Source organism: Hymenobacter metallilatus, from assembly GCF_003944705.1.
GTDB classification, from domain to species: Bacteria; Bacteroidota; Bacteroidia; order Cytophagales; family Hymenobacteraceae; genus Hymenobacter; species Hymenobacter metallilatus.
This window is the reverse complement of sequence record NZ_RWIS01000002.1, coordinates 229,552-344,894: the sequence shown is the minus strand read 5'-3', so window position 1 is coordinate 344,894 and position 115,343 is coordinate 229,552. Positions and strand designations below refer to the sequence as shown.

At 60.8% G+C, this 115,343-nt stretch carries 94 protein-coding genes and 3 tRNA genes (2 of these 97 only partly in view); 61 read left to right on the top strand and 36 right to left on the bottom strand.

The window, feature by feature from the left end:
• The 4 genes from EI290_RS04845 to EI290_RS04830 form a co-directional block, all read left to right on the top strand.
• Positions 1–140: the end of a hypothetical protein gene (locus tag EI290_RS04845; protein WP_125427305.1), read on the top strand. The gene continues 328 nt to the left of window position 1, outside the view; the window shows 140 of its 468 coding nt (coding positions 329–468); its start codon lies off the left edge, out of view; it ends in the stop codon at positions 138–140.
• A 78-nt stretch (positions 141–218) separates the two neighbouring features.
• On the top strand, positions 219–1,547 hold the full coding sequence (locus EI290_RS04840) for a carboxylesterase family protein (protein WP_125427303.1): 1,329 nt from the start codon (positions 219–221) through the stop codon (positions 1,545–1,547).
• 219 nt (positions 1,548–1,766) lie between these two features.
• Positions 1,767–3,179, top strand: coding sequence for an alpha-amylase family glycosyl hydrolase (locus EI290_RS04835; protein WP_125427301.1), 1,413 nt, complete (start codon positions 1,767–1,769; stop codon positions 3,177–3,179).
• 297 nt (positions 3,180–3,476) lie between these two features.
• Entirely contained in the window at positions 3,477–4,826 is a 1,350-nt protein-coding gene (locus EI290_RS04830) for an alpha-amylase family glycosyl hydrolase (protein WP_125427299.1), read from the top strand.
• A gap of 108 nt (positions 4,827–4,934) precedes the next feature.
• Here the strand turns inward: EI290_RS04830 and EI290_RS04825 are convergent, their stop codons facing one another.
• The 3 genes from EI290_RS04825 to EI290_RS04815 all read right to left on the bottom strand — a co-directional run bounded on the left by EI290_RS04825 (position 4,935) and on the right by EI290_RS04815 (position 8,474).
• On the bottom strand, positions 4,935–6,515 hold the full coding sequence (locus tag EI290_RS04825; RefSeq protein WP_125427297.1) for an N-acyl-D-amino-acid deacylase family protein: 1,581 nt from the start codon (positions 6,513–6,515) through the stop codon (positions 4,935–4,937).
• A gap of 197 nt (positions 6,516–6,712) precedes the next feature.
• Positions 6,713–7,531, bottom strand: coding sequence for a class D beta-lactamase (blaOXA, locus tag EI290_RS04820; RefSeq protein WP_185816848.1), 819 nt, complete (start codon positions 7,529–7,531; stop codon positions 6,713–6,715).
• 367 nt (positions 7,532–7,898) lie between these two features.
• A complete protein-coding gene (locus EI290_RS04815) occupies positions 7,899–8,474 on the bottom strand; it encodes a YdeI/OmpD-associated family protein (protein ID WP_125427295.1) in 576 nt (191 codons plus the stop codon).
• A 149-nt stretch (positions 8,475–8,623) separates the two neighbouring features.
• Here EI290_RS04815 and EI290_RS04810 point away from each other — a divergent pair, with 149 nt between their 5' ends.
• The 3 genes from EI290_RS04810 to EI290_RS04800 all read left to right on the top strand — a co-directional run bounded on the left by EI290_RS04810 (position 8,624) and on the right by EI290_RS04800 (position 11,031).
• On the top strand, positions 8,624–9,577 hold the full coding sequence (locus EI290_RS04810) for an aldo/keto reductase (protein ID WP_125427293.1): 954 nt from the start codon (positions 8,624–8,626) through the stop codon (positions 9,575–9,577).
• Between the two features lie 169 nt (positions 9,578–9,746).
• The gene (locus EI290_RS04805; RefSeq protein ID WP_125427291.1) at positions 9,747–10,244 is read left to right on the top strand and encodes a GNAT family N-acetyltransferase; all 498 of its coding nucleotides are present in this window, start codon (positions 9,747–9,749) and stop codon (positions 10,242–10,244) included.
• 73 nt (positions 10,245–10,317) lie between these two features.
• Entirely contained in the window at positions 10,318–11,031 is a 714-nt protein-coding gene (locus EI290_RS04800) for a DUF421 domain-containing protein (RefSeq protein ID WP_125427289.1), read from the top strand.
• Positions 11,032–11,303: 272 nt separating this feature from the next.
• Here the strand turns inward: EI290_RS04800 and EI290_RS04795 are convergent, their stop codons facing one another.
• From EI290_RS04795 to EI290_RS04780, 4 genes are all read right to left on the bottom strand, one after another.
• Positions 11,304–12,491, bottom strand: a complete 1,188-nt coding sequence (locus EI290_RS04795; protein ID WP_125427287.1) for a serine hydrolase domain-containing protein — start codon at positions 12,489–12,491, stop codon at positions 11,304–11,306.
• Between the two features lie 141 nt (positions 12,492–12,632).
• A complete protein-coding gene (locus EI290_RS04790; RefSeq protein WP_125427563.1) occupies positions 12,633–14,069 on the bottom strand; it encodes a TolC family protein in 1,437 nt (478 codons plus the stop codon).
• A complete protein-coding gene (locus EI290_RS04785; protein WP_125427285.1) occupies positions 14,062–17,259 on the bottom strand; it encodes an efflux RND transporter permease subunit in 3,198 nt (1,065 codons plus the stop codon). Before EI290_RS04785 ends, EI290_RS04790 begins: the two co-directional genes overlap by 8 nt.
• 94 nt (positions 17,260–17,353) lie before the next feature.
• Positions 17,354–18,442, bottom strand: a complete 1,089-nt coding sequence (locus EI290_RS04780; protein WP_125427283.1) for an efflux RND transporter periplasmic adaptor subunit — start codon at positions 18,440–18,442, stop codon at positions 17,354–17,356.
• A 485-nt stretch (positions 18,443–18,927) separates the two neighbouring features.
• Here EI290_RS04780 and gloA2 point away from each other — a divergent pair, with 485 nt between their 5' ends.
• Complete coding sequence (gene gloA2 / locus EI290_RS04775; RefSeq protein ID WP_125427281.1) at positions 18,928–19,317, top strand: SMU1112c/YaeR family gloxylase I-like metalloprotein; 390 nt, start codon at positions 18,928–18,930, stop codon at positions 19,315–19,317.
• Between the two features lie 87 nt (positions 19,318–19,404).
• On the top strand, positions 19,405–21,306 hold the full coding sequence (gene serA / locus EI290_RS04770) for a phosphoglycerate dehydrogenase (RefSeq protein ID WP_125427279.1): 1,902 nt from the start codon (positions 19,405–19,407) through the stop codon (positions 21,304–21,306).
• Positions 21,307–21,581: 275 nt separating this feature from the next.
• On the opposite strand, the gene EI290_RS04765 is transcribed toward serA, so the two are convergent.
• Positions 21,582–22,919 carry a D-alanyl-D-alanine carboxypeptidase/D-alanyl-D-alanine-endopeptidase gene (locus EI290_RS04765; protein ID WP_125427277.1) on the bottom strand — a complete coding sequence of 446 codons (1,338 nt, stop codon included), beginning with the start codon at positions 22,917–22,919 and terminating at the stop codon, positions 21,582–21,584.
• A gap of 141 nt (positions 22,920–23,060) precedes the next feature.
• Between EI290_RS04765 and EI290_RS04760 the strand changes: the two genes are divergently transcribed.
• From EI290_RS04760 to EI290_RS04750, 3 genes are all read left to right on the top strand, one after another.
• Positions 23,061–23,939, top strand: coding sequence for a T9SS type A sorting domain-containing protein (locus EI290_RS04760; protein WP_125427275.1), 879 nt, complete (start codon positions 23,061–23,063; stop codon positions 23,937–23,939).
• A 125-nt stretch (positions 23,940–24,064) separates the two neighbouring features.
• Entirely contained in the window at positions 24,065–24,625 is a 561-nt protein-coding gene (locus tag EI290_RS04755) for a hypothetical protein (RefSeq protein ID WP_125427273.1), read from the top strand.
• A 98-nt stretch (positions 24,626–24,723) separates the two neighbouring features.
• Positions 24,724–27,051, top strand: coding sequence for a GAF domain-containing protein (locus EI290_RS04750; protein WP_125427271.1), 2,328 nt, complete (start codon positions 24,724–24,726; stop codon positions 27,049–27,051).
• Positions 27,052–27,105: 54 nt separating this feature from the next.
• Here the strand turns inward: EI290_RS04750 and EI290_RS04745 are convergent, their stop codons facing one another.
• From EI290_RS04745 to EI290_RS04735, 3 genes are all read right to left on the bottom strand, one after another.
• The gene (locus tag EI290_RS04745; RefSeq protein WP_125427269.1) at positions 27,106–27,786 is read right to left on the bottom strand and encodes a phosphatase PAP2 family protein; all 681 of its coding nucleotides are present in this window, start codon (positions 27,784–27,786) and stop codon (positions 27,106–27,108) included.
• 151 nt (positions 27,787–27,937) lie between these two features.
• Positions 27,938–28,019 (bottom strand) — tRNA-Leu (locus EI290_RS04740).
• A 134-nt stretch (positions 28,020–28,153) separates the two neighbouring features.
• Positions 28,154–28,870, bottom strand: coding sequence for a phosphatase PAP2 family protein (locus tag EI290_RS04735; RefSeq protein WP_125427267.1), 717 nt, complete (start codon positions 28,868–28,870; stop codon positions 28,154–28,156).
• Between the two features lie 96 nt (positions 28,871–28,966).
• On the opposite strand from EI290_RS04735, the gene EI290_RS04730 reads away from it, so the two are divergent.
• From EI290_RS04730 to EI290_RS04665, 14 genes are all read left to right on the top strand, one after another.
• Entirely contained in the window at positions 28,967–29,617 is a 651-nt protein-coding gene (locus EI290_RS04730) for a class I SAM-dependent methyltransferase (RefSeq protein WP_185816847.1), read from the top strand.
• Between the two features lie 511 nt (positions 29,618–30,128).
• Positions 30,129–31,964: a M61 family metallopeptidase gene (locus EI290_RS04725; RefSeq protein WP_125427263.1), complete on the top strand. Its 1,836-nt coding sequence runs from the start codon at positions 30,129–30,131 to the stop codon at positions 31,962–31,964.
• 103 nt (positions 31,965–32,067) lie between these two features.
• Positions 32,068–32,637 (top strand): hypothetical protein, encoded by a 570-nt coding sequence (locus EI290_RS04720; protein WP_125427261.1) that lies wholly within the window; start codon positions 32,068–32,070, stop codon positions 32,635–32,637.
• A gap of 108 nt (positions 32,638–32,745) precedes the next feature.
• Positions 32,746–33,762, top strand: a complete 1,017-nt coding sequence (locus EI290_RS04715) for an MBL fold metallo-hydrolase (RefSeq protein WP_125427259.1) — start codon at positions 32,746–32,748, stop codon at positions 33,760–33,762.
• A 352-nt stretch (positions 33,763–34,114) separates the two neighbouring features.
• On the top strand, positions 34,115–35,128 hold the full coding sequence (locus tag EI290_RS04710) for an ABC transporter transmembrane domain-containing protein (RefSeq protein ID WP_185816846.1): 1,014 nt from the start codon (positions 34,115–34,117) through the stop codon (positions 35,126–35,128).
• Complete coding sequence (locus EI290_RS04705; protein WP_125427257.1) at positions 35,121–36,497, top strand: HlyD family secretion protein; 1,377 nt, start codon at positions 35,121–35,123, stop codon at positions 36,495–36,497. The genes EI290_RS04710 and EI290_RS04705 overlap by 8 nt, the downstream gene beginning before the upstream one ends.
• Positions 36,498–36,505: 8 nt before the next feature.
• On the top strand, positions 36,506–38,068 hold the full coding sequence (locus EI290_RS04700) for a TolC family protein (RefSeq protein ID WP_125427255.1): 1,563 nt from the start codon (positions 36,506–36,508) through the stop codon (positions 38,066–38,068).
• Between the two features lie 139 nt (positions 38,069–38,207).
• On the top strand, positions 38,208–39,689 hold the full coding sequence (locus tag EI290_RS04695; RefSeq protein ID WP_185816845.1) for a sodium:solute symporter: 1,482 nt from the start codon (positions 38,208–38,210) through the stop codon (positions 39,687–39,689).
• A 156-nt stretch (positions 39,690–39,845) separates the two neighbouring features.
• Entirely contained in the window at positions 39,846–40,325 is a 480-nt protein-coding gene (locus EI290_RS04690) for an energy transducer TonB (RefSeq protein ID WP_125427253.1), read from the top strand.
• A 106-nt stretch (positions 40,326–40,431) separates the two neighbouring features.
• Positions 40,432–42,258, top strand: coding sequence for an ABC transporter ATP-binding protein (locus EI290_RS04685; protein WP_125427251.1), 1,827 nt, complete (start codon positions 40,432–40,434; stop codon positions 42,256–42,258).
• A gap of 164 nt (positions 42,259–42,422) precedes the next feature.
• The gene (locus tag EI290_RS04680; RefSeq protein ID WP_125427249.1) at positions 42,423–43,034 is read left to right on the top strand and encodes a hypothetical protein; all 612 of its coding nucleotides are present in this window, start codon (positions 42,423–42,425) and stop codon (positions 43,032–43,034) included.
• Positions 43,035–43,041: 7 nt separating this feature from the next.
• Positions 43,042–43,596 carry a hypothetical protein gene (locus tag EI290_RS04675; RefSeq protein ID WP_125427247.1) on the top strand — a complete coding sequence of 185 codons (555 nt, stop codon included), beginning with the start codon at positions 43,042–43,044 and terminating at the stop codon, positions 43,594–43,596.
• Positions 43,596–44,129: a hypothetical protein gene (locus EI290_RS04670; RefSeq protein ID WP_125427245.1), complete on the top strand. Its 534-nt coding sequence runs from the start codon at positions 43,596–43,598 to the stop codon at positions 44,127–44,129. Before EI290_RS04675 ends, EI290_RS04670 begins: the two co-directional genes overlap by 1 nt.
• 111 nt (positions 44,130–44,240) lie before the next feature.
• The gene (locus EI290_RS04665; RefSeq protein WP_125427243.1) at positions 44,241–45,134 is read left to right on the top strand and encodes a DUF2911 domain-containing protein; all 894 of its coding nucleotides are present in this window, start codon (positions 44,241–44,243) and stop codon (positions 45,132–45,134) included.
• A gap of 157 nt (positions 45,135–45,291) precedes the next feature.
• Here the strand turns inward: EI290_RS04665 and EI290_RS04660 are convergent, their stop codons facing one another.
• The 5 genes from EI290_RS04660 to EI290_RS04640 form a co-directional block, all read right to left on the bottom strand.
• Positions 45,292–46,977, bottom strand: a complete 1,686-nt coding sequence (locus tag EI290_RS04660; RefSeq protein ID WP_125427241.1) for a sodium:solute symporter — start codon at positions 46,975–46,977, stop codon at positions 45,292–45,294.
• Complete coding sequence (locus tag EI290_RS22360) at positions 46,974–47,114, bottom strand: hypothetical protein (protein ID WP_185816857.1); 141 nt, start codon at positions 47,112–47,114, stop codon at positions 46,974–46,976. The genes EI290_RS04660 and EI290_RS22360 overlap by 4 nt, the downstream gene beginning before the upstream one ends.
• A 206-nt stretch (positions 47,115–47,320) precedes the next feature.
• Positions 47,321–47,641 carry a phosphatase PAP2 family protein gene (locus EI290_RS04650; RefSeq protein ID WP_125427237.1) on the bottom strand — a complete coding sequence of 107 codons (321 nt, stop codon included), beginning with the start codon at positions 47,639–47,641 and terminating at the stop codon, positions 47,321–47,323.
• 137 nt (positions 47,642–47,778) lie between these two features.
• Positions 47,779–50,373 carry a PIG-L family deacetylase gene (locus EI290_RS04645; protein ID WP_125427235.1) on the bottom strand — a complete coding sequence of 865 codons (2,595 nt, stop codon included), beginning with the start codon at positions 50,371–50,373 and terminating at the stop codon, positions 47,779–47,781.
• 166 nt (positions 50,374–50,539) lie between these two features.
• Positions 50,540–51,334, bottom strand: a complete 795-nt coding sequence (locus tag EI290_RS04640; RefSeq protein ID WP_125427233.1) for a hypothetical protein — start codon at positions 51,332–51,334, stop codon at positions 50,540–50,542.
• A 232-nt stretch (positions 51,335–51,566) separates the two neighbouring features.
• Here EI290_RS04640 and EI290_RS04635 point away from each other — a divergent pair, with 232 nt between their 5' ends.
• On the top strand, positions 51,567–53,213 hold the full coding sequence (locus EI290_RS04635) for a S8 family peptidase (RefSeq protein WP_125427231.1): 1,647 nt from the start codon (positions 51,567–51,569) through the stop codon (positions 53,211–53,213).
• Positions 53,214–53,369: 156 nt separating this feature from the next.
• Complete coding sequence (locus EI290_RS04630; RefSeq protein ID WP_125427229.1) at positions 53,370–54,335, top strand: YitT family protein; 966 nt, start codon at positions 53,370–53,372, stop codon at positions 54,333–54,335.
• 9 nt (positions 54,336–54,344) lie between these two features.
• Here EI290_RS04630 and EI290_RS04625 read toward each other — a convergent pair whose 3' ends face one another.
• A complete protein-coding gene (locus EI290_RS04625) occupies positions 54,345–55,058 on the bottom strand; it encodes a DUF3667 domain-containing protein (protein WP_185816844.1) in 714 nt (237 codons plus the stop codon).
• Between the two features lie 139 nt (positions 55,059–55,197).
• On the opposite strand from EI290_RS04625, the gene EI290_RS04620 reads away from it, so the two are divergent.
• The 3 genes from EI290_RS04620 (at position 55,198) to EI290_RS04610 (ending at position 57,878) form a co-directional block, all read left to right on the top strand.
• Positions 55,198–56,025: an MOSC domain-containing protein gene (locus EI290_RS04620; protein WP_125427225.1), complete on the top strand. Its 828-nt coding sequence runs from the start codon at positions 55,198–55,200 to the stop codon at positions 56,023–56,025.
• 288 nt (positions 56,026–56,313) lie between these two features.
• Complete coding sequence (locus EI290_RS04615; protein ID WP_221766232.1) at positions 56,314–57,105, top strand: DUF547 domain-containing protein; 792 nt, start codon at positions 56,314–56,316, stop codon at positions 57,103–57,105.
• Between the two features lie 98 nt (positions 57,106–57,203).
• Positions 57,204–57,878 carry a DUF2461 domain-containing protein gene (locus EI290_RS04610; protein WP_125427222.1) on the top strand — a complete coding sequence of 225 codons (675 nt, stop codon included), beginning with the start codon at positions 57,204–57,206 and terminating at the stop codon, positions 57,876–57,878.
• A gap of 124 nt (positions 57,879–58,002) precedes the next feature.
• On the opposite strand, the gene EI290_RS04605 is transcribed toward EI290_RS04610, so the two are convergent.
• On the bottom strand, positions 58,003–58,626 hold the full coding sequence (locus EI290_RS04605; protein WP_125427220.1) for a deoxynucleoside kinase: 624 nt from the start codon (positions 58,624–58,626) through the stop codon (positions 58,003–58,005).
• A gap of 116 nt (positions 58,627–58,742) precedes the next feature.
• Between EI290_RS04605 and EI290_RS04600 the strand changes: the two genes are divergently transcribed.
• Entirely contained in the window at positions 58,743–59,210 is a 468-nt protein-coding gene (locus EI290_RS04600) for a hypothetical protein (protein ID WP_125427219.1), read from the top strand.
• A gap of 63 nt (positions 59,211–59,273) precedes the next feature.
• Here EI290_RS04600 and EI290_RS04595 read toward each other — a convergent pair whose 3' ends face one another.
• On the bottom strand, positions 59,274–59,945 hold the full coding sequence (locus tag EI290_RS04595) for a DUF6565 domain-containing protein (protein WP_125427217.1): 672 nt from the start codon (positions 59,943–59,945) through the stop codon (positions 59,274–59,276).
• A 159-nt stretch (positions 59,946–60,104) separates the two neighbouring features.
• Between EI290_RS04595 and EI290_RS04590 the strand changes: the two genes are divergently transcribed.
• Positions 60,105–60,626 carry a GNAT family N-acetyltransferase gene (locus EI290_RS04590; RefSeq protein ID WP_125427215.1) on the top strand — a complete coding sequence of 174 codons (522 nt, stop codon included), beginning with the start codon at positions 60,105–60,107 and terminating at the stop codon, positions 60,624–60,626.
• A gap of 111 nt (positions 60,627–60,737) precedes the next feature.
• Positions 60,738–61,016: a CDGSH iron-sulfur domain-containing protein gene (locus EI290_RS04585; protein ID WP_125427213.1), complete on the top strand. Its 279-nt coding sequence runs from the start codon at positions 60,738–60,740 to the stop codon at positions 61,014–61,016.
• 164 nt (positions 61,017–61,180) lie between these two features.
• On the opposite strand, the gene EI290_RS04580 is transcribed toward EI290_RS04585, so the two are convergent.
• Positions 61,181–61,441 carry an acyl-CoA-binding protein gene (locus EI290_RS04580; protein ID WP_125427211.1) on the bottom strand — a complete coding sequence of 87 codons (261 nt, stop codon included), beginning with the start codon at positions 61,439–61,441 and terminating at the stop codon, positions 61,181–61,183.
• A gap of 155 nt (positions 61,442–61,596) precedes the next feature.
• Here EI290_RS04580 and EI290_RS04575 point away from each other — a divergent pair, with 155 nt between their 5' ends.
• The 4 genes from EI290_RS04575 (at position 61,597) to EI290_RS22840 (ending at position 71,206) form a co-directional block, all read left to right on the top strand.
• Positions 61,597–62,889, top strand: a complete 1,293-nt coding sequence (locus tag EI290_RS04575) for an amidohydrolase family protein (RefSeq protein ID WP_125427209.1) — start codon at positions 61,597–61,599, stop codon at positions 62,887–62,889.
• A 66-nt stretch (positions 62,890–62,955) separates the two neighbouring features.
• Positions 62,956–63,609 carry a hypothetical protein gene (locus tag EI290_RS04570; RefSeq protein ID WP_125427207.1) on the top strand — a complete coding sequence of 218 codons (654 nt, stop codon included), beginning with the start codon at positions 62,956–62,958 and terminating at the stop codon, positions 63,607–63,609.
• Positions 63,610–63,783: 174 nt separating this feature from the next.
• A complete protein-coding gene (locus EI290_RS04565; RefSeq protein WP_125427205.1) occupies positions 63,784–64,284 on the top strand; it encodes a CinA family protein in 501 nt (166 codons plus the stop codon).
• A 358-nt stretch (positions 64,285–64,642) separates the two neighbouring features.
• On the top strand, positions 64,643–71,206 hold the full coding sequence (locus EI290_RS22840; RefSeq protein WP_125427203.1) for a T9SS type A sorting domain-containing protein: 6,564 nt from the start codon (positions 64,643–64,645) through the stop codon (positions 71,204–71,206).
• 149 nt (positions 71,207–71,355) lie between these two features.
• Here EI290_RS22840 and EI290_RS04555 read toward each other — a convergent pair whose 3' ends face one another.
• A complete protein-coding gene (locus EI290_RS04555; RefSeq protein WP_125427201.1) occupies positions 71,356–72,399 on the bottom strand; it encodes a hypothetical protein in 1,044 nt (347 codons plus the stop codon).
• 213 nt (positions 72,400–72,612) lie between these two features.
• Here EI290_RS04555 and EI290_RS04550 point away from each other — a divergent pair, with 213 nt between their 5' ends.
• Complete coding sequence (locus EI290_RS04550; protein WP_125427199.1) at positions 72,613–73,869, top strand: zinc dependent phospholipase C family protein; 1,257 nt, start codon at positions 72,613–72,615, stop codon at positions 73,867–73,869.
• Between the two features lie 101 nt (positions 73,870–73,970).
• Here the strand turns inward: EI290_RS04550 and EI290_RS04545 are convergent, their stop codons facing one another.
• The gene (locus tag EI290_RS04545; RefSeq protein WP_185816843.1) at positions 73,971–74,195 is read right to left on the bottom strand and encodes a T9SS type A sorting domain-containing protein; all 225 of its coding nucleotides are present in this window, start codon (positions 74,193–74,195) and stop codon (positions 73,971–73,973) included.
• Positions 74,196–74,390: 195 nt separating this feature from the next.
• Between EI290_RS04545 and EI290_RS04540 the strand changes: the two genes are divergently transcribed.
• Positions 74,391–75,134: a peptidylprolyl isomerase gene (locus tag EI290_RS04540; protein WP_125427195.1), complete on the top strand. Its 744-nt coding sequence runs from the start codon at positions 74,391–74,393 to the stop codon at positions 75,132–75,134.
• 136 nt (positions 75,135–75,270) lie between these two features.
• On the opposite strand, the gene EI290_RS04535 is transcribed toward EI290_RS04540, so the two are convergent.
• Both EI290_RS04535 and EI290_RS04530 read right to left on the bottom strand, forming a co-directional pair.
• Positions 75,271–75,633 carry a hypothetical protein gene (locus EI290_RS04535; protein WP_125427193.1) on the bottom strand — a complete coding sequence of 121 codons (363 nt, stop codon included), beginning with the start codon at positions 75,631–75,633 and terminating at the stop codon, positions 75,271–75,273.
• Positions 75,634–75,761: 128 nt separating this feature from the next.
• Positions 75,762–77,876 (bottom strand): M13 family metallopeptidase, encoded by a 2,115-nt coding sequence (locus EI290_RS04530; RefSeq protein ID WP_185816842.1) that lies wholly within the window; start codon positions 77,874–77,876, stop codon positions 75,762–75,764.
• A gap of 318 nt (positions 77,877–78,194) precedes the next feature.
• Here EI290_RS04530 and xseA point away from each other — a divergent pair, with 318 nt between their 5' ends.
• The 8 genes from xseA (at position 78,195) to EI290_RS04490 (ending at position 83,733) form a co-directional block, all read left to right on the top strand.
• On the top strand, positions 78,195–79,679 hold the full coding sequence (gene xseA / locus EI290_RS04525; protein ID WP_125427191.1) for an exodeoxyribonuclease VII large subunit: 1,485 nt from the start codon (positions 78,195–78,197) through the stop codon (positions 79,677–79,679).
• 14 nt (positions 79,680–79,693) lie between these two features.
• The gene (gene xseB / locus EI290_RS04520; RefSeq protein ID WP_125427189.1) at positions 79,694–79,918 is read left to right on the top strand and encodes an exodeoxyribonuclease VII small subunit; all 225 of its coding nucleotides are present in this window, start codon (positions 79,694–79,696) and stop codon (positions 79,916–79,918) included.
• Positions 79,919–80,008: 90 nt separating this feature from the next.
• Positions 80,009–80,356, top strand: coding sequence for a hypothetical protein (locus EI290_RS04515; RefSeq protein WP_125427187.1), 348 nt, complete (start codon positions 80,009–80,011; stop codon positions 80,354–80,356).
• Between the two features lie 175 nt (positions 80,357–80,531).
• Positions 80,532–81,056 (top strand): hypothetical protein, encoded by a 525-nt coding sequence (locus EI290_RS04510; RefSeq protein WP_125427185.1) that lies wholly within the window; start codon positions 80,532–80,534, stop codon positions 81,054–81,056.
• Between the two features lie 204 nt (positions 81,057–81,260).
• Positions 81,261–81,569: a hypothetical protein gene (locus EI290_RS04505; RefSeq protein WP_125427183.1), complete on the top strand. Its 309-nt coding sequence runs from the start codon at positions 81,261–81,263 to the stop codon at positions 81,567–81,569.
• Positions 81,570–81,677: 108 nt separating this feature from the next.
• Positions 81,678–82,397, top strand: coding sequence for a hypothetical protein (locus EI290_RS04500; RefSeq protein ID WP_125427181.1), 720 nt, complete (start codon positions 81,678–81,680; stop codon positions 82,395–82,397).
• Positions 82,398–82,498: 101 nt separating this feature from the next.
• Positions 82,499–83,311 carry a sensor histidine kinase gene (locus EI290_RS04495; protein WP_125427179.1) on the top strand — a complete coding sequence of 271 codons (813 nt, stop codon included), beginning with the start codon at positions 82,499–82,501 and terminating at the stop codon, positions 83,309–83,311.
• Positions 83,308–83,733 carry a response regulator gene (locus EI290_RS04490; protein WP_125427177.1) on the top strand — a complete coding sequence of 142 codons (426 nt, stop codon included), beginning with the start codon at positions 83,308–83,310 and terminating at the stop codon, positions 83,731–83,733. The genes EI290_RS04495 and EI290_RS04490 overlap by 4 nt, the downstream gene beginning before the upstream one ends.
• 106 nt (positions 83,734–83,839) lie before the next feature.
• On the opposite strand, the gene EI290_RS04485 is transcribed toward EI290_RS04490, so the two are convergent.
• Positions 83,840–86,587, bottom strand: coding sequence for a TonB-dependent receptor (locus EI290_RS04485; protein ID WP_125427175.1), 2,748 nt, complete (start codon positions 86,585–86,587; stop codon positions 83,840–83,842).
• Between the two features lie 184 nt (positions 86,588–86,771).
• Here EI290_RS04485 and EI290_RS04480 point away from each other — a divergent pair, with 184 nt between their 5' ends.
• Positions 86,772–88,184 carry a hypothetical protein gene (locus EI290_RS04480; protein ID WP_125427173.1) on the top strand — a complete coding sequence of 471 codons (1,413 nt, stop codon included), beginning with the start codon at positions 86,772–86,774 and terminating at the stop codon, positions 88,182–88,184.
• Between the two features lie 163 nt (positions 88,185–88,347).
• On the opposite strand, the gene EI290_RS04475 is transcribed toward EI290_RS04480, so the two are convergent.
• Positions 88,348–88,704, bottom strand: coding sequence for an MGMT family protein (locus tag EI290_RS04475; RefSeq protein WP_246008852.1), 357 nt, complete (start codon positions 88,702–88,704; stop codon positions 88,348–88,350).
• A gap of 214 nt (positions 88,705–88,918) precedes the next feature.
• On the opposite strand from EI290_RS04475, the gene EI290_RS04470 reads away from it, so the two are divergent.
• The 4 genes from EI290_RS04470 to EI290_RS04455 all read left to right on the top strand — a co-directional run bounded on the left by EI290_RS04470 (position 88,919) and on the right by EI290_RS04455 (position 95,253).
• Complete coding sequence (locus tag EI290_RS04470) at positions 88,919–90,079, top strand: efflux RND transporter periplasmic adaptor subunit (RefSeq protein WP_125427169.1); 1,161 nt, start codon at positions 88,919–88,921, stop codon at positions 90,077–90,079.
• Between the two features lie 98 nt (positions 90,080–90,177).
• On the top strand, positions 90,178–93,258 hold the full coding sequence (locus EI290_RS04465) for an efflux RND transporter permease subunit (protein WP_125427167.1): 3,081 nt from the start codon (positions 90,178–90,180) through the stop codon (positions 93,256–93,258).
• A 172-nt stretch (positions 93,259–93,430) separates the two neighbouring features.
• The gene (locus tag EI290_RS04460; protein ID WP_125427165.1) at positions 93,431–94,855 is read left to right on the top strand and encodes a TolC family protein; all 1,425 of its coding nucleotides are present in this window, start codon (positions 93,431–93,433) and stop codon (positions 94,853–94,855) included.
• A 212-nt stretch (positions 94,856–95,067) separates the two neighbouring features.
• Positions 95,068–95,253, top strand: a complete 186-nt coding sequence (locus EI290_RS04455) for a hypothetical protein (protein ID WP_125427163.1) — start codon at positions 95,068–95,070, stop codon at positions 95,251–95,253.
• Between the two features lie 161 nt (positions 95,254–95,414).
• On the opposite strand, the gene EI290_RS04450 is transcribed toward EI290_RS04455, so the two are convergent.
• A complete protein-coding gene (locus EI290_RS04450) occupies positions 95,415–96,680 on the bottom strand; it encodes a zinc dependent phospholipase C family protein (RefSeq protein ID WP_125427161.1) in 1,266 nt (421 codons plus the stop codon).
• A 632-nt stretch (positions 96,681–97,312) separates the two neighbouring features.
• On the opposite strand from EI290_RS04450, the gene EI290_RS04440 reads away from it, so the two are divergent.
• From EI290_RS04440 to EI290_RS04425, 4 genes are all read left to right on the top strand, one after another.
• Positions 97,313–97,729: a hypothetical protein gene (locus EI290_RS04440; protein ID WP_125427157.1), complete on the top strand. Its 417-nt coding sequence runs from the start codon at positions 97,313–97,315 to the stop codon at positions 97,727–97,729.
• A gap of 190 nt (positions 97,730–97,919) precedes the next feature.
• Positions 97,920–101,081: an efflux RND transporter permease subunit gene (locus EI290_RS04435; RefSeq protein ID WP_125427155.1), complete on the top strand. Its 3,162-nt coding sequence runs from the start codon at positions 97,920–97,922 to the stop codon at positions 101,079–101,081.
• 120 nt (positions 101,082–101,201) lie between these two features.
• A complete protein-coding gene (locus EI290_RS04430) occupies positions 101,202–102,458 on the top strand; it encodes a TolC family protein (protein ID WP_125427153.1) in 1,257 nt (418 codons plus the stop codon).
• Positions 102,459–102,512: 54 nt separating this feature from the next.
• The gene (locus tag EI290_RS04425; protein WP_125427151.1) at positions 102,513–103,673 is read left to right on the top strand and encodes an efflux RND transporter periplasmic adaptor subunit; all 1,161 of its coding nucleotides are present in this window, start codon (positions 102,513–102,515) and stop codon (positions 103,671–103,673) included.
• A 147-nt stretch (positions 103,674–103,820) separates the two neighbouring features.
• Here EI290_RS04425 and EI290_RS04420 read toward each other — a convergent pair whose 3' ends face one another.
• The 7 genes from EI290_RS04420 to mltG form a co-directional block, all read right to left on the bottom strand.
• A complete protein-coding gene (locus tag EI290_RS04420) occupies positions 103,821–105,077 on the bottom strand; it encodes a PAS domain-containing protein (protein ID WP_125427149.1) in 1,257 nt (418 codons plus the stop codon).
• A 35-nt stretch (positions 105,078–105,112) separates the two neighbouring features.
• Positions 105,113–105,472, bottom strand: a complete 360-nt coding sequence (locus tag EI290_RS04415; RefSeq protein ID WP_125427147.1) for a hypothetical protein — start codon at positions 105,470–105,472, stop codon at positions 105,113–105,115.
• A 197-nt stretch (positions 105,473–105,669) separates the two neighbouring features.
• Positions 105,670–105,754: transfer RNA gene (locus EI290_RS04410), tRNA-Ser, on the bottom strand.
• A gap of 82 nt (positions 105,755–105,836) precedes the next feature.
• A tRNA-Ser gene (locus EI290_RS04405) sits at positions 105,837–105,923 on the bottom strand.
• A 139-nt stretch (positions 105,924–106,062) separates the two neighbouring features.
• Complete coding sequence (locus EI290_RS04400; protein ID WP_125427145.1) at positions 106,063–107,022, bottom strand: YihY/virulence factor BrkB family protein; 960 nt, start codon at positions 107,020–107,022, stop codon at positions 106,063–106,065.
• Positions 107,023–107,130: 108 nt separating this feature from the next.
• Positions 107,131–107,616: an acyl-CoA thioesterase gene (locus EI290_RS04395; RefSeq protein WP_125427143.1), complete on the bottom strand. Its 486-nt coding sequence runs from the start codon at positions 107,614–107,616 to the stop codon at positions 107,131–107,133.
• A 93-nt stretch (positions 107,617–107,709) separates the two neighbouring features.
• Positions 107,710–108,786 (bottom strand): endolytic transglycosylase MltG, encoded by a 1,077-nt coding sequence (gene mltG, locus EI290_RS04390; protein WP_125427141.1) that lies wholly within the window; start codon positions 108,784–108,786, stop codon positions 107,710–107,712.
• Between the two features lie 177 nt (positions 108,787–108,963).
• Between mltG and EI290_RS04385 the strand changes: the two genes are divergently transcribed.
• Positions 108,964–110,910, top strand: coding sequence for a Calx-beta domain-containing protein (locus tag EI290_RS04385; protein WP_125427139.1), 1,947 nt, complete (start codon positions 108,964–108,966; stop codon positions 110,908–110,910).
• Positions 110,911–111,120: 210 nt separating this feature from the next.
• The gene (locus EI290_RS04380; protein WP_125427137.1) at positions 111,121–111,750 is read left to right on the top strand and encodes an L-threonylcarbamoyladenylate synthase; all 630 of its coding nucleotides are present in this window, start codon (positions 111,121–111,123) and stop codon (positions 111,748–111,750) included.
• A gap of 108 nt (positions 111,751–111,858) precedes the next feature.
• Here the strand turns inward: EI290_RS04380 and EI290_RS04375 are convergent, their stop codons facing one another.
• Both EI290_RS04375 and EI290_RS04370 read right to left on the bottom strand, forming a co-directional pair.
• A complete protein-coding gene (locus EI290_RS04375; protein WP_246008851.1) occupies positions 111,859–112,758 on the bottom strand; it encodes a lysophospholipid acyltransferase family protein in 900 nt (299 codons plus the stop codon).
• Positions 112,755–113,636, bottom strand: a complete 882-nt coding sequence (locus EI290_RS04370; RefSeq protein WP_125427135.1) for a hypothetical protein — start codon at positions 113,634–113,636, stop codon at positions 112,755–112,757. The genes EI290_RS04375 and EI290_RS04370 overlap by 4 nt, the downstream gene beginning before the upstream one ends.
• A gap of 255 nt (positions 113,637–113,891) precedes the next feature.
• On the opposite strand from EI290_RS04370, the gene EI290_RS04365 reads away from it, so the two are divergent.
• Together EI290_RS04365 and EI290_RS04360 are read left to right on the top strand one after the other, a co-directional pair.
• Positions 113,892–114,524: a WbqC family protein gene (locus EI290_RS04365; RefSeq protein ID WP_125427133.1), complete on the top strand. Its 633-nt coding sequence runs from the start codon at positions 113,892–113,894 to the stop codon at positions 114,522–114,524.
• Positions 114,525–114,646: 122 nt separating this feature from the next.
• Positions 114,647–115,343, top strand: the beginning of a protein-coding gene (locus tag EI290_RS04360) for an ATP-dependent Clp protease ATP-binding subunit (RefSeq protein WP_125427131.1). 1,925 nt of this gene lie beyond the right edge of the window; the window shows 697 of its 2,622 coding nt (coding positions 1–697); it begins with the start codon at positions 114,647–114,649; the stop codon falls past the right edge of the window.

The following is a 115,343-nucleotide window of genomic DNA, read 5'->3' as shown; positions in this document are numbered from 1 at the left end:
GGCTGCCCCGCCTGCTGGGTAGCCGCAGCGGCGGCATTCTGCTGGCCAAGCTGCTGGCCGATGTCACGTTCTACGTGCCGGCCATCCTCAGCTACGAGCTCAGCAAAAAGCGCCTGCGCCGGTTTGATCAAGCTGACTAAGCCAATGCCTCCCCCGTAACCCCAGGGCCCGACTGGCGGTATGCAGGGCGGCCCCGGCCGGGTTGTTTACCTTTTTGTATGGCTGATTCTGCTCCCGTGTTTCTGACTCCCGACGGCCCGTTGCGGGGCCACTACCACGCCGGCCTGGTGCGTGCCAGCGGCATCCGCTACGCCCGCGCCGCCCGGTTTCAGCCTCCCACCGACGAGCTGGCCCACCCGGAGTTGCGCCCGGCCACAGCACCCGGCCCGGTGTGCCCCCAGGTACCCGACCCCGTTTTGCAGGAAGCCATGGGCCCGGCTCTGGCCGGCCGCACCTTCGATGAGGACTGCCTGCGGCTGACCGTGACGGCCCCGCCCGATTACCAGGCGGGCCCACCGCGGGCGGTGCTGGTCTGGATTCACGGGGGCTCCTACGTAAGCGGAGCCGGCGACCTGGCTTTCTACGACCCTACCCCGCTGGTGCGTGAGCAGGGCTTGGTGGTGGTGGCCGTGAGTTACCGCCTGGGCATGCTGGGGTTTCTGGGGCACCAGCATGCTCCCGCCAACCTGGGCCTGCTGGATCTGCTGGCCGCCCTGCGCTGGGTGCAGCGCAATATTGCCGCCTTCGGGGGCAACCCCAGCTGCGTAACGCTGCTGGGCCACTCTTCGGGCGCAGACGCGGCGGCTCACCTGATGCTGGCCGAGGGCGCTGCCGGACTGTTCCGGCGCGTAATTCTGCACAGCGCCCCCCTGGGGCTGGCGCCCGGCCGGGCCCGCATGGGCCGGGCCATGGCAGCTGCTGTGGCGCCTTTGCCCCCCCATGCCCCCCTGGAGCAGGTGCTGGCCGCCCAGCCCCGGGCCGAGCGCGCCGCCCGGTGGTCGGGGCTGAAGGCGGGAATGCCGTTTGGGGTGCAATACGGGGCCTCTCCGCTGCCCCCCGAGCCCGCCGCCGATGCGGCCTGGCAGGCCGCCGCTCCCCACTTCGACGTACTCATTGGGGCCACTACCGATGAGCTGCGCTTCTTTGCGGTGGCCGCCCCGGGCCTACGCCGCCTGCTTGCCCTACCCCGCCCGGCCCCTGCCCTGCTGCAGGCCCTGGTAAGGGCCGGCTCCCGGCGCATTTACGTGGGTCCGGCGGCTGCTTTTGCCCGCCGCCATGCCCGGGCCGGGGGGCAGGCGTACCTGTTCAGGGTGCCCTACCATCCGGTGGGCAGCGAGTTTGGCGGAGCCCATACCATCGACCTGCCCTTGCTTTTCGGCTCGGCCGAAGCCTGGGCGCCCGTGCCTCTGCTGGGCCAGGCTACCTGGCCCGAGGTGGAAGCTGCCGGCCGCCCCGTCCGCCAGTTCTGGGCCGATTTTGCCCGTACCGGCCACCTGCCGGTCCCCATCCACCTCCCCGGCATCCTGGAGGTGCAGCAGGTGCAGTAGCGCGGCAGCTGACTCCACCATACGGGCTGACCATGCCGCAGTGCCGCCCCAGTATCCTGTACTTTTTTTGGCCAGCATCCTGGACGCCTGCCGGGCGAAAGACTTCGGCGTGACGCTCCATGTGCCTCCATCGACTTCCCAGACCTAGCGGAGCCAGAGTGGTTGAATACAAGGGCCGAGCAGTTACTCCCCAACGACGATGCTTCCGTATCTTCCGGCATGCCTCGTCACCTCCTTACCCTGCTAAGCGGCCTGCTGCTACTCGGTGCCTGCCAGTCGGGCCCCTCCACGCCCGCAGCCCCGGCCTGCGCCCCGGCTGCTCCCGCGGCCTACACCATCCGTCACCCCCAGTGGGCCGATTCGGCCAGTATTTACGAGGTGAACATCCGGCAGTACACGCCGGAGGGCACGTTTCGGGCGTTTGAGCAGCACCTGCCGCGCCTGCAGAAAATGGGCGTGGGTATTCTGTGGCTGATGCCGGTGCAGCCCATCGGGGAGAAGAACCGCAAGGGCCAGCTGGGCAGCCAGTATTCCATTCGGGATTACCGGGCCGTGAATCCGGAGTTTGGCTCGATGCAGGACCTGCAGCACCTGATTGCCGAAGCCCACAAGCGCGGCATGCACGTTATTCTGGACTGGGTGGCCAACCACACCAGTTGGGACAGTAAGCTGCTGCAGGAGCACCCCGAGTGGTTTACGCGCGGCCCCCAGGGCCAGCTGCTGCCGCCCGTAGCCGATTGGCAGGACGTTATCGACCTAGATTACGGCAAGCCGGAGCTGCGCCGCTACATGCGGGAAAGTATGCTGTACTGGCTGAAAGAAGCCGACTTCGACGGGTTCCGCTGCGACGTGGCCGGCTTGGTGCCCATGGAGTTCTGGAACCAGACGCGCCCCGCGCTGGAAAAAGTGAAGCCGGTGTTTATGCTGGCCGAGTGGGACGAGCTCCACGACCCGCCCTTCCTGAAGCCGGGCCAGTTTGACCCCCACACCGGTATGCTGGAACAGGCCTTTGATGCCACCTACGCCCTGCGCATGCGCTACCTGCTCGACAGCATCAGCCGGGGCCAGCAGCCCGTGGCCGCCCTCGACGCTTACCGGCAGGTGGAGCGCCGCCGCTACCCGGCCACCAGCTACCTCATGTACTTCACCACCAGCCACGACATCAACAGCTGGGACGGTACCGAGTATGAGCGGCTGGGCCAAAACGCTCTGCCCCAAGCCGTACTCACAGCCCTGCTGCCAGGCATTCCGATGGTGTACTCGGGCCAGGAAGCAGCCCTGAAAAAACGCCTGCGCTTCTTCGACAAGGACACCATTCCGTGGAACAACTACTCCTTGCAGGAGTTCTACACCAAGCTGTTGCAGCTCAAAAAACACCACTCGGCCCTGCGCAACGGCGACCCCTGCAGCCAGTTTACCCGCCTCGCTTCACCGGAAGGCACCTATGCCTTTGAGCGCCGCAAAAACGGGGCCGCCGTCGTCACCGCCGTAAACTTCACCGACCAGCCTCAGACCGTCACCCTACCCGCCGGTAGTTTCCGGGACGTGTTTTCGGATAAAACTGAAACCCTGGCGGCCCAGGCCCCGCTTACCGTGCCGGCCCGGGGCTGGCGGGTGCTGGAGCAGCTGTAATGAAGCTGTTTAGAAAGCTGAAAGAACGTCATGCTCTATCTGGCGTCCGCTTGTCGAAGCATCTCTACTGATTCGTTGAACGACCTAATAAAGCGGTAGAGATGCTTCGACAAGCGGACGCCAGATAGAGCATGACGTTCTGAATTGTTCTGTCAGACTTTCTACACAGCTTCATCGAATGAGTACCGCTAACTTCCTCTCTTTTTCGCAGAGAGGTCGTAAAGTGATGCGAACGGCAGATTTCAGCATACAACCCCACTAGCAGCCCCTCGTTCAACCGCAGGAAACGACCTTGCCATGTCTGCCGAAGAACCCTTGCACCCTCAGTCGCACCTGTTTCAGGTGCGCCACCCGGAATGGGCCGCCAACGCCACCATCTACGAAGTAAACCTGCGCAACTTCACTTCCGAAGGCACGTTTCGGGCGTTTGAGGAGCATTTGCCCCGGTTGGCGGCCATGGGCATCAGCATCGTGTGGCTGATGCCGGTTCACCCGATTGGCCTAGTGGAACACAAGGGCACGTTGGGCAGCCAGTATGCCGTGCAGGACTATTTTGGCGTGAACCCCGAGTTTGGCACCCTCGACGATTTGCGCCACTTGGTGCAAACGGCCCACGGCCTGGGCCTGCGCGTTTTGCTCGACTGGGTGGCCAACCACACCGCCTGGGACAACCCCCTGGTGCAGGCGCACCCCGAGTGGTACCGCCGCGACGCCAGCGGCCAGTTGCTGCCGCCCGTACCCGACTGGACCGATGTGGTAGCCTTCGACTACACCCACCGGGAGCTGCGCCGCTACATGACCGATGCCCTGCTCTACTGGGTGCGCGAGGCCGACATCGACGGGTACCGCTGCGACGTGGCCGGCCTGGTGCCCACCGATTTCTGGGATGAGGCCCGCCTGGAACTGGACGCGGTGAAGCCCCTGTTTATGCTGGCCGAGTGGGATGAGCTCTACCCCAGCGGAGGCCTGAGCTGGGAAGAATTCAACTCCGACACCAAGCTGCTGGAGCGGGCCTTCAACATGAGCTTCGGCCTACGCCTGCACTACCTTCTCGACCATATTGCCGAAGGCAAAGCCCGCTTGGAGGACATCGACGTGTACCTGGCCGCCGAGCGGGCCAAGTACCCGCCCTCGGTGTACCTGATGCACTTCACCAGCAACCACGACGTGAACAGCTGGGACGGTACCGAGTACGAGCGGCTCGGCCCGTTGGCGTTGCCGTTTGCGGTACTCACGGTGCTGCTGCCGGGTATGCCGCTGGTGTATTCGGGCCAGGAAGCTGCCCTCAGCCGCCGCCTCCAGTTCTTCGACCGGGACACCATCGGCTGGTACACCATCCCGCTGCAGGAGTTTTACACCAGGCTGCTGCAGCTCAAGCGCCGCCACCCCGCCCTGCGCAACGGCGACGTGCACAGCCGCTTCCGCCGCCTCCCCGGCCCGGAGCAGCTGTACGGTTTCCGCCGCGACAAAGATGGCGCGGCCGTGCTCTGCGTCATCAATGCCGAAGCCCGGGAAACCCCGCTGCCGATTTCGGCCGAGGCGGCCGGAACGTGGCAGGACGTATTCAGCGGGCAACAGCTGCTGCTGCGGGAAGGCGACGAGCTACTGGTTCCCGGCCACGGCTGGCGCGTGCTGGAATGGGTGTAACTATATAGTATCCTGAGTGGAGCGAAGGATCTTATCACGCCAGCAAGTCGTAAGAACCACTCGTTTCAGCATGATAAGATTCTTCGCTCCACTCAGGATGACAGGTAGCTACTGCCGGCCTGGCCCGTACAGCACCTGCCCGGCGCGCTGCCTGGTGTGCTTTCCGTCGCGCACGGTGAGGCGGCCGTTTACCAGCACGTATTTCATGCCTTCGGAATATTGATGGGGCTGGGCGAAGGTAGATTTATCGGCCACCGTGGCGGGGTCAAACACTACGATATCGGCGGCAAAGCCGGGACGCAGCAGGCCCCGGTTGGTGAAGCCAAAGGTTTGGGCGGGTAGGCTGGTCATGCGGCGGATGGCGTCTTCCAGCGTAATGAGGCGCAGCTCGCGCACGTAGTGGCCCAGCACCCGGGCGTTGGAGCCGTAGCCGCGCGGATGCGGCGCACCCTCCTGCCACACCCGGATGCTGGCATCGGAGGCCACCATGTTTTGGGGGTAGCGCATGATGTTCTGCACGTCCGGCTCGCTCATGCCGTGGAACACCATGCCGGCATCGTGCTGCAGCACCAAATCCAGCACGGTAGCCGCTTCGGCGCGGGCCGTATGCGGGCGGCGGCGCAGTTGGTTGATTTCCTCCAGGCTGCGGCCGTTATAGCCCGGCTCGGGCGGGAAGCTGGCCACCACGGCGTAGCTGAAGTGGCGCAGGCCCTTACGCCGCAGCCGCTGCACCAGAAACCGCTCTACCTCCCGGCGCACGGCCGGGCGAGCCAGGCGGGCCCGCAGGGAGTCGCGGCCATCGGCCTGCACATCATCGGGGAGCAGGGTACTGAGGCTGGTGGAGCTGGCCGTGTAGGGATACTGGTCGATGGTAACGGGCTGGCCCTGCTGGCGGGCGGTTTCAATCAGGCGCAGCAGGTCATCGGTGCGGCCCCAGTTTTGCTGCCCGCCCAGCTTGAGGTGGGAAATCTGCACGGGCACACCGGCCTCACGGCCCACCAGCAACGCCTCCTGAATAGCCTGCCGCACGCTGTCGGACTCGTTGCGCATGTGGGTGGCGTAGAGGCCGTGGTAGCGCCCGGCCACCCGCGCCAGCCGCACCAGCTCGGGTGTGCGGGTGTACGTGCCCGGAATGTAGATCAGCCCCGACGACAGGCCCACGGCTCCGGCCTGCATGGCGCTATCTACCAGCACTTCCATGCGTGCCAGCTCCGCCTCCGTAGGTGGGCGCTGCGCCCGGCCCATCACCGCTTTCCGCACCGTGCCCTGCCCCACCAGCGAGGCCACGTTCACGGACAGATGCAGGCTGTCGAGCTGGCGGAAGTAGCGGCGCAAATTAGGGCGGGAGGAGCCGCAGTTGCCGGTGACTACCGTCGTCACCCCGTCCAGCAGAAAGTTGTCGGCTGTAGGCTGGCGTACCTCGTCATCCTCAATGTGGGTGTGCACATCAATAAAGCCGGGGGCCACGGCCAGGCCGCGGGCGTCCAGCACAGTGTCGGCCGGGTAGCCCGCCGGCAGCTGGCCCACGGCCACAATCCGGCCCTGGCGCACGGCCACGTCGCCCAGCGTCCAGGTATTGCCGGTGCCATCATACAAGCGGCCGTTCCGAATTAGAATATCGGCCCGCTCGGGCGTTTGGGCAACCAGCAGGCCCGGCAGCAGCAACGGAAACAACAGACAGAAACGCATACGGCGAAGGTAGGAGGCGAATCCTAGAGTTAAGGGCTAGTTCCCCTCCTTGGAAAGGAGGGGCTAGGGGTGGTTGACTAGTGGTAGAACAGATTTTAGAGCTAGTTATAGTACTCGTTCAACGATTGTCCCCCCCCTAGCCCCTCCTTTCCAAGGAGGGGAACTTGCCCTTAGCTCTGGCTTTAGTTGTCGCGTCTCTACAGCCACTTCAGCTCCCGCAGTACGGCTTCCGTTACGGCGCGGCGGCTGGCTATGAACTGCTCGTCGTTGGTGGGGCCAGGCCGGGGCTCGATGTTGAGGGCGAAAAAAGCGCGGCGGCCATCAGCCCGCTCTACCCAGCCCACCAGCCAGCCGTTGTCGGGGTTGCGGGCGGAGCGGAAGCGCCAGCCGGTTTTGCCGTAGAGCGTGTATTCCGGTGTTTTTTTAAGGATGAGCAGCTGCCGTACAGCCCGCTGGCGGCGCTGGTCTACGGGCAAGGTTCCGGCCTGCAGGCGGCGTATAAAATCTACTTGCTCAAACTGACTTATTTGCGACTTACCGTCCAGCCAGAACGTGTCGAGGGTGGCCGGGGTAACCACCATGCCAGGGTAGCCCAGCCGCGGTAGCCACTGGCGGTAGCGCGCCACCCCAATGCGCCGGGCCAGCTGCTGGTAGCACGGCACGCACGACACCCGCAGAGCCTGGGCGTAGGTCATGTCCTGGTTCCACTGCGGAAAGCTGCGCTTCACTCCGTCCCAGCGGCAGATTTCGGCCGTATCGGGCAGGGCACCGGTTTGCAGGCCGATGAGGGTGTTGGGGATTTTGAAGGTAGACGCCGGCAGGAACCGTTGGCGGCAGCGCTTCAGGTTATAGGCCACAAACCGCCCGGCCGGCTCCTCATACAGCAGAAACGAACCTTGCACGCCGTGCTGCTCGAACTGCCGCTGAAAATTCCGCTCCACAACCACCGGGGCCGGCGGCGCCGCTGCGGTAGTCAGCAGAAGCAGGCATGATAAAAATATAGCTAACCAACGCATCCGGCGAAGATAAGAACCCGCGGCGAGGTGGCTGGTGGCGAAGTGTTTGATTGGACCGTCATTCCGAGCTTGCGAGGAATCTTGCGTGCCGAGGTTGTTAGAATAGCCCGTCATGCTGAGCATGTGGCGCATCAAGCCAGGGACGGAGCCGCAGTCGAAGCATCTCTACCGCTGGCTAACCAATGATGTTCAAATGAAAACTGCTGTGTATTTTAAGGCTAAGACCTGGGTATGATGAAGCAATGAAGCGGTAGAGATGCTTCGACAGGCTCAGCATGACAATACCATTCCAACGTCAGCTCGCGAGAGTCCTCGGCTCTGCTCGGAATGACGTTCTGGCGGATTCCTACTACTACCCCAGAGCCTCTCAAGCCCGCTCGTTGCGGGTGGCTTTTTCTATAATCCGGGTGATGCGCTGCTGGCGGGTTTCGGGGCGTTTCACGGCTACAAGCTGTTGCAGAATTGCCTTGCGGGTGCTTGGCGGGAAGGACTGGAAGTTCTGGTAGGCAGCGGGCTGAGCGGCAAAGGCGGCGGCCAGGTCGGGCGGAAGCGCCAGGGCGTCCACGGCGTCGAGGGTGGCCCAGCTACCATCCAGCCGGGCGGCAGCTATTTTGGCCTGGCCGGCTGGGTGCAGCAGGCCGGCGGCCTCTAGCGCCGCCACGCGCCGCTTGTTCAGCCCCGACCATACGCTGCCGGGCTTGCGGGGCGAGAAATACAGCTGGTAGCAGACTGTATCTACTTTGCGGGGTACCGAGTCAATCCAGCCAAAGCACAAGGCCTCCTCCACGGCTTCGGCGTAATTAAGGAAGCCTGGCCCCTTGGTCTTTTTATAGAGCGTAAGCCAGATGCCCGTCGGCTGGGCATGATGCTGCGCCAGCCAGGCCCGCCATTCCGCGCGGGTGGGGGCATCTATTACGGGCAGCGAGTCGAGTTTGCGGGCCATGCCCCAAGATACGCGGGCTACCCGGCACTATTAGCGTGGCTACCCACCTATAACTATCGGGCGGGGCCGGCAGTTATAGCGGCTCCTTCCTGGCAGGCGCTATCTTGCCGGCCTGCCTTTTTCTTTCTCCCTGATTTACTAAGCAAGCAATGCAACACCGTGAACTGGGCCGCTCCGGCCTGCAGCTGGCCCCGTTGGTTTTGGGCGGCAACGTATTTGGCTGGACGGCCGACGAAGCCGCTTCTTTTCGGGTGCTCGACGCCTTTATGGCCGGGGGCGGCAACGCCATTGACACTGCCAACGTGTACTCGGCCTGGGCTCCCGGCCACCAGGGCGGCGAGTCGGAGGTGGTGCTGGGCAAGTGGCTGCAGCAGCGGGGCCGCCGCGACGATGTGCTCCTCTTCAGCAAAGTGGGCATGCAGATGGGCGACGGCTCAAAAGGCCTGGCCAAAGACTACATCCGCCGCTCGGTGGAAGCCTCGCTCAAACGCCTGCGCACCGACTACCTCGACCTCTACCAAAGCCACCAGGACGACGAGACGCTGCCGGTAACCGAGCCCCTGGAAGCCTACGCCGAACTGATTCGGGAGGGCAAGGTACGGGCCATCGGGGCCAGCAACTTCTCGGCCGCCCGCCTGCGCCAAGCCCTGGAGGCCAGTGCCGCCCACGGCCTGCCCCGCTACGAAAGCCTCCAGCCCGAGTACAACCTGTACAACCGCGCCGGCTTCGAGCAGGAGTTGCAGCCGCTGTGCCAGAAGCACGGCCTGGGCGTAATTCCCTACTTCGGCCTAGCCTCGGGCTTCCTCACGGGCAAGTACCGCACCGAGGCCGACCTCTCCAAAAGCATCCGGGGCAGCAGCATCGGCCCCAAATACCTCAACGACCGGGGCCGCCGCATCCTGGCCGCCCTCGATGCGGTAGTGGCCCGCCACCCCGGCTCCTCGCCCGCCCAGGTAGCCCTGGCCTGGATTATGGCGCAGCCCGGCCTCACCGCGCCTATTGCCAGCGCCACCACCCCCGGTCAGGTACAGGAGCTGCTGAGAGCCATGCACCTGCAACTTACCCAAGCCGATGTGCAGCAGCTAAACCAAGCCAGCGCGTAAGCCTATCATTCCGACGAAGCAGGAATCTGGGTAAACAACCGCCAGGAGGTGAACCCCAGATTCCTGCTTCGCCGGAACAACAGATGTTGCGGCACTTCTTTCGCCGGTCACCTGTGGGTTTTCCGCCATCTGTCCGCATCTTACCGCTTCGCCCGCTTTTTTTCCCCTCATGATCATTCGTCCGGCTACCCGCTCCGACCTGCACGCCGTGTACCGTCTTTGGTGTGAGCTGATGGATTCGCACGAGCAGTACCACCCTGTTTTCGGCTACCACCGCATGGCGGAGGTGGAGTTGAAACAGGCACTACTACACCGGCTGCGGGAGCCGTATACGCGCTTTTTTGTGGCCGATACCCCGGATGGCCTGGCCGGATTACTGATTGCCATGTACCAGCACGGCAACCGGGGTATGCATTACAAGCGCCGCGGCTACATTGCCGAAACCATGGTACGCCTGCCCTTCCGCCGGTTGGGTATTGGGCGGGAGCTGTTTCTTACGGCCAGGCACTGGCTGCAGCAGGAAGGCGCCGACCACCTGGAGCTGCAGGTTGCCGTAGCCAACGAAGTAGGGCGCCGCTTCTGGGCGGCTATGGGCTTTGCACCTTCCACTTACCACCTGGTGTTGCCCCTGGCCCCGCCCCCGGGCCCCCACGACTGGCCCGAATAGTGTCGCCTGGTCAACGGCCAGGCCGGGCGCTGCGTTAGATGGGTAATCATTTTCCTGTGGTTACCCTCCGCCTATGCTACTTGCCGCCGACGTTCAGCCTTTCGACTGGAACCGCATCCTCTTTTCCGACGAGACTCCCCCGCTGTTTCTGCTGGAAGTGGGAGTACGCTGCCTGCTTACTTATCTGATGATTTTAGGAGCCCTGCGCGTAACGGGCCGGCGTGGGGTGCGGCAGCTGTCCATCTTCGAGCTGAGCATTATTCTGGCCCTGGGCTCGGCGGCCGGCGACGCCATGCTCTACCACGATACGCCACTGCTGCACGCGGCCGTAGTGTTCGGAGTAGTATCGGGGCTGTACCTGCTGTTCAACTGGCTCACCGAGAAATTTCCAAAGTTTTCTGACTGGCTGGAAGGTGCCCCGGTGCTGCTGGTGGAAAACGGAGAAATTAATCTCCCCAACTTCAACAAGCAGAATATTACCCAAAAGGAGCTGTTTGGGGAATTACGCAAGCAGCAGATTGAGCATCTGGGCCAGGTGCGCCGGGCTTATATTGAGGCTACCGGCGACGTAAGTGTGTATTTTTTCGAGGACGCCGACGTACGGCCCGGTCTGCCCATATTACCTGAGCGCAAAGCCGATAAGCGCCACCGCGTGGAGCAGGCCGGCGCGTACGCCTGTGCCTGTTGCGGCCACGTGCAACCTCTGGCCAAAGGTGAGCACGCCGAGTGCAGCAGCTGCCACGAAGGTGTCTGGATTCCGGCTTGCGAAGCCAAACGAGTCGCATAGGCCTCCAACTCGCCAACCTGGGAGTTAAGGGCACTGTGGCGGTTTCCTCAATGGTGTAACCTGAATTTTGGCCCATAGCCCTCCAGTACATATATCGTCCGGCCAATCGGTATGGCTAGCTGCAGCCAATTGTGTAGCCACTCTCCAACGAGTCAACCACCCCTGACCCCCACACACTAGCTTGACGCGCCACATGCCCACCCAACGTTTTTGACTACGTGACTGTTCACACCACCTAGTTGCTGGCTATAGTTTGCAATGTGGGTTGGCTACTATTTTTCAGTGTAAGTGTAGGGCACGTAGCCTTCCCACTGCCAGGGTGTGCTTTGGTCGCCGAGCAGCTGCACCAGCAAAGACCGGAATATTTTATCGGCGTTGGAGCTGTTGCCTAGCAGCAGCAGGGCTTTTTTCTGCTTGGGAAATACTACGCTGTGGTTTTCCCAGCCGTCGTCGTGGCCCTCCTTGAAGTAGGCCGGCCCGTAAGGCGACTGAAACACGCCCCAACCCAGCCCGTAGGCCAGCCCAATGGTGCGGTTGCTGTCGGGGGCGGCTACGGTAGCCAGCGGCCCAAACTGTGCTATATAGGGAATACGCACCTGGGGGCGGGTCATTTCGGTGAGGGTGGCCGGCGGCAGCACCCGGCCCTGCATGAGGGCGGCCAGAAACGCGGCGTAGTCGGCGGGAGTGGTTTCCAGGGAGCCGGCGGCCTGGGCCTTAGTGCGGCGGCGCTTTGCCAGCGGCTGGCCCTCTTCGTCGTAGCCCAGGGCATAGTTGGCCTCGAACTGCGGCCGCCATACGTAGCTGCTGCCGGTGAGCTGCAAGGGTCGCCACAGTTGCTCCTCACTCAACTGGAGCAGGCTTTTGCCGCTGACGGCTTCCACGGCCAGCTGCAGTAGCTGCAAGCCCTCACCGGAGTAGCCGTAGCGGGCTCCGGGCTCGAATTTGAAGCGCAGCTTTTTGTCGGGCTCAATCCAGCGCCAGTTGGGCAGGCCGGTGGTGTGGGTAAGGGCCATGCGGGCCGTAAGCTGGCGCCACCGCTCGTCGCCGGCCAAATCCTGCCACCCGGCCAGCTCCGGAATGGGTCTGCCCAGGTACTCATAGAGCGGCCGGTCGAGGTTGAGCTGGCCGGCCTGCACCAGCTGCATCACCAGGCAGGCAAACACGGCTTTGCTCAAAGAGGCCCCATACATGGCCGTGTTGGGCTCCAGCGGGGCTTTTTCGGCCACGTTGCGGTAGCCGAAGGTGCGCAGATACCGCACCCGGTTTTTTTCCAGCAAGGCCACCGCCAGCCCCGGTACCCGCGCCGAGTCCATCAGCTGCCGCACAGTTCGGTCGATGTCGGCGGGGCGGAGCGTGCGGCCATCCAGGGTATGAAATGAACCGTTGGATTGCGCCGGGGCCATGTACCCGCCCAAGGTCAAAGCCCCCAATAACGCGCTGGCTAGTCGAAACTTTCTCATGTGGTATTCACTGAAAACCAGCCGGAAGTACGGTATTTCCGGGCACAGTCGGCTATACCATTCTGCGCACGAAAAAACCCTCCCGCCCCCGGCAGGAATTGCCAGGAGCGGGAGGGTTTTCTGTATGCTACTCGCCGGAAGTTACCGCCAGCCGCCGCCCAGGGCCCGATACACGTTCACGGAGGCGTTGAGCTGCCGCATCCGGGTTTCTACGAGGTCGAACTTCGATTCCAGGGCGTCGCGCTGGGTGAAGAGGACTTCGGTGTAGTCGGCGCGGGCCGAGCGAAACAGGCTGTTGGAGATGGTAACGGACTGGTTGAGGGCCTGCACCTGCCGGGCTTTTTCGTCGTAGCTCAGCTGGAGGTTGCGGATGCCCGACAGCTGATTGGCTACTTCCACGTAGGCGTTCAGGATGGTGCGCTCGTAGTTGTAAGCGGCCTGAATCTGGAGGGCGTTGGCGTTGCCGTACACGGCCTTGATGCCGTTGCGGTTTACCAGCGGGGCCACCAAATCACCGGCCAGGGAGTAGAGCATACTTTCGGGCGTGGTGAACAGCAGCCCGGGCTTGAAGGCCCCGAACCCGGCCCCACCCGTGATGCGCAGTGCCGGGTAGAAATTGGCCCGGGCAATCTGGATATCGAGCTTGGCGGCGGCCAGCTGCTGCTCGGCCTGCCGGATATCGGGCCTGTTTTGCAGCAGCTGGGCCGGCACGCCGGCCTGCACCGGGGCGGGCAACAGTTCGTTGAACGCCGCGGCATTGCGTGTAATCGGCTGCGGGTAGCGGCCGGCCAGGAAGTTGAGGCGGTTTTCGGTTTCGGTGATGCGCTGCTGGATGCCGTATTGCAGGCTGCGGGTGTTGTGCAGCTGGGCCTCAAAGCGCTGCACGGCTAGCTCGGTAGTGCGGGCCGCGTCTTTTTGCAGCTTCACCAGCTCCAAAGCGTTGGTTTGCAGCTCAATGTTCTGGCGCACGATGGCCAGCTGGTTGTCCAGGGCCAGCAGCTCGTAGTAGGAGGTGGCTATTTCGGCAATCAGGTTGGTGATGGTAAAGTTGCGGCCTTCCACCGTAGCCAGGTAGCGCAGGGCAGCCGACTTGCGGGCGTTGCGCAGCTTGTGCCAGATGTCCACTTCCCAGGAGGCAAACGCCCCAATCTGGTAGTTCTGGAGCGGATCGGGGTTGCGGTGCTCGGGCTGGATGCGGATGGCTTCTTCGGTGGCCCCTTGCAACGTGTTGCGGCTGGGCCGCTCGGCCTCGGCCTTGGCCCCTAGCCCCACGAAGGGCAGGTACTCGCCCTTGCGGATCTGCACCTCGTTGCGGGCAATCTGGATTTCCTGGAGCGAGATGTTCAAGTCCTGGTTGCGCTGCAAGGCGGTGTCAATCAGCCCGACGAGGTTAGGGTCGGTGAAAAATTGCCGCCACTGGTTGCGGGCGGTGTTGGTGCTGTCCTGGGTGGTGGCGGCGTAGGCGGCGGGTACCGGCCGGCCGGTGGCTTTGGTGGCCAGCTCGGGCATTTTGCACGCGCCCACCGTCAGTGCCAACAGGGCGGCGCTGAGGCCCTGGTAGAGGCGTTTCTTACGCATGGGCATGGCTCGGAATTTCTTCATCAACTAATACATGGGGCTCGAATTCCGACAGCGGATTCTCGTTTTCGTCACTGATCAGCTTGCGGCCGGCGGACAGGGTACCGAACACGTAGTACAAACCGGGCACGATGAGCACTCCGAACACGGTACCAAACAGCATCCCGCCCAGCGCCGCCGTGCCAATGGTGCGGTTGCCGATGGCCCCCGCGCCGTGGGCTAGTACCAGCGGAATCAGGCCGGCAATGAAAGCGAAGGAGGTCATCAGAATGGGGCGGAAACGCACTTTGGCGCCTTCAATGGCCGCCTCGCGCACCGTCATGCCTTCCTCGTGCTTCTGCACTGCAAACTCCACAATCAGCACGGCGTTCTTGCCCAGCAAACCCACCAGCATCACCAGCCCCACCTGGGCGTAGATGTTGTTGGCCAGGCCCATGGTTTTGATGAGCAGAAAGGAGCCAAAAATACCGGCCGGCAAGCTTAGAATCACCGACAGCGGCAGCAGGAAGCTCTCATACTGCGCGGCCAGCACCAGGTACACGAACACAATCACCACCAGGAAGATGTAGATAGCCTCGTTGCCGCGGCTCACCTCGTCCTTCGACAGCCCGCCCCAGTCGATGTCGTAGCCGCGGGGCAGGGTTTTGGCGGCCACTTCCTGCACGGCCTTGATGGCCTCGCCCGAGCTGTAGCCCTGGGAGGCGTCGCCGCGGATGGAGGCCGTGGGGTACATGTTGTAGCGGTTGATTTCGTTGGCCCCCTGGCCCTTCACAATCTTCATGAAGGCCGACATCGGCACCATCTCGCCTTTGTCATTCTTCACCCAGAGGTCCAGAATGTCTTTGGGCAGGCGGCGGTACTCGGGCGAGGCCTGCACGAACACCTTAAAGAAGCGCTGGTACTTGATGAAGCCCAGCTCGTAGGTGGAGCCTACCATGATGCTCAGTGTGTTCATGGCGTTGCCGATACTCACGCCCTTCTGCATGGCCAGCTGGTTGTCAATCTGCAGCTCGTACTGCGGATAGTTGGCCGAGAAGAAGGTGAACAGCCCGCTCAGCTCCTTGCGCTTTTTGAGGGCGGCCATGAACTCCTCGTTCACTTTTTCCAGGGCCTTGTAGTCGCCGGTGGCGGTTTTATCGAGCAGCTGAAGCTGGAAGCCGCCCGCCGCGCCGTAGCCGGGTACTGCTGGTGGCTCGAAGAACTCGATGGTTGCGCCGGGAATTTCCTTGGCCTTCTCTTCCAGGGCCAGAATCACGTCGTGCACCGACTCTTTGCGCTCCGACCACGGCTTGAGGCTGATGATGCAGGTACCAGCGTTGGAGCCGCGGCCTTCGGTCAGAATCTCGTAGCCGGCCAGCGTGGAAATACTTTCGATGCCGGGCACTTTCTCGGCCAGCTTTTGGAGGCGCTGCGACAGGTCGTTGGTGCGCTCCAGGGTGGAGCCGGGCGGCGTCTGGAGCACGGCGTAAATCATGCCCTGATCTTCGGCCGGAATAAAGCCCGAGGGCAGAGTAGTGGAGATGCCGAAGATGCCCAGCCCGAAGGCAATGAGCACCGCGAAAGTGAGCACGCGGCGGTCCACCACCTTTTCCAGCACGTTGGTGTAGCGGCCGGTCAGGCGCTCGAAGCCGCGGTTAAACCAGTCGATAAACCGGTTGATAGGCGTTTTCTTGCGGGGCTGGCCGTGGGTGTTCTTCAGAATCATGGCGCAGAGCACCGGCGTCAGCGTCAGGGCCACGATGCCCGAAATGACGATGCTGGCGGCCATGGTAATCGAGAACTGGCGGTAGAAAATGCCCACCGGCCCGCTCATGAAAGCCACCGGTACGAACACGGCCGTCATCAGGATGGTAATGGCAATAATAGCCCCGCTGATTTCGCCGATTACCTCGCGCACCGCGCCGTAGGGTGAGAGGTGCTTTTCCTCCATCTTGGCGTGCACTGCTTCCACCACCACAATGGCGTCATCCACCACAATCCCGATGGCTAGCACCAAGGCAAACAGGGTAATCATGTTGATGGTGAGCCCGAACGCCTGCATGGCCATGAACGCGCCCACCAACGACACCGGCACGGCAATAATGGGAATCAGCGTGGAGCGCCAGTCACCCAGGAACAGGAACACCACCAGGGCCACCAGAATAAAGGCGTCGCGTAGGGTGTGCACCACGTTTTCGGTGGAGGCGTCGAGGAAGTTCGACACGTCGTAGCTGATCTTGTAGTCCATGCCGGGGGGCATAGTTTTCTTCAGCTCCTCCAGCTTGGCCTTCACGCTTTTAATCACGTCGAGGGCGTTGGAGCCGTAGGTTTGCTTGAGCATGATGGCCGCCGAAGGGTAGCCGTCGAGGTTGGAGTAGATGTCGTAGAATTCCGAGCCCAGCTCCACGTTGGCCACGTCCTTGAGGCGCAGGGTTTCGCCGTTGGCGTTGGCCTTGATGATGACGTTCTTGTACTCCTCTACGTCGTTGAAGCGGCCTTTGTAGGTCAGCACGTATTCCAGCGCCGAGGCCTCCTTGCCGTCGGAGCGGCCGATGCGGCCCGGCGAGCCAATCACGCTCTGGTCGTTGAGGGCCTCCATCACGTCGTCCACCGACAGGTTGTAGGCCCGCATGCGGTCCGGCTTCAGCCACACGCGCATGGCGTACTGGCGGCTGCCCAGAATGCTGGCCCGGCCTACGCCATCAATGCGCTGGATTTCGGGCAGCATGTTCACCCCGGCAAAGTTGAAGAGGTACCGCATGTCGGTATTCTTGTCTTTGCTGTAGAGGTTGACGTACATGAGCATGTTGGGCACCACGCGGTTCACCACCACGCCCTCGCGCTGCACCAGCACCGGCAGGCGGTTCAGAATCTGGGCAATGCGCGTATTCACGTTCACCACCGCCTGCTCGGGGTCGGTGCCCAGGTTGAACACAATCTGAATGTTGGCCTCGCCGGCCGATACGGCGTCGGAGGTCATGTACTTCATGCCCGGCACGCCATTAATGGCCTGCTCCAGCGGAATCAGCACCGATTCGGTGAGCACCTTGGCGCTGGCACCCGGATACGCCGTGCTCACCATCACCATCGGCGGCGAAATCTCGGGAAACTGGGACGTGGGCAACGTATTAATTGCCAGAACACCCAGGAATAGAATTACCACCGAAATAACGATGGCAAACACGGGTCGGCGAATGAATTTACTGAACATAGCTGATGAGTTCAGTTGTCAGTTGCTGGTTGTCAGTTGTCAGTTCGCACGGAAGCCCAGAGCGAGCTAACAACTGACAACCAGCAACTGACAACTATTCCGAATACACTTTCAGGTGCGAAATCACCGACTTCGGCTCCTGATAGGTGAAGCTGATTCTGTCGCCGTCCTTCACCTTGCGGATGCCCTCGAGCATGAGCTTGTCGGAGGCTTTGAGGCCCGCCGAGATGATGTAGAGGTCGGGCATTTCGGAGGCCACGGTTACTTCCCGCTGGTGTACCCTGTTCTGGGCATCCACCACGTACACAAACTTCTTTTCGAGCACCTCGAAGGTGGCTTTCTGCGGGATGATGACGGCGTTTTTGAGCGGCACGGTCATCAGCACCGAGCCGGTTTCGCCGTTGCGCAGCAGGCCGTCGGGGTTGGGAAAGGTGGCCCGGAAAGCAATGTTGCCGGTTTCGTTGTTGAAGTCGGCCTCGATGGTTTGTACCACGCCGGGATACTTGAACACCTCATTGTTGGCCATCAGCAGCTTTACCCGGGTTTTGTCGTCGGCGGGGGCGTGGGCTTTATAGGCCAGATACTCGGCCTCGGGCACGTTGAAGTACACCCACATTTTGCTGTTGTCGGAAAGGGTGGTCAGCAGGTCGCCCTCATCCACGAGGGAGCCAAGCCGGGCCTGGAAGTGGTCCATCATGCCCGTAAACGGGGCCCGGATGGTGGTGAAATCGAGGTGAGTTTTGGCCAGCCCGACCTCGGCATTGGCCTTATCCAGCTTGGCCTGGGCCAGGGCCAGCTCGTTTTTCGATACCACGTTCTTGTCGGCCAGCTGCTTGGTGTTCTGGTACTCAATGCCCACATAGTTGGCCTCAGCCTTTGAGCGTTGCAGCTCAGCCTTATACACCATGGGCATAATCTGGAACATGAGCTGCCCCTGCTGCACGCGCTGGCCTTCGTCCACGTAAATTTTTTGGAGGTAGCCCTTTTCCAACGCCCGCACCTCAATGTGCTGGTAGGCGTGGATCTGCGAAACATACTCCTTGGTGATGGTCGTGTCCTTCTGCAGCGGGCTGGTGACTAGGAACTTTACCTGTTCTTCTTTTTCCTCGTGTTTTTCGGAGCAGCTTGTCGTGGCGGACAAGAGGCCCAGGCCCATGAGCATGAGCAAGCCGGTTCTTTTCATAAAAAGCGTGCGGGTACCCCCAGTGGTATGGTGATAGGAGAAGGGAGCTGAACGGGATTTGCCTGCTGGAGCTTAGCGCAGGGGGCATACGCCGGGTGGCAAATCAGCTGGCTAAGAGCAGAGCCCGTACGTGAGCAGGTTGCCGGCTATCGGTTCAGCCACATGGTTGCGGTTTCGGATCAGGCGGTAGTGGGCTTGCGGTGCCGGGAGGTTGGCCTGATATCGGGCTGATAGCGGGAGCGTAAAATCAAAGGGTGCTGCTGAGGCTGCATGCTGATATCGACTATTGAACGACACAAAACAACCCTTACCACATGAAGGCGATATGAAGGAACCCGCTATTTTCACCCCATTCAGGAGTTACCATGTCTGGCCAAAAATCCGCTTGTATGCGTTATAGAAGCCGTAAAAAAGGCCATATTTCAACGGTAGCGTGACGGCAGCAAACTCCGTTGTTCTCAATTTTTTCATCTGTTGCCAGCCCCATGCTCCCACTGCTCCACGTTCATCATATTGCCATCATTGCCTCCGACTATGCTCGCTCCCGGCAGTTTTACATGGAGGTACTGGGCCTGCGTGTGCTGCGGGAAGTGTACCGGGAAGCCCGCCAGTCATGGAAGCTGGATTTGGCCCTGGGCGAGCAGTACATCATCGAGTTGTTCTCTTTTCCTGAGCCCCCACCCCGCCCTACCCGCCCCGAAGCCACCGGCCTGCGCCACCTGGCCTTCGCCGTGTCCGACATCGAGGCTACCGTGCGCCACCTCACGGCCCACGGCGTAGCCTCGGAGCCCATTCGGGTGGACGAGTTTACGGGCCGGCGCTTCACCTTCATTGAAGACCCCGACGGGCTGCCGCTGGAGTTTTATGAGGCCTGAATCGGGCTGCCGGTGCGTTTGAAATCGTAGAATGCGCTGCAGTGCCTGTGCGGCCCATTGCCCGCTGCCTCCTACCTTGCCCCCATTATGCCCGACAACCCCGCACCACTCCCCTACCTTATCATCGACTTCGACAGCACCTTTACCCAGGTGGAAGGGCTTGATGAGCTGGCCGACATTGCCTTGGAAGGCCAGCCCAACCGCCAGGAAGTAGTAGCTGCTATCCGCACCCTTACCGACCGGGGCATGAGCGGGGAGCTGAAATTTTCCGACTCTCTGAAGCAGCGGCTGGCTCTGCTACCGGCCCGGCGCGAGCATATTGCCTTACTGGTGGAGCGGTTGAAAGGCAAGGTCTCGGAAAGCATCCGGCGCAACCGGAGCTTCTTCGAGCAGTTTCCGGGCCGGGTGTACATTGTGAGCAGTGGGTTCCGGGAGTTCATTGAGCCGGTGGTGGCCGAGTTTGGCATCGACGCCGACCACGTGCTGGCCAATACCTTTACCTTCGATGCCGAAGGCCGCATTACCGGCTTCGACCCCACTAACCCGCTCAGCCAGGACGGGGGCAAAATCCTGCAGCTGCGCCTGCTTGACCTCAACGGCCCGGTTTACGCCCTCGGCGACGGGTACACCGACTACCAGATTCGGGAGGCCGGGCTGGCCGACCGGTTTTACGCCTTCACCGAAAACGTAACCCGCGACGCCGTAGTGGCCCGCGCCGACGAGGTACTACCCAGCTTCGACGAATTTCTCTACCAGAATAAGCTTCCCATGACCCTTTCGTATCCCAAAAACCGTATCCGCGTACTGCTGCTCGAAAACCCCGACCCGCGCGCTGCCGAGCTGTTCCGACAGGAAGGCTACCAAGTGGATACTGTGCCCGGCGGCCTCGATGAAGAGGAACTGGTGGAGCGCATTGAGGGCGTGAGCATCCTGGGTATCCGGAGCAAAACGCAGGTAACAGCCCGGGTGCTGGAAGCGGCCAACCGCCTCATTGCCGTAGGCGCCTTCTGCATCGGCACCAATCAAATTGATTTGGTAGGCTGCATGAAAAAAGGCGTTCCGGTATTCAACGCCCCGTTCAGCAACACCCGCTCGGTAGTGGAGCTGGCCCTGGGCGAAATCATCATGCTGGCCCGCCGCATTCCCGAGAAAAGTCCCAAAATGCACAAGGGCGAGTGGGATAAGTCGGCCCAGGGCTCATTTGAAATCCGGGGCAAGAAGCTGGGTATTATCGGGTACGGCAACATCGGGAGTCAACTGTCGGTGGTGGCGGAAGCCGTGGGGATGCAGGTGCTGTACTACGATGTGGCCGAGAAGCTGCAGCTGGGCAACGCCACTAAAATGCGCACCCTGGATGAGCTGCTGCAACAGGCCGATATTGTTACCTTGCACGTAGATGGGCGCAAGGAAAATACCAACCTCATGGGGGCCCGGGAGCTGGCTCTCATGAAACCCGGCGCACTGCTGCTCAATAATGCCCGCGGCCACGTGGTGGATGTACCGGCCCTGGCCGCCGTGCTCCGCTCGGGCCACCTGGGCGGGGCCGCCGTGGACGTGTTTCCCTACGAGCCCAAAACCAACCAGGAAAGCTTCGAGAGCGAGCTGCGGGGTCTGCCCAACGTGCTGCTTACCCCCCACGTGGGCGGCAGCACGGCCGAGGCCCAGCGCAACATTGCCGAGTTTGTGCCCGAGCGGATTATGCAGTACGTGAACAGCGGCAACACGCAGCAGAGCGTCAACTTCCCCAACATTCAGCTACCCGAGCAGCAGGCCCACCGCCTCATTCATATTCACCTGAACGTGCCCGGCGTGCTGGCCCGCATCAACAACGTGCTGGCCGCGCATTCCGTCAACATACTGGGCCAGTACCTGAAAACCAACGAGCACATCGGCTACGTGATTACCGACATCGACAAGCAGTACGACCAGGAGGTTATTCAGGCCCTGCGCGAGGTAGAGCACACCATTAAGTTTCGGGTGCTGTACTAAAGCATGTGAACGGTTGGCAACACGCAGAAAGCACGTCATTCCAAGCTCTGCTAGGAATGACGTGCTTTCTGCGTGTTAGCCATACAGCCTGGGCTATGCCTGAGAAGTCGTTGGCCACTTGCAGAGCATCCTGCGCTATCTGGTGTCCGCTTATCAGGGCTTTTCCATTGCTTCTAGCTGCTGCGTTTGCTCCTGCAAAGTTGGCTGCCGGCCCTTCGGTGCGCTGCCCTTTGTTGTTAGCAACCAGAAAAAAGGCGGCAGCCAGAGCCGGTTGGCTACAGTTTTTCCCGTACCTGAGTCAGCACCCGCTCCATCTCCCGGCGAATGTCGGCCGTGGGCACCACATGGTTATTGTTCATAAAGCTGAAAGCCAGCAACCGGCCCGATTTCGTGCGCACATAGCCCACTAGGTTGTGGTTGTTGGTGAGCGTACCGGTTTTGCCCCACAGCCAGGGGCCGCGCGCATCCCGGTACACGCGCCGCAGCGTGCCCTGTCCCCCACCGGCCGCCAGCAGGCTCAGCAGGCGCGGCTCCGGCACTTGTTGGTGCAGCTTCAGTAGCAGGCCTACCAGGGCGCGGGGCGTTATCAGGTTCAGGCGCGACAGGCCGGAACCATCTACCCACACGGGGGCATCGGGCAGGTCACGGAGGTAGTTACTTTGCACGGCCCGAATGGTGCGGGCCGTGCTTAGGGAGTCGGGCGTAAGCGCGGAGGCACACATGAGCAGCACTTGCTCGGCCAGAAAATTGTCGCTCACCCGCAGCATCCGGCGGTACAGGGAGTCAACTGGCAGCCCTCGCAGCGTCCGGATGGAATCCTGGGCCCGCAGGCGCAGCGGGGCCAGGCGTATGGGCCGGCGTAGCGTATCCTGCAGCAGTTGCAGCAGCAGCGCCGTACTGGTCCGGAAGGGGGTTTCGTCTACCCAGCCGCTGGTTGAGGGCAGCACCAGAAACCGGTTTTCGAGCTCCGGACGGCGCACGTGGTCCTGGGCGGGGTTGGGCGTACCGGCTGGCGCCAGTTGGGTGAGGGGCCGAAAAAAGCGGGGCAGCACCTTTGGCATGGGCTGGCCGGCTTTCCCGTAAAAGCGCACCGTGTGGCCATAAATAGGAAACGCGCCCCGCTCCGGCTGAAAATAGTAGTTGTAATCATCCCAGCTCCAGCCGGGGCCAAAGGCCGTAACGGTGGGCACTTCCGCGTAATACAACTGCTCGGGCCGGCTTTGCAGAAACGTAAACGCCCGCCGCGACGGTACGTCGCCGTGTAGCAGCGTTGGGTCGCCGGTGCCCCAGAACAGCAGCGTATCGGGGCGCTGCACGTAGTGGAGGCTGGGTAAGGAATCGGGTAGCAACTGCAAGCCGGCGTACAGGCTGAGCAGCTTCATGGTGCTGGCCGGCGTGAAGTACCGGTCCTCGTTCAGGCCAAATACTTGCTGGCCGGTGGCCACATCGGTAAGGCAGACACCCACATTATGCCGCCGCAGCACTCCCGATTCCCGCACCAGCTGCTCCAGCCAGGCGGGGTTGGCGGCCGGGGTGGGGCTTGATTGGGCAAACACTGAAAAAGGCAGCAGGTACCACAGCAAAGTGGCGCAACGAGCAAGAACGGTAGACATACTGGCCGCAAGATGGCAGATTCATAGATGAAAAACCCGGGTTGGCCGACCTTTTCGGGCCACCATTAAACCCCCGCTGTTTTTCGCCCTCTATGCCTCTGAAATCCGGTTTACCTTACCCATTCTGTCAGTATCAGCCCTATGAAAGCAACCCTGTTCTCTGCCTTGGCCCTGAGTGCCCTGCTCACGCTTACCGCCCTGACTCCCCCGGCGCACCGGTTCGACCAGCGCGGCCCCGAGCAGCCCGTCCGGCGCAAAATCCGGGCTTACGTACAGCAAAATGTACTGCCCTCGGTACGCCAGCAGCGGCAGAAGCTGGAAGCCCAGCTCTCCACTTCCGATAAGGCGCAGCTGGCCGTGTACCGGGCCCAACTCCACGACCTGCGCCAGCGCGGCCGGGAGCTGCGCCGCTCCTTTGCCGCCGCCCCAGCTCCGGCAAGTATTGCGGCCCCTACCAGTGCGCCCGCCCTTACCGAAGCCCAGCAGCTGCAGCTCCAGCAGCTTCGCACCGAAACCCGCGCCTTGTTGCAAAGCGTGGGGCAGCTGGCCCAGAAGTATGACACCGACATAGCGCGCCTCTCTCAGGAGCTGAAACCCCAGAAAGAGCAGTGGGCCACTGATATCCGGGCCATTGTTGCCCGCGCGGCCTCAACGGCCCCCGCAGCGGCCCGGCGGCATCGGGGAGGGACCGTGGGCCGGTTTTTCCGGTCGGCTGCATTCCTACTCCTCGATCCGGCAACACCCACTCAGCCCACCGGCCGCGCTTCAGCAGCTCCTCAGGTGTATCCGAACCCGGTAGCCGCCACCAGCCAGCTCGATTACGCCGTGCCCAAGGCCGGGCCGGTAACTGTGGAGCTGCTGGACGGACGCGGCAATACTCTGCGCACTGTGGCTCAGCAGCAGCAGCCCAAAGGCAGCCACCACCTGGCTGTTGATGTGGCCGATTTGCCCGCCGGCACGTATTTTTTCAAAATTACTACCCGCGCCGGTGCCGAAACCAGGCGGTTTGTGAAAGAATAACCTGGTGCGCACTATCCGGCTTTCCGCTGGCGTTAGCAGGCTGGCTCCGTAGCGGGGCCGGCCTTTTTGCTGCCTTCCTCCCATCCCGTCCGCCAACCCGGAAACCGCTCTATCTTTACGGCGCTATGCTGCGTACTTTTCTGACCTGGGCTTGTGTTCTAATAATGGCCTCCCTGCTGGCCGCCTGCTGCGGCTCGGTGGGCTGCGAGTGTAACGACCGGTACGCCGATGCGGTGGGTCTGCGCTTTAGCGCCGATACGCTGCCCGGCAGCTCTCTGCGCGGCTTTAAGGCAGCTGATATTCGGACGGTGTACCTGGTACGGGTGCCCAACGACACGGCCCAACGTCCTAAAGCCGATACAGTAGCCTTTACCAGCACCCGGGCCCAGCAGCTCCGCGACACCCTGGTTATCAACAACCTCACGCCTTTTACCCGCAGCGGCAACCGCAACCTCAACGAATACCGCTACGAGGTGTACCTGGCTCCGGCCCGCTCCGGCCCGGTCCGGTTTCGCTACCGCATCGACAGAGTAGCACTCCAAACTTCCCTTCGGGCTGATGGGTGCTGCACCTGCTACCAGAACACCAACAAGCTGGTATATGTGAACGGCTCCCCCACTCCGCTGAACCTGACGGATCCTGCCGGCAATAACCAACTGGTACCGCTGGTGGTAGTTCGTCCCTGAGCCCGGCCCCAGCGCACCAACGGCCGGGCTGCTTTACCGTATAACTGGTGCCCTCCCTGGCCGGCTTCCGCTGGCAGTCGGGGGCACTCCCCGTTGCTATGCTGAAAGAACCGACCCCGGCCGTCTCGCCCACCTTCCCTTTCCGGACTACCCTCAGTCTGGAGCCGTTGATTGCCTACTGGCAAGCCGGCGAAACCTCTCAAAACGAGGGCATTGCGCTGTTATCCAGGTCGGTGGGGCAACAGGTGGCCGCGGCCGGGTGGGCCCGGGGCCGCATTTCCGACCTGAAGCTGCTGGAATGCAACTGCGACCTGGTGGAAACCCTTATGCTGGCCGTATTTCCGCCGGCTTCTTTTAGCACCGATATTGCGGGGGCCGTACCCCCTTTCCAGCGGCACAGCTTCTACCACACGCCCCGCTTTGCCGAGGTGCTGCTTAATGCGGCCAACATTATCAAACAGCCGCTGAACATCGACATGCGGCAGCTGGATCAGTACATGACCCGCATGGCCTACCAGCTGATTCTGGAGAAGGTGTACCATGTGCGCCTGCCACTGCAGGGTACCGTAATTTTTACGGTGCCGGACTACAGCATTGGCCTGTACCGCCACTACGGCGTGGAGTTCAACTCCACGTTTCTGGATGTGCAGCTGCAAGGCGAGAAACCGGAGCTTACGGCGGAGGAGCTGGATTTTCTGAGCCGAAACCCTCACCGCACCGAGCTGTGGCAGGAACTACTGCCCCCCGACCGGTTTGAGCTGGTGGGCTTCAATATCCTGCACCTGGTGGACGTAACCGAGCAGGAAATCCTTTCGGAGCTGAAGTACGACCTGCTGGAACGGGACGTGCTACAGGCCTCCGACCGGCTGGAGCAGATTCAGGAAAAGCTGCGGGTGCTGTTTGGCAAGCCGTTTCTGCAGCTGGGTATTGCGGCCTACGATGAGAAAAAGAAAGCCTTTGTGGACTTTGGCCGCAAAATCAACCACAGCTTCCTTACCAAGCAGCTCCACAACCCCGACGCCAGCTCGGGCTTCCGCCAGATTTACAGCCAGCTTTGGCAGGACCGCCGCCCCCTGGTGCTGGAAGATGTGGAAAAAGCCGACATCCCTGACGATTTGCGCCAGCAAATCCTGAGCCTGGGTATTCGCTCGGCTATTCTGGCCCTGTTGCCCTACGGCGACGATATTGTGGGTCTGCTGGAGCTGGGCTCCCCCAACGTGGACGACCTGAATGAGTTCAGCCTCGAAAACGTGAACCAGTTCCTGCCCTTGTTTGCGGTGGCCGTGAAGCGCAACGCCGAGGACATTCAGACGCGGGTACAGGCCATCATCAAGGAGAAGTTTACGGCCATTCATCCCACCATGGAGTGGCGCTTCACCGATGCGGCCCAAAACCTGCTGCAGAAGCTGGAGGATGGCAACCGCCAGGCCGAAATGGAGGACATTGTGTTCCATGACGTATACCCGCTGCACGGCTCCTCCGACATCCGGGGCAGCAGTCTGGCCCGCAATGAGGCCATCCAGGGCGACCTGGTGGAACACCTGACGCTGGCGGGCAAAGTACTGAAAAAAGCCTCCGAGTTTCAGCAGCTGCCTATTCTGGATGAGCTGAAGTTCTACGTAAACAAAAACCTGCGCCGGTTGCGCCAGGGGATGCTGAGCGGCGACGAGGTGAGCATCTTCGAATCGTTGCGCACGGAAATGGAGCCCCTGTTCGAATACCTGAGCCAGAACACGCCCGCGTTGCAGCCCATCATTCAGCACTACTGGTCCAATATCGACCCCGAGCTGGGCATTCTGTACAAGCGCCGCAAGGCATTTGAGGAAACTACTACCCTGCTCAACGATGCCGTGAGCACCTACCTCGACGAAGAAGATGCCAAGGCGCAGCAAATGTTTCCGCACTACTTCCAGCGCTTCAAAACCGACGGCGTGGAGCACAATATCTACGTTGGGGCGGCCCTGGTTGAAAATAAGCCATTCGACCTGGTTTTTTTGAAAAACCTGCGGCTCTGGCAACTACTGGTGATGGTAGAAATTACCCGCCGGACGGCGGCGCTCAAGCCCACGCTGCCCGTGCCGCTGGATACCACCCAGCTTATCCTCATCCATAGCCAGCCGCTGAGTATCCGGTTCCGGCAGGATGAGCGCCAGTTTGATGTGGACGGGGCTTACAACATCCGCTACGAAATCATTAAGAAGCGCATCGACAAAGCCACCATTCTGGGTAGCGGGGAGCGGCTTACCCAGCCCGGCCACATTGCCCTGGTGTATAGCCAGCAGCGCGAAGCCGATGAGTATTTTGAGTACATCGACTACCTGCAGGACCGGGGCCTGCTGGAGCCCGAAATTGAGGAGCTGGAGCTGGAAGAGCTGCAGGGTGCCAAGGGGTTGCTGGCCCTGCGGGTGAAGGTGAAAATCAATTAAAAATGGAGAAATGGGCGCTCAACCTGCCCGGCAGGGCAATTGCACGTCTGCGTCTCACTTCTTCCTGGTTAGTTGATTCTCCTCCCGCCAGTACAGCCGCAGTGCCGTACGCAGCAAAATCAGCCAGAGCAGCCCGCCTGCAAAGCCGGCCGCTACATCGGTGGCGTAGTGTACGTGCAAATACACCCGCGTGAGGCCAATGAGCACGGCAAACCCCAGCAGCAAGCCGGCCCAGATGGGGTGCCGGCGGTGTCGCCACAGTAACCAGGCCAGGCACCCGTAGAGCGCCAGCCCAATCATGGCGTGGCCACTCGGAAAGCTCAGGCCCGGCTGAAAAAACAGGGCCGAAGCGGGCCGCACGCGGTGAAAATGGGTTTTGAGCACTTGATTGAGCAGGGCCGAGCCCGCTACGGCCAGCAATACTTCCCAGGCTTCGCGCCGGAACCCACGCCACCGCAACAGCCCCGGAATGCCCACCCCAACCGCCACCAGCCAGGGCAGCGAGGCAAAAAACGTGAGGCCCCGCACCGGCCCCGTGAGGCCGGGCCAAGTAGCGCGCAGGGCGTCCATCCGGGCAAATGCCCAGGTATCAAACCGCACGGAGTGCTCCACGAACACCACCCGCGTCAGGTAGAAAAACAGCAGGGCCGCGCCCAGGAACACGCTACCTACCACCAGCACTTCCAGGGTGAGCAAGCTACCCAGAGCCAGTAGCCGGGCCGTCAGATTTTTCATGTAGTCACCGGTGATGCAGAAGGCGGGATGACGCAGATTTCCAGCCCCAAGCCCGGAACGTAAACCTGGTATTTATGGCCATCTGCGTCAACAACTGAATCAGCGAAAATCTGTAATAAAAAAAGCCGACCCATTGCTGGGTCGGCTTTTGTGCGCTCGGAGAGACTCGAACTCTCACACCTTTCGGAACTGCCGCCTGAAGACAGCGCGTCTACCAATTTCGCCACAAGCGCAGCTCTTTGTTGTATCGTTCAACCTTCTGGTGGGGGTCGTTTGATGCTGCAAAGATAGGAGGCTTTTTTGACGTGTGTCAAGCTTTACCCCAAAAAAAGTCAGATTATTTTCCGGAAAATATTTCGATTCTGCGCTATATAGGCTGTTTTTCAGTCAATTGCACCCGTTTTTTGAATCGTTTTCTGGCTTGTATTTCCAGCCGTTTCAGGAGCGGTATGGCCACCACTACCCATCCTATTCCCGCCGCAAAGCCTGCCAGTACATCGGTAGCGTAGTGTACCCGCAGGTATACCCGGGTAAGGCCAATGAGCACAATCAGGCCGCCCAGCGCGGCGGCCAACCCGTAGCGCCACCCCGGCCGGGACACATGCGTCCAGACGAGGTAAATCAGTAATCCGTAGAAGGAGGCCGAAATCATGGCGTGGCCGCTGGGGAAGCTCAGGCCCGAGGCCGAGGTGAGCGGCAGCAGTGGCCTGGGCCGCTGGTACAGCTGTTTCAGCACCAGGTTGAGGCTGATACTACCCAATGCTACCACCGGTACCAGCAAGGAATACCACCGGTGCCGCCGCATCAGCAGAAACCAGTTGATGAGCAGGCAGGCCGCAGCCGTAATGAAGTTGCGCGAGGCAAAAAAGGTAACGGCCTCCACCCATTGCTGCCGCCCGGGCCCCAGCAGCCGGCGTACCCACCGGAAAGCCTCCGCATCGAAGGTGGCGGCATCCTGATCAAATACCTCCCGGCCCAGCGCCAGAAACACTACTACCCCCAGCGTACCCAACGCCAGCGTAAGGGCAAATTCGGTCAGAAAAAGCGTAAACCCGGCCAGCAACCGTTGTAAAGGACCCGTCATGTACCTTCATACGGAAAACCAGCCCCGGTGATGACGCCCCCACCCCATGCCAGTGCGGTAGGCTGCCACCCCGTATTGTTCCTGATTTCAGTATTGATGATGCCTTCCTCTGATGCGGGCTTCGACCTTGTGGCGGCTGTGTACGACCCACTGGCCCGGCTGGTATACGGCTCGGCGCTCCGGCGGGCCCAGCAAGCCGCCCTGGCGGCGGGGCTGCCCGCCGGTGCCCCACGGGTGCTGGTAATTGGGGGCGGCACGGGGTGGATTCTGGGCGAAGTGCTGCAGCGTAATCCGGCGGCCCACATTGTGTACCTGGAGGCCTCGGCGCGTATGCTGACCCGTAGCCGGGCCTGGCTGCTCCGGCACCAGCCGCACCGGACAAGGCAGGTAGAGTTCCGGCTGGGAACGGAAGCAGCCCTGCACCCAACCGAGCACTTTGAAGTAGTCCTGACTTTTTTTTTCCTGGACCTGTTTGAACCCCGGCGACTGCGCTGCATTACCGAGCGGCTGCACAGGGCCCTGGTGCCGGGCGGCACCTGGCTGCTGGCCGATTTTGCGGTGCCCAGCCAGTGGTGGCACCGGGGGCTGCTTTGGCTGATGTACCGGTTTTTTGGCCTCATCACCGGCATTAGCGGGCAACACCGCCCGCCTATTGAGGCGGAATTGCACCGGCTGGGGCTGTACCCGCGGGCAGTTGGGCAGTTCTTTGGCCGAATGGTGGCAGCCAGCGTGTGGCGGAGTCCGTGAGTTGCGAGCAGCCCCTCACTCTCATTCCCCCACGAAAAACGGAGCCTGGAGGCCGGGAAACGGAAAGTCAGCTTTACTTCCTGTAGCTGTTTCGTGAACTGTGTACGCACTCTGTCGAGACGCGACACTTCGCGTCTCGGCCTTGAACGGCATCATTGAATCGGCCCGAGGAGAAGACGCTGTTTATAAAACCGCTCTATGTATGTCTGCCGCCTATACTACGCCGGCCAGGGCTCCGGGGCTTCGTGCGTGTTATGTTACAGGAAGCCAGTCAGACCACTCCACCGCCGGTAGCCGCTTCCCGACGCACCTCTTGCGCCTGGTCTGCAACCTTCAGCGAAGCAGACAAATTCCACCTACTACGCCTTCGGCTAAGCGCCACGAAAACGGTGCTTTTTGAAAATGCCACACCCGCATTTAGCCCGAAAAGCGAGCCTGGCCATCAACTCGCAACGGAAAGCCGTAGGTTCGCGTCTGTATCCATCCTCTACCTGCTTACTACCCAACCCTTATGCGGAAAACCGCCGCCCTGCTCCTTTCCCTGGCTTTCCCGCTGGCCCTGCACCTTCCCACGCGGGCCCAGGCCCCTGTGCATTACACGGTGGCAATGCCCAATGCGGTCCACCACGAAGCCCGCATTACGGTCACGTTCCGGGAGGTGCCGGCTGGCCCGCTGCAGGTACGCATGGCTCGCTCCTCGCCCGGCCGCTACGCCCTGCACGAGTTTGCCAAGAATGTATATGATGTGCAGGCTACTGACTCCAAAGGAAAAGCGCTGACTGCGGAAAAACCCGACCCCTATGGCTGGACAGTAGCCGGCCACGATGGCACGGTTATCTTTACCTACACTCTGTTTGGTGACCGGACCGACGGTACTTACGCCGGTATCGACAGCCGCCATGCCCACCTGAACATTCCCGCCACGCTGGCCTACGCCCAGGGCCTGGAGCAACGGCCGGCGGCCGTGCAGTTTCAGCTGCCCGAGGGCTGGACTGTAGCCTCTCAGCTTAAGCCCGAAGCAGACGGCACCTGGACCGCGCCCAACCTGCAGTACCTCATGGATTCGCCTACCTCGCTGGGGCCGCAACAGGTGCGTAGCTGGCAGCTGCAGGGCCGCACCATCGAAATGCAGGTCCTCCACGACGGTACACCCGCGGAGCTGGATGCCTACGTGGCTTCTACCCAGAAAATTGTGCAGGAAGCTGCTGCTATTTTTGGCGGGCTGCCTGAGTACGATTTCGGCCGTTACACCTTCGTGGCCAACTACCTGCCCCAGACCAGCGGCGACGGCATGGAGCACCGCAACTCCACCAGCCTCACCAGCAACCGTCCGTTGCGGGGCCCCGGGGCCATCGACAATCTGGGCACGGTGGCCCACGAGTTTTTTCATAGCTGGAACGTGGAGCGCCTGCGCCCCCAGGACTTGGAGCCGTTCGATTTTCAGCGGGCTAATATGAGCAGCAACCTGTGGTTTGCCGAGGGCTTCACGCAGTATTACGGCGAGCTGCTGCTACGCCGGGCCGGGGTGTACACCGACGATGAATACGCCAAGGAAGCTCTCAGCGGCATTGTTGGGGCGATGCTCCTTTCCCCGGGAGCCAGCCGCTACTCCCCGGTGTACATGAGCCAGCAGGCGCCCTTCGTGGATGCCGCCGCGGCCATCGACCCCAACAACCGCCCCAATACCTACCTGAGCTACTACTACATTGGGGCAGCCAATGCCCTGGCGCTGGATCTGGAGCTGCGCAGCCGCTACAAAACAGACCTCGACACGTATATGCGCACCTTGTGGCAGCAGCACGGCGCTCAACAGAACTATGCACCCGCCAGGCCCTATACCCTGCGCGACCTGCAACGGGTACTGGGCCAGGTAACCAAAGACACTGCCTTTGCCGGGCAGTTTTTCCGGCAGCACATTACGGGCCATCAGCTACCAGCATACGAGGAGTTGCTGGCCCCGGCTGGCCTGCTGGTGCGCCGGGCCCGCGCCGGTCAGACTACGCTGGCCGCCCGCCTACAGTTCAACCCCGACAGCACTGCCACCCTGGGCACTACCCTGCTGGGCAGCCCCCTTTACCAGGCCGGCCTCGACCGGGAGGATGTGCTACTCCTGCTGGATGGGCGCAAACTCATCAATGCCAAGGAGGTACAAGCCTTGCTGGCCGCCCATAAGCCCGGCGACACGTTGCCGGTAGAATACCGCTCTCGGGGCCTGGTACGCACAGGCTCTGTAACGCTGCAGGAAGACAATGCCCTGGAAGTGGTTACCTACGAGCAGGCGAAGCGCCCCGTAACCAGGGCGCAAAAGAAATTCCGCGCCGAGTGGCTGAACGGCAAGGCGCGGTAACGGCCCCGCTCCTTCCGCCCCCGCTGCAGTTGCACTACTTTTCCTCATCTGCCGTTTGTACCTTCGTTACCCATCCGTTGCACTGCCAGGCAGTACCTTCCTTATGCTTTCACGCTTGTCTATTGTAGCTGCCCTGGCGCTGCTGGCCGCTGCCGCCCAGGCCCAAACCGCTCCTGCCGGGGTGGCCCGCCTGGGGCTCCGGCCGCAGTACAGCCTAAACGCCGGAGCCCTGGTTGCCGGCCGTTACGGCTCGGCTACCTACCTGATGCCAATGGTTTCGGTGCCGGTTACGCAACGCTTCTCGGTGTTTGGCGGAGTTACCTATCTGCGCACGGTAGCGGGGCCGGCAACTGCTCCCTTCGGCGAAAACCGCCTTGCCTTTCCGGCGGCTACCAACCGTTTCCTGCTGCACGGGGGCGGGCAATATGCCTTATCGCCCCGGGTGATGCTCACTGGCTCAGCCTGGAAAGACCTAACGCCAACGGCCGGCCCGGCAGTGAGTCCATACGCCGGTTTTGGTGGCAATATGGGCACCGGAGTACATCTGCGGGCCGATTACCACATTACCGAGAACTTTTCGGTATCGGGTGGGGTGCGGGTAAGCAACGGCGCCACGGCGTACCCAGGGAGCTACTCGCCCCTGTTTGGGCCCGGCGTACCCGGTGGGTATTGAGTTTTTGCTGATGCAAGAGAATAAGACGGGCAATCGGAAGGCACTTCGGATTGCCCGTTTGTTTTGGCTGTTTCTTTAGGCCGGTTTTTTCCGGCCCTCCCTCTTCCTATGGCTTCTGCCCCGCGTTTCGTCCATAATCCGCAACTGCCCATTATTAAGCCCAACTACCCCGGCAACAAGATGATCGGGCGTGAGTACTGCAACGGCGAAGAGCTGTATGAGCCGAGCTTTGGTACCGTACTCAAATGGCAGCTAAGCAAGAATCCGCAGAAGGAGGAGAAAAAAGCTGATACCTGGGTGCCTGAGGTAGTAGACTGCACGGAGTTTCTGCGGAGCCCGGACGAGGGCCTGGTGTGGCTGGGCCACGCTTCCTTTTTGCTGCGAGTAGCCGGCAAGCTTCTCATCTTTGATCCGGTGCTGGTTTCCTCGCTGGGCCTGCGTCGTCGCCACGCCCTGCCATGCCCGGTGGAGCAGCTTACTGGCCTCGATTACCTCTTACTCAGCCACGGCCACCGCGACCATCTGGACGAGAAATCGGTGCGGCTGCTGGCGCGGCAGAATCCGGGGCTGCGGGCGTTTGGCCCCTTAGGCATGGCAAGCTTGGCCGGGCGCATGGTGCCGGGGCTACCGGTGCAGGAAGCAGGCTGGTGGCAGCAGTTTGACCTGGGGCCAGCCGCCCCCTTCGAGCTGTTTTACCTGCCCGCCTCCCACTGGCACCGCCGGGGGCTGTTTGATCTGAACACGGTGTTGTGGGGCTCCTTTCTGCTGCGCCTGCCCGATGGCCGCACTATTTACTTCGCCGGCGACACGGCCATGGCCGGCCACTTCGAGGAAATAGAGCGGCAGTTTGGCCCCCTCGATATTGTACTGATGCCTATTGGAGCGTACAAGCCGCCCTACATGATGCAGTTGAGCCACGTGAACCCACACGAGGCAGCCAAAGCCGTGAACCTGCTGCGCGCCGGCCACATCGTACCCATGCACTACGGCACCTTTGACCTCAGCGACGAGCCAGCCTCCGAGCCCCTCCGGGAGCTGCAGCTGGTAGCCAACGGCGGTATGTTGCGCGGCGAGCTGCACGCTCCGACCGTGGGAGAAGTAGTGCGCTGGCAGGATTGGGAATAACCCAGCGGCTTATTTTTTCAGGGTAAGCAGCTTGTTACCGTTGAGCTTCCACAGTGCGTTGTAGGTAGCGTTATAAACTGTGAATTATCAACTTACTGTCCCTGATACGTGACATTAAATTAATTTAATGCTATTTTAACCACAATTAAATCCAAAGCCGATAACCTGAGCTATACTTTTGTGGTTGGAAAGTGATGTATGCCTTAGCGCAGGTGGATGATAAGCGGAGCTACTTTCTGGCTTTCCCAATGTTTCTGCTCCACTGCTCTCTGGCTGGACCAATTGCCTCCGGAGCCATTTGGACCCGGCGTGCAGTTTGTCTGCAAGTGCTTTAGTTATTCGTTTGCCCCACATGGCCTCAAAAACCCTCAATCTACCGCCTCCCACCCCGTGGCAGCGCCTCACCCGTATGCTCGATACGGAACGACGCTCCATCCGCTACATCTTTTACTACGCCATCGTCACGGGTCTGATTAGCCTTACGTTGCCGCTGGGCACCCAGGCGGTGTTTAACCTGGTGTCGACGGGTGCAGTTTTCAGCTCCACCTATATTCTGATTGGGGTAGTGGTGCTGGGGGTACTGCTGGGTGGCCTGCTGCTGGTAGGACAGCTTACCCTGGTTGAGGCCATTGAGCAGCGGCTGTTTGCCAAAGCAGCAATTGAGTTTGCGTACCGGTTACCGCGCATTCAGCCTAAGGCGCTGGAGGGTGAAAACCCACCGGAGCTGGTAAACCGCTTCTTCGATATCCTGACGGTGCAGAAGGGCCTTACCAAGCTCCTGATTGACCTGATGTTTGCCGGCTTTCAGATTCTGTTTGCCGTCATTGTGCTGTCCTTTTACCACCCCATTTTCATTGGTTTCGGGCTGGCTACCCTGCTTATTCTGGGGTTGATTTATGTGCTGAACTACCGCCGCGCCCTGCGTACCAGCCTGGAGGAATCATCGTATAAGTACAAAACCGTGGACTGGCTGGAAAAGGTGGCCGGCAACCTGCCCCAGTTCCGGCATAACGCCCCGGAGCAACAACTGGCCCTGGAGTACACGGATGAGCTCACGGCCGATTACCTGCGGGCCCGTAATGGTCACTTCCGGGTGCTCAAATCATACTTTGGCTGGGCCATCACCCTGCGCACCGTGCTTACGGCAGGCCTGCTGATTGCCGGTACGCTGTTTGTCGTGTCCCGGCAGATGACCTTAGGGCAGTTTGTGGCCGCCGAGGTACTGATTGTACAGATCAGCGGCTCCATTGAGAAGCTTATGACTGGTGTAAGCACCATTTTTGACATGCTGACCGGCGTAGAAAAGCTGGCCGTTGTCACGGACCTGCCGATAGAAGAGCATACAACTGATGCGCCCCATGCTTAACCTATCCAACCACGCCATTGATAACACCGTGTGGGACGAGGAGCTGAAACTCTCCCACCAGGAGCTGCTGGACCCCAAAGGCGGCCGCCGGCTGGGCCGCGTGCTGCTGGCAGTGGCTCTGGTGTTTGTGGTTATACTGTTTCTGCCCTGGCGCCAGACCATTCAGGGCACGGGCACCCTTACTACCCTGCGGCCCCAGGACCGCCCCCAGACCGTGCAGAACCAGATTGCCGGCCGCATCGAGCACTGGAACGTGCGCGAAGGGCAGCTGGTGAAGCGCGGGGACACTATCCTTACCATTTCTGAAATCAAGGATGAGTACTTCGACCCCAACCTGCCGGCCCGCCTCAACGAGCAGCTAGCCGCCAAACGGGGCAACGTAGCCGCCAATGCCGCCAAAATTCAGGCCACCGACCAGCAGCTCCAGGCCCTGCGTACCACCCTGGAAGTGCAGCTGTCTTCAGCCCGTAATAAGATAGAGCAGGCCACCAATTACCTCAACATCGACCAGGCCGAGCTGGCGGCCGCCACCAACTTCTACCAGATTGCCCAGTCCCGGCTGGCCCGCTACGAGGAAGGCTACAAGAATGGGTTGTTTTCGCTCACTGATATTGAAACGCGCCGCCTGAAGCTGCAGGAGGATCTGGCGAAGGTTACGGCGGCCCGCAACAAGGTAGCCAGCAGCCGCCAGGCCTTAGCCAACGCCCGGATTGAGCTGAGTAACCTGCGTGCCAAGTACGAGCAGGATGTGGCTAAAACCCTCTCCGACCGTAGCTCCGCCGTATCGAGCCGGGCTTCCTCGGAGGGCGAGGTAGCCTCTTTGCGCAATAAAATTGCCAACGTGGATGTGCGCCGGGCCCTGTACGTGGTGCGGGCTCCCCAAAGCGGGTACGTGGTGCGCACGCTCAAAGCCGGCATCGGCGAAACCATTAAGGAAGGTGAATCCATTGCCACCCTGCAGCCCGACGCCCCGGTGCTGGCCGCCGAGCTGTACGTGCGCGCCATGGATGTCCCCCTGATTCAGCGCGGCCGCCAGGTACGGCTGCAGTTTGATGGCTGGCCGGCCATTCAGTTTTCGGGCTGGCCCTCGGTAGCGGTGGGCACGTTTGGCGGCACCGTAACGGTGATTGACGTGGTGAGCAGCACCAATGGCAAGTACCGGCTGCTGGTACGCCCCGACCGTCACCACGAGCGGGACCACCCCTGGCCGGCGCAGCTGCGCCTGGGCTCGGGTGTGTACGGCTGGGTTATTCTGGATTCGGTACCGGTGTGGTACGAAATCTGGCGGCAGCTCAACGGTTTCCCGCCCAGCCTGCAAGCGCCCACCGCCGAAGCTCCCATCAAAGAAACCGCTACGAAGGACAAGTAACAGTGCCCATGTCGTTCCCGCGTGTATTCCGGCGCCTGACCGCCGCCTTCCTTCCTCGCTCACTGGCCGCCCGCCCAGCCCTGCTGGTGCTGGGTGGCTTGTTGGGCAGCGCCCCCCTACAGGCCCAGGACCCTCGCCTGCCTACCCAGAAGCCCGGGCTGGAGGCGGCCCCGCTGCAAACCCGCCAGCTGGCACCAGACCGACTGCCCACGGATACGGCCCGCGTATTCTCGTTGCAGGACCTAGCCGACCTGGTATTTACCACCCACCCGGTGGTAAAGCAGGCAGCCCTGCTCAGCGACGACGCCCGCGCCCAGGTGCAGCAGGCCCGGGGCGGCTTCGACCCCAAGCTGGGCTCGGGGTTTGACCGCAAGATTTTTGGCGGCACCGATTATTATAATAACTGGGCCAATGAGCTGAAAGTACCCGTATGGCCCGGCGGCATCGATTTGAAGGTGGGCTACGACCGGATGGTGGGCACCTACGTCAACCCCGAATACCGCACCCCGCTCCGGGGGCTGGCAGTAGCGGGCCTCTCGGTGCCCCTGGGGCAGGGCCTGCTCATTGATGAGCGCCGCAGCACCCTGCGCCAGGCCCGTATACTGGTGGACGCCGCCGAGGCCGAACGGGTGAAGCAGATCAACGAGGTGTGGCTGCAGGCAGCTCAGGATTACTGGAACTGGTACTATACCTACCAGCAGATGCTGCTGATTCAGGAAGGCATTGAGCTGGCCGAAACCCGGTTCCGGGGTACCAGCCGCCGGGCCCAGCTCGGTGACCAAGCCCCCGTCGATTCAGTAGAAGCCCAGATTACGGTGCAGGACCGGCAGGTGCAGTACGAGCAACTGCGGGTAGAGCTGCAGAACGCCCGCCTGCTGCTCTCCAACCACCTCTGGAACAAGGACGGCCAGCCGGTGGAGCTGCCGGCGTATGCCGTTCCCCAAACGCCTCCCCTGACGCCCCTCGATTCGGCCAGCTTTGAGCAATTGCTGGATTTCGCCACCAACCGCCACCCCACCCTGCTCAAGCTGGATGCCAAAATCCGGCAGCTGGGCGTGGAAGAACGATACCGGCGCGAGCTGCTCAAGCCTACCATCAACGTGAGCGGCTACCTGCTCAGCCGCGGCGACTTTTACCGCCCCGAGGTACCGGCGTATTACGACTTCGGCCGGGACAATTACAAAGTGGGCGTAGACTTTGCCTTTCCGCTGTTTCTGCGCAAAGAGCGGGGCAAGCTCTGGCAAACCCGCCTGAAGGTGCAGGACGCCAACCTGGAGCAGCAAAACAGCCGCCGCGTGATTACCAACCAGGTGGGAGCCAAGTACAACACGCTCAAGGCCTACGAGCGCCAGCTGGCGGTACAGGCCCAGGCCATTGCCAACCAGCGGGTGCTGCTGGCAGCCGAGCTACAGAAGTTCGAGCTGGGCGAAAGCACCATCTTCCTCGTGAATGCCCGCGAAACCAAGCTTATTGACCTGCGCCTGAAACAGGAAAGTATGCGGGCCAGCTACGAGAAGGCCTTGGCAGAACTTTACTACTACGCCGGTACCCGCACCCTCCGCCCGGAGTAGTTGATTGGGCTATTAGCTTTTGGCTATTAGCTGTTAGCTTTGACGTTCTGTTGCAATGTTCAATGCATGGCAAGAGGGGTTCACCCTTCTCCGTCCGAAAAGCTAACAGCCAACAGCTAACACCCAATAGCTCAAAAAAATGTCCCCCACCCTCGTTTTGAGCCTGATTGCGGGCTATTTCGTCGTCCTCATCATCATTGCTTACCTCACTTCCCGCAAGGCCACCAGTGAGTCGTTTTTTATAGCCAACCGCAATGCGCCCTGGTACATGGTGGCCTTTGCCATGATTGGCACTTCACTGTCGGGGGTCACGTTCATTTCCATCCCCGGCATGGTGGCCTCCCAGAGCTGGAGTTACATGGCCGTGGTGCTGGGCTACATTGTGGGCTACCTGGTAATTGGCACCGTACTCATGCCGCTGTATTACCGCCTGCGGCTGGTGAGCATCTACACCTACCTGGAGCAGCGGTTTGGGTTCTGGAGCTACAAGACGGGGGCGCTGTTTTTCCTGATTTCCCGGGCCGTGGGCGCGGCATTCCGGCTGTTTCTGGTGGCGGGCGTGCTGCAGTTTGCCGTGTTTGATGGGCTGGGCGTGCCGTTTGCCGTGACGGTGACGGTCAGCATTTTCCTGATTTACCTCTACACCTTCCGGGGCGGGCTCAAAACCATCCTCTGGACCGATACTTTCCAGACCATGGCCATGCTCGTGTGCGTGGGCGTGAGCATTTACCTGATGGCCGATGAGCTGAACCTAGGCTTTGCCGGGCTGGTGAAAACGGTGAAGGAAAGCACCATGTCGCAGATTTACTTCTCCGACCCCAAGGACGACAAGTTCTTCTGGAAGCAGTTTGCCTCGGGGGCCTTCATCACCATCGTTATGACGGGCCTCGACCAGGATATGATGCAGAAAAACCTGAGCTGCCGCAGCCTGCCCGACGCCCAGAAAAACATGTTCTGGTTTACGCTGGCCATTGTGGTGGTGAATGTGTTCTTCCTCTCGCTGGGCGTGCTGCTCTACCAGTTTGCCGCCGCCAAGGGCATTCAGCTGCCTCTGAACCCGGCCACCGGCAAGGTTATCGGCGACAATGTGTTTCCGCTGCTGGCCACCAACCATTTCTCGCTGTTTGCCGGCATCGTATTCATCCTGGGCATCATTGCCGTGACTTACGCCTCCGCCGACTCGGCCCTCACGGCCCTGACCACCTCGTTTTGCGTGGACATGCTCGATATCAAGCAGTACGACGAAGCCAAACAGAAGCAGTTGCGTCAGGCCACGCACTTCGGCTTCTCCATCGTGCTCATCATCATCATTCTGATTTTCCGGGCCATTAACGACCAGAGCGTGATTACCTCCGTGTTTAAGGCGGCGGGCTACACCTACGGGCCGCTGCTGGGGCTGTTTTCGTTCGGCATCTTCACCAGCCGCGGCCTCACCGATAAGCTGGTGCTGCCCGTGTGCGTGGTGGCCCCGCTGCTTACGTGGTTTATCAACGCCAACTCCAAAGCCTGGTGGGGCTATGAGTTCGGCTTCGAGATTCTGATGCTTAACGGCCTGATTACCTTCCTGGGTTTGCTGGCAATTTCGCGCCCCCGCAACCTGGAATTGAACCCCGTGGCCTAGGCGTTGTTAAGGGAGGCGTACCTTTGTGTAGTAGTGAGTAGTTAGTAGTGAGTATTCAGTGTAGGCTGATAAGTGCCAGGATATCTACAACCTGCACTGAACTTACTACTCACTACCAACCACTTAGCACTTGACACTCCCAACCTTGCCTACCCTATGAAACATGCTTTCTTCATCTTTGTGCTGCTAACTTTGTTGGCCCAGGCGGCCCAGGCCCAGCAAACACCGGCTCCCAAGCAACCCATTACGTTGCAGCCGGGCCGTATGCAAGCCCAGGCCCGGCCCGCTCCTAACCGCCCCGATGTGCCTCCCCAGTTTCCGGGGGGAGTACAAGCCTTGAGCACGTTTTTTCAGCAAAACTTAAAGTATCCGGAGGCGGCCAGCGTCAAGCAAATCAGCGGCAACGTGGTGATGACCTTTACGGTAGAAGCCGACGGCCACCTCACCAACCCCTCGGTGGTGCAGCCCCTCAGCCCTGAGTGCGACACGGAGGCGCTGCGGGTGCTGGGCCAGATGCCGGCCTGGAAACCGGCTACCCGTCAGGGTCAGCCCATTGCCACCCAGGTGCGCCTGCCCATCCCCTTCGGTAACTCCGAGGGCCTGAAGGTGGAGCAGGGGAAGAATAAATTTGAATAAAGGAGCTGGGAGCTAGGAGGTAGAAGGCAGGAATCTGGCGACGAATTTGTCATTCAGATTTTCCTTCTGGCTCCTGGCTCCTGACTCCTAGCTCCTACTTAAACACATGGCAGCCAGAAGCGGAATGAATACCAGTGGCCAGGCAGGCAGTGATGCCCCCAAGGTCAAGCTTACCAAGGAGAGTTTTCAGCAAGGTCTGCGGATTTTCCGCTTCACGCTGCCCTACCGCACCAAGTTCATTATAGGTACGGTGCTGCTCACACTGTCCAGCGCTAGCACCATGGCCTTTCCGTGGCTGATTGGCAAACTAGCCGATGCAGCCAGCAATAACCCTGTACTATTGCCCAATGGTAGGGCGGTTTCCATCAACCAGATTGCTCTAGGCTTTGGGGTGCTGATTTTGTTGCAGGGACTGTTTTCGTTCGGGCGCATCTGGTTTTTCACGCAGGTGAGCGAGTTCACGGTGCGCGACATCCGGCAGGCGCTCTACCGCAAGTTCGTAAAGCTGCCTATTCCGTATTTTGAGAAAAACCGCGTAGGCGCCATTACTTCGCGCATCACTTCTGACGTAGGCATTATCCAGGATTCGTTTTCCCTGACGCTGGCCGAGCTGTTCCGGCAGGTGACAACGTTGCTGGCTGGCGTTGTATTCATCATGATAGTGTCGGTGAAGTTGTCGATGTTCATGCTGCTGACGTTCCCACCGATTGTGGTGCTGGCCATGGTGTTCGGCCGGAAAATCCGGGGGCTTGCCAAAACTACCCAGGACGAGCTGGCCAAGACCAACGTCATCGTAGAGGAAACCCTGCAGGGCATTAACACGGTGAAGGCCTTTACCAACGAGCAGTTTGAAACCCAGCGCTACACCTCCTCCCTAACCAATACTGTGCGGGCCGCCCTGAAAAGCAACCTCTACCGTGGCGGCTTTGTGTCGTTCGTCATTATTGGCTTATTCGGCGGTATTGTACTGGTGCTGTGGCGTGCGGCTACATTAGTGCAGGCCGGTCAGATGACCATTGGCGACCTGACCCAATTTGCATTATACACGATGTTCATTGGAGCTTCGGTGGCAGGCCTGGGTGAGTTATATGGTAAGGTGCAGAGCACACTGGGCGCTTCGGAGCGGATTCTGGAAATGCTGGACGAGCCCACCGAGCCCACCCACCAGCCCGGCGCGCAGCCCGTACAGCTACAGGGCAACATCGAGTATGAGCATGTGCAGTTCCGTTACCCCACCCGCCCCGATCTGGCTGTGCTCAACGACATCAGCTTCGGGATTCAGGCTGGCGAGAAGATTGCGCTGGTGGGCCCCTCGGGTGCGGGCAAGAGCACCATTGTGCAGCTGCTGATGCAGTTTTACGAGCTAAGCAGCGGCCAGATACTCGTAGACGGGCGGGACATTCGCCACTACGACCTGACGGAGCTGCGCCGCCACATTGGTATTGTGCCGCAGGAAACCATTCTGTTCGGGGGCAGCATCCGCGAAAATATTGCCTACGGCAAAGTTACGGCCCCCGATGAGGAGATTATTGAGGCAGCTCGGAAGGCCAATGCCTGGCAGTTCATCAGTTCCTTCCCCGAGGGGCTGGATACGCTGGTGGGTGAGCGGGGCATTAAGCTCTCGGGCGGACAGCGCCAACGCATTGCCATTGCCCGCGCCATCCTGAAGAATCCAGCCATCCTCATCCTCGACGAGGCCACCTCTTCCCTGGACTCTGAAAGCGAAAAGCTGGTACAAAGCGCCATGGACGAGCTGATGCAGAATCGCACCAGCATCATCATTGCCCACCGCCTCAGCACCATCCGCAAAGTAGACAAGATCTTGGTTATTGACGGAGGCCGCATTGTAGAGCAGGGCACTCACGACGAGCTGGCCCAGTTCGACAACGGCCTCTACGCCAACTTGCTGAAGCTGCAGTTTGAGTTGACGTAAGGCGCGGAGTTATACCACAGAACGTGTACCCCGGAACTGCGCTCCGGCCCATACCAAGCCTTCTTGATCTTCTCAAGAAACACTACACCAACGGGCCCCACTTCTATAGGGGCCCGTTTTACGTTATATTCCGCCAAACGTAGCCAGCAACCCACTACCCCACCATGCAAACCAGACTACCACGTATCGAGTTGCTGCGGCCGGAGCTGGGGCTGTGGGGCGGGCTGCTGTTGCTGCTGAGCACTTTGTTTATGTCGTCGGCTAAGTTTGCGGATGATTTACCCGTTGTGCATCTCCCGAGTTCGAACGTTACTTCTGTTTGTAATCTGGAAGCAGATAGCTATCCTGACATTAGAATAACGGAAGACGTTGCTGGCCGAATTTATATGTACGCCAAGTACCCTTCTGCCCAAAGTAGCTACGTAGAATACGTAGCCGCACAGCAAGGCATACAGCTGAACGCTGCTCAACGCCGGGAGCTACTTTCTCTACCTTACATCGGGTTACCGGTGAAGCTGCTGCCCGCTTATCTCAATATACCGGTAGCCGACCGTAAACAAGTAGTACAGGTAGGCATACCAGTCCATGAGTTGTCGGCGTACATCGAAGCGGCTAAACTCAAGGCTCCCGAATTGAACCCGTTTTATGGCCCTTTCGGGGTGAGGTGCTACTTACGCTTAGATGAAAGAATGGCAGCTTCACAAGTGAAGCAAGTGTTCAGGTTATTTGAGCAACGTGGCATACACCGGTTCTCGCTCATGACAGAAATAGAATAACCACCTAATGTCTCCCATTCACCTCCCCGCCACCCCGCCCACTTTCCCGGAGTACCAGCAGATTCATCAGGCGCAGGAGCGGCGGCGGTACCCGGAGCTAGCTAACCAGCAAAAGCCGGCTACGTCTGATCCCTGGAAGCGGAAGATGGCGCTGTGGCTGGGGTTGCTGGGCGCGGCGGTCGGTGGCTCCGTGGCGCTCAAGCCTAAAGGTTGGTTCGGCAACGTTTTATTTTTCAGCCTGTTCACCGGGTTGGGGCTGCTCTACCAGTGGTGGGAATATCGGCGGGCGTTTCGGGAGTTTCGGGCGCAGCCCCGGCCACTGAGCTTCCGGGTTTCCGAAACCGGCCTGGCTGTGCAGTGGCCCCAGGGCTGGCAGCGGCTGCCCTGGCACTCCCTCACCCGCGTGCAACAAGTAGGCGACTGGCTGTTGCTCTATCCCGGTCCCGACTTCGCCTACTACCTGGATTTACGCCGCGTGCCCGAGCCGTACACGGTAGTAGACGTGCTGGCCCTGGTTGGTTACCGCACGGAAAGCGGCCCAGCAGCTACCTTCGCCTCCTGATGAAGCCAACCCCGATTACGCTGACCGGCGTGCAGCTCACGGCCGAGGAGTTTGTGGCCGTAAACTTCCGGCTCTGGCGGACCCGGCCTCGCACCCGCCTCAACCACTGGATTCTGGGCGCGGCCGTGGGGCTGCTGGGCCTGAGTGTGGGGCTGGATATCTACCAGCACGGCCAGCTAAGCCAACCCTCCACCCTGGTTTTTCTGGTCGTAGCGGTGCTATATGCCGTATTTCGCGCGGGACTGGCGCGTTACCAGCTGCGCCGGGGCTACGCCCGCAACGCCACGCTGCAACAGCCCGTGGACTTTACCCTAACGGATACTGAACTTGTTACCCATACTGTAGGGGGACAGTTTTCTGCCAACTGGAGCCTGATCCGGCGGGCCGTGTGGGTGCAGCCGCACTGGCTCCTATTATATCCATCAGAAGCGGCCTGTTACTACCTGGATATGCGCCGCCTGCAAGCCCCCGCCACGGCCGCCGACGTGGCCGCCTTGCTGGAGCGCCTCCAGATTTCGCAACAGCACCAGTAGCTGCAGCCGAATGGGCCGCCGCCCGTCAGTAGGCCGACATTCTGCACCCGTTACCCAAACAGTTTTACCTACTTTCGCCCCGTATTCCCAACGTCCTTTTTCTCCTTACGAATGATTACTTCGACTTTTTCCAAGTTCAGTTCCCGCACGCTGAGCGCCACCCTGTTGGTCAGCGGCCTGCTGTTGAGCGCCGCCGCCGAGGCCCAGATCAGCACGCCCCAGGCCAGCCCCAAAAGCACCATTCAGCAGCGCGTGGGCCTCACCGATGTTACGCTAGTATACTCCCGCCCCAGCCTGCGCGGCCGCGTGGCTTTTGGCAATCTGGTACCGTTCAGCAAGCGGTGGCGCACCGGCGCTAACGCCACCACCAGCCTCAAGTTTTCCGACGACGTAACCATCGAGGGCAAAAAGGTGCCCGCCGGCGAGTACGGCCTCTACACCATCCCCGGCAAAACCGAGTGGATTGTGGTGCTGAACAAGAGCACCAAGATGGGCGCCGACGTGGACGCCTTCAAGGACGACGAGGACGTAGCCCGCTTCACCATCAAAACCTACAAGGTGCCCACTAAAGTGGAAACCTTCACCATGAACTTCACCGACCTCACCCCCGCCACCGCCACCGTGGACATCCAGTGGGAAATGACCGGGGCCAAGTTCAAAATCATCACTGACGTGGAGCCCAAGGTGATGGCGCAGATTGAGGAGAAAGTCATCAAAAACGCCAACCCCAGCAACGGCGACTTGGCCGCCGCTGCGGTGTACTACTTCGACAGCAACAAGGACCTGAAGCAGGCCCTTACCTGGATGCAAAAGGCCAATGAAAAGGATCCAAAATTCTGGAACCTGCTCACGGAGGCTAAAATCCGCATGAAGATGAAGGATTACAAAGGCGCCATAACGGCCGCCGAGCAGTCGAAGAAGCTGGCCCTCGACAACAAAAATGCCGACTACGTGAAGATGAACGAGGACCTGATTATGGAAGCCAAGAAGGTTGGCAAGCTGTAAGCGGAAGCTGACAGGCTAAACGTTAGTTCCCCTCCTTGGAAAGGAGGGGCTAGGGGTGGTTAATGCGTTGAACGGGTGCTAGAATTAGCTCTAATACATGTTCATGCGCAAGGTCAACCACCCCTAGCCCCTCCTTTCCAAGGAGGGGAACTAACGTTTAGCCTTTTTTAGTCTGGCGTCCCAGCAAACTTCCTCCTACCACCACGGCGCAACCGATGATGTTGAACCAGAGGTAGCCGATATCGGTGGCGAAAAACAGGGCCAGCACCACGGCCTGGGCTACTACGGCGGCCCAAAACACGGCCCGGCCGCCCACGGCTTTCAGAAAGAAGGCCACCATGAAAATGCCCAGGATGGTGCCGTAGAACAACGAGCCCAGAATATTGACAGCCTGAATCAGGTTTTCGAGGCGGGCAGCGAAGGTGGCAAACCCGATACCCAGTACACCCCAGCCTACGGCTGCCGCCCGCGAGGCTAGTACATAGTGCGTTTCGGCCTGCCCAGGGTGGCGGGGGCGGTAAAGGTCAACTACCGTGGTGGAGGCCAGGGCATTGAGGCCGGCCGCGGCCGAGCCCAGGGCCGCACTTAGCACCACGGCCACCAGCAGCCCTACCAACCCCTGGGGCAGGTAGTTGAGCACGAAAGTGAGGAACACGTAATCTGTATCCTTGGCTTCGGTGGCGGGCTTGGCTTTTTTGAGCAGCTGCTGGGCTTGTTCCCGCAGCCCCAGGTTAGCGGCCTGGGTGGCCTGCAGGTGGGTTTCGGCGGCGGCAATGGCCGCGGGGTCCTCGGCTTGCAAGGCCTGCACCAGCCGGCCGGTGGCCCGGCGGCGCACCTCAAACAGCGTGGCGTGCTCCCGCTCCAGCTCCCGCAGGGCTGGCCCGTACCGCTCGGAGTGGGCCACCTGCATGTACACCGGCCGGTTGAAGGTGAGCGGGGCCGGGTTGAACTGGTAGAACACAAACAGCAGCACACCCAGCAGCAGAATCCCGAACTGCATAGGCACTTTAAGCAGGCCGTTCATCAGCAGGCCCAGGCGGCTTTCCGTTACGTTGCGGCCGGTGAGGTAGCGCTGCACCTGGCTTTGGTCGGTGCCGAAGTACGAGAGGGCCAGGAACAGCCCGCCTGTCATGCCCGACCAGAAGTTGTACCGGTCGGTGGGGTCGAAGTGGAAGTCGATGAGGTTGAGCTTGCCCTGGTGCCCGGCCACGCGCAGGGCATCGGTAAAGCCCACTTCCTGGGGCAGATAGTGTACCAGCAGATAGCCCGCCACCAGCAGCCCCACGAAAATCACGGCCACCTGCCCCTGCTGGGTTACCATTACGGCCCGGGTGCCGCCCGACACGGTGTAGGCAATCATCAGGGTGCCCAGCAGCCACACCGTCAGCTGAATATCCCAGCCCAGAATAGCCGACAGCACCAGGGCCGGGGCGTACAGGCTCAGGCCATTGCTGAGCCCCCGCTGCACCAGAAACAGCAGGGCCGCATAGGTACGGGTGCGCCTGTCAAAACGGCCTTCTAGGTACTCGTAGGCCGTAAATACCTTGAGCCGATGGTAAATAGGCACCACAAAAATGGCAATGAGCACCATGGCCACCGGCAGCCCCAGGTAGAACTGGATAAAGCGCATACCGTCGTCGTAGGCCTGGCCGGGGGTACTCAGGAAGGTAATGGCTGAGGCCTGGGTAGCCATAATGCTGAGCCCAATGGCCCACCACGATGCCTGCCGCCCGCCCAGCAAGTAGCCGTCCAGGGACTCGCCGGCGCGGCGGGTGCGCCAAGTGCCGTAGCCCACAATGAACAGCAGCGTCCCGCCCAGAATCAGCCAGTCGAGCCCGCTCATGCAAACGCCCGGGTCAGGTACACGAACAGTCCGATTTCCAGCGCCAGCGCCCCCAGCACCAGCCAGTACCACGCCCGCCACGAGGGCAGCAGCGGGGGCTTGTCGGTTTCAACTTCGGAAGACGGACTATGCGGCACGATAGGAAAGGAATTGACGGTGGAAAGATAACGCAGGAAACCGAGCTTCCAGCAGCGCGCAGCGCCGCTTCGCGCCCGGATGGCTATAGAATGCCGCCCACCAGTAGCGCGCAGCTCCGCTTCGCGCACGAGCCGCAGGCAAGTTCCCACGCGGGCGGTGCCGTATCAGATACTCGCTCCGCTCGTGCGCGAAGCGGAGCTGCGCGCTACACGGCCTCTGGGAGCCAGCCGGTGGCCAGCTCCCAGAGGCAGGTGAGCAGCAGGCCCAGGGCGGCCCCGGCCACCACGTCGCTAAGCCAGTGAAATTCCAACACCACCCGGCCTAGGCACACCAGCCACAGCCACGGCGTCATCAATGGCGTGGTGGCCACATCATGCACCCGCATCAGCCCCGCAAAAAATGGCCGCAGCGGCGCGCCGTGCTGGTGCAGTAGCCCGGCCAGTGGCCTATCTACGGTTAGGACCAATAACAGCACCAGCGGCACTGAGGCCAGCGTAAGGAGTAGCAGACGAAGGTACAGCCACATAGAAAATAACGTAGTCTGGCTGCGGCCCGGCCAGGTAGCGCGCAGCTCTGCTTCGCGCACGAGCGAAGCGAGTATCTGGTACCGCACCGCCCGCGTGGATACTCGCCTGCGGCTCGTGCGCGAAGCGGAACTGCGCGCTACTTGCCCAACGACACCATATTCGTCAATAGCCGGTAGGCGCCGGGCACGCCGGCGGGCAGTTCCCGGAACAGGCTGAGGCCGGTGTAGATGTAGTGGCCTTTGCCGTAATCGGCTACCAGGATGGCGCTTTGTTTGGCGGTTTCGCCGGGGTCCTGGCTGCTGAGCACGGTCTGGTATTTGGGGTCCCACTGGCTGGGGTAGTAGAGGCCCTGCTCCTGCACCCAGCCTTCAAAATCCTTGCTGGTGATTTTGTTGGGGGTGTTGAGCAGGGGCTGGCTGGGGTTGAGGAAGGTGACGGGCGCGTTTTCTACCGTTACCCGGTCCGAGCTTAGGGTGAGCGGGTACGGGCCGATTTGGGGCAGCACCGTGCCGCGGTTCACCACGTACTGCACCACCAGGTTACCGCCCTGTTCCACGTACTTCAGCAGCGTGGGCTGCAGGGTTTTGAGGCGGTCCAGGGTATTGTAGGCGCGCACGCCCAGCACCACGGCGTCGAAGCGACGCAGGTTCTGGTCGGTGATGTCCTCGGGCTTGAGCAGGGTCACGGTGTAGCCGATCTGGCGCAGGGCGTCGGGCACCTCGTCGCCGGCCCCCATCAGGTAGCCGATTTCCTGGCCCTTGCGCCGCAGATCCAGCTTCACTAGCGGGGCCACGGCTTCGGGGAACAGGGTTTGGGTGGGAATGTGGGAGTAGGCTATGGTCTGGTAGCCGCGCGAGTACGCCTGCCCCTCCACGGTAGCCACGGCCCGCAGCTCCGATTTGCCTTCCGCGGCCCCGGCGCCGGGCTGCACCCGGAACTGCACGGTCTGCTCGGCGTCTTTGGCGGCCAGCTCAAACGGAATGCTGGCGGGCTCGGCCGTCCAGCCTTTGGGCAGACTCAGGGCCAGGGTACCCTTCACGCCCGCTTTACCGGCCCGCAGCGTCACGGGCACCGTTTTGGGCTGGTTATCGGCAAACACGTAGGCGTGGCCGCCTACGTTTACCATCACCGGCGGCACCACCGTCAGCGGGCGGTACTTTTCCCCTTCCACCGGGTCGGTGCTTTTGTATTGGACGGGGACGGTGTAATTGAGCGGAACTCCAGCCACTTCTACAGTAAATAGAACTTGGTTTACCGATACGTTTTCTGGGTTTCCAAGAATTTCCCACCTCTCAAGCCGATTAGCTATATGAGGATGTTCAGGCCAGCTAAAATTCTCTACCACCTCCGGCACTTTGTACATACCTATCGTTCCGGGCTCACGCAGCCAATATGGTTGGGATACATATTGGTTAGCCGGTATCGTAATGGCTGTCTTCTTTAGGAGTGACTTGCCATTAGCTAGTTCTACGTTAACTTCCTGGATGGCCATATTACCTACCGTCTGAAGTTTAGGCAGCGGCGGCTCTATGGCAGGAACTTGCAGCACCTTGAGCTTCACAGGAACTGATGAACGATTTAAGGCTTCAACAGCTATATCAAGTTTCCCATCAGGAATTGCAGCAGATTCTTGAGAAACAGCAGAAAGGCTCAACCCCAAACAAGCGTAAACCAATTCATTAACTTCCTGGCCTTTCTCGGAATCCCAGAAAGAAGCATTTAATAGTTTGTCTATTTCCGCCCGAACCTTCAGCAACCCCGCCACACTCGCACTCGGATTGGCCGGATCATACTTCCGAATTACCTCATCAATCATCTTCCCGATGGCCGCGCCGCCGGGCACCCGGTTCCAAGTCAGGTCTACGCCGTCGAACAGGTCGGTTTTGGCGGGCTCACCTTTCAGCAGTTGGAAATACTCCGGGGCCTCGCCGCGCTGGGCGCTGCTACCGAAGCCCTGGCTGCGGTGCTGGGAGCGGCTGCGGGCGGCAATTTCGCCGTAGCTCTGCCCTAGCAGCGGGTTGAAGCCGCCGGCATCCAGCTTGAAGTACTGGCTCATGTCCTCGCCGGGCTTCACGAAGAAGGAGCCGGTGTTCCAGAGCAGGCGCTTGGCCTGCCAGGGCTGCACATATTGTAGCTGCTCGGGGAAACGCTTGGGGTCGGCGGCGGCCGAGAAGGCCTCAATGGCCAGCATGGCCGAGGCCGTGTGGTGGCCGTGCCCGGCCCGGGCGTCGGGCGGGAAGCGGGTAATCAGCACGTCGGGGCGGCGTTGGCGGATTAGCCACACCATGTCGGCCAGTACCTGCTCCTTGTCCCAGATGGTGAAGGTTTCCTCGGGCGTTTTCGAGAAGCCGAGGTCGTTGGCCCGGGTGAAGAACTGCCGGCCCCCGTCGATGCGGCGGGCGGCCAGCAGCTCCTGGGTGCGGATGACGCCCAGCCCCTCGCGCAGCTCCGGGCCGATGAGGTTCTGGCCTCCGTCGCCGCGGGTGCAGCTGAGGTAGCCGGTTTCCACGAGGCGGCCATTGGCGAGGTAGGCAATCAGGCGGGTGTTTTCATCGTCGGGATGGGCGGCCACGTACAGGGCCGAGCCCAGCACGTTCAGCTTCTTGAGCCCCAGCAGAATCTCCGACGAAGACCAGGTTTTGGGAGCCTGAGCGTGGGCTTTTTCAATTAAAAATTGAGAATTAAATAGTAAAAGGGCCGATAAAGCGGCGCGGAGAAAGCGGAGGCGCATGAACGAGGCGGTTGAGGTGACCGGGCGGTAAAGATAGAGTCCCGGCCGGGAGAGTTGCAGCCGCTCCACCCGATCCGGCGGCAGCTGGCAGCTTGAGAGTCGGTTGCTACCGGCTGGCGCATCATTGTTCGGATGACCACGGTAGGCAGTGTGCTTGGTGGCAGGTTCAGTGCCGGGCGTATTTGCGGCGGTTTTCTTCGCTGAACGTGACGGGCATCGTCCACCGCATCGGAACCCAGCGGCCGTAGCGGTAGGTGGCACCCCAGTTACGGCGGGCCAGCTGGCGGGCGGCGGCCAGGGCCGCGGCGGCGTAGGGCTGGTCGGTACCTTTGCGGATGACTACCGCGCAGTGTCGGCCGGTACTGTCGGGCCGGAACTCTACGAATACGCGGTAAGCTGCCTCCGGCTGTTTCGAAATCCGGCTCCATTCCACGGTCTGGTACAGTTGCTTTTGCAACTGCTCGCTTTCCGGCACGGGGGCCGCCCGGTTGCGGTAGGTGTGCTGGCCAACAAGGCGGCCGTGCTGAAACGTCAGCAGCCAGTCCTTTTCGTACATCGACCCGTAGCCCATATGCTCGTAGTGCAGCAGCTTGCCCAAGGGCATGTCCAGCGTCCCGCTCACCCAGGTGGCGGCCACCCGGCCGCGCGCATCGGGCCGGAACCAGCGGCGCAGCGGAATTGATGCTTTGCTGGAGTTGCAGCCGGGCCGGATTTCCAGCAGAAACAGCTGGCCGTTTTCCAGCAGCCAAGTGGCGGTATAGCCGCGCCAGCAGGCCGTAGACCCGCTTTCCAGCTCCGGGGGGCGCTGCGGCAGCTTATGCAGCCAACCTTCCAGCGGGTTCGACTGTAGCTGTAAAGTATCACCCCGGTACACCAGGTAGTCGGGCTGCTGGGCGGTGGCCCGGGCGGTACGGGCTGCGCCTAACACCCCCAGAACCAGCAGCAGGCAGGTCACTTTCATCCGCAAAACTTACGCAAAAAGCCCCGCTCGTTTTTCTGTGTTTGGGTGGTGCGGGTAACTGCGTGGTGCCGTTTTCATGCAAGGCAGTTGTCTCAACCCTATAACCCACCAGCCCAGAATCAGCAGCTTTTGCATACCGGCCAGATACTGCCCGGAGAAACTACTTTCGCGCGACTTGGCCTCTTGGCCCGGTGCTTGCGTACATCGGTCGTTTCGTTTGTTTTTCTTTCGCATGGTATTTCCCTTCCCCTACCGGCTGCGGCTGCTGGGTATTTCCCTGCTGTTGCCGGTGCTGGTTTCGGCCCAGACTACGCCCCCAGCTTCCCCTTTACCAACTCCAACGGCCCCGGCCTCGCCCCAGTGGTACCTGCTCGACGCCCAGCAGGATGGGGGCGTAATGGGCATCAGCGCAAACCGGGCGTACCAGGAACTGCTCCAGGGCAAGGTATCCACGCCGGTGTTGGTGGCCGTTATTGATGCCGGCATCGACACCACCCACGCCGACCTGAAGCGCGTGCTGTGGCATAACCCCCGCGAAATAGCCGGCAACGGTGTAGACGACGATAAAAACGGCTACACCGACGACGTGTGGGGCTGGAATTTCCTGGGCGGGCCTGATGGCCGCAACGTCAACCAGGAAGCCCTGGAGGAAACCCGCCTGCTGGCCCGCCTCAAGCCGTTGTACCAGGGCAAAACCCGCGCCGCGGTACCGGCCGCCAAGCGCCCGGAGTACGACCTGTACCTGCGGGTAAGAAAGGCTTACGAGGCGAAGGTGAAGGAAAATACTGAGCAGCTGCGGCAGTTTGGCCAGGCCTACGCCGAAAACGCCCAGGGTGCCGAGGGCCTCAAGCAAACCCTGGGAGTAACCCGGCTGGATACGGCTACCCTGCGCAACCCGCCCACCCAGGACCCGGAAGTGCGCCAGATAACCCGGGGCCTCTACCAGACGCTGCTCCAGACTGGTTTTGCCTCCCTGGATGATGTGCTGGTGGAAATGAAAAAGGGCCTGCAGGAAACCCAGGACCAGCTCGACTATGGCCTGAACCTGCGCTTCAACCCCCGCACTATTGTAGGCGACCAGCCCGAAAACGTAAAGCAGCGCAACTACGGCAACCGCGACGTTGCCGGCCCCGACCCCATGCACGGCACCCACGTGGCGGGCATTATCGGGGCCGACCGGGACAACGGCGCGGGCATTCTGGGCCTGGCACCCAACATACAGATCATGTCGGTGCGGGCCGTGCCGGATGGGGATGAGCGGGATAAGGACGTGGCCAATGCCATCCGCTACGCCGTAGATAATGGCGCCCAGATCATCAATATGAGCTTCGGCAAGTACTACTCGCCCCAGCGCCCGGCCGTGGAGGAAGCCATCCGCTACGCCAACACCAAAGGCGTACTGCTCATTCACTCGGCCGGCAACGAAAACAACAACCTCGACAACGCAGCCCAATACCCCGCGCCCACCTTCCAGAACGGCCAGCCCGTACCGAATATGATAACGGTGGGTGCCTCGGCCCGCACCAACGACGAAACTCTGGCCGCCGACTTCTCCAACTACGGCAAGCTGCGGGTGGATGTGTTTGCGCCCGGCAACCAGATTTACTCCACTCTGCCCGGCAGCCAGTACGGCAACCTCAGCGGCACCAGCATGGCCGCGCCCGTAGTTACGGGCATTGCAGCCACGCTCAAATCCTACTTCCCACAGCTGACGGCAGCTCAGCTCAAGCGCATCATTCTGGCCTCGGCTCAGCCCGTGCACACCCAGGTGCGTCAGCCTGGCACCAACAAGCTGGTTGACTTCTCTACTCTCTCGCGCACGGGCGGCATTGTGAACCTGTACCGGGCCGTACTACTGGCTCAGCAACCTACTCCCTAGCCCGTTTTTTGCTCCTCAGTACGCAACCCTACTCTGGTCAGCGGGTCGTTACCCGGCACCGACGCGGCGGCCGGGGTAGTTGAGGCACGAGAATTTTTTCCATTCAACGTTCCGGCTGCGGCAGGCGTATGCCTTGGTATTGCGTTGCTCCTGCCTATGCTCATTCCTCAACTCATGTTCCTGCGCAAGATGCGCCCGTCTGCCTCCGAACCGCCTGCCAACCGCTTCCGCCGCCCGGCCACCAGCCGCCCGCCCCGCGACCGGCACTGGTGGCGGCGGCAGATAGTGAACACGCTGCTGATGGTACTGGGCGTATTTTCAGCAGGTTTTGGGTTAGAAAGCTTTCTGCTGCCGGGTGGCTTTCTGGATGGTGGGGTAACTGGGGTGTCGCTGCTCCTGACGCGGGTATTTGGCTGGCCGCTGCCGGTGCTCATCGTGCTGCTCAATTTCCCGTTTGTACTCATGGCCTGGCGGCAGCTCGACCCCGGCGTGGCCATTCGCACGCTGCTGGGTATTCTGGGCCTGGCTTTGGTGCTGGCCGTAGTGCCTTTTCCCATCGTCACCTCCGACAAGCTGCTGATTTCTGTATTCGGTGGTTTCTTTCTGGGGGCTGGCATTGGCATGGCCATGCGGGGTGGGGGTGTGCTCGATGGTACCGAAATCATGGCCATCTACCTCAGCAAGCAGTCCAGCATGACTATTGGCGACATTGTGCTGGTATTCAACATTCTGATTTTCGGGGTGGCAGCCTACGTGTTGTCTATCGAAACGGCCCTGTACTCCATCCTGGCTTACCTGGCTGCGGCCAAAACCATCGACTTTGTTATTGATGGCCTGGAGGAGTATACCGGCGTCACCATTGTATCCGTCCGCTCCGATGCTATCCGGCGCATGATTACCGAGAAGCTGGGCCGTGGCGCCACCGTGTACAGCGGCAAAGGTGGCTACGGCACCCACGGCAACCAGCCCAATCCCATTGATGTGGTATTCACCGTAATAACCCGCCTCGAACTCTCCAAGCTAAAAACCGAAGTAGAGCTTATTGACCGTCAGGCTTTTATGGTTATGCACAGCGTAAAAGACACCAAGGGTGGCATGATCAAGAAAAGGCCCCTGCACTAAGTTGCCGCATCAGCCGAATACGTACCAATTGAACGCCAGGAAGTTGATCAGGTAGTTGCATAATCCGGCCAATATGCTCACCAATACCGCCCGGCCCACGGCCGGCCCCCAGCGCCGGCCTAATCCCAGCCGCCCTATCAGGGTGAGGTACAGCAGGTAAACACTTCCTTGCAGCGCCGCCGTGCTGCTACCTGGCGTCCGACCAATTATCTGGAACACAGTGGGCAAGGCAAGCAGTAACAGTAGTTGAAAAGCGCTGCCTACCACCACTATCATCAGGAAAGCCTCGGCGTAGTTTAGCTGTGGGCGGTATACCTGCCACGCAAACAGGGCGTGTAGGGGCAGCAACAGCAGCCACCACACGTTAAAATACTTGCCAATCCCGTAAAAGTAGCTGCTCACCCGCGCCAGCTGCGCCGGCGAGGCTCCCTTTAGGGCAATGGCTTGTTGCACTCCCATTCCTACCTGCTCGTAGTAGTGCAGGTGCGTGGCCACCACCGTGCAGAGGCCTACCACCAGCAGCAAAAACTGGAACGGATTGAAGTACCGCTTGCGGCGGCCCAGCAGGTAATCCTGCACCACCCGCCCCGGATACCGCACCACCTGCCACGCATAGCCGAGGATACTCTTATCGGCATGCGTGAATACGTGCACCACCTCATGCAGCACGTGCCCAACCGTTAGCCGGTGCGGCAGCTGTTGCCCGCACTGCGGGCAATACACACCCGGCGGCAAACTGGCACCGCAGTTTATACAAAGTCCCGGGGAAGATGTGGCGGCAGACATATGCGGCGGTTGTAGAGCAGCACCCAAGTACGCCACTTTTTCCCGGCAAACTATCAGCAGCCAGTATCTTTGCGGTATGGCTGCTCCCCTCCTGCTCTCCGACCTGTACATCTACCCCGTCAAATCCCTGGGCGGCATCCGGCTCACAGAGGCCCAGATTGAGGCCCGGGGCCTGCGCCACGACCGGCGGTGGCTCCTCGTGGATGAGCACAACCGGTTCATGACGCAACGGCAAACCGCCGCTATGGCCCACCTGAAGGTAGCGCCCGCCTACAACGGCTTTCTGCTCAGCCATCAGCAACGTCCCGAGCTGCTCCCGCTCTACGTGCCGTTTACTGCCACACCCGAGAAAACCCTGTTTGTTACCATTTGGGATGATATGGTATTTGCCTGGCGGGCTAAGCCTGAGTGCGACGAGTGGCTGTCGGAGGCGCTGGGGCAGCCTTGCAAGCTGGTGTACATGTCGGATATGGTGCGGCGGGATGTAGAGCCCGAATACAACCCGGAAGGCCAGCTCGTGAGCTTTGCCGATGGCTACCCCTTCCTGCTGATCGGGCAGGAATCGTTGGCAGAGCTGAATACCCGGCTCGCCGAACCCGTGGGCATGGACCGCTTCCGCCCCAACCTGGTAGTGAGCGGCGGCGAGCCGTTTGCGGAAGATGAGTGGGAGCAGTTTCAGGTGGGCGAGGCCACATTCCGGGCCGTACGGGCCTGTGGCCGATGCGTGCTCACCACTATTAACCAGCACACCGCTCAGAAAAACACCGCCGGCGAGCCGCTGCGGACCCTGGCTACCTACCGTACTCAGGGCAGCAAAGTGATGTTTGGGCAGAATGTAACCGGACCAGGCCAGGGCATCCTGCGCCTCGGCGACGCCGTGCATATCGTCAGCCGCAAGAAGTAATCCGGCTTTAGGGTGCGCCGCCAGCAGGCTCACTTGCAGGCCAGGCACGGTCTGCTGTGGGTTAAAGCTTATGTACATAGCATTTATCACCCATAATTTTTAACAAAATGATAATTGTGTTTTGCCAAGCTCAACAGAATCATATATTTTTGCCGAATCAATCAAATCTTAAATAATACAAATTTGATTGGTGTCGGCCGCTACTCTTCCGGTCCGTTCTAGGGCAGCGGCGTACTTTTGCAGTCCTGCTCGTCCTCTCAGCTCCCGTTCATGCCCCCAACACACCGTTTGCTCAAGTCCCTTCTGGCGCTGCTACTCAGTATTGCGCTGCTGCCACTAGGCGCGCACGCCACCGATAACAATTCTCTGCAACTGCTGCAGGAGCCATGGAGTGAGCTGCTGCGGCATCACGTTACCACCGACGGCCGCCTGAACTACGAGGGTCTGCAGGAAGATGAGGACAAGCTGTTGGGCTACCTGCAAAGCCTGCGCAAAGTGAAACCCGACCCTCAGGCCTGGAGCGCCAACGACACCAAGGCGTTCTGGCTGAATACTTATAATGCGGCGGCGGCCTATCTGATAGTGGGCTACTACCCGGTAGCCAGCATCAACGACATCCGGGTGAAAGTAATGGGCGGGCAAAAGTCGCCCTGGGAAGTGCCGGTGGTAAACGTAGGTGGCCAGTCGTACTCCTTAAACCAGATTGAGCGGGAAATGCTGCGCAACCAGTTTCACGATGCCCGGGTACATTTCGGGCTAATGAACGGAGCAGCCTCCTCGCCCGCCGTGCTGGCCGAAGCCTACGACGGGCAGCGCCTTGATCAGCAGCTGGATGCCCAGGCCAAACGTTTTCTGAACGATCCTACTTTCAACCAGCTTACTCCTCAGCACGTGCAGCTTTCCGGCCTGTTTGAGGCGTATGCCGCCGAGTTCGGCAGCGAGTCGCAGGTGCTGGAGTTTGTGAACCGCTACGCCCGGGTACCCGTATTGCCTACCGCCAAGGTAGAGTACCTGTCCTTTAGCTGGGCGCTGAACGACCGTACCGGTCTTAGCAATTCCCAGGCTCTAGGCAGGCACTAAGCCCAAATTCCGGAACCCGCCTAACCCGCGCCCCGTACCGCCTGGCGGTGCGGGGCGCGGGTGTTTTCGTCACTATTCCTTCTCTCCTTTCTCAAGCTATGAATCTCCCTTTTGTGCTGGATTTCCTGCGCCAGCTGGCGGCGCACAACAACAAAGCCTGGATGGATGAGCACCGGGCGCAGTATCAGCAGGCCCGCGCCGAGTACTCCGCTCTGGTTGCCCAGCTGCTCCGCGACGCCTCCGCCAGCCTAGAGCCCCGCCTGCATGGCCTAACGCCCTCGGACGTGATGTTCCGCATCAATAAAAACGACCGGTTTCAGCAGAGCGACGAGCCCTACAAGCGCCACATGGGGGCGGGCCTGAAGCCCGGGGGCCGGCATAGCCCCTGGGCCGGCTACTTTATTGCCCTGGAACCCGGTGGCGAAACCTACATTGGGGCCGGCCGCTGGATGCCGGAACCCCAGCAGCTTGCCCGCATCCGTCAGGAAATTCAGTACAACGCGCCCGCCTTCCACGCCCTTCGGCAGGATGCAGCCCTGCTTCGGCACTTTCCACGAGGCCTTGATATGTCACAGAGCCTGAAAACGGCACCCAAAGGCTACGATAAAACCGACCCCGATATCGAGTGGCTGCGCCTGAAAAGCTATTTCGTGTGGCAGTCCTTTTCCGATGCCGAGGTGGCCCGCCCCGATTTTCCGGCCCGGGTGCTGGCCGCCTGGCAGGCAGCCAAACCGCTGGTGCAATTCCTCAACGAGGCTATGGCGGAGGAGTAATGAAAGGAATTAGAGCGTGTTTGGAAATGTAGCAGAACATCATGCTCATCTGGTAAAATCCAGACACGCGCTTATATAATGAGGGGATGGAATACATATGCATCCCCTCATTATATACTTTCCGCTAAAACAGCCCGAACAGCGTGCTGTTGATCTTCTCGATGATGACGCTCAGATCCTCAGGGTTGTTTACGTAATCCAGGTTGTTCACATCCACGATGAGCAGGCGGCCGTGGTCATAGCTCCGGATCCACTCCTCATAGTGCTCGTTGAGGTGCTTCAGGTACTCGATTTTGATGTTGTTCTCGTAGTCCCGGTTGCGTTTTTCAATCTGCGACACCAGCTTGGGAAGGTCGGCCCGCAGGTAGAGCAGCAGGTCGGGCGGATTCACCATGCTGATCATGGAGTTGAACAGGCTCAGGTAGTTCTGGTAGTCCCGCTCCGCCATCAGGCCCGATTGGTTCAGGTTAGCCGCGAAGATGTGCGCATCCTCGTAAATAGTACGGTCCTGGATAACACCTTTATTGGTTTTTTGCAGCTGCTTGATGCGTTGCGTTTGCTGAAAGCGGCTGTTAAGAAAGTACACCTGCAGGTGAAACGCCCAGCGGGGCATATCGTCGTAGAAATCCTTCAGGTAAGGATTATGGTCAACATCTTCCAGAAAAACTTCCCAGTTGAAGTGGTGGGCCAGTTTGTTGGCCAGCGTGGTTTTGCCAGCCCCAATGTTGCCGACTATTGCAATGTGCATGAGCGAGGTGCAGAAGAAAAATAGAGGCGTAAAAATAGGGATACCAATGGAACCCAACGCTACTTCCCTCCTGTCGTAGAAGAATAGCCTCTGTCCTATATTTTACCGCCACAGCTATGGACGCGCTTGATCTGAAACCTCTCGGGACTTTGCCAGATGCCAACGGGGCCGTGTTGGTGGAACTGCTGCATAACCCAGCCTGCAAGCTTCTGTACGTGCGCTGGTTTGGCAACCTCACCGGGCGGGAGGTAGTGTACGTGGCCCGCGAGTCGCTGAAGCTGCAGGAGAATATGCATTTTGCTCTGCTCCTTAACGACAAAACCAACGCTACCGGCGACTGGAGCGAGACCCTGGAGTGGCTGGAATACGAGTGGCTGCCCCAGATTATGGCTGGTGGTTTGCGGGCCATTGCTTACGTTTTTTCACCGGATATGCACAACCAGCTGGCCAGCCTGGAATTTTTCGAGCGGGTGCGCCAGTACCTTCCCATCCAGTTGTTCCACGATACTCCTTCGGCCTGGCAGTGGATCCGGCGGCAGCCTCCTCCCCTGCGGGCAACTGTTTCCGAGGAGCCGGCTCTCTAACGCATCGGGCCGGGCTGCGTAGGTGCAGCCCGGCCCGATGCGTTAGACCCAGTGCATATGCTGTTACTCCCGCATTACGTCCTTTACGTCGCGGGCTTTTTCCAGGGTCCGGAATTCGCCCTGCAGGCTCCGGATGCGCAGGCGCTCCTCCAGGGGCAGTTGGTCACGTACCTGGTCGTAGCGGGCATTCAGGCGGGTAAGCACAGCGCTGGCAGCACTCCAGTCGGCCTGGGTCCAGTCTTTCTTGGCACCTCGCATATTCTCAACCAGCCGAAAGTACAGATCCGGCAGCTCCGAGGCGCGGGCTTTGCTGATAACCACGTCCTCATTCAGCAGGCGGCGCTGGGCCTGGTCGGCGGCGGCAGGGCGGCGGGCGGCGGCATCCAGACTATCCTGGCGCGAGGCCCAGCGCTGGTAGCGCACCTTCTGGGTAGTGTACTCCTTTTTACCTTCCACGGTCAGGCTGTCAACGGCCCGGTCGATGCGGCGGCTCTGGCGGTCAAACTCATCGGTGATACGCGGCAGCTCCCGGCGGGCTGTAGTAGCCACCCGCTCCACCTTATCATTTACCCAGTCGCTGAAATCGGCCAGGTCCCGCTCCAGGCCGGCCGAGGTAGCCGTACCAGCCGGGGCCTTGGCGGGGGTTGTTTTTTTAGGCGTCTGCTGGGCCGAGGCACCCGTAGCGGCCAGCAGGCCGGCCGCGGTAAGCAGGATATACGCAAAAGAGAGTTTCATACGCAGGTGAGCTTAGGGAAAGTGGGTGAAGGGAGAGGCAACAGGAACGGTCCCTGGTCCGGAACCTGTATGCCAATGCAGGCAATTTCCGGCCCAAAAACGAGTAAAACCGGTAAATGGGTTCGGTTTTACCGCAGATAATGCCGTTTTTTGCCTGCTATGTCCGTTGTTCCTGCATCTGCTATCCGCATCCAGCCTGCTACCCTGGCCGATATTCCGACCATTATTCAGCTGGCCGAGGCTACTTGGGAGCCAACGTACCGCTTTATTATCTCGCGGGAGCAGATTGACTATATGTACCGGGTTATCTACACCCCGGCTTCACTGGAGCGGCAGATGACGGAGCAGGGCCACACGTTTTTGCTCGTGTACGTAGATGAGGAGCCCAGCGGCTATGCATCCTTTTCGGAGCAGGCAGAAGCCGGGGTATATAAGCTCCACAAAATTTACGTGCTGCCCGCTCACCAGGGGCAGGGCCTGGGCCAGCAGTTGCTGCTGGCCGTAGAGCAGGCTGTGCGTACACTTGGCGCCCACACCCTGGACCTGAACGTGAACCGTCATAACCCGGCCCTGGCATTTTATGAGCACCTCGGGTTTCAGCGGCAGCGCGAGGAGGACATTGCCATTGGCCCGTACTGGATGAACGATTACGTAATGCGGAAAACTCTGCAACCCCAGTAATTGCTGCTTCCATGGGTCGGGCTCAGTAATTTCCTGGTTATTACCCCAAAAAGTGCTCACCCTGGCACACGCTACAGCCTGTGCTGCAACCCAATTTTACGAAGTACCTACATGGCAACTAAACTTACCGTCCTGAGCAATGGCTCCCTGCGCGTTGATGGCAACGATTTTGAACTGGTAGATGCCCAGGGCAAACCCTACGGTCTGGGGGGCCGGGAGCGAATCAGCATCTGCCGCTGCGGCCTCTCCAGCAACAAGCCGTTTTGCGACGGTTCGCACAAGGGCCACTTTGAGCACAACGCTGAGGCCTTCGACCTGCCCGCCCCCAAACCGGCGGCTCCCGTAGCGCCACCTACCGCCCCCGATGCCGGCGCGGCGCCGTTGGCCTAAGCAGGCAGCGGGTCTATAAGCAGGTGTACCCCGGGGCTTTGCTCCGGCCCACGTGAGAAGATAACTCCCGGTTTGGGTAGGTTACCTTCCTGCGCGAGCCGGAGCAAAGCCCCGGGGTACCCCTTTTCTAGCGGACCGAAGCCCGGCTTTGGAGCATACGGGTATTAGGCCTTGGCGAATAGCTCGTTTACAAAGGCCACGTATTCTTGGCGGGCGTCGTCCTGGCTTTTGCCGCGCAGTCCAGCCCAGGCATCGTACTTGGCAATGGCTTTGAAATCAAACCCTCCGGGCCGGTCGCCGGAAACATCCCCTTCGCTGCCCTGCTTATACAAGGCGTACAGTTTGAGCAGGGTCATGTTGTCGGGTTTGGCGGGCAGTTCCTTGCTGCGGGCGGCAGCAGCTTCGAATTCTTCGATGGTAGCCATGCGGTGAGCTGGTGAAGTGGTGAGAGGATGAGTGTACCGTTCCGGCTTAGCCGAACCGGTGGCAAAAGATACGGGACCGGCGGGAAATAGTCGTCATGCAGCATTTATTTCCGCCTTATCTTCCGCAGTTCTCACCTTTTTAGCTTTTCCCTCCCATGATGTTTCCTTTACGCTGGGCCTTACTGGCCGGTGGGCTGCTGCTGGCTACCACAACCCAGGCCCAGAAAACGTACCTGCACTGCGGCCGCCTGCTGGATATGCGTACTGAGCGCGCCCGCCCCGAAATGACGGTGGTTGTGGAAAATGGCCGTATTGTAGCTATTGAGCAGGGCTACTCGGCTCCGGCCACCGCTCAGGATAAAGTAATTGACCTGAAGAGCCGCACGGTACTGCCGGGCCTCATTGACTGCCACGTACACCTGGAGGGCGAAACCAGCAAGGACAACTACCTCAAGGAGTTCACTCAGAACCCAGCCGATGTGGCCTTTGGCTCCCTGGAGTATGCCCGTAAAACTTTGCTGGCCGGCTTTACCACGGTGCGCGACCTGGGGGGCTCGGGCGTGAACATTGCCCTGCGCAACGCCATAAACCGGGGCCAGGCAACGGGGCCGCGCATTTTTACGGCCGGCAAAGCCATATCGGGCACGGGCGGCCACATGGACCCCACCAATGGCTACCGCCTCGACCTGATGGGTATGCCGGGCCCACCCGACGGCGTGGCCAACGGCCCCGACCAGGGCCGGCAGGCCGTACGTGAGCAGTATAAGCGCGGGGCCGACCTCATCAAAATTGCCAGCACCGGTGGGGTACTGTCGGTAGCCAAAGACGGCTCGGCCCCGCAGTTTACCGAGGAGGAAATCAGGGCAGTGGTGGAAACAGCGCGGGACTTGGGTCTGGCGGTGGCCTGCCATGCCCACGGCGCCGAGGGTATGAAGCGGGCCATTCGGGCGGGCGTGACCAGCATCGAGCATGGCACCCTCATGGACGACGAAACCATGAAGCTGATGAAGAAATACGGTACCTGGTATGTGCCCACCATTACGGCCGGCAAATCGGTGGCCGACTCCGCCAAAATTCCGAACTACTACCCGCCCCTGGTAACGCCCAAAGCCCTGGCCATTGGCCCCAAGCTGCAGGGCACTTTTGGACGGGCGTACAAAGCCGGGGTAAAAATTGCATTCGGCACCGATGCTTCCGTGTACCGCCACGGCGTGAATGCGCTGGAGTTTCAGTACATGGTAGAAGCCGGGATGCCCGCCTACGAGGCCCTACGCAGCGCCACCGTAGCGGCAGCCGAACTACTGGGCCAGACCAGCAACCTGGGCACCCTGGAGCCCGGTAAGCTGGCCGACGTGGTAGCCGTGGAGGGCGACCCAACTCAGGATATTACGGTAATGCAGCGGGTGCGCTTCGTAATGAAACAGGGCACGGTATACCGGCAGGAATAAACTACCGGATATTTTTGGCCCTGTATTTGCCACGGGCTATATAGAGACATTTTTTACCCTATTTTCATGCAAAAACTATCTACCCTTCTGCTGGCCGGTGGGCTGGCCTACCTCGTTGCGGGCCAGGCCCAGGCCCAGACCGAGCTAAACAGCGTACCCCAGCCAGGCACCGTACCCCAGCAGCCGGCTCCTTACTACATGCCCCAGGCCATGCAACCCGCTGCCGACGCGGCTCCGCGCTACCCCGGCAGCCTGACGCTGGAGCTAGGTTGGGGAGCACCTTATGGGTTTGGTATTTCCTATGCGCATCACCTCACTCCTGCCTGGGACATCAATGGTGGCCTGGGCTTGGGTGTAGGCGGCAAAATTGGAATTGGCACCCGGTATTACCTCAACCCCAACCGGCCGTTTACGCCTTACATAGGGGCCAATCTGGTACGTACCGGCCGGGTAGATAATGTATCGGTGGAGCTGGACGGCGAACAGGCAGTGTATTCTATGAAGCCCAGTGGTACCCTGCACCTGCGGGGCGGCCTGCGCTGGCAGCCGGGTCGTATCGGGCTACTGGCAACGGGTGGCTACGGCATCCTGCTCACCGGCGACCCGGTGTTGTATGACGCCGGATATAGCCCCTCGCAACGGTTGCGTAATGTGGTGGAAATCATCAGCCCTGGTGGAGTAGAAGTGTCGGTGGGCCTTGTTATCGGGCTTGGCCGGTAGTCCGGATTATCTTAATCTGATTTTGCGGCCTGTTTACTCCGGCGGCTGGTTACGGGGGGCGGTTGCCGCTGCATAAGCGCGGGAACCGCCCCCCGTACTGGTTACCTCCGGGAAGCAAGCTCGGCCGCACCCTTCGCGGCTGCCCTGCGTAAGTGTACTACTTGCCCTACACTTATGAAAAAGGCCCTTCCCGACGAGCTGATAAAGAATTTTATCAAACACAAGCTTACGCTGGCCCTGGCGGAAAGCTGCACCTGTGGCCTGGTTGCGTCTCAACTGGCACCGGCTACCGGTGTGAGTGAGGTGCTGCTGGGTTCGGTGGTAACCTATCATACAGATGCCAAGCAGAAGTTGCTGGGCGTAAAGAAGGCAACTCTCACAACCTATTCTGCTGAAAGTCAGCAAACCACCAACGAAATGGCCTTGGGGTTGCAGCGCCAACTGCCCCACGCCGATGTATGCGTGGCCATTACCGGCCTGTGCGGCCCCGGCAAATCAGCCACTCCCGATAAGCCGGTGGGCACAGTATTCGTAACCATTCTGTTCCAGGGCAAAGCCCATGAGTACCGCGAGCAGTTTCCGGGTACTGGCGACGCCATCAGACAGCGGGCCAGTGAGTTTATTTATGAGAAGCTGGCAGAATTATTAGAACGGCAGCAGGAGGCACCCGCCTAGGCAATTCATATTTCCCATTCCAGGAACCAGACGTACCAGCCGGAGGAGAGGCGCTTACTTGTGTTACGTAGCAACTTGGTTATGTACTAAATTCCAATTTTGAACAGGACCTCTATTGCCTAGCTGCTATTTAATCTGATTAACAGACATATACACAATATCAGTTTTCTTTATATATAAACTATTCAATATAAAATCAAACTTTTTAAACATTTTTACCCTATTCTCGTAGAAGGCGCGTTTTCTTATTTTAGGTAGCTCATAACCCTCTATTTTGGTTTCAGAATGAAACCAGAGTAGGGGGTTTTCATTGTGTGTTGTGCGAGTTTTTCTTGTTTTCTTTCTATTTCTTACCCTTATGATCAAACGTTTATTGTCGCTTGGTAAGCAGTGGCTGTTGCTTACCGGGGCAGTAGGCTGGAGCAGCCACGCCCTGGGGCAGGCTGCGCCGCCTTGCAGCGGTACTTACACCAGCACTGGTGTAAGCGCAGGCAGCACATCCGGACTGTTCGCGGAGTTTTATCCTGGCTTATTTCAGAGTCAGGCTGGTTTTGCAGCAGGTAGCCCGGTGACGTTCTTTACGGCCACAGCGGCGGGCCAGACGCGCACTGATGGCACGCTGAATTTCCAGAATACCAGCACCGGCACCACGGGCTCGGGCTACCTGCCGTTCGGCGTGACGGTGCCACCGGCCAGCGGTACTACAGCAATTCCCACGCAGTTTAGCGCCCGGCACCGGGGCAGTCTGTACCTGAAAGCCGGGGCCGCCTATACCCTCACTCTGCGGGCCGACGATGCGGCCTACGTATTTCTGGGTAAGGAAGCCACCCTCAGTCAGCCCACGCCTAACAATGCTTTTTTGCAGATAACGGGCACCCGCACGGCTACGGCCGCCGTGAGCCGCACGTTTACGGCCGCCGTTACGGGCCTGTATGATGTGCAGGTACTATTCGAGCAGAGTACCGGCGGCAGCGAGTTACGCCTCTCCTACAGCGGCGGGCCCGACAACCTCTCGGCCCGCGTAATTCCGCAGACGGAGTTTTGCGCCGGCCCCTCGGGGCGCGACTACGCCACCTCCAACCTGGCTCCTTCTACCGCGGGGGTAACCAATGCGGTAGTGTACAACAATGGCACCCGCGCGGCGCTTGCGCCCGGCATCGTGGCCACCACCGGCTTCGACCCCGATGGCACCATTGCCTCCTACACCATTACCAGCCTGCCGGCTCAGGGCCAGCTGCAATACAACGTGAATGCCTCGGGGGCGGCCAACTACCAGCCCGTAACGGCCCCCTTTACGGTGCTGGTGGCTGATCTGGGCCGATTGGCTTACCTGGCGCCCAATGGCACCGGCATTGGTACCCAGACGTTCCAGTTCAACGCCAACGACAACAGCGGCGCGGCCGGTAATACGGCTACCTACAGCATCCCGGTGCAGGACGCCACTGCCGATCTGAGTGCCAGTCTGACCTCACCGGCCACCGCGCCCCAGGGCAGCCTGGTGTATTTTACGGCTACGGCCCGCAACAACGGCCCGGCCGCTCCCGGCAACATCGTGCTGACCATTCAGCTGCCCGCCAACCTGACGGGGGTTTCGCTCTCGAATAGCGGCACCTACGACGCGGCCAGCGGCGTGGCAACTTTCCCGGCCTTCGGGCTGGGCTCCGGGGCCAGCACTACCCGCAGTATTGCCTTTACCATGCTGGGCCAGCCCGTAACGGGCACGGCCAGCGTGTCGGCCGCCAACTTCCCCGACAGCAACTCCGGCGACAACCAAGCCAGTTCCTACACGGCCCCCACTCAGGTGGCCGACGTGGCGGTGGCGCTGAACGGCCCAACCCGCGTTATCACCAACCAAACCATCACCTACACGGCGGTAACCACCAACCTGGGCCCCAGTACGGCAACCAGCGTGGCCCCTCGGGTGCAGCTTCCAGCCAGTCTTACGGGCGTGGTAGTGTCGGATGGCGGGGTGTACAATGCCTCGTCGGGGCAGGTAAGCTGGCCCACGGTGGGCACTCTGGCCGTGGGCCAGTTTCTGGCTTACACCGTGCGCTTTAATGCCCCGGCTACGACCGGCACCACCATTACGGCCTCGGCCTCAGCTAGCAGCGCCACCGCCAACGGCGACCCGGCCGCCGGTAACAACGACGGCACCAACGGCCAGGCCCAGATTACCACAGACGTTATTAGCACCGCGGCGGCGGCTACCGAGTGCGTGGACGTGGAGTCGCCGGCTCCCACCTTCCAGGCGGTGCCCAACAGCTACTACCCCGGCGTGGGTACCGTGGCCGAAGGCAGCACCACCCTCACCCTGGGACCTATTCTGAGCAGCGGCAGCCAGACACCTATTGGCCCCGGCGACCTGGTGGTAATTATGCAGATGCAGGCTGCGGAGCTGAACACAACGAATACCGACGGCTACGGCGACGGTATTGCGGGCAATAACCTGGCGGCTGGCAACCTGCAGAACGCCAACTTCCGGGCCGGCCTGTACGAGTACGGCGTGGTGGCCAGCGTAAGCGGCAGCACCATTACCCTACGTAACGGCCTCATTAACGCCTACATTTCGGCCGATGCCACGGCCAGCCAGGGCCAGCAACGCTTCCAGGTAATTCGGGTGCCGCGCAACTTCAACCTCACCCTGACCGGTGACGTAACCGGCCCGCGCTGGAACGGCCGCACCGGCGGCGTGGTGGTGCTGGATGTGAACGGCACGCTGAACATGAACGGCCGCACCATCGACATGGCCGGCAAGGGCTTCCGGGGCGGGGCCGGGCAGCAGCTGACGGGCGCAACGGGCGTTACCGACTCTGACTACCGCCACAGCAATACCCTCACCACCAGCGCCAATAAGGGTGAGGGCACGGCGGGCACCCCGCGCTACCTCAACGACGCCGACCAGTTTGCCGCCTACCGGGCCGGCACGGCTACCACGCCCTTCCTCGATACCCAGGTGAGCGGTCTGCTCCCGGCTTCCGTAACCGACGGCTACCCCCTCGGCGACCGGGCCCGCGGCGGCCCTGGCAACGCCGGCGGCGGCGGTACCGACGGTAACCCCGGCAGCAACGACCAGAACACCGGCGGCGGCGGCGGCGGCAACGCCGGCCGTGGCGGTCAGGGCGGCAACGCCTGGAACTCCAATGACCCTTACGGCGGCTACGGCGGAGCCGACTTTACCCAGGCCACGCCCAGCCGCGTGATTATGGGCGGCGGCGGCGGCGCGGGCACCACTAACAACGGCACCGTGCAGCGCGCCACCGGCACCGGCAGCACGCCCACCAACCCCGTAGTACCCGAAAATGCCGGTATTCCTGGCCCGAACACTACTAACGCCAGCGGCGTGAATATAAGTGGCTTTGCCAGCTCGGGCGCGGCCGGGGGTGGCATTGTGCTGCTGCGGGCCGGCAACCTCACTGGCACGGGCATTATCAACGTGAACGGGGCAGCCATGCCTTACGTGGCCCAGAACGATGGTTCGGGCGGCGGCGGGGCCGGTGGCTCGGCCGTGGTACTGGTGAATGCCTCCAACGGCAACCCGAACAGCCCAGTGCTGGACAACCTAACGGTGCTGGCCAACGGCGGGCAGGGCGGCCGAAACACGGGCGGCGGCTCACCCCACGGTCCCGGTGGGGGCGGCGCGGGCGGGGCCATTTTTGCCTCCTCGCGGCTGAACGCGGCCACGGCTTCCAACGCCTCAGCTAACGGCACCACCTTCGGGTTTGAGTCGTACGGCTCGGGCGTGGGCGGGGCCGACCAGGGCCAGGCCCAGACCGGCATTACCCGGGCCGACGTGCCCAACCAGATTGCCGGCTGCCCGGCCGACGTAGTAACCACGCTGACGTCCTCGGCCACTACGGCCGCGCCCGGCACGGCCATTACCTTCACCCTGAATCTGGTGAACAACGGCCCCGGCACGGCCCTGAATCTGGTGCCCACCATTACGGTGGCTCCCAACCTGCCGGCCGGCTCCTTTAGCAGCCTGGGCGGGGGCACCTACAATCCCTCTACCGGCGTGGTGACGTTCCCGGCCACGGCCTCCTTTGCCAACAGCGGCACCCTCAGCTACGCCGTTACCTTCACCATGCCGGCCCAGACCGTAACAGGTAAGGGCATTTCAACGGCCGACGGGGACAACGACCCGCGCACGGCCAACAACGACGGTACCCTGCCCGCTGCCAACGTGCGGGTGGAGCCGGTGTTTGACATTGCCGGCCGCATTTTCGACGACGTGAACTATGGCGGCGGGGCCGGCCGCAACTACGCCGCGGCCGAGGCCAGCGCCCTGGCCTCCGGGGTTTCGGCGGATGGCGACGGGTCGGCTACCGGCAGCGCCGGGGCCAAGGTGGAGTTGTACAACACGGCCGGTACGCTGGTAGCTACCACCACCAGCGGAGCCGATGGCCTCTACGGCTTCTCGGGCATTGTGTCGAGCAGCGGCACCAGCTACACGGTGCGTGTGGTGAACAACACCGTACGCTCGGCCCGGGCTCCGCAGGCCACGGGCGTGGTGCCGGTGCAAACCTTCCGCACCCAAACCGGCACCGACGACCTGAACCGGGTGGGTGGCGAGGCGCCGCAGCTGCTGGACGCGGCTACCAACTCGGGCAGCCAGACCCTGGCGGCCCTCACCGACGGCCAGGCCACGCCCCAGTCGGTATCCACGGTGACGTTTGGCAGCACTTCGCAGGTAACGGGGGTTGATTTTGGCTTCAACTTCTCCACCATCACCAGCACCCGTAGCACCGGCCAGGGCTCCTTGCGCCAGTTTATGCTGAACGCCAACGCCCTGCCCAACCTGCTGCTCGACCAGGCCGCCAACGCCGGCTCGGACCCGGCGGCGGGAATCGAAACCAGCATTTTTATGATTTCGGACGGGCAGGCTCACGCCGGTTTGCGCAGCGGCCTGGTTAACCAGCTTACTACCCTAACCGGGGGTCAGCAAGTAGCCAGCATAGCCGTGAATACGGCCACCGACGGAGCTTTGCCGGCCCTGACCGATGAGCGCACGGTGCTGGACGGGGCCACCCAGACCCGCAACGTAGGCAACGCCAACGGCACCACGCTGGGCACGGGCGGTACGGTGGGCGGTTCGGTTAGCGCCGCCACTGCTCTGGGTCAGGTCAGCGGCCCCGAGGTGCAGATTGTGGGTGCTCCCGGCACCGCCAACTCCACCTACGGCCTCACCCTCTCGGCCCCGAACCTGACGGTGACCAACCTGGGCGTGTACGGCTTTGGCAACTCGGCTGGCAACCTGACGGGGGCCGACGTGTACGTGACCGGCAACGCCCTTACGGGCACGGTGCTCACGGGCAACGTGCTGGGCACGGCCACTAACGGCTTCCAGGACCCCGGCAGCAGTACCCGCAGCCTGGGCAGCGGCATCTACCTGGGCAACTTCAACACCAATACCGTAGGTGCTATAGCCGCTACCATCACCAACAACCTCATTGGGTTCCACGGGGGCAGCGGCATTGAAAGCGCCGCCAGCGGCTCGCCCACTACCCTGCTCATTGAGAACAATGAAATCCGGGGCAATGGCCTCAGCAACACCGCCGCCGATGGCATCCACCTGGGCAACTACGGGGGCACCGTGCGCGGCAACCTGCTGGCGGCCAACCAGGGCACCGGCCTCGACCTGAGCGGCAGCACCGGCAGCGCCACCATCAGCGGCAACACCGTAACGGGCAACGGCGTGGGCGGCACGGCTACGGCCGGCATCCGGCTGGATGGTGCGGCCAACGTCATCAGCCGCAACGTGCTCAGTGGCAACACGGGGGCGGGCGTGCTGGGCATGTCCACTACCACCCTCAACACCATCAGCCAGAACAGCACCTTCGGCAACGGCACGCTGGGCATCGACCTGCTCAACAGCGCCGACAACCAGCAGGCCGGCACCAGCGCCTACGTCACGCGCAACGACAACGCCGACGCCGACGCGGGCGGCAACGGGCTGCTGAACTTCCCAGTAACCACCCAGGCCGTTTCGACGGGCGGTAACCTGGTGCTGACGGGCTACGCACCCACCGGAGCTTTGCTGGAGTTCTTCGTGTCGGATGCCAACGGGCCGGCTTTCGGGCAGGGCAGAACGTACCTGTTCAGCCGCACCGAAGGCACCGGGGGCAACGACACCAACACCGACCGGGACGCCGCCCGCGGCAATTACAGCGCCCTGATGAATGGCCTCGACCAAGGAGCCGAGTCCAACGTCAGCCGCTTCCTGTTCCGGGTTGCGGTGAATACCCTGCCCACCGACGTGCAGACGGCCCTCACCAACGGCACCTTGCGCCTTACGGCCACGACCACCGTTACCACGGGTAGCAACCGCACCACCTCGGAGTTTTCGGGCAACATTCTGGTGCGGCCCAACACCCCGCTGCCGGTTACCCTCACCGACTTCGCGGCCCAGGCCCGCCAGCAGGACGCCCTACTGACCTGGCAAACGGCCCAGGAGGTGAACAACGCCTACTTCGCCGTGGAGCGGAGCCTCGACGGCAGCAGCTTCCAGGAAATCGGGCAGCGGCCGGGTGCGGGCACCAGCACCCAGCCCCGCAGCTACACCTTCACCGATGCCGGCGCGGCCCGCCTGGCTTTGGGCGGCATGCTCTACTACCGGCTCCGCCAGGTAGATGTGGATGGCACCGAAACCTTCAGCACGGTGCAGCCGGTGCGCTTTGGGCCGGCTGCCGCCGTGAGTGTGTACCCAGTGCCCACCACCGGCAGTGCCACCCTCGACCTGCGCAGCCTACCCGCGGCCCGCTACCAGGTGCAGGTGTTCGATGCCCTGGGCCGCAAGGTGTTCGACGCGGCCACGCCTGGCGCTACCGAGCTGCCCCTACCCAGCCAGCACTGGGCCACTGGCGTGTACCAACTCCGCGTAACCGGCGGAGCCAGCACCCACACCCTCCGCCTGACGCGGCAATAAGCCGCTGATTTAGCTTTTCATACAACAGGCCGCCCGATGTTCGGGCGGCCTGTTGCGTTGATAAGGTTTTTCGTCAGGCTAAAAAGAACGTCATGCTGAGCGCAGGCGGAGCCGGAGTCGAAGCATCTCTACCTCTGACAGACCTAAGCCTACCCTTCCAGCGCCTTGTTCGGGGCCAGGAGCATGAGTTTGAGGTTGAGGCGCACCACGTCGCCCATGCTGCGGCAGCGGCTGAACTGCTCGGTGTGGTGGTGCTGGTTGAGCTGCTGCTTGAGTTGGTGCACTTTCTCGGGCGGAGAAACTTCGTCGTGGCGCAGGCAGTCCATCAGATCCTTGAGGCGGTGGCGCTCCGAGCGGGCCCGGCGGGCCATGAGGGTGCGCTCCTCGGTTTGGTATTGCCGAATGCTCTCGGGCGTGAGCAGCTGCCCGCAGAGCTGTACCACGGCCCGGTTGTCCTTGAAAAACTGCGGCAGGTACATATTCTTCTTGCCCTCGTAGCACTGCTGGTCGAAGTCGATGGCCCGCACGCGGTACTGCTCGTCCTCGAAATCGGGCGTCACGTCGATGACGTAGTTATAGGCCCGCATGTCGCCGAGCAGGCGGGCAAAGCACCGCTCGTTGAACTTCACAAACTCCTTGGCAATGCGCACCTGGTTGAGATGAGGCCGCTGTAAATGTGCCCGGATGAAGTCGTCGCCGGGAATACCGGCAATGTGCTCCTCAATCAGCGTGTCGCCGTGCACCAGGTAGTTCATACTGTTGGGGCTCAGCAGATGCTCCAGCTCCAGCCCGTACACCCGCGAGGCATCGGCCCGCTTCACGTAGAAGTAGTCGTAGTTGTCGTTGAGCTGGTTGACGATGCGTACCCGAAATGGCTGGCTGTTGCCAAAGCGGCAGTAGTCGATGCGGTCGGCTACCAGGTGGTCGGTAAAGGATAAGTCGCCGGCCGTTTTGAGCAGGGCGTACACCTGGGCCAGCCCCTCGCTCAGCTCCCGCAGGGCCTGGGGCTCATAGTACACCGTTTCCCAGAGCGTGTCGCGGCCCTGGCGGTTGAGCAACGGAAATGAGCCGGTGAAGCGGGTCAGGTCGAGGTAGCTGACGGGCAGGTGGGTTTCCCGGTCGTAGTGGTGCAGGTAGTCGCGCAGGCGCGGCTGGATGCGGTAGAATATCTTCTTCTTGGAAACAAGGGTCACGCGGCGAGGAACAGGTGGAAAATCGGGGGCTTAATGATACGAAGTTCCGCAGCCCCCGGCCGAATGGCGGATTTCCGCGCGTTGCGGACCATTTTTTAGAACCGGTTTCTAGTTCTAGCCCGCAGCTTAGGGTATCTAACCAGCAAAAAATCAGCACGTCAAGCGGCCGGTTTGTACCTTCGCTTTTCGCCTTCCTACCGTCAGGCTTGTGTCATGAAAAAACTACTACTCACCCTTTTTATCGTGCTGTTATGCCCGGTGTTGTCGCCGGGCTGGGGCTTTTTCGGCCACCGGACCATCACGCAGCTAGCCGTGTATTCGCTGCCTTCCTCCATGCGCGGCTTTTACTACCGCAACATGGCCAAGCTCATCCGGATGAGCACTGCCGCGGATGAGCGCCGCGACCAGGACCCACTAGAAGCCGGTCGGCACTTCATCGACATCGACCACTACGGCGACGACCCGTTCGGGCTCATGCCGAAGGTGTGGGAGAAAGCCGTGGCCAAGTACACAGCCGATACCCTGCGCAAGTACGGCACCCTGCCCTGGGCTGTAATGGAAACCAAGGAAAAACTCACCGAAGCCTTCAAGCAGCGCGACACAGTTGCCATTCTGGCTCTATCGGCCGACCTGGGCCATTACGTGGCCGATGCGTACGTGCCTCTGCACACCACCGAGAACTACGACGGCCAGCTCACCAAACAGGAAGGCATTCACTCGCTCTGGGAGAGCAAGCTGCCGGAGCGTAACATTGCCAAGTACAAGCTCGATAACGAGCCGGGCCGCTACGAGAAGGACCCACTCAAGGATATCTGGCAGGTAATTCAGGAATCGTATGGCTTCCTGGGCGACACCTTTGACAAGGAGGAGGAAGTCACCCGCAAGTACACGCCCGAAACCAAGTACGTATTCAGCCACAAGTACGGCAAAACCCGCCGCTCCTATTCCGATGCTTTTGCCGACTCCTACCACGAAAAAGTGGGCGGGCAGGTGGCCTTCCGCATCAAGCTGGCTCCTACGCTGGTGGCTTCCATGTGGATGACGGCCTGGAAGGATGCCGGCTCTCCCGACCTGGATGCCCTGATGAAAAAGGTCCCCAACAAGGAGGAAAAAGACAAGCTGGACGCTGAGCTGGACGCCTGGAAAGACAACCTGCTGGTGGAGCAGGGCCTGCTGCTGTCCATGCAGAAGATGCAGGCCGAAGTTCGCCCCGACCTCATCAACGCGGCCAAGGATATGGCCCCGCTGCCCACCGATGCCGAAGCCAGCAAGGCGGAGCCTACGCCCGTTACCACCGGCCCGGTGCCCGGCGCGCCGGTAGCCCCGGCCGGCACCACCAAAGTCAAAACCAAGACCAAGCCCGCCGACGGACCGGCGCAAAAAGAGAAAGTGAAGGCCGATAAACCCGCCAAAACCAAGAAGAAGCCCGCCTCCGACGGCTGGGACACGCCATCCGGCTCGGGCTGGTAGCTACGGCCCGGTACCCACACCGAAAAAGATTGTCAGCCAGAAGCGCGGCCCTGCATAGCGGGGCCGCGCTTCTCGTTTGGTGAGCGTGCTGACTTGGGGGCTTATTTCTCCACCAGAAAGCGGTGGGTTACCGACTCACTGCCATCGGCCTCCAGGCTGAGCGTGTACATTCCAGCGGTCAGCCCGGCCGTGGAAACCTGCGCCGCGTCGCCCCGGAAGGAGCTGCGGCTGATGGTTTGCCCCAGGCTGTTGCGGAGGGTGTACGATGCCTGCGTGGCCGGCGGTTGGGTAGCGCACCTCGAAACAGTGCAGACCGCCGCGGCCAATTTGATGCGGCTAAATGTTGCGGTCCGTTCATCGACCAGTGCGGGTCCTCATCCGATAAGCTGCGCGCACCGCGGGGTGGGCTCCGGCCGGACAGAGGCGGCAGCGCCGACAGGCCAATTACCGAACGGCCGTATCTTTCGGCGGTGCCGCGCCGTTTCTCGGGTGGCTTGTCCTTGTTAGTTGTTGCCGTACGTATGCTGAATCTGAGGTGGCAGGGTCTGCCGTTCCTGTGTCTGCTGCTGGCCTGTGGGCAGCGCCCCCCCGAAACGGCCGCGCCGGCGCCGCTGCCGCCGGCCGCCCCACCTGTTCCCGGTCCCGACCTCAAGGCCCTGACCGATACCACGGCCGTGGCCCTGCTGACTGCCTACGGCCGCCAGTACCCGGGCCACGAGGTGCTGCTGCACACCCGCCACGGCAATATGCGCATCCGGCTCTACGACGACACGCCCCTGCACACGGCCAACTTCCTGCTGCTGGCGCGCAAGGGCTACTTCAACCAGACCGTGTTCAACCGGGTGGTGAAGGGCTTTGCCATTCAAGGCGGCACCTCCGACCACCTGACGATGCGCCTGAACAAGTACCGCCTGCCGCCCGAAATCCGGGCCGGGCATTTCCACAAGCGCGGCGCCCTGGCCATGGCCCGCTACGACGACGAGCAGAACCCCGGCCGCCTGTCGTCCAGCCATGATTTTTACCTTGTGCAGGGCAAAAAGCTCACGCCCTACGAGGCCCAATCGAGCACCAACCGGGAGCTGACGCCCGCCCAGCTCCGCACCTACGCCACCCAGGGCGGCACCCCCAGCCTCGACGGACAGTACACGGTGTTCGGGGAAGTGGTGGAGGGCCTGGACGTCATCGACAAAATTGCCGACGAGCCCGTGGGTACCGACAATTGGCCCGTGCAGGACGTGGACATCAAGGTAAGCGTGCTGAAATAACCGTTACGTCGCCGCAGTAGCGCGCAGTTCCGCTTCGCGCACGAGCGGAGCGAGTTCCTACGCGCTGGGACCATACGGCGCAGTGCCGGGATACTCGCCTACGGCTCGTGCGCGAAGCGGAGCTGCGCGCTACTGGTTACTGGCGTTTCACTTCTACCAGCTTGGTATGCTGGGAGTCGTTGGGTTGCTCCTGTAGCAGCTCCAGGGCTTCGGCGCGGGTGTAGGTGAGGACTTTATCGGAGAAGAAACCGGGCTGGCTGGTGTCCACCTCAGCCTCCGCCGACTCCTGCCGGGCGGCTACCAGGTCTACCGCGTCGGGCCGCACGTTCTTTACCTGATACAGGAAGAAACGAGGTTCGGGGCGGCCGGCGGGCTGAAACTGCACCACGTACACGTCGCCTACCTGGGGTTGCTGCACCAGCTCCTGCACATTGGGGCGGCAGGCCGTTAGCAGTGCTACAAGCAGGAGATTACCGAGTAAGCGAGCAGAGAAAGGCATGGCGCAAGATAGGAAGGAAGCCGTAACGCAACAGCGCACAAAAGCCGGCCCGCGCTAAGCACGGGCCGGCTTTTGTGTAAAGCTATTAGTTCCTAGCCATCAGCTAATAGCCAACAGCTAAAACCCACCTACCACACCCGGGCCCGCTCGCTCTGGGCGCGCACCATCTTGGCGTCGTCCTTGCAGCCGAAGGCCTCGAAGAACTCGGGCATGTTCATGAGCGGGCCCACCGTGCGGTACTGGGCCGGCGAGTGGGGGTCCGTCATTACCTGCTGGCGCAGGTACTCGGGGCGGGCGTTGGTGCGCCACACCTGCGCCCAGGCCAGGAAGAAGCGCTGCTCCGGCGTGAAGCCATCGTACTTGGGGCGGGCACCGGAGGCGTACTGCTTGGCCAGCTGCTTTTCCAGGGCCGAGTAGGCCAGGGCCAGGCCGCCGAAGTCGGCCAGGTTTTCGCCCATAGTCAGCTTGCCGTTCACGTACACCGAATCGAGGGGCGAGAAGGCCGAGTACTGCTTGCCCACCATGTCGGCGCGCTGCGTAAACTTCTCGGCATCTTCCTTGGTCCACCAGTCGCGCAGGTTGCCCTGGGCGTCGTACTGCCGGCCTTGGTCGTCGAAGCCGTGGGTGATTTCGTGGCCGATAACGGCGCCCATCCCGCCGTAGTTCACCGCGTCGTCGGCGTTGGGGTCGAAGAACGGGGGCTGCATGATGCCGGCCGGAAACACAATTTCGTTCATCGAGGGGTTGTAGTAGGCATTCACCGTGGGCGGTGTCATGCCCCACTCCTGCCGGTCGATGGGCTTACCGAACTTGCTGGCGTTGTCGTTGCTGGCCCACTCCCGGGCGGCCAGCACGTTTTTCAGGTACGACTCCCGCGAAATCGTCAGGGCCGAGTAGTCCTTCCATTTGTCGGGGTAGCCGATTTTTACGGTGAAGGCGGCCAGTTTTTTCTGGGCCTCGGCTTTGGTCACGTCGCTCATCCAGTCCAGCTTCTGGATATGCTCCCCCATGGCTTCCTTAATGTTGTTCACCATTTCCATGGCTTTCTGCTTGGTAGCCGGCGTGAAGGCCTTTTCCACGTACACCTGCCCGAAAGCTTCGCCTAGTGCGCCGTCGGTGGAGCGCAACATGCGTTTCCAGCGGGGCTGCTGCTTTTTGGCCCCCGTAAGTACCTGCGCAAACCGGAACGACTCGTCGCCGTAGGCCTTGGGCAGCGCCGCCGTCAGAGACGTGACCAGGTGCCAGCGCATGTAGGTTTTCAGGTCGCCGAGGGGCTCCTGCTTCAGCATGGTGCTCACTTCCTTGAAGAAAGCGGGCTGACCCACAATAACGGTTTTGGCGGCCCCCAGCTTCATTTGGGCCAGCGTGCCGGGCAGGTTCAGGTTGGGAAACTGCTTGGCGGCCTCGGCCACCGTCATCTTGTTGTAGTTGGCGTTGGGGTCGCGCAGGTCCACGCGGCTCTTGCTGGCTTTGGCCAGGCGCGTCTCCATGCGCAGCACCGTGGCGGCATTTTTGGCGGCCGTGGCCTCGTTGTCGCCCAACATCTTGAAGGTGTTGGTGAGGTAGGTGGTGTAGGCCGCCCGGATGCCCTTGGAGCGGGCATCGTCCTTGAGGTAGTAGTCCCGGTCGGGCAGGCTCAGGCCACCCTGGTACAGGTTCACGGCGTACTCGTCGCTCTTCTTATCATCCTGGCCCACATAGCCATTGTAGAAGGCGCCGGTGGAGATTTTCTGGGCGTGCACGATTTCGCTCTGCAGGCCCTTCAGGTCTTTTACTGCGTTGATGCGGGCCAGCTCGGGCTGCAAATACTTTAGGCCGGCCTTTTCAATGGCCATCGAATCCATGGCCGAGGCGTAGTAGTCGCCTACTTTCTGGGCGTTGGTGCCTTTGGCGGCCGTGGTGTTGGCGGCGGCCTCGTCCAGAATCTGCCGCATTACGGCGTTGTTCTTGTCGGCCAGCTCGTTGAACGCGCCCCAGCGCACCTCAGCGGCCGGAATAGGATTGTTTTTCAGCCAGTTGCCGGAAGCGTACTGAAAGAAGTCGTCGCAGGGGTTTACCGATTTATCGATGTTGGCCACGTTGAGGCCGGTCCCGGCGGGGTCGGGGGCCGGGGCAGGAGTAGTTGGGGCAGCGGCCGGAGCGGCGGCCGCCGTGGGTGCGGCCGTTTTGCTGGAAGCGCACCCGGCCAGCGAGAGGCCAGCAGCAGCCAGCGCCGCCAGTTTCAGGTTCGTGGTTTTTTTCATGAGAAGTACTGGCAGGAAGCTAGAGAGTGGGAAATGCAATGGAAGGGCAAGGTAAAAGAAAATCCGGGCCGCTGCTTTTGCGGAACGCAAAGACGAGCACCTGCCGTTAGCCGTTGCATTGGGGGGAGAGTAGCGGAGTAGCGGAGTAATCGTTTGGTCGGCGCGGTGCGGTGCGGACGACTTTGTGCCAGGCGGGCAACTAACCGGGCAACGACCTGCGTCAACGTGGGTACGTCCTCCGCGCCCGCGCCGACCATAACGATTACTCCGCTACTCCGCTACTCAGCCACTCTCCCAACCCTTACCTTTACGCCTGCAATGCCCCTGTACAACCGCCGCCCCGAGCCGGGCCTCACCGCTGCCAAACACCTGCCCCCAGCCGCCATGCCCCTGAGCGAGCTGCTGGCCCGGGTGCGCCAGACGCTGAGTGAGCGGTTTGCCGACTCCTACTGGGTGGTGGCCGAAATTGCCGACCTCACCCTGCCCCGCTCCTACGGCGCGCACTGCTACCTCACCCTCACCGACCAGCACACTACCGGCCGGGGGGCTCAGCTGAAAGCTCAGGCCCGGGCCACCATCTGGAGCCAGCGCTACCAGCAGCTGGCGGCGGCCTTCGAGGAGCACACCGGCCTGACGCTGCGCACCGGCCTGAAAATTATGCTGCGGGTGCAGGTGAAGTTTCACGAGCAGTTTGGCCTCAGTCTCGACGTGCTGGCCCTCGACCCCACCTACACCGTGGGCGACCTGGCCAAGCAACGCCTTGAAACCCTGCGCAAGCTCCAGGCCCAGGACCTGCTGGAGCGGCAGAAGCGCCTGACGCTGCCGCTGGGCGTGCAGCGCGTGGCCGTTATATCCTCGCCCACGGCGGCGGGCTGGCAGGATTTTGTGCAGCAGCTGCGCGAAGCCCCCTACGATTTCGCCCTGACGCTGTTTCCGGCCACCATGCAGGGCGACGACTCTCCGGCCAGCATCCGGGCGGCCCTGGACGCCATCCGGGCCCGCCGCCCGGAGTTTGATGCCGTGGTGCTCATCCGGGGCGGGGGCTCCAAAACCGATTTGCTGGCCTTCGACGACTATGGGCTGGCCGCCGCCGTGGGCTCGTTTCCGCTGCCCGTGCTGACTGGCATCGGCCACGAGCGGGACGAGGCCGTGGTGGACCTTGCCGCCCACCTGGCTCTGAAAACCCCCACGGCCGTGGCCGCTTTCCTGATTGAGCGCCTGGCCCGGCTGGAAGCGGCGCTGGAGGGCTATGGGGGCCGCATCCGGGAGCTGGCCCAGGCCCGGGTGCAGCAGGAAGCCGCCCAGCTCAGCCGCCTGCTCCGGCACGCGCACCTGGCCGCCCAAACCCAGCTCCAGGACCACCGCAACACCCTGCACCAGCGCATTAGAATGGCGGCGGCCGCGCCCCGCGCCCAGCTGCGCCACCAGGAGCAGCAGCTCACCCGCCGCCGCCACCAGCTGCACCGGGCGGCCCGCAAAGCCCTGCGCCAGCAGGAGCAGCGGCTCCGCCAGCGGGGCCGGGCCCTGGCCGGGCGCTTCCGCCGCCTCCACCGCCGCCGGTGCGAGCGGCTGCTTAGTCAGCAACACGGCCTTCAGCTGGCGGCCGTGCGGCTGCTGCACCGCCGGGCGCTGCACCTGGCCCCGCTGGAAACCGGGCCGGCGGCGGGTACCGTGCGCCTGCTCACGCCCAAGGGCCAACCCTTCGTGGGGCCGCTGCGGCCGGGCCAGGAGGTGCTGCTGCGCCTGCCCGATACGGTGGTGCCGGCCCGCATCGGGGGGCAGCTGCCCTTGTTTCTTCCCTAACCTGTTTTACCCTTATGTCGCCCCAAAACCTTACTTACCGGCAGGCCATCGAAGAGCTGGAAACCATCCTCCGGGCCCTCGAAACGGATGCCGTGGACGTGGACGACCTCACGGCCCGCGTGCAGCGCTCCGCCGAGCTGATTCGCCTGTGCAAGCAGAAGCTTCGTTCCGCCGAGTCGGCCATTGATCAGGTATTCGAGAATCTGGAAGAAGAGGACGAGGAGTACCCGGCGGAGTAGAGCTCCGGCATTTAACTGGCCGGAAGCCGCTTGGCATAGGATATCCTTTATATTTGGGCTCACGTGTATCCCACTCTCTCCCAACTCCCTATGACCAACAACGACTTACAGCAAGCCAGCGCCTGGACGCGCAACTACCGTACTCAGAACCCCGGCGCCGTGAAGGCCCACTGCCTGTCGGCGGCTACTCTCGAAGCCATCCTGGGCCAGCCGGGCTGCGTGGGGGTGCGGGCCTACTATGGTCTCGATGATACGGGAGCACCCAAGCTGATTCTGGTAGGCTACGATGCCAACGACAACGACATCCTGGACGGACCGTCGGCCGCAGCCCGGGGCGCGGAGATGCTGGGAGCTACGGGTGGTACCGGCGTACAGATTGACGTTAACCCGCCTCCCTGCCCTCCTTGCTGCAGCACAGATAATGCATTGAACAGCTAGTTGAGGAAACCTGATGCCCGCGTGGTTTCTAACCTTTTGTAAAGTAACCGACTTGTTGGTGTATTGGGCGTTGCTGGTGCCATTTTTTTTGGCTTACCGGCGCCGTACCCAGCTTACTGGTGGGTTGGTTACGTTACGGTTCGTACCACTTTTCTTATGCAGCATTTATTGCCTGATGCAGATAGCCATTGCCGTGTGGCACTATAATCTGCCCTTGGTGCATTTGAATACTTTGGGTGAAGCCCTACTTTACATGAAAGTGTATCACGATGAGTTTGTAGATGAGAAGACAAAACGTTCCATCCGCATTCTTGCTGTGGTATTTGTGCTCTTTGCAGCGCTGGATTCCTTTTGGCTGGAAGGCTTTACCCGTATCAATTCCTACACAAATCTGGCCGAAAGTGTTATTATCATCAGCTTAGGGCTGCTGTATTTTGAGCGTGTTCTGATTGGCAGGCGCCGCACCCAGATTCAACAGATTCCGCTTTTCGTGGCTACTATCGGTATTATTCTTTACCTCTCGGGCACGGTAGTGCTATACCTGGCTACCAACCATTTCATTCAGGTTAACGATGAATACAGTGCCCGGCTGATGTACCTCATTAATTCGGCGCTGGTGCTTATGCTGGGTCTCTTATTCTCAAGAGCGTTTCTGCTGGTGAAGCCACTGGCACCGCTGCATACTACTGCCCTGCAGTGAGTAACTTCGGCAGCCTCTTTATTTTCAATTTTCTCCAAAGCACTATGTCAATATAACAACCTCACTTGAAAGCACATAGCATGGCTTGCTGCAGCATCAAAGCCACCGTGGTTACCAGATACATTATTTCTTATGCCCTATAGTATCTGACCTTTGTTATATTTTACCCCGCTTACTGATGTATTCATTTTACACACCTCCTACATGCCCCTTACCCCTACCGACGGCGAGTTCATTGACCTGAACGACGCAAAAGCTTACACCAAATCATTCCGGGAAACTTACCCCACCCAAGCCAAAGCACAGTTTTTCGGCACGGCCAATCTGAAAGCCATTACTGACCAGGAAGACTGCGTGGGCATCCGCATCTACAATGCCATTGTGAACGGGCAGACCTGCTACGTGCTGGTAGGAGCCACTGCCAGCGGCAACGACCTCGCCAACGGTCTGCTGCTGGCATGTGGCCCGGTGTGCCCGAATATGTGCGACACCAGCAGCCCGCTCTACTCCTGAAACGGCCCGTGGCCCCCAAAAGCCTCACCAAATGCTGGTGAGGCTTTTTTTGGTACCGGCGGCTATTTTTTCCGGATATTCGCCGCCCTCACTGATATACCGACTTAGGTGCAGCATTCTTACCTTTATCTGGGACTGACAACCGAATTCATCTTCCGGTTTTCGAAGGTGCTGAGCGTGGTAGCGGCCTGCACCAGCCTGGTACCGGCCGGCCTGGGCATCCGGCGCTGGCCGCAGCTCACGCCGGCCCTGCGCTACGTTGCCTGGTTTGCCCTCGTGCCCGGCGCGGTGCTCAGCATCGGTGCCGAAATTGGCCGGTGGGTATTCCACTATAACCTGGCTATTCTGGCCGCCGTTACGCTCGGCGAAGTGCTGCTGCTGGCGGGGGCCTACGCCCGCACCCTACACTCGGACCGGCTGCGGCGGGGGCTTGGGGCCGCTACCGGGCTTTTCGTGGTGGTGTGGTGCGTGGAGTTGGGGTTGTCGCTGCGTAGAAATGAGCCCGTCAACAACTATACCCACATACTCCAGACTATTATCAGCATTGGACTGGCCTTCAGCTACTTCGAGCAGCTGCTGCGGGAGCTGCCCAATATTCGGCTGGAGCGAGACCCTATGTTTCTGGTGAGTGTGGGGGCCTGCCTGTACTATACCGGCAGCATCACCATTTTCGTGCTGGAGCCTTACATGCAGGCGCGGGCCGCTGCCTTTCAAATCTGGACGATGTATATTATTCAATCGGCATTATATATACTGCTGAACGGTTTCCTCGCGCTGGCCCTGTACTACCACGGGCGTACGGACGGGCAGCAGCAGCAAGTCCGCTAATCCTGACCTGCTTGGTTGGGGGTTTGAGCGTTATTTTGTTTATTGCTGAAATACTATAACACAATCCTTACTGCGCTACCGGCCCGGCCGGCCGCTTCCCGATGAATAGTTGGCTGTTTCCTGTGTTGCTGGCTACGCCGGTGCTGCTGCTGCTGGCACTGGGCATTGTGGGTTTTGTGCTGCGCTACCAGCGGCGGCTGCTGCGCCAGCAGGAAGAAATGCGACGGATGCACGAAAATGCCCAGCAGCAGGCTCTGGAAGCTGCTCTGCTGGCCCAGGAAGAGGAACGGCGCCGCATTGCCGCCGATTTGCATGATGGCGTGGGTACCACTCTGGCTATTGTGAAGCTGCACCTGAATACCCTCAACCAGCCCGACCTTACCGAGGAGGCCACCATTCTGCTGGACCAGGCCATTAATGAGGTGCGGCGCATTTCGCGCAACCTACTGCCGGCGGCCCTGCAGAAGTTTGGGCTCTCGTTTGCGCTGGAGGCCCTGGCCCGTACCATGCCCGCCGATGGCCCCACCCACGTAGAAATAGAACAGCGCGGCACCCCACGCCGCCTCGACCCCAAGCAGGAGCTGATTGTGTACCGGGTGGTGCAGGAGCTGCTGGGCAACGGCCTGCGCCACGCCCATGCCAGCCGGATTCAGATTGAGGTGGAATACGGCCCCGATTTTATGGCCCTGCGCTATTCCGATAACGGCGTGGGCTTCGACCCCACCGTGCCCGACCAGCCGCCCCTGCCCGGCACCCGCACCGGCCTGGGCCTCACCAACCTCCGCAGCCGGGTAGGCGTACTACGCGGCACACTCCGGCACGAGTCGGCCCCTGGGCAGGGTACCCGGGTTTGGATTTCTTTACCCCTGCCGTATCTTGTTACCAATCAGGCCAATAGCCTTTCCTTTGCATGAGCACTCCCTCGATTCGTTTAGCCGTCGTCGACGACCATATTCTTTTTCGGAAAGGCCTGCGGGCCCTCATCAGCGGTTTTCCGGGCATGGAAGTACTGTTTGAGGCCGGCGACGGGCAGGAGCTGCTGGAACGCATGGACCAGGGCACCGTACCGGACGTGATTCTGATGGACCTGCAGATGCCCGTGCTGGATGGACTCCAGACCGTGCGGCTGCTACGGGCCCAGTATCCATTGGTGCGCTCCATTATCATCTCCATGCACGATGAGCCGGAGCTGATTGACTCGTTGCGGGCCGAGGGTGCCCACGGCTACCTGCTCAAGAATGCCAGTCCCGAGGAGGTATTGGGCGCCATTCAGAAAGCCATTGACACCCGCCCCGGCTCCGGCGCTTCCCGGGCCATTCTCACGGCTTCGTTCTGAGCACCTGCCCCCGATAAGGCAGAACGGAATACGAGAACAGTGGATACTAAAAAGCCCTTCCTGCGCGTGCATGAAGGGCTTTTTAGCGAATGTATCATTCGGCAGGCTACAGTCCCACCGACATACCGATGGTGAAGGTGCGGCCCCGGTTGAAAAATGCCTGGAGCAGGTTAGGATCTACTACATTGCTGCTGTTGCGGTTGGATACGTCGGTGAAATAGTACTGGTTCAGCACGTTCAGCACCGAGGCCCGGAAGCCTACGCGCACTTTCTCCCGGTACATCGGGCGCAGGTCGTAGCCGAAGTGCAGGTCCAGGTTTTTGGTGGTGGGCAGGCGGTAGGCATCGGTGCGGGAGTTTTCCTCCAGAATGCTCTCGGGGCTGAAGGCCGCGTAGTATTTGGAGAACACCAGCAAGGAAGGCCGCACGTAGAAGCCCCGGATGGGCTCGTAGCGCAGGCCCAGCTGAAACTGGTTCTGGGCGGCGTCGCCTACGTGCACTCCGTCCAGGTACACGGGCTGGTCGATAGGATTCACCTGGGTGCCGGCCTCGGTTACCTGGTTCAGCAGGCCCTTGCCCGTCCAGCGCCAGTCGCCAATGGCAATGGCGGCATTCAGCTGCAGGCTGCGGCTGATTTCCTGGGCCACGCTCATCTCCACGCCCATATGGCGGGCATTCACGTTGCGCACCGTGTTGTACACAATGTCGGAGCCGTTGTTGGTGATGGAGTTGCTGCTTTTGTTGGCCCACAGCGTGTAGTAGGCGTTCAGGGTAGCTTTCAGGCTGGGGTAGCTGATGCCGTAGCCCAGCTCCATGGAGGTAATTCCCTCGGGCTTCACGTTGCGGTACAGAATGCCCTGGGTGTTGTACACCTGGTTGAAGAAAGGCACCCTGCTGTTGTAGCCCACGTTCAGGAACAGGTTGTTGCGCTCCGTTACGTTATAGTTGGCGCCGGCTTTCAGGCTGTAGCCCGTAAACTCGGCCCAGGGCGTTTCCAGGTAGCGCCCGTCGGCGGCGGTATACGTGCGCCCGTTAATGGTTTGGGTCTGGTTGAAGGCCACGTCGTAGCTCCGCCCGTCTACGGTTACCTGCTTAGGCCGGAAGAAGTCGATGCGCTTGTAGCGGATTTCTGACACCGTACCACTCACCACCGCCGACAGCACCGGCGTTTTGTACTCCAGCTGCGCGTAACCACCCAGCCACTGCGTTTTGCCGTCGTAGTTGTACCCGATTTTGTCGCCCACGTACAGCTTGGTCAGCGGATCAATGTTGCGGTTGCCGGCGTTGGTAATGCTGGGATTCAGGTAGGTATAGTCGCCGCCCAGCAGGTCGCGCACTTCGCGGTAGTGCAGGCCCCGGTACAGGCGCCCATCCACCCCCGCCGACAGCGTAATCTTGTCGCCCAGGGAGTAGTCGGCGCCCAGCACGCCCCCGTACCAGCGGTGGCTGTTCACGCTGTTCACCAGAAACTGGCTGGAGCGCCGGGTCGGGTTTTTGCTCAGGTCGTAGTTGTTGTCGTAGATGCGCTGGAAGTCGGTTTGCTGGGTAACCGAGTTCTGCAAAATGGTGCCGGAGTTGGCCGTCGTCAGGCCACTTACGCCGCCCCCGTTGCCAAATGAGGCATAGGCCACGGCACTCACAAACAGCTTGCTATTTACCTGCCAGTAGTCGTTGAGGTTGATCTGGGGCTTGTGGTAGTAGTTGCTCCGCTCGTTCAGGTTTTCCGTTTTCCCATCCTGGCGGTTGCCGTTGGCATCCAGGGTGTAGCGGTTCAGCGGGCCCCAGTACGGGTTGAACTGGAAGCCCTTGTTACCGTTTACCAGCGGCGTCGCCCCAATTTCCTGGGCCTTTTCGGTGGAAAACAGGCCCACCTGCTGGGCAAAGCTGCGCTGCCCGTGGCTTTGCGGGGAGCCCAGGCCGGTGAGGGAAAGGCGGTGGTTGCCCACCTTTTTGCTGATGTTGCCGAAGTAGGTCCAGGCGTCATCAAAGGCCTTGTCCACCCAACCGTCGGAGGTGCGGCGCGAGCCGTAGAACGTGAAGGCCCAGTCGCCCTTCACGGCTCCGCTGCTCAGCATCAGGGAGTATTTCTGGTAGTTGTTGGAGCCGGTTTCGATGCGGGCCAGAGCAGCCTTCTTATCATCGAAGCCCCGCGTCAGCACGTTGATAGTGCCGCCCACCGAGGGCACCGAAATTTTGGAGGCCGAGAGGCCGCGCTGCACCTGCAGGCTCTTGGTCACGTCGCCCAGGTCCCAGTTCGACCAGAACACCTGACCGGTTTCCATGTCGTTGACGGGCACCCCATTGATGAGCACGGCCACGTTGCGCTGGTCGAAGCCCCGGATGTTGATGCGTGAGTCGCCGGTGCCGCCGCCGCCCTGGGTGGCGTACACACCGGGCGTCTCGTTCAGAATCATGGGCAGGTCGCGGTTGGACAGGGTTTCGCGCAGCTTCACCTCGTTCACGGCCGCAAAGGCTACCGGCGTGGAGCGCTCCACGGCCACGCCCAAGGAACCCACCACCTGCACCTCGTTGAGGGTGGCATTGTCGGCGGTGAGGCTGAAGGTAGCCGTACTGTTCTGGCCGTTCACCGTTACCTGCTGCTCCAGCACCTTATAGCCAATAAAGGACGCCCGCACTGTATACGTGCCCGATTTCAGCCCGCCCACGATGTAGGTACCGTTTTCCTCGGCCCCGGCGCCGGTGTTGACTCCGTTCCCAACTACCTGCACGGTGGCCCCGGGCAGGGCCTCGCCCGTCAGTTTGTCCAGTATGCGTCCTTTGATGGAATACGTGGCCTGCGCCACCGCCCCCACCGAGGTAGTCAAGAGAGCTCCAGCAAGTAAAAAATGCTTCATGAAAAAGGGGAATACGACCCGCAAAGGAAATTAAGGGTGTAAAGGTACGGGTTTGAGGAATAGGGCGTAAGCGGGCCCAGTGGGTTATTTATCTTCTTATTTTTCGATATTTTCGCCCTCCTTCTCTCCAGTGGCCGGGGTATACAGCCCACGGCTTGGTATGCTCTTCTGTACGCTTATTTTTATGCGCTATCTGCTGGCCGGCTGCGGCCTTGTATTGTGGCTTAGCTCCGCCGCTCTGGCCCAGACCGTCGAAATCTCCCTGGCCGGGCAAACGCTGGCCCCTGTTACTGCCCCGTTCCATGTCGAGCGGCTGGTGGACGCCCGCCCCGACCGTACCCGCCTGGGGAAGGTGTACCGGGGCCTGGACAACCGCCCGGTGTCTGCCAACTTCAGCCATTCCCTCACCGATGAGCTGATGCCCCTGCTCCGGCAGGCGCTGCCCGCTGGCCCGGGTACCCGGCCTTTGCTGGTGCGCATTCATACCCTGAGCATTGGCGAAACCATTCGGCCTACCTCCGAAACCGCCGAGGCGGAGCTGGTACTGGATTTTCTGGAGCCCGTTGGTTCGGATGGGTACCGGGTGCTGCTGAGCACCGGGGATATGCTGGAAAACAAGGGAGTGGATGTTACCCGCCGCCACGCGGCCAACATTCAGACGCTGCTGGAGCAGAGCATACGGCAGCTGAGCACCCTGCCCCCGGCCCCCGTTCCTGATACGCCGGTGCTAACGTGGGACCAGGTGCAGGCCGGGCAGGATGGTGCCCCCACCGTGCGGTATGCTGTGCAGACCGGGCCCCTGCAGAAAGGGGTGTACCACACGTTTGAGGAGTTCCGTAACAATACGCCCAGCCAGGACGACGGGCCTTTTGAAATTGAGAAAACGCCCCGCCGCAAGAAGGAATGGGCCGGCACGTTCGATATTCAGCCCTATTACCTCTACCTCGACGCCCAGCACCCGCGCCGGCCGGTGGCCAAGGCCTGGGGCATCAGCGACGGGCAGACGATGTATATCCGCTACCGCAACCACTATTTTCCGCTGGAGGCGGCCGGCCCCGACTACTCCTTCACTGGCTTCCGCAACCCCGAGCCCGATGAAATGATGACCCGGGCGGCCATGGGCGCCGCCTTTGGGCTGGCCGGGGCGGCGCTGGCGGCGGCTACCCTGCCCGATGGCAGCTTGCCCCAGCGCTACGAGCTGCACCTCACCACCGGCCGCGTGGTAGCCCATTCCTTGCCTACCGTAGGGGCCGATGGCTTTGTGCGGGAGGATACGGCAGCCGTGTACCTGTACCGGCGGCCCGATAGTCAGCCAACGCAGGCAGTTACCGTACAGGTAGATGGCCGCCAGGTTGGTGAGCTGCTCCCGGGTAGCTACCTGGCCCTGAGCTGGCGGGACCGGCGCCGCGAAATGAACCTCTGCGTGCGTGGCCAGGCCGAAACCTGTAAGGTTTTTGTTCCGGACTTTGCGGCGGCAACCTACCTGGAGTGTGGTTTCGGTAGTAGCACTGAGGCGGCTCCAACCCTGAAAGCTGTTCCCCCCAAAGAGGGTGTTTTCTACCTGAAGAAATTCCGAAGCCGCCAGCGCCCTCAGTAGCTTTGCCGGACCGGATCAGCCGTTGTTACGGGCAGCTGAACTGCACCCGGCAGAGCCGGAAACCTGTGCGGGGGTAGCAGGGACTTTTCGCCTGTTTTCCAGGCCGCTGGCGCGTTCTGCTTGCGAATAGCTTACAACCAGCTTCCGGCCTGTATCGGGTGGGTTAGCCCAGCTCCGTGCTGGGGTCCCAGAAGCGGGTTTTAAATTCCAGCACCTGATCCTCGTGTACCGGTACTCCTTCGGCCTCCAGGGCTTCCTGCATAGCCGTGGGCGTGGCAAAATGCTGCTTGCCCGTCAGCAGCCCGTTGCGGTTGATAACGCGGTGCGCCGGTACGTAGTCGGGAGCGGTATGGGCGGCCATCATGGCCCAGCCTACCATGCGGGCCCCGTGGCGGGCCCCCAGGTAGTGCGCAATGGCTCCGTAGGTAGTTACCCGCCCCGGTGGCACCAGCCGGACTACCTCATGCACATCCTGGAAGAAATTACGATGCGCTTCGGTGGGGTTACGGGGTATAGACACGGATGGCAAATGAGTGACTGAGGAATAAAGATAGGTACCCTGCCTGTTCCTTCCGCTTCCTGCGGATTCCCGCTCTGGCGCAACCCGCTGGCTTTTTCTGTGTCTTACCCCCATTATTCGTCTTTGCTCCCGGCCTAACCAAACCCGGGCGGTTACGTTCTGACGGTTGCCGCCTTCCCGAACGAACTGAGATACTATCTGTTGCAGCACCCACATGCAAACCCAGGAACACCCCGACACTTACGAAACTGACACCCGCTCCGGTGGGGCCGGCCGCCGCTTGCTGTGGCTGCTGGTAGCCCTGGCCGTGCTTGCCGCGTTGGCATTTATCAAAATCAAGTACTTCCCGGCCCAAACCCCCGAAGCTAAGGGCGGAGGCAGCAAAGGCGGTGCCAGTGGGGCCGGCAAGGGCGGCGCCCCCGGTGGCAAAGGCGGCGGCCAGAAGCAACCCGTGCAGGTATACGTAGTACAGGCCACCAACCTGGCCGATGAGGTAGCCGCTACCGGCTCCATCCTGGCCGAAGAATCGGTGGTTATTAAAAGCGAGATTTCGGGAAAGATTACCAGCCTCAGCATCCGGGAAGGTCAGCCCGTGCGCAAAGGCCAGCTGCTGCTGAGCATCAACGCCGACGAGTTACAGTCGAACCTGCGCAAGCAGGAGTACAATATCAAGCTCTTCCGCGACCAGGAAAGGCGGCAGCGGACGTTGCTGGACAAGGAATACATCAGCGCCCAGGAATACGAGCAGGCCAACAATCAGCTGCTCACCGCTCAGGCCGATTTGCAGACGCTACGCGCCTCCCTGGCCAAGGCCTACGTGCGGGCGCCGTTTGACGGAGTGCTCGGCCTCACAACGGCTACCGTTGGAACCTATGTGAGCCCCGGCGCCGAAATTACCACGCTTTCGAAGGTAAAACCGGTGAAGATTGAGTTTACCGTACCCAGCCGCTTTTCCAGCCTGGTCCGTACCGGCGACCCAATCAGCATTACCGACGAGGCATCCAATAAGAAGTACGAGGCCCGGGTGTACGCCCTCGACCCCCAGATAGACCCCGTAAGCCGTACCCAAACCGTACGGGCCCGCTACGCCAACGCCCGCAACGAGCTGCGCCCCGGCGCATTTGTGAAGGTAAATCTGCAGCTCAGCCAGACGGCCGATGCCCTGCAGGTGCCCACCGAGGCCGTTATTCCCGAAGCTACCGGCTACAGCGTATACACGGTGCAGAAGGGCAAGATGGTCCCGAAAAAGGTGAAAATCGGGGTACGCTCCGACCGTCTAATCCAGATTACCGACGGCCTGGCCGTGGGTGACTCCGTAATTCGTACCGGTATCCTGCAGGTGAAGCCGGGCGATGCGGTAAAGGTGACTAAGTAACTTTCTCTCGCAGAGGTTCGCAGAGGTATTCGCCGGGGAGTGCGGAGGCTCTGCTACCTGCTGCGAATATCTCTGCGAACCTCTGCGAGAAAACCACTATGAGTTTATCCAGCACCAGCATAAACCGACCAGTTCTCGCCATTGTGATGAGTCTGGTGATTGTAATTTTCGGGGTCATTGGGTTTCGGTATTTGAGTGTGCGCGAGTACCCCAGCGTGGATCCGCCCATCATTACCGTGTCGGCCAGCTATACCGGGGCCTCGGCCGATGTGATGCAGGGTCAGGTAACCGAGCCGCTGGAAGAAGCCCTCAACGGAATTCAGGGCATCAAGAACCTGACCTCTACCTCCCGGGACGGGCGCACCCAGATTACGGTGGAGTTTGACCTCGACGCCGACCTGGAAACCGCCGCCAACGACGTGCGCGACAAGGTATCGGGGGCGCAGGGCCGCCTGCCCCGGGATATTGACCCGCCCGTGGTGAGCAAGGCCAACGCCGACTCTCAGCCTATTGTAATGACCTACCTCAGCAGCAACAAGCGCACTTTGCTGGAGCTGACTGATTACGCCAACAACGTCCTGAAAGAGCGTCTGCAAACCATTCCGGGCGTGTCGGAGGTGCGGGTGTTCGGGGAGCGGAAGTACTCCATGCGCCTGTGGCTGGACCCGGTGAAACTCACGGCGTTGCGCGTAAGTCCCGTGGAGGTGCAGCAGGCCCTCACCCGCGAAAACGTGGAGCTGCCCAGCGGGGCCGTGCAGGGCCAGGCTACCCAGCTTACCCTGCGCACTATGGGCCGCCTGAGTTCCGTGCAGGATTTCAACAACCTTATCATCCGCAAGGACGCCACTTCCCTGGTGCGCCTGTCCGACATTGGGTACGCGGAGCTCTATCCCGAAAACGACCAGACCATTTTTAAGGTCAACGGGGTGCCTATGGTGGGGTTGGCCGTTATTCCGCAGCCCGGTTCCAACCAGATTGACATTGCCGACGAGTTTAATCAGCGCGTGCAGCAGTACGGCAAGGACCTGCCCAAGGACCTGGTGCTGAAATCGGGCTTCGACAACTCCGTTTTTATCCGCAAATCCATCAACGAGGTTGAGCACACCATCATTGAGGCCTTCGTGCTGGTGGTTATCATCATCTTCCTGTTTCTGCGCGACTGGCGTTCCACTATTATCCCGGTGGTGGCCATTCCGGTGTCACTCATCGGTATCTTCTTCGTGATGTACCTGATGGACTTCTCCATCAATGTGCTCACGCTGCTGGCGGTGGTGCTGGCCATTGGCCTGGTGGTAGATGATGCCATTGTGGTGCTGGAAAACATCTATTCACGGATTGAGGAAGGCGAAGACCCCAAAACGGCCGCTGTAAAGGGTTCCGAAGAAATTCTGATGGCCGTCATCAGTACGACTATTGTGCTGGCGGCGGTGTTCCTGCCGGTGGTATTCCTGACGGGCATTACCGGCCGCCTGTTCCGGGAATTCGGGATTGTGGTGGCCGGCTCGGTACTGATTTCAGCCTTCGTGTCGCTCACCCTCACGCCCATGATGTGCTCGGTGCTGCTGAAGCGGGAGGAAAAGCACAACTGGTTTTACCGCAAAACGGAGCCGTTTTTTGAGCGCCTGATTGGGAGCTACCAGGCCAGCCTGGAAACTTTTTTGCGCAACCGGTGGCTGGCCTGGCTGGTAGTGGCGGGCACGGGCGTAGGTATCTGGTATTTTATGGGGGCAATTCCCTCGGAGCTGGCACCGGTTGAAGACCGGAGCCGCATCAACCTGAATGCTACTGGCCCCGAGGGCGCTTCGTTCGAGTTTATGGATGCGTACATGGCCCAGATTACGCAACTGGCCATCGACTCGGTGGGCGAGCAAAACCTGAGCAGCGTATTTGCCGTGACCTCGCCCGGTTTTGGGGGCGGTGCCAACTCGGGTATTGCCCGGGTGCTGCTGCGGGAGGCCGATACCCGCCAGCTCAACCAGCAGCAGCTCTCCGACAAGCTGAGCAGCGGCGTGAAAAAACTGACGGCGGCCCGCACCTCCGTGAGCCAGGACCAGAGTATTGGCGGCGGGGGCGGGGGCCTGCCCGTACAGTTCGTTATCCAAAGCCAGGACTTTGAAAAGCTGCGCACGGCCGTACCCAAGTTTCTGGATGCGGCCCGCCAGGACCCCACCTTCCAGTTTGTGGATGTGAACCTAAAGTTTAATAAGCCGGAACTGCGCGTGAACATCGACCGGGAAAAGGCGCAGAGTCTGGGCGTATCGGTGCAGAGCATTTCGCAAACCTTGCAGGCTGGCCTCAGTGGGCAGCGGTACGGCTACTTCATCCGGGAGGGCAAGCAGTACCAGATTATCGGGCAGGTGGCACGCGAAGACCGGAGCCAGCCCCTGGATGTGCGCCTGCTCTCGGTGAAAAATGCCGACGGGGAGCTGATTCAGCTTGACAATGTGATTCGGTTGGAGGAGAGCAGCACCCCGCCCCAGCTCTACCGCTTCAACCGCTACAACTCAGCTACTTTTTCGGCTTCACTGGCTCCCGGCCGCACCCTCGGCGACGGTATTGCCGCCATGCAGGCCATTGCCGATAAAAGCCTGGATGATACCTTCAGCACGGAGTTGGCGGGGGCCTCCCGCGACTTTCAGGAGAGCTCCAGCAGCCTTGTGTTTGCCTTCGGGTTGGCGCTGGTACTCATTTACCTGGTGCTGGCGGCCCAGTTCGAGAGCTTCCGCGACCCGGTTATTATCATGGTAACGGTGCCGCTGGCATTGTCGGGAGCACTGCTCAGTCTGTGGTATTTCAACCAGACCCTCAATCTGTTCTCCCAAATTGGCATTATTATGCTGGTGGGACTGGTAACCAAGAATGGTATTCTCATTGTGGAGTTTGCCAACCAGCAGGTAGAAAACGGTAAAGACTACATGACTGGCCTGATTGAAGGTGCCACCGCCCGCTTCCGCCCCATTCTGATGACGAGCCTGTGCGCCATTCTGGGCATTTTGCCCATTGCCGTGGCTACCGGCGCGGGTGCTCTCAGCCGCCGGGCCATGGGCATTGGCGTGGTGGGTGGGCTGTTCTTCGCCACGGCCCTTACCCTGTACGTAGTGCCGGTGATGTACTCTTATTTTGCTACGGCCAAAAAGCACAAGCACGCCGAAGCCGAAGAAAAAGCCGTTGCCGCCTGACCTCACGGGGCCTTCACCCCCTCGCCCCTTCGCCTGGGGTAGAAGGGGGACTAATTTCTAGCTTCTAACTTTCCTATTCATCCTCGTAGCGCAGGCAACTAGCTCTAACAAGCTAAAAGCTGGGTGCCCCTCTCCCCCCAGGAGAGGAGGGCTAGGAGGTGAGGTTCACGATATGCGTCAACTCTTTCTTTCCGCCCTGCTGCTGGTAGCTCCCCTCCCGCTGCTGGCACAACAACCGGTGCTTCCGTCCCGGGCGCCGGTCACGCAGCCCCAGAGCAAACCGCAAACGGAAAAGCCCGAAACCGTAGCTCCGGCCCCACCACTCACGCTGGCCGAGGCTATCCGTATTGGCGTAGAGAACAACTATGCTATCCGGCTTTCGCGGCAGGATGAGCGCATTGCCGAAAACAACGTTACCCGCGGCAATGCCGGGCAGCTGCCCGTGGTGAACGGCAATTTTACCCGCACTTTCAACCGCAACAACGTGCGGCAGGAGTCTTCCAGCCGCCCCGACCCCAGCATTGCCAATGGGGCCAAATCCAACCTGCTCAATACCAACGTAGCCGCTACCTGGACCATTTTTGACGGCTTCGGCATGTTCATCGCCTACGACCGGCTGCAGGCCCTGGAGCAAAGCCAGCGCCAGCTTACCCGGGCTACCGTGGAGGAAACCGTGGCCAGTATCACCGATGCGTATTTTGTGGTGGTACGGGAGTCCGGTAAGATTAAATCCATTGAAGAGGCCCTGAAAATCGGGCAGGCCCGCATCGACCTTACCCAGGCCCGGGTAGAGGTGGGCGTGGCGGCTAGAGTGGAGGTACTCACGGCCCGCGTTGACTACAATGCCGACCGTTCCATCCTGATTCAGCAGCAGGAGGCGCTGCAAACGGCCAAAATAACCCTGAACAACCTCCTGGGCCGCAACCCCAACCTCAACTTTCAGCCCCAGGACTCCATTGTGGTAACGCCGGACCTGAACCGCGACGTGGTGCTAAACCAGATCCGGCAGAACAACCCCCGCCTCCAGCAGGCCCGCACCAACACCGAGGTAGCCACCTACGACCGGAAGCTGATCCGGGCGTCCCGCTTTCCGCAAATTGGCCTCACCTCTGGCTACGGGCTGAACCGCAACGTAAACGGGGCCGCTTTTTTTGGGACGCAGCTCGTAACCAACACCGGCCGCACTTACGGCCTGAACTATGGGGTGGTAGCTACCGTGCCTATTTTCGACGGTTTCAACCGTAACCGCCTCGAGCAGAATGCCCGCATTACCGAAGCGCAAAGCCAGCTGCAGCTCGACCAGACGCAACTGCAGCTGGATGCGGAAGCCGAGCAGGCCTGGGCCCAGTACCAGAACCGCCTGCAGCTGCTACAACTGGAGGAAGCTAATATTCTGCTGGCCCGCGAAAACGTGGCCATTGCCCTGGAGCGCTACCGCCTGGGGCTGCTCACGCCCCTGGCCCTGCGCGAAGCCCAACGCACCCAGCTCGATGCCGAGGTACGGCTGCTTGATATCCGGTACCAGGCCAAGCAGGCCGAAATTGTGCTGCGCCGCCTCAGTAGCGGATTGGTACAACAGGGTCCCGCCCAACCATAAGGCACGTTTCCTGGTAATTTTGTCCGGCACAGATGGGCTACTCGGACATTAGGCATGGCTGAGCCTTCTGGCTATCCGGCCCCATTCGCATATCATATTCGCCTGTTCAAAGAGGAACCGGCCCAGTCGGGCGAAGCATACCGTACAGCTTAATGGGGGCCGCTAGCTTTGTTGCAACAATAGCTCCTAACCCCATTAAACGCCCGCTGCATATGTACCTGCGCCTCCTGAAACTCAGCCTTGTTTTGTTTGCCCTGTCTTTCTGCCTCCCCGGCCAGGCTTCAGCCAACGGTATTTTCGGAAGCCGTCGGCTGCCTTCCGTAAAGGCCAAGCAGCGCGGCTACTCGCACACGCACCGGCCCAACTACCGCTTGTACCGCGCCTACCGCCACTACTAAACGGGTATGCATTTGCCCGTCCGGGGCCCTACCCACTGAGGCAAACAGCTACGAACCAGAAACCCGAAGTAGCACCAGCCCCGATTTGTTCCCGTCTGCGCTGCGCAGGTAACAGGAACCAATCGGGGCGGCTGGTTATAGGGCGGCTGGAGGTGTTGCGCCTACTCCGGCTTTTTGGTCCGCAGCTGCTGCAAGGCCTCCAGCGTTTCTTTCCGCTTGTCTGCTTCTTTCTCCTCGGTAGCAACCGGCGTTTGGACCGGGGTGCTGAAAAATGCCAGAATATGCTGCTGCTGAACGGCCGTCAGGTGCTCAAATTTTCTATCGGCCAGCTTGCGGAGCCACTCTCCGTAGGTTTCATCGGTCAGGGCATATTCCCCCAGCTTAGTAGGACGGCCGGTATCGAAATCGGTATTGGCCAGGCGGGGAGCAGCGGCTGTGGTATCGCGCGGCTCCTGCTCCAGTAGGCTGCAGTAGTTGCGCATCACGCTCCGAAAACTGGCCTTGAACAGCTCCTGGGCCTCAGGGGTAGGCAGCTTGAAGGCAAATGGTTTCAGGGGGCCAATCTTGGGCAGCACCCGCACCACGTACGATAACACGCGCGCGCCGGTACCCGGATGCTCGTAGTCGGTGCCATACCGCTTCCGGTAGGCCCGCTCACTTTCCTTATATACATATTCCCGGCGCCGGGCCTGGGGGCTGAGCCGGCGGATTTCCTTCTTCTGACTCTGCCAGGCAGCCCGGCTGGCAATCGGAATCAGGCTGCGCACGGCAAACCGGAACGAGCTGACCGCCAAATCCACGTTGAACACGACCTGGCCCAGCTCCAGCCCGTAGGTTTTCAGGAAAGCCCGCTCCAGCACCGGCTTGCTTACCTGAAAACCGATGTAGCGCTGATAATCGGCGGTGCGGTAGCGGCCTGCAGCCACCTGCACTACATCAAATGCAAACTCTAGCTGGGTGTGCTGAATGGGGGCTTCCTCGTAGGTGATGCTGTTGCCAAACTTGGCCTTAAGCTCAGGATACACGCTGGGCATGGCCCGGTTGGTACCCTCGGGGTGGCCGTTGATGTCGGCCGCGTAGTGCGCCAGCGCCCCCAGGGCAAAGGCGTATTCGTTGCGGCTGTGGGCCTCATTAAGCAGATTGCGCACAAAGTCGCCGGAACGGACGTAGTGCGTGAGGTTGGTAAACAGCACCGACCCGAACGGGTAGTACCCCATATCCTGCAGGATGGAACCGCCGTAGGCATAACTTTTGGCCTCATTCAGCTGCTCCTCGGTGCTACCCGGGTAGCGGCCCTGTAGCAACGGCACCAGACAGCGCTGCCAGCTGGAATCTACGTTGGCTTGGTGGGTAAGTACGGAGTAGGCGCGGGCGGGCAAAGCAGTCAGCCCCAGCACCAGGGCCAGGGCAAGTATCCATTTACGCATAGGAAGGTGCCCCGCCGATACTGTTAGGTGGCTACTGGCTCCCTGAGTACGGCCGGGCTTGCCTGGTGGTTGTTGAGTTCGTGTAGGTACACACAAGCCGCCACTGCGTAACTTGCCCTGTATCTTCCTTTACTACACGCATTATGGTGCTGATACTACTGGTGGCAGCGGGAGTAGCAACGGTGTTTGTATTGAACTACCTGAACCGATATGCCGAAACTCAGCGGCGGCAGTTGATACAGGAACGCTGGGTAGCTACTTCGGCGCACGTTCTTAGCGCCGAGCCATTCATGTTGGGTATAGCCCGCAGAAACGCCAGGGACTACTATTGTACTTTACAGCTCCAATACCATGACCAGCAGAATACCCGCTACATCATTACGCTACCTGTGCCCGATTCACCAACCGAATTTCTATACGTGGTCGGTGACGAGCTACCCATCTGGTACAACCCTCTTCGGCCGCAGGAAATAGAGCTCGTGCGCCTTCCTGCGCATGATGGCCGGTGGCTGAACGCATGGTGATAGGAAGCAGTCTGAATTTAACCGTAGCTAAATTCAGACTGCTTCCAAATTTCAGTACCAACATCGTTTTCACTATCCAATCCGGCCGTTCAGCCGTACCTTTACATTGTGAAGCAAGTGGTAGCCTTCTTTCTGGGAATTCTGATGCTCGTGAGTGGCCTCGTGCCCCAGAACGACCTATCGGAACTAGGGAAACTACCCGAGCTGGCCCGCCACTACCGCTACCACCGCGCCCTGGCGGCCGGCCACCTTTCGCCGCTGGCGTTTCTGGCGCTGCATTACGGCCCCCATGGCTCCGACCACCGCCTGCACCCTTATTCCCGGCGCGACGCCCAGGACCACCACAAACTCCCCCTGGAGCACCACCACCACGACTGCGTGATGGTGAGCTTCGTGCTGCCCCTTGGCCGGGTGCTGCTGCCACCGCGCCCCCTGGCCTGGCCCGCTGCCGCCTACCGGATGGCTCCCGGCCCGCTGTACGCTTTCAGTGTGAGCAACCAGCTGCTGCAGCCGCCCCGAGCGTAGCTACCCGAAGTCCCCGGACGCAGTGTGTCCGGCCGCTTTTTGTAGTCTTTTCGCTCATTCCGCTGGTTTTTTGAGGAGTTTAGAAGGCAGAGACAAGGAGCCAGGAGCAAGCCGTAGCGCAAAAACGAATTTGTGTACTGCTGGCTTCTCTCTTCGAACTCCTCTCTACCCGGCGGCAACCCCTTTCTCTATGCTTGCCCGCATTATCCGGGGCAGCATCCACAACAAGCTGTTTGTGGTGCTGCTGCTCCTGGCGTTGGTGGCCTGGGGTGGCTATTCGGCCACTACCCTACCCCTGGATGCCATTCCCGACGTAACGAACAACCAAGTGCAGGTGCTCACTCAAAGCCCCGCCCTGGCGGCCCAGGAGGTAGAGCAGCTGCTCACCATTCCGCTGGAACAAAGCCTGCGCACCATCCCGGGCGTCACGGAGGTGCGCTCCGTGTCGCGCTTCGGCCTCTCGGTTATTACCGTCGTGTTCGAGGACGATATTCCGACGCTGCAAACCCGCCAGCTGGTAGCCGAGAAGCTGCGCACCGCCGAGGCCGACCTGGGCCCGGGCCTGGGCCGGCCCGAAATGGCACCTATCACCACTGGCCTGGGCGAAATATTTCAGTACAGCCTGGCCCTGAAACCCGGTTACGAAAAGCGCTACTCCCTGGCCCGCCTGCGCGAATTGCAGGATTGGGTGGTGAAGCGTCAGCTGGCCGGCGTGCCTGGCGTGGTGGATGTAAGCAGCTTCGGGGGCTACGTGCGCCAGTACGAGGTGAGCGTGAACCCCGAGCGCCTCAATGCCAGCGGCGTTACCATGTCGGAGCTGTTTGGGGCCCTGGAAGCCAGCAACGCCAACACCGGCGGCAGCTACCTGGAGCGAGGCCGCAACGCCTATTTTATCCGGGGTGAGGGCCGGGCCAGTTCCCTGCAGGACGTAGGCAGTATCGTTATCAAACAGGCCGGTATGGTGCCCCTGCTGGTACGGGATGTGGCCGAGGTCCGCTTCGGCCACTCGGTGCGCTACGGGGCCATGACCCGCAACGGCCAGGGCGAAACCGTAGGCGGCATCGTGCTTATGCTCAAAGGCGCGTCGTCGGAGCAAACCATCAAGGGCGTGAAGGCGCGGGTAGCCGACATCAACCGGACCCTGCCCCGGGGCGTGTACGTGCAGCCGTTTCTGGACCGCACCAAACTGGTGGACACTGCCATTCATACCGTGGCCAAAAACCTCCTGGAGGGCGGCGTAATTGTGATGGTGGTGCTGCTGGTGCTGCTGGGCAACTGGCGGGCCGGGCTGGTGGTGGCCTCCATGATTCCGCTGTGCATGCTGTTTGCCCTGGGCCTGATGCGCACTTTTGGGGTATCGGCTAACCTGATGAGCCTGGGCGCGCTGGATTTCGGGCTGATTGTGGATGGAGCGGTGATTATCGTGGAGGCCATGATTTTCCACCTGGTGCACTTCCGGGCCAGGGCCGCCACCGAAACCATGGACCAGGTAGCCGAAACGGCCGCCACCCGCATGATGCGCTCCGCCCTGTTCGGGCAACTCATCATCCTGATTGTGTACCTGCCCATTCTGGCCCTCACCGGCATCGAAGGCAAGATGTTTCGGCCCATGGCCCTGACGGTGAGCTTTGCCATTGTGGGGGCCATGCTGCTCTGCCTCACCTACGTGCCGGCCGTGTCGGCCTGGGCCCTGCGCAAGGATATCAAGGAGGAAGGCACCGTGGCCGACCGCATCATGCAGTTTCTGTACCGCCTCTACGAGCCCCTCATCCGGGGGGCGCTGCGCCTGCGCGGCGTGGTAGCCGGGGCGGCCATGGGCCTGCTGGTGCTGGCGGGCGTGGTGTTTGCCAGCCTGGGCGGTGAGTTTATTCCGCAGCTGGATGAGGGCGACTTTGCCGTGTACGTGGGCCTGGCTCCCGGCTCCTCCCTCTCCCAAACCATTGCCACCACCACCCAGGTGCAGCAAATCTTGCTCAAGCAGTTTCCGGAGGTGGAGCAGGTGGTGGGCAAAATAGGCACCTCCGAAATTCCCACCGACCCCATGAGCCTAGAAGATTCCGACCAGATTGTGGTGCTCAAGCCCCAGGCAGAATGGACCTCGGCCCACTCCCGGGAGGAGCTGGCGGGCAAGATGAGTGAGGCCCTGGCCAGCATTCCGGGCGTGAGTCTGGAGTTTCAGCAGCCCATTCAGATGCGGTTTAACGAGCTGATTTCGGGCGTGAAGTCGGATATCAGCATCAAGATTTACGGCGACGACCTGGGCCTGCTGTTCGAAAAAGCCACCGAAGCCGCCGCCCTCATCCGCCCCCTGGCCGGCGTGGGCGACCTGAAAGTGGAGCAGATTGCGGCCCTGCCCCAGCTGCGCGTGACCTATGACCGGCAGCGCATGGCCCAGTACGGCCTGCGCGTGCAGGACCTGAACACGCTGCTGCGCGCCTCCTTCGCCGGTGATGTGGCGGGCCAAGTGTACGAGGGCGAGCGGCGCTTCGACCTGGTAGTGCGCTTGGACAGTGCCAACCGCCGCGGCCTGCAGGATTTGCGCCAGCTGTACGTGGATGTGCCCACGGGCCAGAAGGTGCCGCTGGAAGAAGTGGCCCGCGTGGAGTTCCGCAATGCCCCTACCCAGGTTTCCCGCGACGATGCCCGCCGCCGCATCAACATCGGCGTGAATGTGCGCAACCGCGACGTAGAAAGCCTGGTGCAGGAAATTCAGCAGCTGCTGGATGCTAACCTGAAGCTGCCCGAGGGCTACACCATGCAGTACGGCGGCCAGTTCGAGAACCTGCAGCAGGCCAAGTCGCGGCTGGCAGTAGCCGTACCGGTGTCCCTGCTCCTGATTTTCGTGCTGCTCTACCTCTCGTTTCGGTCGGTGAAGCAGGCCAGCCTGATTTTCACGGGTATTCCGCTGGCGGCCATTGGTGGTATTCTGGCGCTGTGGCTGCGCGGTATGCCGTTCAGCATTTCGGCGGGCGTGGGCTTTATTGCCCTGTTCGGGGTGGCCGTGCTCAACGGCATTGTACTAGTAGCCAGTATTAACGAGCTGGCCCTGGCCGGCATCGACTCGGTGCGGGAACGGGTGCTGAAAGCCACCCATGAGCGGTTCCGGCCGGTGCTGCTCACGGCGGCGGTGGCCTCGCTGGGGTTTCTGCCCATGGCCCTGAGCAACTCCGGCGGCGCTGAGGTCCAGAAGCCCCTGGCCACGGTGGTTATCGGTGGGCTGATTTCGGCCACGCTGCTCACGCTGCTGGTACTGCCGGTGCTCTATACCCTGTTCACAAAAGATGGCGAGGCCAGCCCTACCGAGCCCACCCCTGAGCTGCTGGTCGAAATCAAGGAAAACCACGAACTGTAATCCGAAGCGGTGTAAAGACGCGACGCTTCGCGTCTCGGCGTCAGAACGGCCTCACCTGTACGACACCGTGCAACGGGGAGACGCGAAGTGTCGCGTCTCTACATACTGACTTGCTTCCCTATGAGATACCTCTTGTTTATTCTGCTGGTCCTCCCCTGTTTTACGCAGGCCCAGACCACGCCCCGCACGCTGCCGCCCCCCGCTGCGGCTCCGGCTACGGCCGCCTCCCCGGCCGGCGTACTCAGCCTGGACCAGGCCCTGCAAACCGGCCTCAGCCAGAGCCTGCTGGTACAAACCGGTGGTCTGGAACTTGAGCGCCAGCGCGCCCTGGCCCGCACTGGCTACGATGTACCCCGCACCGTGCTCGACTACCAGGTAGGCCAGATTTCGGGGCCCCTGCGCGACCAAAGTATCAACGTGGTGCAGCAGTCGGCGCTGCCGGGCGTGTATGGGGCCCAGCGCCGGCTGCTGGAAGGCCAAGTACTCACCGCCGAGCAGCGGGTGCGCCAGCAGCGCCGGGAGCTGGCGTTCCGCATCCGCAGCACCTACTACGAGCTGCTACTGAGCTACCGCCGCGCTGCCCTGCTACGCCGCCAGGACAGCCTGTACCAGCGCGCTGCCCGGGCCGCCCGCATCCGCTACCAAACCGGCGAAACCAACCGCCTGGAGCAGGTATCGGCGGAGGCGCGGCGGCTGGAGCTGCAGAACCGGCTGGCCACCGTGCGCACCGAGCAGCAGGTGCAGCAGCAGCAGCTGGCCATGTTGCTCAATCAGCCCGGCCTCGCCCTCATCGACACCTCGACCACGCCGGTACTGGTCCTCACGCCGGCCGATACGGCCAGCCTGACAACCGGTACCAACCCTACCCTGGCCTTGCTGGAGCAGGAAGTGGAGGTGAGCCGCCGCCAGACCCGGGTAGAGCAGCTGCGCCGCCTGCCCGATGTGCGCCTGGGCTACTTCCACCAAACTATCAACAAGGAAAGTGGCTTCCAAGTGGCCCAGGCCGGGGTAGCCGTGCCGCTGCTTGGCGGAGTGCAGAAAAGCCGGATTCAGGCCGCCCGCATTGGGGAGCAGGCCGCCGAAGCCCAGCTGCGCTACGCCACGGCCCAGCTGGGCGGACAGCTGGCGGGCCTGCGCCGGCAGCTGCAGCGGGCCCGGGCCTCCCTCACCTACTACGAGCAAACCGCCCTGCCCCAGGCCCGCCTGATTCTGGAAACCGCCGAAAAGAGCTTCCGGGCCGGGGATATTGAATACGTGGAGTACGTGGTGAATACGGAGCCCGCCTGGCAAATTCGCACGGCCTACCTCGACCAGGTGAGCCGCTACAATGAGCTGGCCCTGCAGCTGCTGGCCCTCACCGGCTCCGACGCCTACTAACCAACTCCGCCCAAGCCCCAACTGCTCGGGCCAACTACCCTACGAATTGACTTCATGAAACCAACGTATATAGCCCTCCTTACGGCCTTGTTGGCTGCCTGCAGCCAGAATAAAGCCCCCGAAACGCAAACTCCCGCTGCTCCTGCCTCTGCCCTGACGGCCTCGCCAGATGAGGTGCGGGTAAACCCGGCCCAAATACAGGCAGCGGGCCTGGAGCTGGGCGGCTTCACCTGGAAAAACCTGTCCTCCGGGGTGCAGGCGAATGGCGTGGTAGACGTGCCGCCCCAAAACCGGGCCTCCGTATCGGCCGTGATGGGCGGCTACGTGCAAAGCGTGGCGGTGCTGCCGGGCCAGCAGGTACGGCGGGGGGCGGTGCTGGCCGTACTGCGCCACCCCGATTACCTGAAGCTGCAGCAACAATACCTGCAAAGCCGGGCCCGCGTTACGTTTCTGCAGCAGGAACTGAAGCGTCAGCAAACCCTGGATGCCGAGGACGTGGGAGCCAAGCGCAAGCTGCAGCAGGCCCAGAGCGACTACGCTGCGGAGCAGGCCAACCTGCAGGCCACGGCCGGACAGCTCCGTATGCTGGGCATCTCCCTCAGCAGTCTGAACCAAGGCCGGATTGCATCCACGGTTACGCTCACGGCTCCCATCAGCGGCAATATAGCTGCCGTGCGCATCAACCCCGGCCAGTATGTAAACCCCCAGGATGTGCTGCTGGAATTAGTAGACCCCAGCCACATGCACCTGGAGCTGCAGGTATTTGAGCGCGACGTAAACCAGGTGCGTAGCGGGCAGCCGGTACTGTTCCGGGTGTCCAGCCAGCAGCGCGGCCCCGATATGACGGCCAGTATTTACCTGGTGGGCAAGTCCTTCGACCCCGAGAAGCGCACGGTGAATGTGCACGCTCATCTGGAGCCCGAGCGCACCGACCTGGTGCCCGGTCAATACGTAGCCGCTTCCATCCAGACGGGCACGGCCCGGCAGCGCACCCTACCCGAAGATGCCTTGGTGCAGGCTGGGGAGTTTAGCTACATATTCACCCAAACGGTACCCGGCACCTTCCGCCGCGTGAAAGTGGCCACTGGTACCAGCGCCAACGGGGACGTAGCGCTTCGCCTGCTGGAACCCCTCCCCGACTCAACCCACATTGTGCGGCGTGGGGCCTATTTTCTGGATGCCGAGCTGAGGAAGGGCCAGGACGCAGAGGAGTAACGGCGCCGCTACTCTGGTAGCGGCAATCTGGTCCCAGCACAGTACAGGCTCTGAGTGCTCCGGAACACTACCGCATTAACGGTTTTCCGGCTACTCAGGGCCTGTACAATACTTTGGCAAACGGGTGCAGGCCGAAGGCATCCTGATTCAGCTCTTCTCGTCCAACTGCTGGCGTAATTCCTGCACCTCGCGCTCCAGATCCAGCGTGCGGAACATCACCTTGGCTTCCAGGTCAGAATAAGCACGCTCCAATTGCCCCTGTAGCAGTTTTTGCTCGGTTACATCGGTGTTAGTGCCGCACCACCGTACCACCTGGCCCTTGTCGTCGTACACGGGCAGGGCCCGGCTCAGAAACCAACGGTACTCGCCGTCATGGCGGCGCAGGGGGAAGGTATCCTCCCACTGTTTGCCGGCGGCCAGGGCTTGGCGCCAAGTTTCAGTTACCTGCCCTACATAATCAGGGTGGTGTACTTTTTGCCAGCCCCAGCCCTGCATTTCGGCCAGGTCGGTGCCGGTAAAGCGGAACCACCGCTCATTATACCAGAAAATATGACCGGTTTCATCGGCCATCCAAGCTAGCTGCGGAATGGCATTGGCCAGGGTGGTAAAATCCTGCTCCCGCTTGCGCAGGGCCAGTTCCTGCATTTTCTGGTCATGAATGTCGGTACAGGTACCAAACCACTTCTCTATTTCGCCGGCGGCGTTTCGTACCGGTATGGCCTGGCCCAGGAACCACCGGTAATCCCCTTGTTTCGATTTAAATCGGTACTCAATTTCGTAGAAGTCGCCGGTAGCCAGCGAGTGGCCCCATACCTGCCGGGCCCGCGCCTGGTCGTCGGGGTGCAACAGGTTGTTCCACATATCGGGCCCCACACTGTCGGCCAGGGTGTAACCAGTGTAGTTGGTCCAGCGCTGGTTAAAGTACGTATGGAAGCCCGTGGGGTCCGTTGTCCAGACCAACTGCGGAATGAGCTCTGCCAAGAAGCTAAAATCCTCTCCGGAACCGCCACCCTGGCTGTTGCGCTGTTCTTCAATATCGATGGTACTGGTAATCCACTGCTGCAGCTTCCCATCTTGACCCAGTTGGGGGTAGCCCGTAGTACGCACCCAGCGGTACTCCCCATCATGGCGGCGGATGCGCCACTCAATCTGGTACATGGTGGCATTTTCTACCATTTGCTGCACATGGGCAGCTACCCGCTCCCCGTCCAAAGGATGCACCAACGCGGGCCAGCCAGTGGCAAGCTCCTCCAGCGACAGGCCCGTGAAGCGCAGCAGCTGGGGGCTGGCGTAAATAGGAGTACCAAACGCATCCGATACGCTCAGCAAAGTGCTTTCACTGGCGGAAATGCGGCTGACCGCGGCTGAGGAAAAGTCTGGCGTTTCAGAAGTGGCAGCAGCCATACGAAATCAGGTAATAGGTTGACAGAAAAAGCTGCTTACGGTTGGGTAAGCTGCATTTCCATTCCCGACTGGAAGTATAGATTCAATTGGCTCTCGGCCCCGTTACGGGAACGGCGCAGGCGGGTTACCAGCGCCCGGGTACGCTCCTGGCCCAGGATTAGCTCCAGGTACGGGCGGTTCAGCAATTCGTCCCGCTGAATCTGCCACTGGCCCGCGTCCTGCCCGGTCAGCGCTTGCACTTCCACCTTGCCGGGCTGCAGTGCGAACCGCTCAGCTTGGGCCAGCATACTGGTGGGGTCGGTCCGGTTGAGTACCCGGTCGGCTACCCGCCAGTTTCCATTCAGAAACTCATCGGGCAGTTGTTGCAGATTAACGTCGAACAGTAATTCGGCCATAGATACGGGCAAAGGTAGCAGGTGGCAGCAAAAGCAAATAACGCGCCGGCCCGGTGGAGCATCACCACACAACCGTATACAGTTGGTTTGGGTTCGGGGTTGTTCAGGCTATACTGTCCAGCTTACCGGCAAGCTAAAAAAAACGCCTTCCAAGCGGGCTTGGAAGGCGTTTGCTCCGGGCACCGGAAGCGGGTTCGCAGAGGAGGAGGGATTCGAACCCCCGGAGGTTTAACCCTCAACGGTTTTCAAGACCGCCGCAATCGACCACTCTGCCACTCCTCTGGATACGAAAGAGAAATTCAGGTGCGTTGCCGCTCTGGTTGCCAAGAAAAAAGGCTTTTTCACGAATTGAAAAAGCCTGTTGCAGAGAGGGGGGGATTCGAACCCCCGATACCGTTGCCGGTATAACGGATTTCGAATCCGTCGCATTCGACCACTCTGCCACCTCTCTGTAAGGCCCAAAATAAGTGGTTTGGGATGGCAAAAGTAGATACGATTCGGGAATGCACAAGCTCCTCTGGTGTTTTTTTCTGGCAACACCGGCTTATTCGCTCATTCTCAGGCACAAATTATATACTCTCAGCGGGTTATCAGGCTTTCTGCAGGGTTCCTGGCCGTTTCAGCCGGCCCGTTACTGCGTCGATGCTCACGTTTATCTCAAACCCCAGAATCAGGGTCATGCACACAAAATCGAGCCACACCATAAAGCCCACCAGTGTACCAATGGAGCCGTAAAAATGGTTGTAGCTGTCGAATATTTTAACGTACAGGATAAACAGAAAGGATACCAGAAAAATCAGCAGAGTGGCCACCACTGCCCCGGCCGATACAAACGGCCACTTGTCGTGTACCGGGGGTACATAATAGTATACCAGGCAGGTGGTGAGCAGGAACAGGCTGATAACGGAGCCGTACCGCAACACGCTGGTCAGTTGGTCGGTCATGGCCTCGGGCACGATTTCGTGGTACACCAGCGCATCAATGATATAGGTACCGAAGAAGATGCCGATGACGGCAAACAGCAGCACCGACGACAGTACCACCGTCAGCACCGTGGCAATTACCCGCTTGCGCAGGTAGGTACGCTTCTTGAACGAGGGGTACTTTTTCTCAAACGCATCGAGCAGGGCCATAATGCCGTTGGAGCTGAGCACTAGGGCCGTGGCAAAACCAAAGGACAGCAGCCCCCCGTGCGGAATATTCACGATGTCCTCGATGGTATCAGAAATGGCCACGTACATTTCCTGGGGTATCAAATCGGCCAGAAACTGCAGGATATCCAGGTTGAGATTAGGAATGCGGATATAGGGAATAAGCGTGAACAGGAAGATGATGGTGGGAAAAATGGCAATGGTCAGGTTGAAGGCCATGTACGAGGCCCGCTTGGCAATGCCATCCAGCCGGATTTCCTGCAGCAACCGGTCTACCACGTCGTACACCGAGGCCTTGCCGCCCGCAAACCGTAGCCGCTTCAGAAACACGATGGCGCGGCGCACACTGCGGCGGCGGCGCACATCGGGCAAACGGTAGCGGCGAACGGGTAGGCGCATGGGGGCAGTGTAACTGAGTAGCGGAGTAACGGAGTAACTGTTCTAGCGGAGCAATGTGCGCCGTGTGCGCGGTAAAAAATTACTCAGTTACTCCGCTACTCAGTTACTCTACTTCAGAAAGGCCGCCGGAGCAGGGGCATCCGTGGGGGCCTTGGGTGGGGTGAGGGGGCCGGCCGTTTCGTCGTCGGTGAAGTAAGGAGCCAGCTTGGCGGCAATATCCTTCGGAATGGGTACGGGGCGGCCGGTAGTCATGCTCACGAATACCATCAGGGTGTGGCCTTCGGTGAGAAGGTCCTGGGCCTCGTTGTAAATTTCGTACTCGAAGAGGATACGGGAGCCTTCGGCGGGCTGTTTCAGCAGCAGGCGCACCGTGAGCAGGTCGTCGTAGCGGGCGGGGCGACGGAAGCGGGTGCGCAGCTCCCCTACCGGCATCCCCACGCCATCGGCTTCCAGGGCTTTGTAGCTGATGCCCAGTTGCCGGAAAGCCTCGGTGCGGCACACTTCGAAATACGCCGCGTAGTTACCGTGGTACACGTAGCCCATCTGGTCGGTTTCGGCATACCGCACGCGGATCTGGGTGTCGGAGGAATACATAGGGTAGTTGTCAGTTGCTGGTTGTCAGTTGTTAGATATTGGTTACAGAAGCTGACAGAACAAACTGACAACTGATAACCAATAATTAACAACTCATTTCATAATGCCGCTGCGCGTGAGGGCGGCCTGGTAGCGGCGGGCGTTTACCAGGTGCTCCTGCTCGTTGCGGGCAAAGGCGTGGTAGCCGCTGAAATCCTCCTTGGCGCAGAAGTAGAGGTATTGGTGGCTTTCGGGGTTAAGCACGGCATCAATACTGGCAATGCTGGGCAAGTTGATGGGGCCGGGCGGCAAGCCGGCGTATTTGTAGGTATTGTAGGGCGAATCTTTGGCCAAATGCACGTTGAGCACCCGCTTGATGGTGAAGTCGTGGTTGGCGTACACTACGGTGGGGTCGGCCTGGAGCTTCATGCCGCGTTTGAGACGGTTGAGGTACACCCCGGCCACCCGGGGCCGCTCGTCGGCGTGCTGCTGCTGCTCGGCCTCCACAATGCTGGCCAGAGTGCTCACCTCGGCCCGGGTAAGGCCCAGAGCCTTGCGCTGAGCGTCGCGGGCCGGCGTCCAGAACTTCTCGTACTCCTTCTGCATACGCTGCATCAGGTTTTCGGCGGAGGCGTTCCAGGGCAGCTCGTAGGTGTTCGGGATGAACATGGTGAGGATGCTGACGGTATCGAAGCCCAGGCTTTTGGTGTAAGCAGGCGAGTTCAGCAGGCTGTCGAACTGGCTGGGTCGGGCATCAATGGTGGTAGCCAGCTTGCGGGACAAGTCCTGGCGCAGGCGAATGTTCTGGAAGGTGAGGCGCAGGGGCAGGCGGTTGCTGCCAGTGCGCAGGTCGTTAATGAGCTGACGGTTGGTGTATCCGTCCTTGAGCTCGTAGCGGCCAGGCTTCACCAGCTTTTCGTACTTCATCAGCTTGGCTACTAGCCGCAGGCTCAGCTTGTCCACAATTACGCCGGTAGCCTCAATAGAGTCCAGCACGGCTTTGGCCGTCTCGCCCCGGCGCACCACCACGTAGGCGGGGAGCCCGTTGGTTTCGACGTTGGGGGTGAAGAATACCTGGTAGAAGTAGTAGGAGAAAGTAATCAGCAGCAGCCCAAAAATGCCGACCGTATAGGCAAAACGGTTGCGGCGACGGGTGGCGTTGGCTTTGTAATCGATGCGGGTTGTAGCCATGAGGCGGGAAGTGGTAACAAAACGGTAACATTGCCAGTACCCGCCGGGCTTGGGTAGGGGCCACAATTGCGGGTAGCTTTGCAGTTCAAAAGTACGCGGAATCTGTGGCTGTGCCACTGTACCAACCTTTTCCTGTCGGCTGCGTCTTTATTCACCTTATCATCTCACTTTCCTTCCATGAAACATTCCTACTCTTGCTGGTGGCAACGCATGGCGCTTCTGGCGGCGCTGGGCGGCCTTGGCTCCGCTGCCCAGGCCCAAACGCCGGTACCTTTCACCGGTACTGCGTACACGCAGAACTTTGACGGCTTCACGCCTGCTGGCACTACCTATCCCGATGGTTGGTCGGGGGTGCGATTGGCGGGTTCGGGTACGGCCAATGCCGTTCTTACCCCTATGGTGCTGGCGGACAACAGCACTGGTGGTGGCACCTACAACGCCGGCCCTAATGCCGGAACCACCGGCGACACCGACCGCGCCTTGGGCAGCTTGGCCTCTGGTTCTACAGCTCCGGCGTTTGGAGCGGCCTTCATCAATCAGAGCGGAGCCGCCATTGCTCAGCTAACGGTTACGGGTCGAGCCGAACAATGGCGCACTAGCAGCAACGCTGCTATCAACGAAAGCCTGGCTTTCGAGTACAGCACCGACGCTACGAGTCTGTTTACCGGCACCTGGACGGCCGTTTCGGCGCTGGATATCACCGAAAAAGCCCTTACGGCCACTACTGCTGGTCCACTGAATGGCAACGACGCCGCTAACTCGGCAGCCATTACCGCTACCTTCCCCATCAGTTGGGCCGCTGGCTCTACTATCTGGATCCGGTGGAAAGACACGGACAACACCGGTTCCGACGCTCTGCTCGCCCTGGATGACTTTACCCTGGCCCGCGCTACGGTCGTTACTGCTCCAACGGTATCGTTCGGCTCGGCCACGGCCACGGCGGCGGAAAGCGCCGGTACCCTCCAGATTCCGGTAACGCTGAGTGCAGCCAGCACCCAGGCCCTCACGGTACAGGTAGCCCTGGCCACCCCGGCCGGCACCGCCACCTCCCCTTCCGATTATACTTTTACCACCCAAACGCTGACGTTCCCGGCCGGTACCACCACGCAGAATGCCACCATCACGCTCGTGGATGATGCCGTGTTTGAGCCCTCAGAGACGGTGATTCTGAGCTTGCAGAACGTGCAGCCGACCGGCGCGGCTATTATTGGATCCGGCACTTACACGCTTACCATCACCGACAACGACGTGGCACCCGTGTCGCCTATTGCTACGCTTACCGTGAATGATGCCAACGGGGTACCCACTCTGAATGGCCAAACGGTATCGGCCCGGGGTACGGTGTACGGTACCAACCTGCGTACCGCAGGCTACCAGATTACCCTCATCGATAATACCGGGGGCATTGGCCTGTTTGCCTCGGCCAACATCGGCACGAACACGCTGGCGGAAGGCGACTCGGTGGAAGTAACCGGCACGCTGGGCCAGTTCAACGGCCTCACCCAGATCAACCTCACCGGCATTACGCCCAAAGGCCGTGCCCGCCGCACCTACTCGCCCCGCGTGATTACCACGGCCCTCACTGAAAACGAGGAGTCGGAGCTGATCCGCATTCCGGGCCCGCTTACTTCCGTCGACCCCGCCCAGTGGGTAACCACCTCTACCGCCTCCGGCTACAACGTGGACGTGACCGGACCGGGCGGCGTAACGTACCAGCTGCGTATCTACCGGGGCACCACCCTCTACAACACACCGGCTCCGGCTGGTCCGTTCTCAGTAACCGGTATCGGCAGCCAGTTCGACAGCTCTTCCCCGTACACCGAAGGCTACCAGATTGCCCCGCGCAGCCTGGCCGATATTACCCTGAAACAGCGGGAACCCGCCTTTGCCCGGGCGGTAGTAGTGTATCCTAACCCGGCCGCCAACCGTCTTACGGTGGTAGTAGGCAGCCTGGGCCGCGGCGCTACGCTGGAAATTTTCAACGCCCTGGGGCAGCGGGTACAAACGGCTACCGTGGCGCAGGAAGCAGCCACCGTTGAGGTGAGCGCACTGCAAGCGGGAGTATATTCGGTGCGTCTTACCACGAAGGATGGCAGCGTAACCCGTTCCTTTGTGAAGCAATAGGCATCTTTACACGCTGTATTCTCAAAAGCTCCGGTCATCTGGCCGGAGCTTTTTTTGTGGCCCGGCCGCTGCATAACCGGTAGTACCGGCAACCCCAAACAGGTTTTTGCCGAAAAGAGTAGCTCCGTATAGCCGCAGCTTGTACATTGACCGCCCCCGACGCCCGCCGGTGCCGGGGCCGACTGCTCACTCAACCTCCGCTTTTTTGCTATGGCCGCTACTCTGCTTCGCATTCATCCCGATAACCCTCCCCAGAACCGCATCCAGCAAGCCGTTGACGTGCTGCGTAACGGAGGCGTTATTATTTACCCTACCGATACGATATATGGGTTGGGCTGCGACATTCACAACGCCCGGGCCGTGGAGAAGCTTTGCCGCATTAAGGGCGTACACCCGGAAAAGGCCAATCTGTCGTTTATCTGCTCCGACCTTTCCCACATCACCGACTACGCCAACGGTATTACTACTCCCGTGTATAAGGTGCTGAAAAAAGCACTACCCGGCCCATTTACCTTCATCTTTGAGGCCAGCACCAAAGCGCCCCGCTATGGGGGCGTAAAGCGCAAAACCGTGGGCATCCGGGTACCCGACAACCAGATCTGTATTCAACTGGTGCAAGGCCTGGGAAATCCCATTGTTACCACTTCCATTCATGACGATGACGAAATTCTGGAATATAGCACCGACCCTGACCTGATTTTCGAAAAATACCGCCCTCTGGTCGACCTTGTTATCGACGGGGGGTTTGGCAACAACATCGCCAGCACGGTAGTCGACTGCACCAACGAAGACTTCGACATCATCCGCCAGGGCGCCGGCGACATCGAGCAGTATTTGTAAGGGGTGAAATAGTGAGGTGGTGAACTGGTGAGTTTGATGTTCTGATGGCGTTACCCGCGCAAATGGAACATCAAACTCACCAGTTCACCACCTCACTATTTCACCATCTCACCGCTTATGCTTCCAACGGCGGTGGGTCCAGAGGTAGTCGGCGGGATAGAGCTGAATATCCCGCTCGAGCTGCTGCACAAACGCTGCTGTTATCGGGAAACTATTGGGTTCCAGGGGCGAGTCTCCATCGTACAGTTCCGTCAGAATAATCTCATAGTAGCCGCGGCGCAGGCGCCGGATGCTCACGTACACCACCGGGCAATGGAAGCGGCTGGCCAGCCGCTCAGTGCTGGTGTAGAACCCCGCTTCCTGGTGCATGAACGTCGTCCAGAACGGGCGGTCCTCGGGCCCGGCCGCCTGGTCCGACAACATACTGACCACGCGCACCTCCCCTTTTCGTTGCAGCATGTCGCGCAGGGTATCCCGCATGGGGATGAGTCCGGCGCCCGTGCGGGTGCGCAACTGATACAGTAAATGCTCAAAAAACGGGTTGCTCAGCGGTTTGTATACCCCATCGGCATGAGCCGACAGCCAGGCGGCTCCCGAGGTAAGCACCCATTCCCAGTTGCCCGCGTGCGACGACAGGCCCAGCACTGTACGGCCGGCCGCGAAGTGCCGCTCCAGTACTTCCGGGTTACGGAAAATAACCCGCTCTTTTAGCGCTGGCGCCGACATGGTGGCCAGCTTGATGGTTTCCATCATCACCTGCGCGAAATGCCAGTAAAACTGTCGCGCCAGACGAGCAATTTCAGCCGCCGACTTTTCCGGGAACGAGTTGCTCAGATTTTGCAGCACCACCCGTTGCCGGTAGCGCACCACATAGGCCAGCAGCCAATACACCACCCTTCCCAGCACATACAGCACACTCAGGGGCAAACGGGCCAGGCCCAGCAGCAGCCACTCCAGCGGCTGGTAGTACCACGGGTAAGGCCTGGAAACAGAGGTAGTTTTACTCATCGGGGCAGTATGGCCCCAGCGGGGGCGTACTCGTCGGGGTTGCGGTGTACAGTGGCTGTTTGGGTGGCAAGCAGCTGGTTTTTGGCGTTGCGGACTTCTACGGTGAGGGTAAACTTTCCGGCGGGTACTTTACTCAGGTCCAGCTCCCCAGTGAGCACGGTGGGGCGGCCTTCTGCGCCCTGCACGGTGCCTTGCCCGGTGGCGGCATCCTTGGGTGCCTTGCCCGCGCGCAGCCGATAGCGCAAGCCATACGCTTGGCCTGGTAGGGCAGCATACAGCTCCGAGTAGAAAAATAATTTATCCTGGCCACGGGCGTACAGGCCACCGGCGGCGCGAGTCAGGCTTAGCCCACTGCGCATGAAGTTGTTGGTCTCCACGGAAGAACGGCTGGCAGGTTTCAGCAACAGTACCACGTCGCTCAAGGCAGGTTTTGGGCTACTCACCTCCACTACCAGGGGCTGCTCCACAATATCGGTGAAGCCCGCACGGTACTGGTCTTTCAACTGCCCCCGCAAGGTGTAGCGGCCTTCCGGCAAGGTCAGGCGCTTCTGAAAGCTAACGGGGTTTTTGATGGCCGCCGTAGTATCGCGCAGTACCGGCGGTTTCAGCGTCACGCTCTCCTGATACACAGCCGTACCGTCGGGACGAACCACCTCCAGGGTTACGGTGGCCCCGGCCTGGTACATCTTTGGTCCTCGTTTCTGATAAGTCAGATGCTTGCCGGCTACCGTTGCGTACAACTCTACTACTCCTCCTTTCACCGCCACATCCTCGTTCCGGAAACGAGCTACATCCAGCTGCAGCTGATGAGTGGGGGCTTGCGTGACACTCAGGCAGAGCGCAACGCCCACGGGCAGAAGTCGGGCTAACAGCAACATAGTGTCAGATTGGCGGTAAAACGAAACAGGTGGCAGTGGGTAGCTTTCAGCTGCCGCACCGCAAAAGTGCGGCTTTTGGTTGATTCTTGGGTTAACATGCCCTTGGCTCCTTGCGTTGCATCCGGGCCGTCCTGGTTTGGTACTGGCCCTATCATTCCCGGAATATCTGCCCTCACAGGCACTACTGGCACCAGAATATCCGCTACCGGGCCGTTTATTTGCTTCATCGTCATCTTTTTGCTCCAGGCCTACCGCATGTCCGCTGTTCTTTTCGAGTCCCAGTACCATCCGCCCATTGCCTTTTTTGCCGCGCTGCTGGGGGCCGATGCATTGTGGCTGGAAACCCACGACCATTACCGCAAACAGACCTACCGCAACCGCTGCCTTATTCTAACGGCCCAAGGCGTCCAGCCCCTCTCAGTACCCGTAATCGACGGTAACCGCAGCGAAAAGGTGCTCACCTCCGAAATTGAAATTGACTACCGCCAGAACTGGGTACACCGGCATTGGCGTACTCTGCAAACCGCTTACAGCGGTACACCGTACTTTGAATATTACGCCGATTATCTGCACGATATCTACACGCAGAAGCCTCGGCGCCTGTTCGAGCTGAACCAATTGTTACTGCAGTTTTATTTTCGCTGCCTGCGCCTGCGCCTGCCCATTCACCTCACCCCCGACTATCAACCTCCCACCCACCTCCCCTCGGCCCCTCCTACCCTTCTCCTTGACCGCCGCGACTGGCTGACACCCAAAGCGGCGCATCAACCTGACAGGACGTCGGGTCGGGCCTATGCGCAGAGCTTTGGTAAAGATTTTGTACCGGGCCTCAGCATCTTAGATCTGCTCTTTATGCAGGGTCCGGCCGCCGGCAGCTTTCTTGCGTAGTGTACCTGTCGCCCCCGAACTATCGCCCGACTCAATCTGTTTTCAGGTTATATCGGCCCAACCCGCAAACCAGGCTGTATGGGCCCTTGCGGGGTTCCGTTTTTCTTCACTACCTTATCTGCATGGAAGCTAAATTCTCAAACAGAGTCAAGGAGGTCATCTCCCTGAGCCGGGAAGAGGCCATCCGGCTCGGGCATGACTATATCGGCACGGAGCACCTGCTGCTGGGTATGATTCGCGAAGGGGAAGGCACCGCTATTGGTTTGCTCAAGAAATTGGGCGTATCGGTGGAGGAGCTCAAGTACGCCCTGGAGCAAGCTACCCGCAACACGGCTACGCAGGGCACGAGCATTACCGGCTCTATTCCTCTGACCAAACAGACCGAGAAAGTCCTCAAGATTACCTACCTCGAGGCCAAAATCTTCAAAAGCGAAATTATCGGCACGGAGCATCTGCTCCTCTCGATTCTGCGTGATGAAGACAATATTTCGTCCCAAATTCTCAGCAAATTCAACGTGAACTACGAATCCGTGCGCGATTCGCTGGACTACCACGGTAACACGGCGAATAACCCTACCTCCGGCCCTGAGGCCGATGATGACGACAATGACCGCCTGTTTGGGGGCAGTGCAGGCCGTGGCGGTGCCGGGGCTGGTGCTACACCCAAGAAAGGCAACGAGAAGTCGCGCACTCCGGTGCTCGATAACTTCGGCCGCGACCTGACCAAGCTGGCCGAGGAAGACAAGCTCGACCCCATTGTGGGCCGCGAGAAAGAAATTGAGCGCGTAGCTCAGATTCTGAGCCGCCGCAAAAAGAACA

Bases quoted from the DNA above. Each gene is read 5' to 3' on its own strand.
- EI290_RS04840 (WP_125427303.1), top strand. From the start codon at position 219: ATGGCTGATTCTGCTCCCGTGTTTCTGACTCCCGACGGCCCGTTGCGG.
- EI290_RS04835 (WP_125427301.1), top strand. From the start codon at position 1,767: ATGCCTCGTCACCTCCTTACCCTGCTAAGCGGCCTGCTGCTACTCGGT.
- EI290_RS04830 (WP_125427299.1), top strand. From the start codon at position 3,477: ATGTCTGCCGAAGAACCCTTGCACCCTCAGTCGCACCTGTTTCAGGTG.
- EI290_RS04825 (WP_125427297.1), bottom strand. From the start codon at position 6,515: ATGCGTTTCTGTCTGTTGTTTCCGTTGCTGCTGCCGGGCCTGCTGGTT.
- blaOXA (WP_185816848.1), bottom strand. From the start codon at position 7,531: ATGCGTTGGTTAGCTATATTTTTATCATGCCTGCTTCTGCTGACTACC.
- EI290_RS04815 (WP_125427295.1), bottom strand. From the start codon at position 8,474: ATGGCCCGCAAACTCGACTCGCTGCCCGTAATAGATGCCCCCACCCGC.
- EI290_RS04810 (WP_125427293.1), top strand. From the start codon at position 8,624: ATGCAACACCGTGAACTGGGCCGCTCCGGCCTGCAGCTGGCCCCGTTG.
- EI290_RS04805 (WP_125427291.1), top strand. From the start codon at position 9,747: ATGATCATTCGTCCGGCTACCCGCTCCGACCTGCACGCCGTGTACCGT.
- EI290_RS04800 (WP_125427289.1), top strand. From the start codon at position 10,318: ATGCTACTTGCCGCCGACGTTCAGCCTTTCGACTGGAACCGCATCCTC.
- EI290_RS04795 (WP_125427287.1), bottom strand. From the start codon at position 12,491: ATGAGAAAGTTTCGACTAGCCAGCGCGTTATTGGGGGCTTTGACCTTG.
- EI290_RS04790 (WP_125427563.1), bottom strand. From the start codon at position 14,069: ATGCGTAAGAAACGCCTCTACCAGGGCCTCAGCGCCGCCCTGTTGGCA.
- EI290_RS04785 (WP_125427285.1), bottom strand. From the start codon at position 17,259: ATGTTCAGTAAATTCATTCGCCGACCCGTGTTTGCCATCGTTATTTCG.
- EI290_RS04780 (WP_125427283.1), bottom strand. From the start codon at position 18,442: ATGAAAAGAACCGGCTTGCTCATGCTCATGGGCCTGGGCCTCTTGTCC.
- gloA2 (WP_125427281.1), top strand. From the start codon at position 18,928: ATGCTCCCACTGCTCCACGTTCATCATATTGCCATCATTGCCTCCGAC.
- serA (WP_125427279.1), top strand. From the start codon at position 19,405: ATGCCCGACAACCCCGCACCACTCCCCTACCTTATCATCGACTTCGAC.
- EI290_RS04765 (WP_125427277.1), bottom strand. From the start codon at position 22,919: ATGTCTACCGTTCTTGCTCGTTGCGCCACTTTGCTGTGGTACCTGCTG.
- EI290_RS04760 (WP_125427275.1), top strand. From the start codon at position 23,061: ATGAAAGCAACCCTGTTCTCTGCCTTGGCCCTGAGTGCCCTGCTCACG.
- EI290_RS04755 (WP_125427273.1), top strand. From the start codon at position 24,065: ATGCTGCGTACTTTTCTGACCTGGGCTTGTGTTCTAATAATGGCCTCC.
- EI290_RS04750 (WP_125427271.1), top strand. From the start codon at position 24,724: ATGCTGAAAGAACCGACCCCGGCCGTCTCGCCCACCTTCCCTTTCCGG.
- EI290_RS04745 (WP_125427269.1), bottom strand. From the start codon at position 27,786: ATGAAAAATCTGACGGCCCGGCTACTGGCTCTGGGTAGCTTGCTCACC.
- EI290_RS04735 (WP_125427267.1), bottom strand. From the start codon at position 28,870: ATGACGGGTCCTTTACAACGGTTGCTGGCCGGGTTTACGCTTTTTCTG.
- EI290_RS04730 (WP_185816847.1), top strand. From the start codon at position 28,967: ATGATGCCTTCCTCTGATGCGGGCTTCGACCTTGTGGCGGCTGTGTAC.
- EI290_RS04725 (WP_125427263.1), top strand. From the start codon at position 30,129: ATGCGGAAAACCGCCGCCCTGCTCCTTTCCCTGGCTTTCCCGCTGGCC.
- EI290_RS04720 (WP_125427261.1), top strand. From the start codon at position 32,068: ATGCTTTCACGCTTGTCTATTGTAGCTGCCCTGGCGCTGCTGGCCGCT.
- EI290_RS04715 (WP_125427259.1), top strand. From the start codon at position 32,746: ATGGCTTCTGCCCCGCGTTTCGTCCATAATCCGCAACTGCCCATTATT.
- EI290_RS04710 (WP_185816846.1), top strand. From the start codon at position 34,115: ATGGCCTCAAAAACCCTCAATCTACCGCCTCCCACCCCGTGGCAGCGC.
- EI290_RS04705 (WP_125427257.1), top strand. From the start codon at position 35,121: ATGCTTAACCTATCCAACCACGCCATTGATAACACCGTGTGGGACGAG.
- EI290_RS04700 (WP_125427255.1), top strand. From the start codon at position 36,506: ATGTCGTTCCCGCGTGTATTCCGGCGCCTGACCGCCGCCTTCCTTCCT.
- EI290_RS04695 (WP_185816845.1), top strand. From the start codon at position 38,208: ATGTCCCCCACCCTCGTTTTGAGCCTGATTGCGGGCTATTTCGTCGTC.
- EI290_RS04690 (WP_125427253.1), top strand. From the start codon at position 39,846: ATGAAACATGCTTTCTTCATCTTTGTGCTGCTAACTTTGTTGGCCCAG.
- EI290_RS04685 (WP_125427251.1), top strand. From the start codon at position 40,432: ATGGCAGCCAGAAGCGGAATGAATACCAGTGGCCAGGCAGGCAGTGAT.
- EI290_RS04680 (WP_125427249.1), top strand. From the start codon at position 42,423: ATGCAAACCAGACTACCACGTATCGAGTTGCTGCGGCCGGAGCTGGGG.
- EI290_RS04675 (WP_125427247.1), top strand. From the start codon at position 43,042: ATGTCTCCCATTCACCTCCCCGCCACCCCGCCCACTTTCCCGGAGTAC.
- EI290_RS04670 (WP_125427245.1), top strand. From the start codon at position 43,596: ATGAAGCCAACCCCGATTACGCTGACCGGCGTGCAGCTCACGGCCGAG.
- EI290_RS04665 (WP_125427243.1), top strand. From the start codon at position 44,241: ATGATTACTTCGACTTTTTCCAAGTTCAGTTCCCGCACGCTGAGCGCC.
- EI290_RS04660 (WP_125427241.1), bottom strand. From the start codon at position 46,977: ATGAGCGGGCTCGACTGGCTGATTCTGGGCGGGACGCTGCTGTTCATT.
- EI290_RS04650 (WP_125427237.1), bottom strand. From the start codon at position 47,641: ATGTGGCTGTACCTTCGTCTGCTACTCCTTACGCTGGCCTCAGTGCCG.
- EI290_RS04645 (WP_125427235.1), bottom strand. From the start codon at position 50,373: ATGCGCCTCCGCTTTCTCCGCGCCGCTTTATCGGCCCTTTTACTATTT.
- EI290_RS04640 (WP_125427233.1), bottom strand. From the start codon at position 51,334: ATGAAAGTGACCTGCCTGCTGCTGGTTCTGGGGGTGTTAGGCGCAGCC.
- EI290_RS04635 (WP_125427231.1), top strand. From the start codon at position 51,567: ATGGTATTTCCCTTCCCCTACCGGCTGCGGCTGCTGGGTATTTCCCTG.
- EI290_RS04630 (WP_125427229.1), top strand. From the start codon at position 53,370: ATGCTCATTCCTCAACTCATGTTCCTGCGCAAGATGCGCCCGTCTGCC.
- EI290_RS04620 (WP_125427225.1), top strand. From the start codon at position 55,198: ATGGCTGCTCCCCTCCTGCTCTCCGACCTGTACATCTACCCCGTCAAA.
- EI290_RS04610 (WP_125427222.1), top strand. From the start codon at position 57,204: ATGAATCTCCCTTTTGTGCTGGATTTCCTGCGCCAGCTGGCGGCGCAC.
- EI290_RS04605 (WP_125427220.1), bottom strand. From the start codon at position 58,626: ATGCACATTGCAATAGTCGGCAACATTGGGGCTGGCAAAACCACGCTG.
- EI290_RS04600 (WP_125427219.1), top strand. From the start codon at position 58,743: ATGGACGCGCTTGATCTGAAACCTCTCGGGACTTTGCCAGATGCCAAC.
- EI290_RS04595 (WP_125427217.1), bottom strand. From the start codon at position 59,945: ATGAAACTCTCTTTTGCGTATATCCTGCTTACCGCGGCCGGCCTGCTG.
- EI290_RS04590 (WP_125427215.1), top strand. From the start codon at position 60,105: ATGTCCGTTGTTCCTGCATCTGCTATCCGCATCCAGCCTGCTACCCTG.
- EI290_RS04585 (WP_125427213.1), top strand. From the start codon at position 60,738: ATGGCAACTAAACTTACCGTCCTGAGCAATGGCTCCCTGCGCGTTGAT.
- EI290_RS04580 (WP_125427211.1), bottom strand. From the start codon at position 61,441: ATGGCTACCATCGAAGAATTCGAAGCTGCTGCCGCCCGCAGCAAGGAA.
- EI290_RS04575 (WP_125427209.1), top strand. From the start codon at position 61,597: ATGATGTTTCCTTTACGCTGGGCCTTACTGGCCGGTGGGCTGCTGCTG.
- EI290_RS04570 (WP_125427207.1), top strand. From the start codon at position 62,956: ATGCAAAAACTATCTACCCTTCTGCTGGCCGGTGGGCTGGCCTACCTC.
- EI290_RS04565 (WP_125427205.1), top strand. From the start codon at position 63,784: ATGAAAAAGGCCCTTCCCGACGAGCTGATAAAGAATTTTATCAAACAC.
- EI290_RS22840 (WP_125427203.1), top strand. From the start codon at position 64,643: ATGATCAAACGTTTATTGTCGCTTGGTAAGCAGTGGCTGTTGCTTACC.
- EI290_RS04550 (WP_125427199.1), top strand. From the start codon at position 72,613: ATGAAAAAACTACTACTCACCCTTTTTATCGTGCTGTTATGCCCGGTG.
- EI290_RS04540 (WP_125427195.1), top strand. From the start codon at position 74,391: ATGCTGAATCTGAGGTGGCAGGGTCTGCCGTTCCTGTGTCTGCTGCTG.
- EI290_RS04535 (WP_125427193.1), bottom strand. From the start codon at position 75,633: ATGCCTTTCTCTGCTCGCTTACTCGGTAATCTCCTGCTTGTAGCACTG.
- EI290_RS04530 (WP_185816842.1), bottom strand. From the start codon at position 77,876: ATGAAAAAAACCACGAACCTGAAACTGGCGGCGCTGGCTGCTGCTGGC.
- xseA (WP_125427191.1), top strand. From the start codon at position 78,195: ATGCCCCTGTACAACCGCCGCCCCGAGCCGGGCCTCACCGCTGCCAAA.
- xseB (WP_125427189.1), top strand. From the start codon at position 79,694: ATGTCGCCCCAAAACCTTACTTACCGGCAGGCCATCGAAGAGCTGGAA.
- EI290_RS04515 (WP_125427187.1), top strand. From the start codon at position 80,009: ATGACCAACAACGACTTACAGCAAGCCAGCGCCTGGACGCGCAACTAC.
- EI290_RS04510 (WP_125427185.1), top strand. From the start codon at position 80,532: ATGCAGATAGCCATTGCCGTGTGGCACTATAATCTGCCCTTGGTGCAT.
- EI290_RS04505 (WP_125427183.1), top strand. From the start codon at position 81,261: ATGCCCCTTACCCCTACCGACGGCGAGTTCATTGACCTGAACGACGCA.
- EI290_RS04495 (WP_125427179.1), top strand. From the start codon at position 82,499: ATGAATAGTTGGCTGTTTCCTGTGTTGCTGGCTACGCCGGTGCTGCTG.
- EI290_RS04490 (WP_125427177.1), top strand. From the start codon at position 83,308: ATGAGCACTCCCTCGATTCGTTTAGCCGTCGTCGACGACCATATTCTT.
- EI290_RS04485 (WP_125427175.1), bottom strand. From the start codon at position 86,587: ATGAAGCATTTTTTACTTGCTGGAGCTCTCTTGACTACCTCGGTGGGG.
- EI290_RS04480 (WP_125427173.1), top strand. From the start codon at position 86,772: ATGCGCTATCTGCTGGCCGGCTGCGGCCTTGTATTGTGGCTTAGCTCC.
- EI290_RS04470 (WP_125427169.1), top strand. From the start codon at position 88,919: ATGCAAACCCAGGAACACCCCGACACTTACGAAACTGACACCCGCTCC.
- EI290_RS04465 (WP_125427167.1), top strand. From the start codon at position 90,178: ATGAGTTTATCCAGCACCAGCATAAACCGACCAGTTCTCGCCATTGTG.
- EI290_RS04460 (WP_125427165.1), top strand. From the start codon at position 93,431: ATGCGTCAACTCTTTCTTTCCGCCCTGCTGCTGGTAGCTCCCCTCCCG.
- EI290_RS04455 (WP_125427163.1), top strand. From the start codon at position 95,068: ATGTACCTGCGCCTCCTGAAACTCAGCCTTGTTTTGTTTGCCCTGTCT.
- EI290_RS04450 (WP_125427161.1), bottom strand. From the start codon at position 96,680: ATGCGTAAATGGATACTTGCCCTGGCCCTGGTGCTGGGGCTGACTGCT.
- EI290_RS04435 (WP_125427155.1), top strand. From the start codon at position 97,920: ATGCTTGCCCGCATTATCCGGGGCAGCATCCACAACAAGCTGTTTGTG.
- EI290_RS04430 (WP_125427153.1), top strand. From the start codon at position 101,202: ATGAGATACCTCTTGTTTATTCTGCTGGTCCTCCCCTGTTTTACGCAG.
- EI290_RS04425 (WP_125427151.1), top strand. From the start codon at position 102,513: ATGAAACCAACGTATATAGCCCTCCTTACGGCCTTGTTGGCTGCCTGC.
- EI290_RS04420 (WP_125427149.1), bottom strand. From the start codon at position 105,077: ATGGCTGCTGCCACTTCTGAAACGCCAGACTTTTCCTCAGCCGCGGTC.
- EI290_RS04415 (WP_125427147.1), bottom strand. From the start codon at position 105,472: ATGGCCGAATTACTGTTCGACGTTAATCTGCAACAACTGCCCGATGAG.
- EI290_RS04400 (WP_125427145.1), bottom strand. From the start codon at position 107,022: ATGCGCCTACCCGTTCGCCGCTACCGTTTGCCCGATGTGCGCCGCCGC.
- EI290_RS04395 (WP_125427143.1), bottom strand. From the start codon at position 107,616: ATGTATTCCTCCGACACCCAGATCCGCGTGCGGTATGCCGAAACCGAC.
- mltG (WP_125427141.1), bottom strand. From the start codon at position 108,786: ATGGCTACAACCCGCATCGATTACAAAGCCAACGCCACCCGTCGCCGC.
- EI290_RS04385 (WP_125427139.1), top strand. From the start codon at position 108,964: ATGAAACATTCCTACTCTTGCTGGTGGCAACGCATGGCGCTTCTGGCG.
- EI290_RS04380 (WP_125427137.1), top strand. From the start codon at position 111,121: ATGGCCGCTACTCTGCTTCGCATTCATCCCGATAACCCTCCCCAGAAC.
- EI290_RS04375 (WP_246008851.1), bottom strand. From the start codon at position 112,758: ATGAGTAAAACTACCTCTGTTTCCAGGCCTTACCCGTGGTACTACCAG.
- EI290_RS04370 (WP_125427135.1), bottom strand. From the start codon at position 113,636: ATGTTGCTGTTAGCCCGACTTCTGCCCGTGGGCGTTGCGCTCTGCCTG.
- EI290_RS04365 (WP_125427133.1), top strand. From the start codon at position 113,892: ATGTCCGCTGTTCTTTTCGAGTCCCAGTACCATCCGCCCATTGCCTTT.